The organism is Streptomyces sp. NBC_01431, assembly GCF_036231355.1.
In the GTDB taxonomy this organism is placed as follows: domain Bacteria; phylum Actinomycetota; class Actinomycetes; order Streptomycetales; family Streptomycetaceae; genus Streptomyces.
Window position 1 is genome coordinate 3207554 of the sequence record NZ_CP109496.1, and the last position, 115343, is coordinate 3322896.

The following is a 115343-nucleotide window of genomic DNA, read 5'->3' on the forward strand; positions in this document are numbered from 1 at the left end:
ACGCGCAGGTTGAGCTCCTCGGCCTTGGCCGGGTAGGTCGAAGTGGCGTGGCACAGAAGGATGTTGTCGCTGCCGAGCACCTCGACCGCGTGCCGGATCTGCTTCGGCGTCGACATGCCGGTGGAGAGGATGACGGTGCGTCCCGTGGCGCGCAGGGCGCGCAGCAGCTCGTCGTCGGTGAGCGAGGCGGAGGCCACCTTGTGGGCCGGAACGTCGAACTTCTCCAGAAAGGCGACGGCCTCGATGTCCCACGGCGAGGCGAACCAGTCGATGCCGCGCCGCGTGCAGTGCGCGTCGATGGTGCGGTACTCGTCCTCGCCGAACTCCACCCGGTGGCGGTAGTCGATGTACGTCATCCGGCCCCACGGGGTGTCCCGCTCGATGTCCCACTGGTCGCGCGGGGTGCAGATCTCCGGGGTGCGCTTTTGGAACTTGACCGCGTCGCAGCCCGCGTCCGCGGCGGCGTCGACCAGCGCGAGCGCCTTGTCGAGGTCGCCGTTGTGGTTGATGCCGATCTCGCCGGTGATGTACACGGGCCGGCCCGGTCCCGCGGTGCGGCTGCCGAGGGTACGCAGACGGTTGCTCATGAGGGTGTTCCTTACCTAAGCGGGGGTGTGGTGGGGCTGGGGAAGGCGCTCGGTGTGCGGGGTGCGGTCGAGCTCGGGTCCGAGGAGCCAGGCGGCGATCTCGCGGACCGCTCCTTCGCCGCCGGGGGTACGGGTCACGGCGCGCGCGGCGGCGCGCACCGAGTCATGGGCGCTGCCGACGGCGACGGGCCAGCCGGCGAGCGCGAAACAGGGCAGGTCGTTGACGTCGTTGCCGGCGTAGAGCACGCGCTGCGGGTCGATGCCCTCGTCCTCGCACCACTGCTTGAGGGCGAGGTCCTTGCGGTCGATGCCGTGCAGCACGGGGATCTTGAGCTTGCGGGCGCGGGCGGCGACGACCGGGTTCTGCTCGGTGGACAGGATGAGCAGCTTGAGGCCGGCCCGGCGCAGGGCGGCGATGCCGAGGCCGTCGCCCCGGTGCACGGCGACGAGTTCGCGGCCCTCGGAGTCGATGAGGACCTTGTCGTCGGTCTGGGTGCCGTCGAAGTCGAGGACGACCGCGTCGATGTCGTCGCAGGTCGGGGTGGGCAGGCGGTCGAGGAGCGGGGCGAGCGCGCGGGCCCGTTCCAGGTCGTGCGGCTCGTCGATCTCCAGGACGCGGGCCGGGTCGGTGCGCACGAGCGCGGTCCGGCCGAAGAAGCGGTGCCGGTGCCTGCGGAAGCCCTCGGCGTCCATGGCGTACGCGGCGCCGGTCTCCAGGAAGTCCTGCGGGCGGTCCTGGCGGCGCGGCCGGAACGACTTGTCGTGGCCCATGCCCTGGCCGTCGCCGACTCCGTTCTCGACGGACTCGCGCCACAGGAAACCGTGGAAGGGCGCGACGGTGACGGCGGTCTCGGCGCCGTCCTCGACGACCGCGGCCGCCACGCCCTCGACGTCCTCGCGGGTCAGGAAGGGGCTGGTGCACTGCACGAGCAGGACGACATCGGTGTCCGGGTAGGCGTCCAGGGCGTGCAGCACCGCCGCCTCGCTGGTGGCGGTGTCGCCGGAGAGGGCGGCCGGGCGGCTGACGGCGTCGGCGCCGGCCGAGCGGGCCGCGGCCGCGATCGCCGGGTCGTCGGTGGAGACGACGATGTCGGTGACGTGGCGCGCGGACCGGCAGGCGAGCACCGCGCGCACGACCAGCGGAACGCCACCGACCGGGGCGAGGTTCTTGCCGGGCACGCCCTTGGAGCCGCCCCGGGCGGGAATCACGGCGAGGACTTTCGGGGGCGCGGCCGGGGGCGTACGGGGCGAGGCGGCCGCGGGCGTGTTCGCGGAGCTGGTCGGGGGCATCACAGTTCTCCCATCCGGCGGATCACGGGCGCGACCCGCTGCACGCCGTGGCGGTAGGCCCCGCGCGCCGCGTCGCGCACGGCGTCCCGGATCACCCGGCGCAGTCCGCTCGGCTGGTTCGCGGGGGCCGTGCCCGGCAGCGGGGTGCCGTCGGGGGCGAGGTGGTGGCGGGCGAGGATGCCCGGGAGGTAGCCGGGCGCGGTGGCGGCGGTGTAGTAGGGGGCGAGCGGCGGCAGGCTTTCCTTCGACAGCAACTCGCCCATTCGCTCGCGTACGTGATCGAAGGCGTGGTGGTAGGCCTCGCCCGGCGCCACGCCCTGTGCGGCGAGCCAGCCGGGGTCGGGCACGGGCCGGTGCCCGGCGTCGAGCTGGTCCCAGGAGGCAAGGCAGCCGGAGCCCAGGAAGTGGTGGTTGCCGAGGCCTTCGCGGACGCCGAGGTCGGTGAGGACGGCCGTCGGGACCGAGCGGTGCAGGGACTCCAGGGCGGCCGTCGAGGAGACCGTCACCAGGAGGTCGGCCCGGTCCAGGACCTCGCCCATGTTCCCGTACGCCAGCCGGAAGTTGGGCGGCGGAGCCATGCCCTTGGCGAGCCTCTGGTAGGGGTGTTCCTCGATGTGCGTGGTGTGTTCGCCGGGCTGGGAGCGGAGCTTGAGCACGACCTCGCGCCCGGGGTGGCGCCGGGCGTGCTCCACCAGGCGCCGCAGCAGATAGCGCCGGTCGGCGCGACTCTCCGGCACGGAGGGCTGGGCCGCGAAGACGACGGTGTCGCGGCCGGGCTCGGCGGTGTACGCGGCGCCGCCCAGGAAGGGCAGCGCGGCCTCGGTGACGGCACGGGCGTCCGCGCCCACTCCCTCGTACACCGCGCGGAAACGCCCGGCGTCGTGACGGGAGTTGGCGAGCACGATGTCCGCGCCGTGCCGTAGGAGCAGCCCGTCGGCGAGCTTCTCGTAGACGACGCCCACATAGCCGGTGACGACGACGGGCCGCGGTGTGTGGCCGGGCCACAGGGCGGCGAGCCCGTGCAGCGCAGCCTGGGCGGCCCCGCCGACGAGCGCCAGAACGATGACGTCGTACGCGTCCGGGCTCCCCATCTCCCGTGCAGCACCGAGGAATTGAGCCATCGTCACTTCACGGAGGGCGTCGGCGGACGCCCCGACCTCGGCGAGCTGACGCGGGGTGGGGGTGGCGCGGCCGCGCAGCAGGAAGCCGGTGATGGCCGGTGCGGCGGATTCGGTGCCGGGCGCCGGTTCGGCGAGGCGGCGCGCGGTGAGCGCACCCCATTTCCACCGGGTGTCCGAATCCGCGAGAACCGCGATCCGCAGCCTTGAGTCGGTACGTGATGGCACGCCGTAGAAACTAGAAAGCCGCGCGGGTTCGCGGCCCAACTCGACTGCAACAACGGGTTAACAGCGCGACTACGAATGAAGCGGGAGAAGGCGTACCGGGCCGGTTAACAGTCCCGCCATTCGTCGTTCACCCGCGATCTCTTTGATGGACAGGGCGAATGACCGCGGCGCGCCATAACGTCACCGCCGTGGTCAAGCTCTCCGTCATCGTGCCGTTCTACAACGTGCGGACGTACGCACCCGACACCCTGCGAAGTCTGCGCGCGAACGCCCGCGACGACTTCGAGTTCCTGCTCGTCGACGACTGCTCGTCGGACGGCACGATCGAGCTGCTCGAACGCGCCGAGCGCGAGCTGCCGGGGGCGGTGCTCCTGAGACACGAACGCAACGGCGGCCTGGCCACGGCCCGCAATACGGGTCTGGACGCGGCCCGCGGCGAATACCTGACGTACCTGGACGGCGACGACTGGCTGGCGCCCGGGTACTTCGCCCAACTCCTGGCATCCATAGAGGAGTTGGGGTGCGATTTCGTGCGCACCGACCACGTCCAGGTGACCGGTCAGGAGCGTACGGTGCACCGGGTCCCGCACGGCCGGCGCGGCGAGGTGATGTCACCGCGGGACGCGATCCTGCCCGCCACCCGCTCCACCTCGGTGGACTACGCGTTCGCCTGGGCCGGGATCTACCACCGCCGCCTCGCCGAGCGCGGGCTGCTGCACTTCACCGACGGACTGCGCACCGCCGAGGACCGGCCGTGGATCTGGCGGCTGCACCGCGAGGCGGAGTCGTTCGCGGTGACCGGACAACTGGGTGTCTTCTACCGGCGCGGGGTCGCCTCGTCGCTCACCCAAATCGGCGATGTGCGACAACTCGATTTCATTCGCGCATTCGATCAAGTAATCGAGGAAACGGCGAAGGACCGGAATGCGGCCGAACTGCTGCCAAAAGCGGTACGGACCTACTGCGCGATCATTTCCCACCACATGAGCTCCATCGAAAGGTTCGAACCGGCCGTGGCGAGAAAACTGCGGGCCCTGAGCGCGGGCGCGTTGCGGCGGATGCCGCAGGACCACCTCAAGGACGCGCTGGACTCGATGGACTCCCGCCGTGCCGCCCGGCTGCGCCGGCTGCGCCACCGCCCCGTCCACTCCTCGGCGGGGGCTGTCGCCTGATGCGTACGACACAGATCTTCGCGGCGTCCACGCTGTACGGACTGGCCACGCTGGCCGCCGCGCTCGACAGCGGCTGTTTCCCGGCGGCGGACCGGCGTTTGCTGCTGGTCAGCAACAACGCGGCGGTGCCCGAGACGTCCACCCAGCTGGAGACGATGCCGGGCTTCGAGCGGCTGCGCGGACGCTTCGACGGGGTGCTCTCCTGGAACGACACGATCGCCCCCTTCCACCCGGGCGGCTGGTCGCCCCGCCCCGATGACGTTCCGCTGTGGGAACGGCAGTTGAGGGCGTTGTGGGACCTGGGTGACGACCGGATACAACTCGCCCTGGAATCCATCCAGGTGAACCCGGCGCAGGCGGTGGCACAGCTGTTCCCCGACGCGCCGCTGACCGTGTACGCGGACGGCCTGATGACGTACGGCCCCACCCGCAACAAGCTGGATCCGCTGATCGGTTCGCGGGTGCGGCAGGTGCTGCACCTCGACCTGGTGGGGGACCTCACCCCGCTGCTCCTCGGCGAGTTCGAGGTGCCGTGCGAGACGGTGCCGACGACGGCGTTCATGAAGACGGTCACCGAACTGGGCGCGGCGGAAGCCGAGTTGGAGGTCGCCGTCGACGGTGAGCCGGTGGCGCTGCTGCTCGGCCAGTACCTCTGCGCGCTGTCCATCCTGACACCGGAGCAGGAGGAGGAGCTGCACCTGCGCATGCTGCGGGGCGCGGCCGGGCGCGGCCACCGCCGCATCGTCTTCAAGCCGCACCCCTCGGCGCCGCCCGCCTGGTCGCGGGCGCTGGAGCGCGAGGCAGCGGCCCTGGAGGTCCAACTGACCGTTCTGCAACGGCCGTTGCTCGCCGAAGTCCTCTATGAGCGCCTCTCGCCCGCCCTGGTGGTGGGCTGCTTCTCGACCGCGCTGCTCACGGCCTCGGCGTTCTACGGAATCGAGGTCGCGCGGGTCGGCACGGAGCTGCTCCTGGACCGGCTCGCCCCGTACCAGAACAGCAACCGGGTGCCGGTGACCATCGCGGACGTACTGCTCCCGCCGCTGGAGCCGGAACCGGCACGACCGGCCGTGGACCTGGCGGGGCTGCTGAGTGCGGTGGGCTACGCCATGCAGCCGGAGCTGCGGCCGGACCTGCGGGGCGCGGCCGAGCGGTACCTCGCGGCCGACCTCGACGCCCACACCTGGCGGTACTTCAAGCGCCGCCGCCTGACGTCGCTCGCCCTGCCGGGCGCGGTGCCGGCGGGCCTGATCCCGCGCAACCCGACCTTGCGGCGGGTGGCCCGCCGGGCCCGGTCGATGGTGCGCCGCACCCTGCCGAGCACGTCGTAACGGACCCCGAGGCGGGGCTCACCCCCGCCTCGGATACACCGCCTCGATCCCGGCCACCACCACGTCGAGACCTTCCTCGAACCTCTCGTCGTTCGCCTCGAACAACTCCGGCCCGGCCGCCGCGGCCAGCGGGTAGGCCGCCAGGGCGGCCGCGCGGGCCGCCACGTCCACGCCCTCGCCGCGCTCCCCCGGCCGCGGCTCGGTGCCCTGCTCCTCCGCCACGAAGCCCATCGTGTACGCGTACGACGTCATCGTGGCGCGGGTCGCGTCGCGCTGCGTGAAGCCCGCCTTCAGCAGGGCGCCCAGGTAGACCTCCAGGGATTCCGCGTGGTCGGTGCCGGTGAAGCGGGCGCCTCCGTACACCTTCGCGCCGTCGCGGTAGCCGAGCATCATCGCGCGCAGGGCGCGGCTGACAGCGCGGACCATCTCCTGCCAGGTCTGCGCCTCCGCTCCGGGGATGCCGTCCGCCATGAGCCGCCGGTACATGACCGTCGCCATCTCGTCCAGCAGAGCCTGCTTGTTCTTGAAGTGCCAGTACAGGGCGGGCGCCTGGACGCCGAGCTCCTTCGCGATGGCCCGCAGCGTGAGGCCGTCCAGGCCCACCTCGTTCAGGAGCCGCAGCGCGGTGTCGGCGACCTGCGCCCGGTCGATCTTCGTCGTAGCCACCTTGACAACTTAACACTGTTAAGCACATGCTGCCGGACATGGAACTTAACGGCGTTAAGGAAATGCCCGACGTGCTCATCGTGGGCGCGGGCCCCACCGGCCTGGTGCTCGCCATCGACCTGGCCCGCCGCGGCATCCCCGCCCTGCTCGTGGAGAAGTCCGACCGGCTCTTCCCCGGCTCGCGCGGCAAGGGCATCCAGCCCCGCACCCTGGAGGTGCTCGACGACCTCGGCCTCGTCGACGCCGTGCTGCGGGCGGGCCGCGACTTCCCCCGCATGCTCAGCTGGGAGGGCCCGGACGGCGCCGAGCGCGGTCGCGAGTGGGACGTGATCGAGCGCTTCGAGCCCAGCGAGCAGGCCCCCTACGCGAACGCCCTGCTCATCGGCCAGTCCCGCTTCCAGGAGGTGCTGCACGCCGGCCTCCGCGAGCTCGGCGGCGAAGTCCTCTTCGACACCGAGGTAACCGGACTCGTCCAGGACGCCGAGGGCGTCACCGTCACGTTCGCCGACGGGCGCACCGTCCGCGCCCGCCACGTCGTCGCCGCCGACGGCGGCCGCTCCGGGATCCGGCGCGCGCTCGGCATCACCATGGAAGGCGAGAGCGTCGACCCCAAGCCGATGCTCGTCGCGGACCTCCTCCTGACCGCGGACGCGATCGTCGACGACCGCAACTGGCATGTGTGGCGCGGCTCTTCGCAGGGCGGAGCCGTGCTCTGCCCGCTGCCCGGCGAGCCCGGACTCTTCCAGCTGATCATCCAGTACGCCGACGAGAACGCGGTGCCCGACATCAGCGAGGCGGGCGTCCTGGAACGCCTCGTGTCCCTCACCCCGATCACCGAGGACCAGGTGACCAAGGTCATCTGGGCCTCCGAGTTCCGGCCCCGCGCCGCGCTGGCCACTCGCTACCGCGACGGCCGGGTCTTCCTCGCGGGCGACGCGGCGCACATCCACTCCCCGGCCGGCGGCCAGGGCCTGAACACCAGCATCCAGGACGCCTACAACCTGGGCTGGAAGCTCGCCCAGGTGCTCCGGCACGGCGCCCCCGCCGAACTCCTCGACACCTACGAGGAGGAGCGCCGGCCGATCGCGGCCGGGGTGCTCGGCATGAGCACCCGGCTGCACCGCCACAGGTTGCTCGGCGAGAACAGCCTGAGGGTCGAGGAGACCCGCCAGCTCGCTCTCGGCTACCGCGGCGGCCCGCTCGCGATCGGCCGGGCGGGTGCCCTGGAGGCGGGCGACCGCGCGCCGGACGGCCCGCTGCCCGGCGGCCGGGTCTTCGACCTGCTGCGCGGCCCGCACTTCACCCTGCTGGCCTTCGCCACCCCGGCTCCGGCCATCACCTCCGCGCGGGTCCGGGTGCACGAGCTGGGCGCGTACGAGGCGTACGGGCGCGGCCTGTTCCTGGTCCGGCCCGACGGCTACATCGGCTGGGCGGGCCAGGACGCCGCCGGCCTGCACGACTACCTCGCCCGCGTCGGCGTCACCGAACGCCCTTGACCTCAAGCATGGTTGAGCTCATACGGTCGTGAGCCATGGACGCCAACACACGCGCCGCCGAGCCCACCAGCTCCTTCACCCCCTCGCACGACGACGCCGCACTGGCCGGTCAGCCGGTCGGCTACTGGAGCTGGGCCGCACAGAACGCGGTGGTCACCCACATCCGCTCGATGCTCGCGGAGCAGGGCCTCACCCAGCCCCAGTGGTGGATCCTCAACCAGACGGCCGACGGGCGGCGGCCGCGCGCCGAGATGGTGGGCGTGCTCCAGGGCTATCTGGCGACGGGCACCCAGGTCATCGGGGACGGCATCGACGAACTCGCCGCCCGCGGTCTGCTCACCGAGGACCCCACCGGGCACCTCCAACTCACCGACGCCGGGCGGTCGTTGCGCGACCGGACCGCCGTCCGCCAGCAGGAGGTGCGCGAGCGGGTGCACGCCGGGATCACCGACGAGGAGTACGTCGCCACCCTCAAGGCCCTCCAGCGCATGATCCACAACGTCGGCGGCAAGGCCTGGCACCACTGACCGCGAGGCCTCGTCCGACGGCGAACCGACGCGCGGGCAAACCCGTCCCGGCACCAGATGAACTTGCCGCGTCGGCCAGGGGAACACCACCGCTCCGGCCCCGTTCGCGGGCCGGAGCGGACCTACTCTGTCGACGCCAAGGGGCCCGCCGCCCCGTAGCACGACCGCCGGAAGAGGACGCCGTGACGAACACCCTGCCGCGTGTACGAGGCGCCGTGGGCGGACAGCCGAAGGCACCGGAGCGGGCCCCGGTGACGGCTCCGGTCTCCCGGCTCCGCGCGCTCGACGGACTGCGCCTGGTCGCGGCCCTCATGGTCGCGCTGTACCACTACGGCGGCCGCTCCGGCGACATCAGCAAGGGCTGGGGCGCCTCCCCCAAGAAGCTGTTCCCCGCCCTGCACGAGTGGTTCTCCTACGGCTGCCTCGGGGTGCAGATCTTCTTCGTCATCAGCGGCTTCGTCATCTGCATGAGCGGCTGGGGACGCCCGCTGCGCTCCTTCTTCGCCTCGCGCGTGGCCCGGCTCTACCCCGCGTACTGGGCGGCGCTCGTCATCGTCACCGCGGTGTTCGCGCTGCCCTGGGTCGTCTACCGGACGGTCACGCCCAGCGAGTTCCTGGTGAACCTGACCATGTTGCAGATGCCGGTCGGGGTGCACCGGGTGCTCGGCGTGTGCTGGACGCTCTGGGCCGAGCTCCGCTTCTACGCGCTGTTCGCCCTGTGCGTCGTGCTGCCCGGCGCGACCCGCCGCCGGGTCGTGCTGTTCTGCGCGGGCTGGACGCTGGCCGCCGCGATCACCGCAACGTCCCACCAGCCCTTCCTGGACGCCGTGTTCATGCCCGAGTACGCGCCGTTCTTCATCGGCGGCATGGGCCTGTACCTGCTCCACCGCGACCGGCGCGACGTCACCGCCTGGGGCATCGTCGCCGTCAGCTGGGCCATCGGCCAGCACTGGGCGGTCGCGGGCCTGTGGCACAAGCCGAACCCGGCGGCCTTCTCCAACCGGCACGCCTCGGTGATCATCGTCATCGTCACCCTGGGGTTCCTGCTGGTCGGCGCGATCGCGCTCGGCTGGTTCCGCTGGGCGAACTGGAGCTGGCTCACCGTCGCGGGCGCGCTCACCTACCCGTTCTACCTGGTCCACGAACACCTGGGCTGGGTGGTCGTCGGCGTACTGCACCGCAAGCTGCATGTCCCGGCCCCCGCCACCTTCGCCCTGACCATCACGGCGATGCTGGCGCTTGCCTGGCTGCTCAACCGCTACGTGGAACGCTGGGCGACCCCGCTGCTGCGCGGTGCGCTGGCGCGCCGCTGAGCCGCCCGGTCAGTCGCCGTCCCCGTCGAGCAGCACGTCGACGGGCAGCTCCAGGCTGAGGCCCACGGACTGTGGAACGACCACCTTCGAGCCCCGCTCGTAGCGCGAGCGGGTGCGGTAGGCGTCGCCCACCGGGTCCGTGAGCACGAGGACCTCTCCGTGCTTGCGGTCGGCGATGACGTACACCGGGATCCCGGCCTCCGCGTAGGTCTCGGCCTTGGTGACCAGGTCGTTGCCCCAGTTGGAGGACGTCACTTCCAGGACGAGGCGGAAGACGTTCGCCGCGTAGCAGTTCTTCGTGACCGCGGCGTCCTTGTAGTCGGCGTCGACGATGGCCCAGTCCGGCTCCGCGTAGTCGTCGGGGCCCGTACCGAGCCATACACCGATGCCGGGGAGCGCCTTGAGCCCGGATTCCCTGCCCCCAGCCTTTCGGAACTGATAGACGAGCTCAGCCACGGTCTCCTGATGCGGGCCGTCAGGCGGTGGTGTCACGACGATGCTCCCCTTGAGGACCTCCACGCGATGTCCGGGCAGCGCTTCCGAAAGGCGGTCGGCGGCTTCGCCGATCGTCATCTCGTTCAGTATTACGGCCACGGCATCCTCCATTCGGGAGACCACTCTCCACCGAGAGTAACCGGAGGCACCCCGCTTCCGCCTCCGGTCACCCCTTCGGGGGACGCGTCCGCGGGCAGCGCCTCAGAACGCGTCCGTAGGAACGTACGTCCCCCACACCTCGCGCAGCGCGTTGCACACCTCGCCCACGGTGGCGCGGGCCTTCAGGGCGTCCTTCATCGGGTACAGGACGTTGTCCGTGCCCTCGGCCGCCTTCTTCAGCGCGGCCAGCGCCGCGTCCACCGCGGCCTGGTCGCGCTCGGCGCGCAGGGTCGCGAGGCGGGCCGCCTGCTGGGCTTCGATCGCCGGGTCGACGCGCAGCGGCTCGTACGGGTCCTCGGTCTCGATCTGGAAGCGGTTCACGCCGACCACGACGCGCTCGCCGGAGTCGGTCTCCTGGGCGATGCGGTAGGCGGAGCGCTCGATCTCGCCCTTCTGGAAGCCGTGCTCGATCGCGTTGACCGCGCCGCCCAACTCCTCGACCCGCTCCATGAGTTCGGCGGCCGCCGCCTCCACCTCGTCGGTCATCTTCTCCACGACGTACGACCCGGCGAAGGGGTCGACGGTGGCCGTCACGTCGGTCTCGTACGCCAGGACCTGCTGGGTGCGCAGGGCGAGCCGGGCGCTCTTGTCCGTCGGCAGGGCGATCGCCTCGTCGAAGGAGTTGGTGTGCAGCGACTGGGTGCCGCCGAGGACGGCCGCCAGGCCCTGGACGGCGACGCGGACCAGGTTCACCTCGGGCTGCTGGGCGGTGAGCTGCACGCCCGCGGTCTGCGTGTGGAAGCGCAGCATCAGCGACTTGGGGTTCTTCGCGCCGAACTCGTCCCGCATCACCCGGGCCCAAATCCTGCGCGCGGCACGGAACTTGGCGACCTCTTCGAGGATCGTCGTACGGGACACGAAGAAGAAGGAGAGGCGCGGCGCGAAGTCGTCGACGTCCATCCCGGCGGCGACGGCGGTGCGTACGTACTCGATGCCGTCGGCCAGCGTGAACGCGATCTCCTGCGCGGGCGAGGCGCCGGCCTCGGCCATGTGGTAGCCGGAGATCGAGATGGTGTTCCACTTGGGGATCTCGGCCCGGCAGTACTTGAAGATGTCCGCGATCAGCCGCAGGGACGGCTTGGGCGGGAAGATGTACGTGCCGCGCGCGATGTACTCCTTCAGTACGTCGTTCTGGATCGTGCCGGTGAGCTTGTCGGCCGCGACTCCCTGTTCCTCGCCGACCAGCTGGTACATCAGCAGGAGCAGCGCCGCAGGGGCGTTGATCGTCATCGACGTCGACACCTTGTCCAGCGGGATGCCGCCGAACAGGATCCGCATGTCGTCCACCGAGTCGATGGCGACGCCGACCTTGCCGACCTCACCGGAGGCGATCGGCGCGTCCGAGTCGTGGCCCATCTGGGTGGGCAGGTCGAAGGCGACCGAGAGGCCCATGGTGCCGTTCGCGATGAGCTGCTTGTAGCGGGCGTTGGACTCCACCGCGGTGCCGAAACCGGCGTACTGGCGCATCGTCCACGGCCGGCCGGTGTACATCGACGGGTACACACCGCGCGTGAAGGGGTACTGGCCGGGCTCGCCCAGCTTCTCGGCGGGATCCCATCCGGCGAGGGTCTCCGGTCCGTAGACCGGCTCGATGGGCAACCCGGATTCCGACTCGCGCGCCATGTGCTGTGCCTCCCGCTAGAGCTCTTACTCCCGACTGGTACCCAACCCTCGCGACGGACTGTAGCGGCGGGCGTGCGGCGGGCGGAGAGGCGCACGCTGGGAGCTTGCTCACAACGTGCGCGATGCAGCCGACTGCTTTTGCAACCGTTCTGAGCGGGAATCTGTCTCTGGGGACACCAGAGAAGCAGGGGGGCGACCGATGCGCCGGATCCACCGCACCACCTTCATAGCCAAAACCCTCGCCACGACCGCCGTCATCGCGGTGGCGGTGGGGTGCAGTCCGCAGAGCGACAAGGCCGGTGCGGCCACGCCCGCGACGCCCGCAGCCCCGGGCTCGCCGTCGTCCGCTGCCTCCGCCGCGCCCTTCGCCGCCACCGACGACAAGCCGGCCGGTGCGGCCGCCCCCGGCGCCTCGGCCACCACCGCGGCCAAGGCCGCGCCCAGGATCGTGATGGCGAACGGCGCCAAGGGCGAGCAGGTCAAGGAACTCCAGGCGCGGCTCGCCCAGATCGGCTGGTTCGACGACACCCCGACGGGCACGTACGGCGCCGCGACAACCGCTGCCGTCAAGGGCTTCCAGGGCAGGCGCGGGCTCGCCGAGACCGGCGCCACGGACAGCGTGACCTGGAACCGGCTCCTGTCCATGACGACGAAGCCGACGGCCGGGGAACTCGCGGGCAAAGCGGTCAACAAGCCGGCGCCCAAGCTCGATCCGCGCTGTATGACGGGCCGCGTGATGTGCATCAGCAAGACCAGCCGCACGCTGTCATGGGTGGTCAACGGCAAGGTGCAGTCGACGATGGACGTGCGCTTCGGCTCGCAGTACACCCCGACCCGCGAGGGCGTCTTCAAGGTCTTCGAGAAGAGCCGCAACCACGTCTCGACGATCTACCACACGGCCATGCCGTACGCGATGTTCTTCAGCGGCGGCCAAGCGGTGCACTACTCCTCGGACTTCGCGGCGCGCGGCTACAACGGCGCCTCGCACGGCTGCGTGAACGTCCGGGACAAGGGCAAGGTCGCGGCGCTGTTCGACCAGGTCCGCCTCGGCGACAAGGTCGTCGTCTACTGGTGACCGGGGAGCGGTCGCCGGCCTGACCGGCCGGGAAAGAGGGAGGGCGCGGGCGGGACCGGGGGAACGTGTCCCGCCCGCGCCATTCGCGCGGAGCCGTGGGTACGGGGGGAACCCCGGCTCTTTCTGCGCCGCCGATGACCAGTCGGCTCACTCAGTACTGCGCCGCCGTCTCAAAAAACGTTACTGCCGGTTCCGACCAGGGCTTCAGGGAGCCGACGGCGTACTGAACCCGCCCTGCTTCAGCCAGTCCATGATGCCGCCGGGCTGGGTGACGGAACTCGGCTTTCCGCCGCCCCCGCCGCCGTTCTTGTTGCCGGACCCGTCGCCCTTGCCGCCGCCGCTCTTGCCCTCGTCGCCGCCGTCGCCACCCGTGGCGCCTCCGTTGCCCGCCTTGCCGTCGAGCAGCAGATCGCAGAAGGCCTTCACCGCGGCCGGGCCGTGGGCCGCGGACTCCAGGGCGCGGCGGCGCTCCTGGTCGAGCCGGCCCGAGCGGTAGTCGCGGCAGTCGTCGGTGCGCTTGGCGATCCACTGGGCGGTGCCCTCGCCGTCGTCGCCGCCCTGCGCACCGCCCTTCTTCGCGGGGTCGCCGGCGCCGTCCGAGGCCGGACCGCCGGGGGTCGCGTCGTGCGAGCCGCCGGGCGTGCCCGGGGCGGACGACGGCGCGCGGTGGCCGGGCGTCGGGGAGTTGGGGAACAGGGAGTGCGAGGGCGAGGTGGAGACCGGACCGGGGGTCGCCTCGGCGGAGACGGTGGCGGCGGGCGTCGGGTCCTGGTCGTCGAAGGCGAACGGGCCGGGCAGCACACCGGTGCCCGCGGCGACCGCGACCCCGCCGAGCGCACAGCAGGCCACCGCGGCGGCGAGCCCGAGCCGCACCGGGCCGATCCGCCGGCGCCGGGGAGCCTCGGCGACCCGGGCCGCCCGTCCGACCCGTACGACATCGAACGCCTCGGTGCCGGCCGCGCCTTCGGACCGGGCCTTGCGGAACGCCGCCAGCGCGGCTTCCTCGCCGGGGAGTTCGGCAGCCGACGGTTCGGGGCGGGCCACGGAACGCAGCAGGGCCGTCAGGCGCTCGGCCTCGGCGCGAGGCCGCTCGTCACCCGGGTCGACGGATTCGCCGCGCAGCAGTCGCTCGGCGGCATCCCGGTCGAGCCACTCGTCAGCCATCACATGTCCTTCTGCGTCCGGGCGCGCGATTGCGTCACACCGCGTTCCGGCGCACGCTGCGACGGCACGGCACCCAGCTCCTCCACATCCTGGGGTACGTCCCCGTCGAGGCCGTCGGCGCCGAGCAGTTCGGCAAGGCGCTTCAGGCCCCGGTGCGCGGCGGTCCGCACCGCGCCGGGCCGTTTGCCCAGGGTGTGCGCCGCGCTCTTCGCGTCGAGGCCTACCACCACGCGCAGCACGACGGCCTCGGCCTGGTCCTGCGGGAGCTGGGCGATGAGCGCCATCGTACGTCCGGTGCCGAGCGCTTCCATCGCCTCGCCCGCGGTGTCCGAGTCCGCCGCGCGTCCGGTCAGCTCGGTCTCGTCACCGCCGACGGCGGGCCTGCGGCCGCGCATCCGGATGTGGTCGAGGGCCCGGTTGCGGGCGATGCGCGCGGCCCAGCCGCGGAACCGGTCCCCGTCGCCGGTGAAGCGTTCGAGGTCGCGGGCGATCTGGAGCCAGGCCTCGGAGGCCACGTCCTCGGTGTCGGGTTCGCCGACCAGTGTGCGGATGTAACCGAGCAGGCGCGGGTGCACGGCGCGGTACACAGCACGGAACGCTTCTTCGTCCCCGTCCTGCGCCCTGAGCACCGCGGCGGTCAGCTCCGCGTCGTCCCCCAGCAATCCCTGCACCCTGTCTTGCCTGACTGATCCGATGTCACCGCTGGTCATCCCTGCCGCGCTCCCCGAACGCGAAGCAGCACGCTACGGCCTTGGTGCCCCATAAGTCCATGGCTTGTACAACCTGCAACAATCCGCTGACACAGCGCGGTGTGACAGAAAACGCACGCTCGGCGCTGAAAGGAGTACGGGGCCGCCACAACGGCCCCGACGGAAGACGGCCGGGGCCTCTCCTGTGGGGGGTGGCGGCCCCGGTCGTCCTCTGATCCCAGCGCTCGATCGCCGGCCCGCCGAATCGGCTGGACGAGAATCCCCGGCGCGACGCATTGCGGCCCCCGTCGCACTCCGTACCCCGGCACCCGCGCCGCCTCAGCCCAGCCGGTCCGCCAGGGACTTGAACTCCTCCCAGTCCATGGCCGGGGTCCGCGAGTCCCACAGCTTCTGGGCGGTCGCCCGCAGCGGAAGCCGGATGCCGCGCGCGACCTCCTCCTCGGTCTGGGCCGCCGCGTTGTCCGACCAGACGGCGAACCGGCCGCCGAGGATCTGCCCCGCGTACTTGGCGGCGACGGGCTTCGTGCCGCGCACCACCATCGACGTCCACTCCTCGTAGATGCGCTTGCCCGTCGGGTACTTGTAGCTGTTCGGCTCGCCCAGGACGTAGTACAGGTACTCGTCGTTGAGGTTGACCAACGTGCGCCCCTCGGCGAGGTAGTCCTCGGGCGGACGGGCCCCGGGGTCCTTGCCGGTCCAGTACTCGACCTCGCGCCCCTGGTCGGCGCCGACCGTGCCGCCGGGGAAGAAGCCGTCGTTCCACGCCTTGAAGGTGCGGCCGCCGGCCGCCGAACGGAGCACGGTGGCACGGTCGTTGAGCCAGCCGGTCGCCAGGTCCTCGATGTTGGCCTTCGGCCCGTACTTGGCGCGGGCGGCGGCCGCCAGACCCGGAAACGTGGTCTCGGGAGTGGCCGGCGCCTTCACCATCAGCGCCCGGTACTCGTCACCGCCCAGGTGCCAGTACGCGCCGGGGAACAGGTCGGCGTACTCGCGCAGCAGGTCGTCCACGATGCGGGCGGCCTCGGGGTTGGCGATGTCGACCGCGCCCCGGACCGGCTTGCCGTCCTTGTCGCGCAGTTGGAGGTCGGGGTGGGCGGCGATCACCGCACCGAGGTGGCCCGGTGAGTCGATCTCGGGGATCACCGTGATGTGCAGCTTGGTGGCGAGCGCCACGATCCGCTGGACCTCGCGCTTGCTGAGGTGTTCGCGGGAGACCACCTCGGGATGGCTCGCCGACTCGATGCGGAAACCCTGGTCGTCGGAGAAGTGCAGCTCCAGCTGGTTGAGCTTGAGGTCGGCCATCTGCCGCAGCTGGTCCTCGATCCAGCCCGCGCTGTACTGCTTGCGCGCGATGTCGAGGCTGAGCCCGCGCTGCGGCTTGTCCGGATGGTCCTCCACGACGCCCTCGGGCATCACGCCGCCGCCCTTGAGCGCCTGCTTGAGGGTGCGGGTGCCGTAGAACACCCCGGCCTCGTCGGGCCCGGTGATCGTCACGCGACGGCCGCTGGTGGTGAGCGTGTACGACTCGGGCACGGCCTTCTGCCCCGCGGGCGGCGCGGTCAGCGACAGCTCGATGTCGCCCTCGCGCGGCGGGCCGCCCAACGCGTAGTCCACGCCGAGCTCCTGCGCGAGGAGCTGTCCCTCGTCGCTGAGCCCCTCGCTGCCGATCGCCACGATCACCCGCGTCGAGTCCACCGGCCGGAAGCCGGGCCCGCGGGCGGGCCGGTGTTCGCGCACGGAGGGAATGGTGCGCGGCGGCGAGGAGATCGGGTAGATCGGCGACGGGGAGGGCAGCCCCGAAGAGGCGCGCTTGTTGTCGACCGGGCCGCCGTGCCCGCCGTGGGTGTCGTCGTCCGGCCAGACCGCGATGACCAGCGCGAGCAGGGCGATGCCCGCGAGGACCACTTTCAGCACCAGCGCCCGTCGGCCGCGCGGCCGGTGCAGCCAGGCCGGGCGGGACCGCGGCGTACGCGGCTGGGAGGCGCGCGCCTCGGACGACGCCGCTGACGCGGTCGAGGACGCAGCCGAGGACGACCGGTCCGGGTCGGCGGATCCCGGCATCCGGGCCCGTGACATCCTGAAACGCGGCATCACTCAGAAACCTCCCGTCCAACAACATAAGGGTGCTTCGGTATATCCCGGTCGTGGCGAACGTATCGGACGACGACCTGAATTCCGCGGTTCCCGATTCCGCCTCCCCGGCTGGGGCGGGGACAACTGGGGCGAAGGTACGCCGAAGCGCCAGGGAACTCGTCCACCACGCACGACCCAATGCTCACGTACGGGTGAAATTCGTGCATCCGTCGCACGGCTCCCGCTCCACGTAGATAGCGTGGCGGCACTCCCGCCTCCCTTTCCACTCCAGTCTCCGTGCTCAGCGCCCCGTCCCGCGTCGCGTCCGAGGAGCCCACGCTGTCCAGCGAATCCCACGCCGGCCCCTGGAAGCGACCGCCGACACTCCATCACACTCCACGTGCCCAGGGGCGGGCGGCCATACCGAATCAGCAGCGGGGCACATCCGTTCCGGCGCCGCCCCCGCGGCCCGAGGGCCTGGACGGTTTCAACTCCGCCTCCCCGGAGGCGGCCGCGGCGTACCTGCTCACCTGCTGCGCCAGCCACCGCTGGGCCATGAGGATCGCCGCCCACCGGCCCTACCCGGACCTGGACGCGCTGCTCGCCGCGGCCGACGAAGCAAGCTACGACCTGAGCGCCGCAGATCTCGCCCAGGCGCTGACCGAGGAGTCCTCGCCGGGACTGCACCCCGACGCGCCGCAGTCCGCGCACACCGCGCTGCGGGCGGCCCACGCCGCGTACGAGAGCAGGTTCGGGCACGCCTTCGTGATCTGCCTCGACGGGGACGGCGCGGCCAACCGGCTGAACCAGGTGCTGAGCGGGATCCGGGTGCGGATGACGAACGAGTGGGACGAGGAGCGGTCGATCGCCGCCGACGAACTACGCCGCCTCGCCCGCGCCCGACTCGCCCATCTCGTATGCAAACATCCGGAATCCGACACTTCCCGCCCCGCACGCCGCGTTCTCTAGCCCGTACGTGGCTGTTTGATTGCCTGTTTGATCACACCTATGGACCCCGCGCGAGGGAACCGACATCTCGTCGCTACGATGACCGGGGCCGGTGGACCGTACCCGGCCGGGTCTGACCGACACTGAAGCCGGCCGGCCCTTCATACCGCTCCCGGAGGGTTCTTCCGTGCCGGCTGGAACGCTGTACCGCGGCCGGGAAGGAATGTGGTCCTGGGTGGCTCATCGAGTCACCGGCGTCCTCATCTTCTTCTTCCTGTTCGTACACGTCCTCGACACCGCTCTCGTGCGTGTCTCCCCCGAGGCGTACGACAAAGTCGTGGCGACCTACAAGACGCCCATCGTCGCGTGCCTGGAGTACGGCCTGGTGGCCGCGATCCTGTTCCACGCGCTCAACGGCCTGCGCATCATCGCGGTCGACTTCTGGGCCAAGGGCCCCCGCTACCAGAAGCAGATGCTCTGGACCGTCGTGGGCGTCTGGGTCGTGCTGATGGTGGGCGCGCTCTACCCGGTGCTCGGCCACGCCGCTCGTGAACTGTTCGGGAGCTGAGGACTGAGATGTCTGCCGAAACCTCTTCCGCTGCCGCGATCGGCGAAGTCGAGGGCGTGAGCCTGTACGACACCGATCACCCGGCCCCGCTCATCGAGGCCCCGCGCCGGCGCACCAAGAAGACCCCGAAGTCGACCCGTACGAACTTCGAGCTGTACGGCTGGCTGTTCATGCGGCTGTCCGGCATCGTGCTCGTCGTCCTGGTCCTCGGCCACCTGCTGATCCAGCTCGTCCTCGACGGCGGCGTCTCCAAGATCGGCTTCGCCTTCGTGGCGGGCCGCTGGGCGTCCCCGTTCTGGCAGATCTGGGACCTGGCCATGCTGTGGCTGGCCATGCTGCACGGCGCCAACGGCCTGCGCACCGTCATCAACGACTACGCGCAGCGGGACAACACCCGCTTCTGGCTGAAGATGCTGCTCTACACCGCCACGGTGTTCACCGTCCTGCTGGGCACGCTGGTGATCTTCACCTTCGACCCGAACATCCGCTAGGCCACGGGCTGAGGGACTGAGGAATTCTCTGATGAAGATCCACAAGTACGACACCGTCATCGTCGGCGCCGGCGGCGCGGGCATGCGCGCGGCCATCGAGTCGACCAAGCGCAGCCGCACCGCCGTGCTGACGAAGCTCTACCCCACCCGCTCCCACACCGGCGCGGCGCAGGGCGGCATGGCCGCCGCGCTCGCCAACGTGGAAGAGGACAACTGGGAGTGGCACACCTTCGACACGATCAAGGGCGGCGACTACCTGGTCGACCAGGACGCCGCCGAGATCCTGGCGAAGGAGGCCATCGACGCGGTCCTCGACCTGGAGAAGATGGGCCTGCCGTTCGGCCGTACGCCCAAGGGTGAGATCGACCAGCGCCGTTTCGGCGGTCACTCCCGCAACCACGGCGAGGCCCCGGTCCGCCGTGCCTGCTACTCGGGCGACCGCACCGGCCACATGATCCTCCAGACCCTCTACCAGAACTGCATCAAGGAGGGCGTGGAGTTCTTCAACGAGTTCTACGTCCTCGATCAGCTCCTGGTGGAGGAGGACGGCGTCAAGAAGTCCGCGGGCGTCGTCGCCTACGAGCTGGCGACCGGCGAGATCCACGTCTTCCAGTCGAAGGCGGTCATCTACGCCTCGGGCGGCACCGGCAAGTTCTTCAAGGTGACGTCCAACGCGCACACCCTGACCGGTGACGGCCAGGCCGCGTGCTACCGCCGCGGGCTGCCGCTGGAGGACATGGAGTTCTTCCAGTTCCACCCGACGGGCATCTGGCGCATGGGCATCCTGCTGACGGAGGGCGCCCGCGGTGAGGGCGGCATCCTGCGCAACAAGGACGGCGAGCGCTTCATGGAGAAGTACGCGCCGGTCATGAAGGACCTCGCGTCCCGTGACGTCGTCTCGCGCTCCATCTACACGGAGATCCGCGAGGGCCGCGGCTGCGGTCCCGAGGGCGACCACGTCTACCTCGACCTGACGCACCTCCCGCCGGAGCAGCTCGACGCCAAGCTCCCGGACATCACCGAGTTCGCGCGCACCTACCTGGGCATCGAGCCGTACACGGACCCGATCCCGATCCAGCCCACCGCGCACTACGCCATGGGCGGCATCCCGACCAACGTCCAGGGTGAGGTCCTCTCGGACAACACCACGGTCGTCCCGGGCCTGTACGCGGCCGGCGAGGTGGCCTGCGTGTCCGTGCACGGCGCCAACCGCCTCGGCACGAACTCCCTCCTGGACATCAACGTGTTCGGCAAGCGGGCCGGCATCGCCGCCGCCGACTACTCGCACACCGCCGAGTACGTCGAGCTCCCGGAGAACCCCGCGGCGCAGGTCGAGGCACAGGTCAAGAACCTGCTGTCGGCGACGGGCACCGAGCGGGTCTCGGTCATCCGCAAGGAGCTCCAGGAGACCATGGACGCCAACGTCATGGTCTTCCGCACCGAGCAGACGATCAAGACGGCGGTCGAGAAGATCGCCGAACTGCGCGAGCGCTACAAGAACGTGTCCGTCCAGGACAAGGGCAAGCGGTTCAACACCGACCTCCTGGAGGCCATCGAGCTGGGCAACCTGCTCGACCTGGCCGAGGTCATGGCCGTGTCCGCCCTGGCGCGCAAGGAGTCCCGCGGCGGTCACTACCGCGAGGACTACCCGAACCGCGACGACGTCAACTTCATGCGCCACACCATGGCGTACCGCGAGGTCGCGGACGGCGGCAAGGACTCGATCCGCCTCGACTACAAGCCCGTCGTCCAGACCCGCTACCAGCCGATGGAGCGTAAGTACTGATGGCAACCCCGACGATGGACAAGCTCCAGGCGCTGGAGGCGGACAACGGTTCGCACCTCATCACGGTCACCTTCCGGATCCGCCGCTTCAACCCGGAGATCTCGGACGAGGCGCAGTGGGAGGACTTCCAGCTGGAGATCGACCCGAAGGAGCGCGTGCTCGACGGTCTCCACAAGATCAAGTGGGAGATCGACGGTTCGCTGACCTTCCGTCGTTCCTGCGCCCACGGCATCTGCGGTTCCGACGCCATGCGCATCAACGGCAAGAACCGTCTCGCCTGCAAGACGCTGATCAAGGACATCAACCCGTCCAAGCCCATCACCATCGAGGCCATCAAGGGCCTCACGGTCCAGAAGGACCTGGTCGTGGACATGGAGCCGTTCTTCCAGGCGTACCGCGACGTGATGCCCTTCCTCATCACGAAGGGCAACGAGCCGACGCGCGAGCGTCTGCAGTCCCCCGAGGACCGCGAGCGCTTCGACGACACCACCAAGTGCATCCTGTGCGCCGCGTGCACGTCGTCCTGCCCGGTCTTCTGGAACGACGGCCAGTACTTCGGCCCGGCCGCGATCGTGAACGCGCACCGCTTCATCTTCGACAGCCGTGACGAGGCGGGCGAGCAGCGCCTGGAGATCCTCAACGACAAGGACGGCGTGTGGCGTTGCCGCACGACGTTCAACTGCACCGACGCGTGCCCCCGCGGCATCGAGGTCACCAAGGCCATCCAGGAAGTCAAGCGCGCCCTGATCACGCGCCGCTTCTGATCCTTCCCGTACGGGTCTGCAAGGGCCCCGCCCCCGGAATCCACTCCGGGGGCGGGATCCTTTGCCGTTTCCGGCTAGTGCCGCGGGAACCGGATCGTACGCACCAGCGGGGTGGCCTTGTACAGCTCCGGCTCCTGGGTCAGCACCGGGCAGCCGTCGGGCCACTCGGCCGACGGCCGCGCCAGGTGCATGGCAGATACCACGATCAAGGTTGACCCCGCTGTTCGCGACCGCCTGATGGCGCTCGCCCGGGAGCGCGGGATGACCATGCGTGACTTCGTCGCCGAGCTGGCCGGGGCGACTCCGACCCGGGAGGAATTGCAAGCGCGGTACGAGGCCACCAAGGCCTACTGCGAGAAGGCCTTCGGCGTGAAGCTCACGGACGAGGACCACGACCGGGCCGGCTCGTGCTCCTCGGGGAAGAGCCCGGCCTCGGGGTCCATCACTGCCGGCCGCCGCGGACACCGGCGTTGCTCCAGCTCACGCGGGGCGTCCGGGCCCGCTTGCCGAGTGAGCAACACAACCGGCAACTACCGCGCGGCATATGCCAGTTGAGACCTCCGAGTGCCGGTCCGACCTGCATCGACAGGGCACGGCACGACCCTACGATCAATGACAACAGTTCACTCCCCAGGGTGAACTGGCGTGACCAACAAGGTCAGCCCGCGTCCCCGCTCGTCTCCGCCGCCACCATGATCCGGCGCAGCATGTCGTTCAGCCGGGTGCGCTCGGCCGGGGAGAGGACGCCGAGCAGACGGTCCTCCTCGTGGCTCAGTACGTCCATCGCGCCGAGCCACACCTGACGGCCCTCGGCGGTGAGTTCCACGTCGACGCGGCGGCGGTCGGTCTTCGAGGGGGTGCGGTGGACCAGGCCGCGTCGCTCCAGGCCGTCGAGGCGACCGGTCACCGAGGCGGGGGCAAGGTCGAGGTCGGCGGCGAGCTGGGAGGGGGTCGCGGCGCCGCCCCGGCCGGCGAGTTTGTGCAGCGTGTCGAACTCGGGTCGGTCGAGCGCGAAGTCGGCCAGGGACCGCTCGCGCACGCGGCGCAGGTGCACGGACAGTTTGTTCATGCGCGTGACGGCGCCCTCGATCTCGGGGTCGAGTCCGGGCAACACCGGCAGCCAGCGCTCGACGTGCCCGTCGGTCCAGTCCCGCCGCTTCTCCATGGGTCGATCGTACGGACGCGGCCTTCCGCTCACCAATTCGGCAACGAAGTATTTGATTGACCGATGCTTCGGTACCGAAATAGATTGCCGTCCATGCCGCACCCCCTGCGCTCAGGCGCCTTCCGGCTGCTCTTCGTCGGCCGCGCCCTCTCCCTCGTCGGCGACGCCGTCGTCCCCATCGCTCTGGCGCTCGCCGTCTACGCCGCCACCGGCTCGGCGGGCGCGCTCGCGCTCGTACTGGGCTGCGCGATGGTGCCCAAGCTGGTCCTGCTTCCACTCGGCGGAGTCGCGGGCGACCGCTTCCGCGCCCGTACGGTCGCGCTCACCACCGATCTCATACGGTGCGCGGCCCAGCTCTTCGTCGGATACGAACTCCTCGGCGGCGCTATGCGGTTGTGGCAGATCGCGCTCGCCGAGGCCATCGGCGGCGCCGCGTCCGCCTTCGCCATGCCGACCGCCGCGCCGCTGATCACCGGCACCGTCGGACCGGATGGACGCCAGCGCGCCAACTCCCTGATGGCCGTGGCCAACAGCTCGGCCCGGCTCGGCGGCCCGCTGCTCGCCGCACTGCTGGTGGAGACCGCGGGCGCCGGCTGGGCCTTCGTGCTGGACGGGTGCAGCTTCGCGATCAGTGCCGCGACGCTCACCCTGATCCGGGTCGAGCACGTCCCGATCCCGCGCCGTTCGCTGGCCGCCGACCTCAAGGAGGGCTGGAGCGAGGTGCGTTCGCGCGACTGGTACTGGACCAGCCTGATCGCCCACTCCGCCTGGAACGGCGGCGCCGCCGTCCTCATGACGCTCGGCCCGGCCATCGCCTTCCGGCACTTCGGCGGCACCGTCTTCTGGAGCACCTTCATCGAGGCCGGAGCGATCGGCCTGCTCCTCGGCTCGCTGCTCGCCTCCCGAGCCCGCCCCCGGCGCCCGGTCCTGACCGCCAATCTGGGCCTGGCCACCTACGCCCTGCCGCTCATCCTCCTCGCGCTCGCCGCGCCCGCGCCGCTCACCGTGGCGGCGTACGGCGTCGCACAGGTGGGCCTCGGCTTCCTCTCACCGGTGTGGCAGACCTCGGTCCAGTCGGCGATCCCCGCCCACGCGCTGGCCCGCGTCACCTCGTACGACTGGCTGCTCTCGCTGGCCTCGATGCCCCTCGGCTACGCGCTCGCGCCGCTCGCCGCGGATGCCTGGGGGCCCGAAGTCCCGCTGCTCGCGGCGGCGTTGGTGGTGGGCGGCGCCTGCCTGGCGACGGCGGCCGTGCCCGGCGTGCGGCGTTTCGGTCAGCCCGCGGCCAGCGGTGGCGCGCAGACCGGGCACTTGGCGAAAGTCCAGGGCGAGACCGTCGCGTGAGTCCCGGTGGCCCGGGGCGCAGGAGCGCCCCGGGCCCTGCGGTCCCCGCTGCTCCGTGGCCGATTAGGCTCTTGCCGTGCCAGCAGAGAACGCTCCCGACAAGACCGGCCCCGATGCGACCGGGCAGGCCGGAGCCGATGCGTCCGAGCCCCGCCCCGCCAAGGGCGAGCAGACCCGCACTCTGATCCTGGAGACCGCGATGCGGCTGTTCCAGGAGCGGGGCTACGACAAGACCACCATGCGGGCCATCGCCCAGGAGGCCGGGGTCTCGGTCGGCAACGCGTACTACTACTTCGCGGGCAAGGAACACCTCATCCAGGGGTTCTACGACCGGATCGCGGCCGAGCACCAGGCGGCCGTCCGCGAGGTCCTGGACACCGAGACCGAGCTGGAGGCCCGGCTCGCCGGGGTGCTGCGGGTGTGGCTGGACATCGCCTCGCCGTACCACGAGTTCGCTGCGCAGTTCTTCAAGAACGCGGCGGATCCGGACAGCCCGCTCAGCCCGTTCTCCACCGAGTCGGAGCACGCGCGCGAGGCCGCGATCTCGGTGCACCGGGAAGTGCTCGCGGGCACGAAGACCAAGGTTTCGGCCGAACTCGTCGACGTACTGCCCGAGTTGATGTGGCTGTCCCAGATGGGGCTCGTCCTGTACTGGGTGTTCGACCGGTCGCCGGGGCGGGAGCGGAGCTATCGGCTGGCGGCCCGGGGGGCGAAGCTGACCACGCGCGGCGTGGCACTGGCACGCTTCCGGGTGCTGCGGCCCCTCGTCCACGAGGTGCACGAACTCTTCACGGACTTCCTCCCGGGCATGTCCCAGGCGGCGGCCTCCCGCAAGAGGGGATAGCCCCGGCCCAGGGCGGGGACTTGGCCCGCCCTGGGCCGGGGCCGGAAAACGGCTACAGGCCCAACGCCACCCGCACCTCCGACGCCACCCCCACGACGTCTCCCCGCGGCTCCACCGCGTACGCCGGATGCGTCCGCACCCACGTGTCCTCCAGCGCGTACCAGTCGATCGGCGCGGGCGGTCGGCCCGTGGTCAGCGAGGCCGACAGGGCGTCGAAGTAGGTGCGCCACCGCAGTGTGTACAGGCCCCCCACCAGGCCGGACCACTCCCGGTTCGCATAGTCCCGCAGCCCCCCGCCGTCCGCCCCCGCCCGCGGCCCCCACACCGTGAGCAGCGACACCGCGTCGTAGGCGAGCCGGTCCTTCTCCTCGGCCGTCGCACCCCACGCGCGCGCGTCCGCGATCCAGCGGCCCAGCAGGTGTCCCCGGTCCGTGGCGACCGCCCGCTCCAGCAGGTCGAGGCAGCACAACCACTCGCCGGTCAGCTGCGAGAACGCGGCCTTGTCCTTGGCCTCGTACGCCGCCCGGATACGTGGGAGCAGCACCCGGGAGTGATTGGAGAGGGTCTGGCGGGTGACGTCCAGGAGGTCATAGCGGTACGCGGACGAGGTGCGCAGTGCCGGTGCCGCGGCCAGCAGGGCGGGCAGAGCCTTCGCGAACTCATCGCTGGGGTACCGGAGTTGGGGCGGCGACCACGACGCCGCCGAGGTCGCCTTCAGGTCGGGGCGGGCGCCGAACAGGCCGTCCGCGCCTTCGCTCCACGAGTCCGCCCGCGTCGTGCCGTACGCGGTGCGGCGCAGGGTGTCCCAGGCGTCGGCGGCGTGTTCGTCATCGGCGCCGTACCGGTAGCGGGGCCACTCCTTGAACCAGGTTTCCAGGTCGAGCGGGCCGTCCGTCCAGGGCAGGTCGGAGAAGAGGGCGAAGGCGGCGGGATTGTTGTCCGCGCCTTCCGGCATGAGCGCGATGCCGTCGAGCGCGCTGTTCGGCTTGGTACGCCAACTCTCGTACAGAGAGGCCCAGTCGGGGGTGTTCGCACCCATCGCCGTATGGCCGCCGAAGTTCCAGATGGAGCCGAAGGCGTACGGCGCGCCCTCCCATGATTCCTCGCGGTCGGTGACGGACGGGAAGCGGTCGGAGAGGCCGTCCACGATGAACAGCTTCGCCTTGTCGACCGCTTCGATGATTTCGCGGTGCGGGTTCGTCTGCCAGCCCAGGATGTTCCAGATCGCACCGGGGTGGGCCGTGCGCAGCGCCGCTTCGACGGCCTTCGCGGCCGCGCCGATCGGCACGTCACCGGGGTTTCCGCCCTCGTGCAGGAGGTCCATCTTGTACATGGAGGTCGCGCCGAACAGGTCTGCCTGTTCGCGGTAGAAAGTTTCCGCGATCCGCGTGAAGTGGTCCGAACGCGGGTCGAGCCAGTCGGGCCGGGTGAAGCCCACCCAGCCGCCCTGCGGTACGACATGGGCGCCCGGGTTGCGGGCGGCGAAGCCGGGCGGCACCGTACCGAAGTAGCCGGGCAGCACCGGCGTCATGCCCAGTTCGCGCAGCCGGTTGATGATGCGGGTCGCCAACTCGGCCCGGCTGTCCAGGAGTTGCCGGGAAACCGGGCCGCCGAAGCCCGACATGTTCTGTAGCAGCCACCACGGCTGGTGCGCGGGGCCGGGGATCCAGGCGCGCAACTCCTCGTCGGCGTAGCCGTGCTGGAGGAAGGTGCGGTGGTACACCGAGTCCGCGCCGAGGTAGACCAGCACCTCGTTGTAGCCGTGCAGCGCGAGGACGTCGAGCTCGCGCTCCCAGTACGGCCAGTCGTGGTAGGTACCGGTGTAGCCGTCGTTGGTGTCGTTGAAGACGAAGCGGTGGGTGACGTTGGCGGTCTTCTCGATGGGCTCCGGGGGCGCCGGGAGGCGGCTGGACAGCCGGGTCTGCTCCCCCGCCCAGGAGATGTGGGCGTGTGCGACGTGCCTCAAGTACCAGTGGAATCCGGCGAGTTGGACTGCCGGGGTGCTGCCTTCGACGAGGATCCGGCCGGCCCCGCCCGAGACGCGGAAGCGGTCGCGGGCGGCCGCGCGCGCCACCGTGCGGAAGGTGACCTGATCGCGCTGAGCGGGCAGCAGCCGGGCCAGCGCCCGCGCGGCGGGGCCCCGGGCGGCCGCGGCCCCGGCCTCGTTGGCGTACCCGGCCTCGGTGCCCACCCCGAGGGCGAGGGCCGATCCGGCGAGTGAGCTCAGGAGCGTACGACGGGAAAGGCGCATCCCTCGACGGAAGCAGTGCCTCTCGGCGCGGTCAATGGAGCAGAACCGGTGACTCCTTGGACAAAAGCCCTTTGGACGAACACCGCCCGTGCAAACCAACTCGTCCGAACCCGGTGACCCCGGCCGCCCACCAAGGCCCGGCCGCTCGCATCCGCCCGTTCCGGTCCGCCGGTCAGATCCAGCCCAGTTCCCACAGGCGCCACACGCCCGTGCCGTCCGACAGGTACTGCGAGCCGCTGATGTCCTTGCTGCCCAGGACGTAGTTCTTGCCCTGCCACAGCGGGACCAGCGGGACGTCCTGGGCGACCTTCTCCTGGAGCGCCTTGAAGTCGTCGGCGGCGCGGCCCCGGTCGGTGTACCCCTGGGTCTGCTGGATGATCTGGTCGCTCGTCCTGTCGGAGTAGTTGTTGTGGAGGCTGTTGCCGGTGCCGACGAGCGGCTGGCCGAAGTTGTCCGGGTCGGGGAAGTCGGCGAGCCAGCCCGAGGTGTAGGCGTCGTACTTGCCCGCCGCGAAGTTCTCCTGCATCTTCGGCCAGTCCGCCTCGGCGATCAGGTCGACCTTGAAGATGCCGTCCCGCTCCAGCTGCCGCTTGATCTGCTCGGCCTCCGCGCCGTTCGCGCCGAGCTTGCGGTACGCCAGGTTGAAGCGGACCGGCAGCTGCTCGCCCGCCGACCGCAACAGGGCTTTCGCCCTGACCGGGTCGGGCTGCGGGTAGGCGTCGAAGAAGGCGGTGCTGTGGCCGGTGAAGCCCTGCGGGATCAGCGAGTAGAGGGGCTCGACGGTGCCGCTGTAGACGGTGTTGGCCAACGCCGCGCGGTCGATGAGGGCGGCGGCGGCCTCGCGGACCTTGGGCTTGGCGACCGCGCCGGCCGACTTCACGTTGAAGTTGAGGTCGCGGATGTCGTAGCCGGGCGAGGTGGTGATGCGCAGGTTCGGGTCGCCGGGCGAGAGCTTGGAGAGTACCGAGGGCGGCATCTCGCGGTGGGTGACGTCGACCTGCTTGGCCTGCCAGGCGTCGTTCAGCTGGTCGGACTCGGCGAAGTAGCGAATGGTTACGGGCAGCCCCTTCTTGGCCACCGCGCCCCGGTAGCCGGGGTTGGGCTCAAGGCGCGCGCTGACCGGGCGCCCGGTGGCGTCCTTCTCGTACTGCTTGAGCAGGTACGGGCCCGAGCCCACCACCGAGTCACCCTTGCGCAGTCCGGTCGCCGGGTACTGGCTGCTGTCGACGATCGAGCCCGCGCCGGTGGCGAGCTTCGACGGGAAGGTGGCGTCCTTGCTCTTCAGGTTGAAGGTGATGGCGTTCCCCTCGACGCCCACCGAGCCGAGCATGGAGAACAGCGGTGCGGGACCCACCTCGGAGTTGATCTTCAGCATCCGGTCGAAGGAGAACTTCACGTCCTCGGCGGTCATCCGGCGCCCGCTGGAGAAGCTGATGTCGTCCCGTAGCACGCACCGGTACGTCTGGAGCTTCTGCCCGACGAACGCGCAGCTTCGCGCGGCGTCCGGGACCGGGGTCGAGCTGCCCTGCGGGAAGGTGAGCAGCGACTGGTAGACGTTGTTGTAGACCGCCCAGGATCCCGCGTCGTAGGCGCCCGCGGGGTCGAGCGAGGTGATCACGTCGGTGGTGCCCACGACGATCGGGGCCTTCTTCACCTCGCCGGAGGGCAGCAGCTGCCAGCCGCCGACACCAGCGACCACCACTGCCGCGCCAATAGCCAGAATCCGCATACGGATCGACCGCATCGCCGTGTTCTCCTCGGAACGCCCCACTCTGGACCGGCGCGCGGAGACAGCACGCTGCGCCTGTGATGGCGCTCACCCAATCACACGTCCTTCACATAGTGGAAGGGTCAACCTTCTACTCACAGGTACTCGTTAGCCGAGCGTGACGCGGCCCTCGATCGCCTGCCGCTCGCGCTTGAGCCGCCACAGGAAGCGGAACCCGGCTATCCGCGCGGCGCCCCGGGGGAAAGGCAGGTGGCGGCGGCCAGCGGAAGCAGTCGGCCGGGTCCCGGCCGCGCCACGGGCAAGCCCGCCCCACCCCTGCACAGGTTCTTCACAGAAGTGGTTCCTCGGCGGTTACCCGGCTCGCGGCCCCGCGGTCGAGCTGCTGAAGGCGGCCGACATACTGGGAGCGAACGCCCCTCTCCACCAGAAGGAAGCCCATGAAGCTCAGCCGTCGCGTCTCGTGGTTCCTGCTCGCGTTCGGCGCGTGGTCCTGGGTGGTCTGGGTGACCTTCGCCAAGAACCTGTGGGCCGACGCCAGCGGACTCGCCTTCGACCACGACCGGCCCACGGCGTACTTCTGGGTCCATCTGACGCTCGCCATCGTCTCGTTCGCGCTCGGGACGATCATCGGTGTCATCGGGCTCCGGGGCGTCCGGGCGAACAAGTAGGCGGCGAGCGGGCCGGACGGGGCGGCGGCGCCGGTGCGAGTGGCCGCTGCCGTTTTTGGGGCGCGGGCCGTCCTCGACGGCGCGGCGTGACGCGGAAGGTTGCGCGGCCGGCGCCGCCGCACACCCCCGGCCGGGTGGGAGCTTCCGGCGGGTCATCCGTCCGATGATCGGATCGGCGCGCACAGCCTGTACGTTCTCGAACGTGTCTGCCGTGAAGAAGAGCGCATCGCACCAGTACGCGCCGAAGAGGCCCGCCGGGCTCGCCCTGTCCGTCGCCGTGGCCGCCGCCGCCCTGCTGCCCGGCCTGTCCGCGCCCCCCGCCGCCGCGGTGCCCCGGGACGACAAGCCAACCGCGTCCAGCACGCCCGGCGCACCCGGCGCGCCCGCCAAGCCCCGCTACGATCCGCCCCCCGCGGACATGTCGAAGCTCGGCGGGGACCAGCTGGGTCAGCCCGGCACCCAGGTGCGCCTCGGCGCGGGCGCGCCCGTGCTGCCCAAGGACGTGACCGGCCGGTCGTGGATCGTCGCGGACGCCGAGAGCGGCCAGGTGCTCGCCGCGCACAACGCGCACTGGCGGCTGCCGCCCGCCTCGACCCTGAAGATGCTCTTCGCGGACACCGTGCTGCCCAAGTTCCCCCGGGACCAGCAGCACGTGGTCACCCCGGCCGACCTCGCCGGGATGGGCCCCGGCAGCAGCCTGGTGGGGGTCAAGCCGAACCTGTCGTATTCGGTGCACGACCTGTGGCTCGGGGTGTTCCTGCGCTCCGGCAACGACGCCGTGCACGTGCTGTCCTCGATGAACGGCGGGGTGCCCCAGACCGTCAAGGACATGCAGGACCACGCGGACGACCTCCAGGCCCTGGACACCCACGTCGTCTCGCCGGACGGCTACGACGCGCCGGGCCAGGTGTCCAGCGCGTACGACCTGACGCTGTTCGCCCGCTCGGGGCTCCAGAAGAAGGACTTCCGCGAGTACTGCTCGACGGCGACCGCGAAGTTCCCCGGCCCCGAGGGCAAGGACAAGAAGCGCCAGAGCATCGACATCCAGAACACCAACCGGCTGCTCACCGGGGACTTCGGCCTCAGCCCCTACAAGGGCATCGCGGGCGTCAAGAACGGCAACACCACCAACGCGGGCTCGACCTTCACCGGTGTCGCCGAGCGGGACGGCCGGGTGCTGCTCGTCACCGTCATGAACCCGGAGTCCGCCGAGAGCCAGGCCGTCTACAAGGAGGCGGGCCGCCTGCTCGACTGGGGGTTCGCGGCCTCCGGCAAGGTGACCCCGGTCGGTGAACTCGTCCCGCCGAAGTCCGCGCAGACCGGGGCCGGGGACAGCTCGTCGCCGACCGCCCGGAGCCGCACGGAGCAGGCGTCCGCCGCCAACCGGGGCGAGAGCGGCGGCATGGGCATCGCACTCGCCGTGACCGGTGGCGTGCTGGTGCTCGTCGCGGGCGCGGTGTTCCTGATCAATCGTCGCTGGCCGCTGCGGAAGCGGTGAGCTCGGGGGCGTCCTCCTTGGCCGGGGTGGCCGTCCACGCCGCGCAGAAAAGGAGCAGCTTCGCGGTGAAGTTGATCCAGAGCAGCAGCGCGATGGGCACCCCGAAGGCGCCGTACATGCTCTTGGCGGCCACGCCCTTGATGTAGCCGCCGAGCAGCATTTTGAGGAGTTCGAAGCCGACCGCGCCGATCAGCGCGGCCACCACCAGGCGGCGGCGCGGCGGACTCACCCCGGGCAGCAGCGTCAGCACGTACAACAGGAGCAGGAAGTCGGCGAGCACGGCGACCGCGACCGCCGCGACCCGCAGCAGCACCCCGCCCGCGCCGCCCTGGTCGATGCCGAGCCGGTCGGCGCTCCAGCCGACGGCCGTGGAGCCGAGGGAGGAGGCGCCCCACGAGGCGAGTCCCGCGGCGCCGAGGCCCATGAGGACTCCGGCGTCCTTGAGCTTGCGCAGGAACGGGTTCTCGCCCTCCTCGGTCTCCTCCATGTCCCACACCACGCGCAGACAGCCGCGCATCTGCCCGATCCAGCCGATGCCGGTGAGCAGCAGCAGCGCGCCCGCGACGCCTCCCACCGTCCCGGCGTTGTCGATCAGCCCCTGGAGGTCGAGCTGGTCGGAGATGCCGGGGACCTGTTCGGCGATGGTGTGCTGGAGCTGCTGCACCTGCGCGGTGGACAGCAGCGCAGCCGTGACGGCGGCGCTGACGGTGATCAGCGGAAAGATCGCCAGGAAGCTGATGAAGGTGATGGCCGCGGCCAGCCGGGACCAGACGACGCGGTCGAGCCGCTCGTACGAACGCCAGAGGTGCGTCCGCATGAGCCGGATGATCCAGGGCCCGACGACGGGGAGTTTCTTCAGCCAGTCCATGACGTACGACTACCCTCTTCACCCGTGCTGTGTCCTTCCGGGGGCGGGACGTCGCCGCCACCCTGGCTGAAGACCAGCGTTCTCGTGCCCCAGAATCGCAGGCAGGTGGCGAGGGCCATGCCGAGGACCGCGCCGGAGAGGGTGTCGGCGCGCGGGGAGGTGAAGCCGAGGCCGTAGTGCGAGACGGCGATGCAGAGCAACTGCACCAGTGCGCCCGCGATGTTCACGGCGAGGAACACCGCGTACCCGCGTCGCCCGGCCCGCCGCCCCCGATAGGTGCCGAACGCGTTGCCGAGGTAGGCGACCGTGCAACCGGCCACGAACGAGAGGCACTTGGCGCCGATCGGGTCCCAGCCGAGCCCGGACCGCAGCCACAGGAAGAGCCCGAGGTCGGCGGCGTACGCGCAGATCCCGGCCAGTGCGAAGCCGGTCACCTCGGACCTGGTGATGCTCACAGGTCGGCGACCGCGAGCGCGTACAGCGCGATCCACACCAGACCGATGACGGCGAGCGCGCGGTCGTGCAGGACGACGTGTTCGGGGGCGCCCGCGCTGCCCCGGTCGGCGAAGACGGCATACCGCAGGATCGCCCCGATGAAGGGGACCATCGACAACTGCCGCCAGGGCAGCAGCGAACCGCCCGACATTCCGCCGCTCTCCAGGGCCCACATGCAGTAGGCGAGCACCGCGACACCCGCGGCGAGCTGCCACACGAAGCGGAGGTAGCCGGTGGTGTACGCGTCCAGGAGCGAGCGGGTGGCGGCGCCGCGGCCCTCCATCTGGACGGCTTCGGAGTACCGCTTGGCGGAGACCATGAACAGCGCGCCGAACCCGGCGGTGATCAGGAACCAGCGGGACAGCGGGATGCCGAGCGCGACGCCGCCGGTCATGGCCCGCATCAGGAACCCGGCGGTGACGACGACCAGATCGACGACGAGGACGTGCTTCAGCTTGACGCAGTAGGCGAGTTGCATGACGACGTACCCGGTGAGGAGCGCGGCCGTCATGGCGTTGCAGGTCAGCGCGGCGCCGAGCGGGGCGAGCACGGCCAGTACCGCGCCGGCCGCGTAGGCGGCGGTCACCGGCACCCGCCCGGCGGCGACCGGGCGGTGGCACTTGTCGGGGTGGGCGCGGTCGGCCTCGGCGTCGCGGGCGTCGTTGATGAGGTAGACGGCGGACGCCGCTGCCGTGAACAGGGCGAATACCAGGGTGAGTTGGGTGAGGACGTGCTCACTGGTGAGCCGGCCCGCGGCGGCGGGGGCGGCCACCACGAGCACGTTCTTGATCCACTGGCGGGGCCGCGCGGTGCGCACCAGGCCACCGGGGAGTGCGAGCAGGCGCCGGATCGGTGAGGCCGGGCCGGGAGGGTCGAGGAGTACCGCACCGGGCTCGGTCATCGGCGCCCCCCTTCGAGCGGTTTGCGCATCCAGGCCGCGCCGGCTCGCGCGGTGACACCGCCGAGCAGCGCGCCCGCCGCGATGTCGCTGGGGTAGTGCACCCCGGCGACCAGGCGGGACACACACATCGCGGCAGCCAGCGGCGGCACCAGGTGCGCGCCCGCCGGTCGCAGCGCGCCGTAGGCGACGGCCGCGGCGGCGGCCGAGGTCGCGTGCGAGCTCGGGAACGAGTGCCGCCCCGCGGTGCGCACCAGGGGTTCGCCCGCCGGAAGGTGCGGCCGGGGCCTGCGCACCACCCGCTTCACGCCCATGCTGGCCAGGTGGGCGACGGCGACCAGAGCGGCGGCGCGCAGCCAGGCCGCACGCCGGTCCCGGTCGGCGGCGGCCGCGGCGAGCCCGGCCGCGAGCCAGAGCGCGCCGTGCTCGCCGGCCCTGGACAGCGCGCGGGCGGCGGCGGCCACGCGTGGGTCCGTGCCGCAGTCGCGCAGTGCGGCCAGGAGCCGTTGATCGGCGTCGGTGCACGACGGCTTCTGCATCTGCCACCCTCTTCCGTGACGTCGGCCCCGCCAACTGGCCGTAGGCCATGGGCGACTCTCCTGGTCCGAGGAAGGCATATTTGGGATAAAAGGGACCGACACTCATCTAATCACCCATTTCGGGGAGCGCTTCCGGGACCGGCACCCGGGACCGACCCCCGGACCGACACCCGGCACCCTCGCCCGGCGCCGACAGGAGAGGCCGGGCGGGTGATTACGACAAAGAGGGCAAGTTAGGCGATACCGTCGCATTCATGTCCGCCGACACCGAGACCCCCGCCGCACCCGAGCCCGGCCCGGCATCCGTACCCGGCCCGGTACCGGCGCCCGCGCCCGTCGCTCCCACCCCCGTGACCGGCTGGGGGCGCACCGCCCCCACCGCCGCCCGGGTGTTGCGCCCGCGCAGCTACGAGGAGGCGGCGGCCGCGGTGCGGGCGTGCGGGGCGCGCGGCACCATCGCCCGCGGCCTCGGCCGGGCGTACGGCGACGCCGCGCAGAACGCGGGCGGCGCGGTCCTCGACATGACCGGCCTCGACCGCATCCGCACCATCGACGCCGAGGCCGGCGTGGTCACCTGCGACGCGGGCGTCAGCCTGCACCGGCTGATGGAGGTGCTGCTGCCGCTCGGCTGGTTCGTACCCGTGACGCCCGGCACCCGGTACGTCACCGTCGGCGGGGCCATCGGCGCCGACATCCACGGCAAGAACCACCACGTCTCGGGGTCCTTCGCGCGCCATGTGCGCGAACTGGAACTGCTCACCGCGGACGGCACGGTACGCACCCTCACGCCGGGCAGCGAGCTGTTCGAGGCGACCGCGGGCGGCATGGGCCTGACGGGCGTCATCCTGCGCGCCACCGTCCAACTCCTGCCCGTCGCGACCTCGTTGATGTCGGTCGACACCGAACGGGCCGCGGATCTGGACGACTTGATGGCGCGGCTGACCGCCACCGACCACCGCTACCGCTACTCGGTGGCGTGGATCGACCTCCTCGCGCGGGGCGCCCGGACCGGGCGGGCGGTGCTGACCCGCGGCGAGCACGCGCCGCTGGACGCGCTGCCGCCCCGCGCCCGCCGCAGCCCGCTCGCCTTCCGCCCCGGCCGGCTCCCGGCCGCCCCCGCCTTCCTGCCGGAGGGACTGCTCGGCCGGGCCTCCGTATCGGCGTTCAACGAGCTCTGGTACCGCAAGGCGCCCAGGCGCCGCACGGGCGAGCTCCAGCGGATCCCGGCGTTCTTCCACCCGCTGGACGGGGTGCCGCACTGGAACCGCGTCTACGGCCGCGGCGGCTTCGTCCAGTACCAGTTCGTCGTCGGGTACGGGCAGGAGGACACGCTGCGCACCATCGTGCGGCGGATCTCCCGGCGCGGCTGCCCGTCCTTCCTGGCCGTGCTGAAGCGCTTCGGCGAGAGCGACCCCGGCTGGCTGTCCTTTCCGCTGCCGGGCTGGACGCTGGCCCTCGACATCCCCGCGAACCTGCCGGGGCTCGGCGCCTTCCTCGACGGACTCGACGAGGAGGTGGCGGCCGCGGGCGGCCGCGTCTACCTGGCGAAGGACGCGCGGATGCGGGGTGAACTGATGGAGCGCATGTACCCGAAGCTGCCCCAATTCCGTTCCCTGCGCGCCGAGTTGGACCCCACCGGAGTCTTCGTATCCGACCTCGCCCGCCGCCTGGCCCTGTGATCGACCTCCACCACCGACCACCGAGAAGGAGCCCCTTGATGAAGGACGCGTTCGGCACCCCGCAGTCCCTGCTCGTGCTCGGCGGCACGTCCGAGATCGGCCTCGCCACCGCCCGCCGCCTCGTGGCCCGCCGCACCCGCACGGTGTGGCTCGCGGGGCGGCCCTCCCCCGCCCTGGAGGCGGCCGCGGCCGGGCTGCGCGAACTGGGCCCGGACGTCCACACGCTCGCCTTCGACGCGCTCGACCCCGCGTCCCACGAGGACGCGCTCGGCAAGGTGTTCGCCGAGGGCGACATCGACATGGTGCTGGTCGCGTTCGGGGTGCTCGGCGAGCAGACCCGCGACGAGGGCGAACCGCTCGCGGCGGTGCGGGTCGCGCAGACCAACTACACCGGTGCGGTCTCGGCGGGCCTCATCTGCGCGAAGGCCCTCCAGGCGCAGGGCCACGGCTCGCTGGTGGTGCTCTCCTCGGTGGCCGGCGAGCGGGCCCGTCGCGCCAACTTCATCTACGGGTCGAGCAAGGCGGGGCTCGACGCGTTCGCGCAGGGCCTGGGGGACGCGCTGCACGGCACGGGGGTGCACGTCATGGTCGTACGTCCCGGATTCGTCCGGACGAAGATGACGGCGGGGCTGACCGAGGCCCCCCTCGCCACCACCCCCGAAGCGGTGGCCCTGGCCATCGAGTCGGGCCTGCGGCGCCGGGCGGAGGTGGTGTGGGTGCCGGGGGCGCTGCGGGTGGTGATGTCGGCACTGCGGCACGCGCCGCGGGGGGTGTTCCGGCGGCTGCCGGTGTGAGGACGGCCTTCCCGAAATGCCGGTGCCGCCAGGAGCGCGGGGAACAACCACGCACGGTCCGCGGCCGAAAGGCGGCCGGGGGCCGGGGCGAGCCGCAGGGGCCTAGCGCAGGGAGGGCTGGTCCAGGGACGTGGCCTGGGCCGGGACTCCGCGCGCTCCCCGCCCGAAGGGGTACTCGTGCAGCTTGCGCCACACCCCGTCCGCGCCCTGCTCGTAGAGGGCGAAGCCACCGCACGTCCAGGAGGCCGAGAACCCCGCCAGGGCCTCGTACGCCCGGTCCATCCCCTCCTCGGAGATCCCGTGCGCCACCGTCACATGGGGGTGGTACGGGAACCGGAGCTCGCGCACCAGCGGTCCCGCCTCGTCCCGTACCCACTGCTGGAGCCGCGCGCAGTCGCCCGCGCCGTCCACCACCTTGACGAAGACGACCGGGGACAGCGGACGGAAGGTCCCCGTGCCCGCGAGACGCATCGGGAACGCGCGGCCGGCCGCCGCGACCGACGCGAGGTGCGCCTCGATCTCCGGCAGGCGCTCCGCCTCGACCTCGTGCGGCGGCAGCAGGGTGATGTGCGTGGGGATGCCGTGCGCGGCAGGGTCCCCGAAGCCCGCGCGCCGCTCCTGGAGCAGGCTGCCGTACGGCTCCGGGACCGCGATCGAAACGCCGAGCGTTACGGTCCCCACGTCGTTCTCCTCAGTCATGTCCGGACACATCGGTTCCGGGTACGTCAGTGTGCAGTGTGACGGCCGCACCGCCGTCTGGCCAGTGCCCAGGGCCAGGCACCGGCCACCCGCCGGGCTCAGTGCTTGGCGGGCAGGAAGCCGACCTTGTCGTACGCCGACGCCAGCGTCTCGGCGGCGACCGCGCGGGCCTTCTCGGCACCCTTGGCGAGCAGCGAGTCCAGCGTCTCGGAGTCGTCCAGGTATTCCTGCGTACGGGTCCGGAACGGCGTGACGAACTCCACCATCACCTCGGCGAGGTCGGTCTTGAGCGCGCCGTACATCTTGCCCTCGTACTCGGCCTCAAGGGCGGCGATCGTCTTGCCGGTGAGCGTGGAGTAGATGGTGAGCAGGTTCGAGACGCCGGGCTTGTTCTCGGCGTCGTACTTGATCACCGTGTCCGTGTCGGTGATCGCGCTCTTGACCTTCTTCGCCGTCGTCTTCGGCTCGTCCAGGAGGTTGATGAGGCCCTTCGGCGTCGATGCCGACTTGCTCATCTTGATCAGCGGGTCCTGGAGGTCGTAGATCTTCGCCGTTTCCTTCAGGATGTACGGCGCCGGGACGGTGAAGGTCTCCCCGAAGCGGCCGTTGAAGCGCTCGGCGAGGTCGCGGGTCAGCTCGACGTGCTGGCGCTGGTCCTCGCCGACCGGGACCTCGTGGGCCTGGTAGAGCAGGATGTCGGCGACCTGGAGGACCGGGTACGTGAAGAGGCCGACGGTGGCGTTGCCCGCGCCCTGCTTGGCCGACTTGTCCTTGAACTGGGTCATGCGGCTGGCCTCGCCGAAGCCGGTGAGGCAGTTCATGATCCAGGCGAGCTGGGTGTGCTCGGGGACGTGGCTCTGGACGAACAGCGTGCAGCGTTCGGGGTCGAGACCGGCGGCGAGCAGCTGGGCGACGGCGAGCCGGGTGTTGGCGCGCAGCTCGGCCGGGTCCTGCGGGACGGTGATCGCGTGGAGGTCCACAACCATGTAGAACGCGTCGTGGGACTCCTGCAGCGCGACCCACTGACGGACCGCGCCGAGGTAGTTGCCGAGGTGGAACGAGCCTGCGGTGGGCTGGATTCCGGAGAGCACGCGGGGGCGAGTGGAGGCCATGCTCAGCATTCTCTCAGGTGCGCGTGCCCACCCGGAAACCCCGCCGTTGTGACCGGCCCCACAGGCGACCCACCCCCGCGGTGGCTCCGCCCCCGAGCCCCCGCCCCTCAAACGCCGGGAGGCTGGATACGAGTACGACCGCGGACCGTGCGTGGCTGCTCGCGCAGTTCCCCGCGCCCCTGTCAGGGTTGCTCCTGGCACGGTGCCCGTGCAGGCATCCTCAACAGCAGGGAAGGGGCAGGGTGGGGATCAGTCCAAGGGCAGGCCCGGCGCGGGGTAGGCGGTGAGCAGCTCCGCCACCTCGGCCCGGATCGACGAGAGCGCCGCCTCGTCCCCGGCGCGCCCCGCCGCGACGCCCCGGTCGATCCACTCGGCGACCGCCGGCATGTGCTCGACGCCCAGGCCCCGGGAGGTCAGGGACGGCGTACCGATGCGGATGCCGGACGGGTCGAAGGGCTTTCGGGGGTCGTACGGCACCGTGTTGTAGTTGACGACGATCCCCGCCCGGTCGAGCGCCTTGGCCGCGACCTTGCCGGGCACGTCCTTGGGCGTGAGGTCCATCAGGATCAGGTGGTTGTCGGTGCCGCCGGACACGAGGTCGAAGCCCCGGGCCAGGAGCGCCTCGGCCAGCGCCTTCGCGTTGGCGACCACCTGGTGCGCGTACGCGCAGAACGCCGGCTGCGCCGCCTCGTGCAGCGCGACCGCGATCGCCGCCGTGGTCTGGTTGTGCGGGCCGCCCTGGAGCCCGGGGAAGACCGCCTTGTCGATGGCCTTCGCGTGCTCCTCGCGCGACATCAGCATCGCCCCGCGCGGACCCCGCAGGGTCTTGTGGGTGGTGGTGGAGATGACGTCCGCGTGGGGCACGGGCGAGGGGTGCGCGCCGCCCGCGATCAGGCCCGCGATGTGCGCGACGTCGGCGACGAGCACCGAGCCCGCCTCCCGCGCGATCTCCGCGAACGCGGCGAAGTCGATGGTGCGGGGCAGCGCCGTACCACCGCAGAAGATCAGCTTGGGGCGTTCCTTGAGGGCGAGTTCGCGTACCTCGTCGAAGTCGATCAGGCCGGTGTCGGCGCGCACGCCGTACTGCACGCCCCGGAACCACTTGCCCGTCGCCGAGACGCCCCAGCCGTGCGTGAGGTGGCCGCCCATCGGCAGCGCCATGCCCATCACCGTGTCGCCGGGCTCGGCGAACGCGAGGTACACGGCGAGGTTGGCGGGCGAGCCCGAGTACGGCTGGACGTTGGCGTGCTCGACGCCGAACAGCGCCTTGGCCCGCTCGACGGCCAGCGTCTCGACCTTGTCGATGTTCTGCTGGCCCTCGTAGTAGCGGCGGCCCGCGTAGCCCTCGCTGTACTTGTTCTGCAGGACCGTCCCCGAGGCCTGGAGCACCGCCGTCGAGACGTAGTTCTCGCTGGGGATCAGGCGCAGGGTGTCCGACTGGAGCTGTTCCTCGGCGGCGACGAGCGCGGCCAGCTCCGGGTCGGCGGCGAGCAGGGCGGGATGGGAAAGCGGCAGGCTCATGGCGTCCTCCGGGGTCCGTTGACAGATTCCCGGGGTGCCCAGGCGGGCGGCACCTCGTGCTACAGGCCGCGCACGGCTCCCCCGGGGTCGCTTCCCCGTTCGCCAGTCGCCGTACGTACCGAACACCCTACCGGCCACGTCGACGGGAAGGTTTCCTCGTCCGGCAGACGAGCGACGATAGAAAAGGGCACCATCAACGCCCCATGCCGCATGACGATCGGAGAACCCGTGTCGACACACGCCGCGACCGAAGACGCCATCCGTTCCGCCGAGGCACACAGTGCGCACAACTACCACCCGCTGCCCGTCGTCGTCGCCTCCGCCGAGGGCGCCTGGATGACGGATGTCGAGGGCCGCCGCTACCTCGACATGCTGGCCGGCTACTCGGCACTCAATTTCGGCCACGGCAACCGGCGTCTCATCGAGGCGGCGAAGGCTCAGCTGGAGAGAGTGACGCTGACGTCGCGGGCCTTCCACCACGACCGCTTCGCGCAGTTCTGTACGGAGCTCGCCGCGTTGTGCGGCAAGGACATGGTGCTGCCGATGAACACCGGGGCGGAGGCGGTGGAGACCGCCGTGAAAACCGCCCGCAAGTGGGGCTACAAGGTCAAGGGCGTGAAGGACGGCACGGCCAAGATCGTGGTCGCCCGGGACAACTTCCACGGCCGTACGACCACGATCGTCAGCTTCTCGACCGACCCGGAGGCCCGCGCGGACTACGGCCCCTACACGCCGGGCTTCGAGATCGTCCCGTACGGCGACCTCACCGCGATGCGGGCGGCGGTCACCGAGAACACCGTGGCCGTGCTGCTCGAACCCATTCAGGGCGAGGCGGGCGTGCTCGTGCCGCCGCCCGGATATCTCGCGGGCGTACGGGAGTTGACCCGCGAGCGGAACGTGCTGTTCATGGCCGACGAGATCCAGTCCGGCCTGGGCCGCACCGGGAAGACCTTCGCCTGTGAGCACGAGGACGTCGTGCCGGACGTGTACATCCTGGGCAAGGCGCTGGGCGGCGGGGTGGTCCCGGTGTCGGCGGTCGTCGCCTCGGCGGACGTGCTCGGGGTGTTCGGGCCGGGCGAGCACGGCTCGACGTTCGGCGGGAACCCCCTGGCGTGCGCGGTGGCCCTTGAGGTCATCGCGATGCTGCGGACCGGCGAGTACCAGCAGCGGGCCACCGAGCTGGGCGATCACCTGCACCACGAGCTCGGCCTGCTGGCCGGCACCGGCGCGGTCGAGACGGTCCGCGGCCGCGGGCTGTGGGCGGGCGTGGACATCAATCCGTCGCACGGGACCGGGCGGCAGATCTCCGAGAAGCTGATGGACCGCGGGGTCCTGGTCAAGGACACCCACGGGTCCACGATCCGCATCGCGCCGCCGCTGGTCATCAGCAAGGAGGACCTGGACTGGGGACTCGACCAGCTGCGCGCGGTCCTCGCGGAACACTGAGCGGTTCCAGCGCGGCGCACAGGCGCTCAGCTGTGACGTCGTGCGGCTGCGCCGACCGGCGGTCGACGAGACGCACGGCGCGCCCGGCCTGCCTCAACTCGCCGGAACGGCCGGGCAGTTGGAGCCTGCGCAGAAGGCGCTGAGCACCGTCTTCAACGTGTTCTCCTGCTCCGGCCACGCCGTGGCCGGAGCCGCGGACAGTACCGCGTAGTGCTCGCCGCCGGGCGTCAGGAAGGCGTAGTCGACCACCTGACGCCGGTGGCCGAGCTGCTGGTTGTCGTACGCGTAGACGAGCCGCGCGGCCTGCGTTGCGCCGCCCGGCACGGTCGCGTCGTTGCCGAGGCTGATCTCCTGGTACCCGGGGTTCTTCGCCAGCTCTCCCGAGGTCTGCTTCAGCGCGTCGTAGGGGCTGAGACCCGCCTCGGCGACCGGGTACACCTGGATCAGCCGGGCGCCGTCCGCGGAGTTGTAGAAGACCCCCTTGGCGCCCTGGTCCTGGCGGGTCCAGCCCTGCGGCACGTTGAGGGTGAACCCCCTTGGATCCCGGGTGAGCTGGAACCCGGCGGGCACGGTCGCCCCCGCCGACGGCGAGGCCGAGGGACTTGCCTTGCCGTCGTCGCTCCGGTCGGGGGTGACCGACGGCGACCCCGGGCCGGGCGAGCTCGCCACGACCTTCGGGTGCTCCGGCCCGCCGCGGGCCAGGAACCAGCCGCCGCCCGCCCCGGCCGCGGCCACGACGACCATCGCGACGACGACGGCGAGGGGCACCCGCCGTCGCGGGCGCACCCCGGACGGCTCGACGGGCGCCGGGTACGAACCGTCCCACGAGGGCGCCCCGTCCGGCCCGGCCACCGGGTACGCCTCGTCCGGCCCGGACCCGGGGGGCGTCGGGGACGCGAGATCCCTCCGGGGTGCCGGAGCCGCCTCTGGCACGGGAGCCGTCTGGGGCTGGTGAGGCGCAGGGGGCGCGGGAGCCGCCGGGGACGGGGGACCCGCCTCCGGCTGGTGAGGCGCAGAGGGCGGCGGAGGCGGCGGAGGCGTCTGGGGGGCGGGGGGCTGCGCGGGCGGCGGGGATGCCGCGTCCGACCCCCGCACCCGCTCCCACTTCTGCGTCGCCGCGTTCCAGCGGACCTCACCCCGGTCCGGGCTCATCGCTCGCTCACAGTCCGGTCACCTCGCGGACCTGCTGGACCAGCGTCCCTCCCGAGGCGAGCAGGCCCGTGATGGCGGTGGCGTTGGAGAGGAGCTCGCCGAGCCGGGCGAGGCGGGTGGGGGTCGCACGCCCGGCGGTGCGGATCTCGCCCTCGGTGTCAGCCAGTTCGGCGTCCAGGGTGCGGGTCTGGTCGTTGACCACCAGCTGGGCGAGCCCGGCCCGGAACTCCACGATGGCGTCCAGGAGTTGGCGCTGCGCCTCCTCGTCGCCACCACCGGCGCGGTACGTGCTGCGTACGTCGTTGTTGTCGCCGACCGAGACGGACCCGGTCACCCCGCTGATGTGCACGGACCGCTGCGTGCTGTCGCCGTCGGACATGTCATCTCACCCCTCGTTCTTGACGATGTTGTTGTCGCCGACGCTGATCGCCCCGCGCGCGTTCTCGATCATGACACCGCCCTGGGCGACGTTGACGATCTTCTGCTCGAACTGCCCGGTGTCGTACCCGGCTTCGTACAGGACATTGCGCACCCCGCTGGTCACCCGGTCCTCGATGGACTTCACGTAGCGCTGGTAGTCCATCGCCTGGAACAGCGAGGTCCCGGGTGCCGCTGCCAGCTCGCGCACGGAGCGGGCCGGGCCGTCGGGCAGCGCCTGCCCGAAACCGCCGGTCAGGCGGTGCCAGGTGGAGCCGGCCGCCCGGCCGAGCACGACCAGGCAGCGCAGCGCGGAGGCCGGGGTGCGCAGGAGCGCCCAGGCCGCCTTGCCCAGCGGGTTGCGGCAGCGGAAGTCGTGGGCGGCCCGGTCGGCGCGGAAGAAGTCCTCGCGCAGCGGGGGCAGCACGTGCGGCGCGAGTTCGAGGACCAGCATGCCGCCCTGCGTGTGGACCCGTACGAACACGGTGGTGACGAGGTGTTCCTCCCAACCGCCGACCCGGATCCGCAGGAAGTGCCTGCGGGCCTCGCCGCCCTCCTCCAGGGCGGCGGCGCGGTGCTCCTCGAAGTCGCCGTCGCGGTAGGGGGCGTGCGCGCGCGAGGGGAGGCCGTCGACCGGAAGGAAGACGTACTCGGTCATCTCCAGCTGCCGCAACCGGTCGCGTACGTCGGCGCCCTGGGCCACCGCCGTCGGTGCGGGGACGCGGAGTCGGGCGATGAGGGGCTCGACCATGCGCAGGATCTCGGCGTTGCCGACCCGGGCCGGGGCCTGGTCGCCGAGGGACTTGCGGGGGCGCAGCTGGATGGAGACCGACCAGGGGTCGAAGGCGTCGCCCGCGCCGCGGAAGGGCGCGTGCGCGCGGTAGACCGCGAGCCGGGCGTGCTGCTCGGCGCGGATCATGGCGGCCAGCCGGTGGAACCGCCCGTTGGTGGTGGCCTGCGCGGGATCGGCGGCGAAGTCCTTGAAGCCCTCGGGCGAGAGCTCGCCAGCCATGATCCGGGCGAACTGGGCACGCTGCACACCGACGCAGAGCGCGAGCACGGCGAAGCAGGCGAGGATCCCCCAGCCGAGGCCCGGACTGAAGCCCTGGTTCGCGAGGTCGATGGCACCGCTGCCGACCAGAGCGGCCGGGCCGCCGAGAACCTGCGGGACCGGCCCAGGGCGCCCGTAGGAGTCGCCGAAGCCGGACCCGTCCCCGTAACTCCCGTAGCCGGACGAGTAGTTGTGCGAGGAGGAGCTGTAGCCGCCGAACAGCGAGACCACCACCGCGATGACGAACAGGGCGAGCATCAGCCGCGCCCACCAGCGCAGCATGAAGGCGGGGACGGTGCGGTACCAGGACGCGGGTCTGGCGGTGCCGCGGATGAGCCGGGCCGCGCCGAGCAGCAGGCAGGGCACCAGGATGACCAGGAAGGCGTAGTGCGTGACGACGACGCTGAGCACCCAGAGCACGAGGATGCCGAGCGACCAGGCGATCTCCAGGTTGCGGGCGCGCAGGGCGTGCGCGAGCACCCGCGCCGCGTCGAAGCCGAGCGAGGGGGCGACGATGCGCTCCTCGTGGACGTACAGCTCGTCGATGACGGCGTCGCGGTACTCCTCGTCCAGGTAGGCGCCCGCGGCCATCAGCCGGGTCGCCTCGCTCAGCGCCGGGTGCACCGGCGGCAGCCCGCCGGGCGACTCGGCCGTCGACTGTGCCTGCTGCGGCACATGGGCCTGCGTCATGTTCCTGCTCTCCCCGAGGTGTGAACCGGCGCGCCCCAACTCTTCCGTACGAGAAAGGAGTTCGGCGGCAGGCCCGTTGCCAGGCAGGCCATGGTAGCGGCGCCCGCACCCTGCGCACCCCCGCGATCACCCACCGGCACGGTAATTGCCTCGCGCCATCGCGTGCACGGCGGCACGATGCGGGCATGGAACGCGACTTGATCAGCACGATCGCCCACACCGGCCACCCGATCGCCGGACCGCTCGGTGACGAGTCGGTACGGCAAATCCTCGAACGCGCCCTGCCGCGCGGCGACGGCAGGCTGCTCGACCTCGGCTGCGCGGAGGCGGAATGGCTGGTGCGGGCACTCGACGGGCGGCCCGCTCTGCGCGCCGACGGGGTCGACATCAACGAGAGGGCGCTGGCGAAGGCCCGCACGGCGATCGACGCGGCCGGTGTCGCGAACCGGGTGCGGCTGCACACCGTCGACGCCCGGGAGTTCGCCCCGCCGCGGGCGGACCCGTACGACGTAGTGCTGTGCATAGGCGCCACTCACGCCTTCGGCGGCCTGCTGCCCACCTTGGAGGCGGCCCGGCGCCATCTCGCGCCGGGCGGCAGTGTGCTGGTGGGCGAGGGGTTCTTCGACGGCGAGGTCAACGAGACCATGCGCGAGGCGGGCTTCGCCCCCGACGAGTACCCGGACCTTGCGGGCACGTTCGACCAGGTGACGGGGGCGGGCTGGGTCCCGGTGAACGCCCATGTGAGCTCGCAGGAGGAGTGGGACGCCTACGAGTTCTCCTGGACCGGCTCCCTCGCGTCCTGGGCCCTGGACCACCCCGAACACCCCGACGCGGCCGAGGCGTTGAAGGTGGCCGATGAGCACCGGACGGGGTACGTGCGGGGGTATCGGGGGGTGCTGGGGTTCGTGACGCTGGAGTTGAGGGCGGGCGCCGCGCCCTCGTCCCGGCCCCCCGTCATCTGATCACGTGCGGCACGAACCTCGCGTACTCGTCCGTGATCAGCCCCGCCGACTCCCGGATGCCCAGGCCCGCCGCCTCGTTCTCGACCACCCACGCCCCGAGCACGACCCGGTTGCCGTCGAAGTCGGGCAGAGGCGCCAACTCCTGGTAGCAGCACGGCTCTTCGGGCCGGAGCGGCGGGGTGGAGCCCGGCGGGTGCACGGTGACCCCGGCGCCCTCGCGGCCGAGCAGCGGCTTCGCGACGTACCCCCGCCCCAGGCCCAGGTCGCGCGCCCCGTCCAGGTAGGCGGGCAGCAGGTTCGGGTGTCCCGGGTACAGCTCCCAGAGCACGGCCAGCAGCGCCTTGTTGGAGAGCAGCATCTTCCACGCCGGCTCGATCCAGCACGTCGTTCCCGTACCGCCCCCGTTGTCGAGGGTCTCCAGGACCTGCGGTCCGAACGCGTCCGAGGTCAGCCACTCCCACGGGTACAGCTTGAAGCAGGCGCGGATGAAGCGGAGCCGGTCGTCCACGAAGCGGCCGGTGATGCTGTCCCACCCGATCGTCTCGACCGAGAGGGCCTCGGTGTCGAGCCCCGCCTGCTCGGCCGTCTCCCGCAGGTACGCCACCGTCATGAGGTCCTCGCCGAGCTCGTCCCCGTCGGAGTGCGCGAAGTGCACGGGGCCGGGCGGCAACAGCGGCGCGTGCCGCTTCCAGGCCGCCACCAGGCGTTCGTGCAGCGAGTTCCACTGGTCGGCGCCGGGGAACCGGTCCTCCATCCAGAACCACTGCGCGCTCGCCGCCTCGACCAGCGAGGTCGGGGTGTCGGCGTTGTACTCCAGCATCTTGGCCGGGCCCGTTCCGTCGTAACGGAGGTCGAACCGCCCGTACAGGGACGGCAGTTCGGCCCGTCGTCGCCATGACTCCGCCACCAGGTCCGCGAGCCGGCCGTCCATGATGCCGAGCTCGGCGAAGCGGCCCTTCTCGACGATGTGCGCCGCCGCTGCCAGGCACATGGTGTGCAGTTCCTCGACGGTCTCCTCCAGCGCCTCGACCTCGGGCAGCGTGAAGGAGTAGTACGCGCTCTCGTCCCAGTAGGGCCGCAGCGAGTCGTCGGGGTAGCGGGTCAGCGGGTAGATGACGCCCTGCTCCTCGACGGTGCGCTGCCAGTCGGGGCGGGGTTGTATGCGGTGGCGTTCCATGACCTCAGCCGCCGCTGGATCCGCCGTGGCCGAACCCGCCACGCGAGACCCCGGACTTGTCGAAGGAACCGCCGGAGACCTTGCCGCCGCGGTTGGACCCGCCGTAGTAGTACTGGCCGCTGCCGCCGCTCTTGCACTCGTACGTCGGGAGTTGCTTGTGCGTGACCGGATCGACGCAGCGCCGGTCCGGCTCGTCGCCGCACGCGGTGAGCGTCGCGGCGAGCACTCCCATGCCGCCGAGCACCACCGTGGTGGACCTGAACCTCCGCATCAGCGGACCTCCCCCGTTTCCGTGCCGACCTTGCTGAGCGTGTTGTGGGACGCGTTTTGGCCACACACTAGTTCCCGGCCATCCGGCTGCCTCCCCCGGGCTTTCCCCGCCCGCTGACGGTGCGACTACAGTCCCCCTGTGTTCTTTGGGATGATCTGCGCGCTTGCGGCCGCGCTCTGCTTCGGTACGGCCACCGTCCTCCAGGCCGCCGCGACGCGCGCCGCCGAGCCGAGTACGGGGGCGGCCGCCGGTTCGGGGGTCGATGCGGCGCTGCTGCTGCGTGCCGTGCGCCAGTGGCGCTATATGGCGGGTCTGGCGCTCGACGGCCTCGGCTTCGTCTTCCAGATCATCGCCCTGCGTTCGGTGCCGATCTACGCGGTCGGCGCGGCGCTCGCCGCCTCGCTCGCGGTGACGGCGGTGGTCGCGGCCCGCATCCTGAAGGTCAGGCTGTCCGGTACGGAGTGGGCGGCGGTCGGGGTGGTCTGCGCGGGCCTGGCCCTGCTGGCGCTGTCGTCCGGCGCGGAGGGCAAGGAAGCGGGCCCCGCCTCGCTGCCCTGGTGGCTGCTCGGGGTGTCGGGCGCGGTGCTGGCCGCCGGAGCCGTCGGCGGCAGGCTCCCCGACCGCGGCCGGGCCCTCGTCCTTGGTCTCGGCGCGGGCTGCGGGTTCGGTGTGGTCGAGGTGGCGGTCCGCCTCATCGACGACCCCTTCGACCTGACGAATCCGGCGCTGTACGCCCTGCTGCTCGGCGGCGGCGCCGCGTTCCTGCTGCTCACCTCCGCGCTGTCGCGCGGTTCGGTCACCACGGCGACGGCGGGCCTGGTCATCGGCGAGACCATCGGCCCGGCCCTGATCGGTGTCACCTGGCTGGGTGACCGCACCCGGGACGGCCTCGGCTGGCTGACCGTCACCGGCTTCGCGGTGGCGGTGGCGGGCGCGCTGGCCCTGGCCCGCTTCGGGGAGGCCCCGGAGCCCGTCCCGGAGCCCTCCCTCCGGGACGTCTAGGGCTTACGGCAGCGCCCTGAAGGAGCGGGGGGAACCGCGCGACCAGCCACCAACCGCCCGGGGCTTCGAACCGGTCTTCCGGCGGAGCGTTACGGCAGCGCCCTGCACAGCGCGTCGAGCGCCCCCGCCCATCCCGAGTCCGGCGGGGTCGCGTACCCCACCACCAACGCGTCCCGGTCCACCGGGAGTTCGGGGTGGCGGAAGCGGGCGAGGCTCTCCAGGGCGAGGCCGTGCCAGGTGGCGGACCGCATGACGGAGCGCTCGGTGCCGGGCGGCAGTTCGACCAGCGCGTGCAGCCCGGCGGCGATCCCGCTGACCCGTACGTCGGGCGCCCGCTCGGCGAGCGCCGCCACCAGCTGGTCGCGGCGGCGGCGGTAGTGCAGCCGCATGCCGCGCACATGCCGGTCGTAGGCGCCGGACCCGATGAACTCGGCGAGCGTCAGCTGATCGAGCGCGCTGCCCGTCCAGTCCGCGCCGCCCTTCGCCTCGGCCACCTCGCCCACGAGGCGCTCGGGCAACACCATCCACGCGATGCGCAGGCCCGGTGCGAGCGACTTGCTGGCGGTGCCGATGTAGACGACGTGCTCGGGGTCGAGGCCCTGGAGCGCGCCGACCGGCTGGCGGTCGTAGCGGAACTCGCCGTCGTAGTCGTCCTCCACTATCAGCCCGCCGGTGGCGCGGGCCCAGTCGACGGCGGCCGCCCGCCGGTCCGGCAGCAGCGGCAGGCCGATCGGGAACTGGTGCGCGGGCGTCATGAGCACCGCACCCACCCCCTTCATCGACCCCAACTCCTCGGTGCGGGTACCCAGTTCGTCGAAGGGGAGCGGCGGAATGCGGTGCCCCGCGTCGGTCAGCAGCTTCCAGTGCACGTCAAGGCCGTACGACTCGACCGCGACCTCCCGCACCCGGCGGGCCCGCAGCACCTTGCCGATCAGCATCAGCCCGTGCACGAATCCGGAGCAGACGACGATGCGGTCGGGCGAGGCGTACACACCGCGGGCGCGGGCCAGGTAGTCCGCGAGGACCGTGCGCAGTTCGACGCGACCGCGCGGGTCGCCGTACCCGAACGCCTCGTGCGGGGCGTCGGTGAGCGCCCGGCGGGCCGCCTTGAGCCACTCGGCACGCGGGAAGGAGGCGAGGTCGGGGCTGCCCGCCATCAGGTTGTACGTGGGTCTGCGGCGGGCCGGGAGGCGGTGGGCGCGGTGCTTGTCCTGGCGGGCGACGGCTCGCTGGGCCACGTGGGTGCCGGAGCCCTGGCGGGCGGTGAGCCAGCCCTCGGCGACGAGTTCGGCATAGGCGTCGGCGACCGTGTTGCGGGCGATGCCGAGGTCGACGGCGAGCGTGCGGGAGGAGGGCAGCCGGGTGCCGGGGGCGAGCCGTCCGCTGCGCACGGCTTCGCGCAGCGCGTCCATGAGTCCGGAGCGCAGCCCCGCCCCGCCCACGTCGACATGCAGATCGACACCGAGTGTTTCCGGAGAAGTGGCCCAGGATTTCACCATGGAATTGGACCATACCCGTGTGCCATACGACCCGTACCGTCGGAACCATGACGACGAACGAGAACCCCGCGTACGCACCCGAGCAGTCCCCCCGCCTCCAGTGGGCCAAGGCCGCGCCGGAGGTCTACAAGGCCATGGTGAAGCTGAGCGCCGCCGCCGAGCAGGGGCTCGACCCGGTGATCGCCGAGCTGGTCAAGATCCGCGCCTCCCAGCTCAACCACTGCGCGGTGTGCCTGGACATGCACACCAAGGACGCGATCGCGGCGGGCGAGTCGGTGGAGCGGATCGTGCAGCTCAGCGCCTGGGAGGAGTCCGCGCACTTCTACACCGAGAAGGAGCTCGCGGCGATCGCGCTGACCGAGGCGATCACGGTCCTCACCGACGGCTTCGTACCGGACGAGGTGTACGCGAAGGCCGCCAAGCACTTCGAGGAGACCGAGCTGGCGCACCTCATCTCCACCATCACCATGATCAACGCCTGGAACCGCTTCGGCGTGACCACCCGCGGCACGGCCGGCCACTACACGCCGGGCATGTACAAGTGAGCGGAGCCACACGGGAGTTCCGGGTTCCCGAGCAGGTCTTCCTGAGCCTGGCGGGTCTGTCCGCCGCCGCGAAGCGGGGGCTCGGCGACCCGGCCCTCGCCGAGTTGGTGATGGTTCGCGCCTCCCAGCTCAACCACTGCGCCTTCTGCCTGGACATGCACCTGGCCCTCGCCCGCAAGGGCGGCGAGAGCGAGGACCGGCTCGACCTCCTCGCGGCCTGGCAGGAGGCGGGCGACGTCTTCACCGAGCGGGAGCGGGCCGCACTCGCCCTCACCGAGGCGGTCACCGTCCTGACTGGGGGCACCTCCCGGACGAGGTCTGGGGGAGGGTTCGTTCCCGACGCGGTGTACGAGGCGGCCGCCCGGCACTTCGACGGCACCCAACTCGCCCATCTGATCGCGGCGATCACCGTCATCAACAGCTGGAACCGGCTGATGGTGGCCCGCCGCACGGCACCCGGAGAGACTGAATGGCACAGCTGAACCCCGCGGACACCTTCCGCGCCCTGCACCAGGGGCGCACGGCGGGCGATCCGCTCGTGCTGCCCGGCCCGTGGGACGCGGCCAGCGCCAAGGTCTTCGAGGAGGCCGGTTTCCCGGCCCTGGCCACGCCGAGCGCGGGGGTCTCGGCGTCCCTGGGGTACGAGGACGGCTCGACGCCCGCGGACGAGATGTTCGCGGCGGTCACCCGCATCGTCCGCGCGGTCTCGGTCCCCGTCTCGGCGGACATCGAGGACGGGTACGGCCTCGCGCCGAAGGAGCTGGTGGCCCGGCTCCTGGAGACCGGCGCGGTCGGCTGCAACCTGGAGGACTCCGCCGAGGGCGCCCTCAAGGACCCGGCCCGGCACGCCGACTGGCTGGCCGAGGTGCGGGCGGAGGCGGGCGACCGGCTGTTCATCAACGCCCGGGTCGACACCTACATCCGCCAACTGCCCGAGCTGGACGCGACGATCGCGCGGGCCCGCGCGTACGTGGCGGCGGGCGCGGACGGCGTCTACCCGTTCGCCGCGCCGCCCGAACACCTTCCGCGGATCGCCGCGGCGGTGCCGGTGCCGGTCAACATGGCCGTCCTGCCGGATGCCCCGTCGCCGCGCCGCATGGGCGAACTGGGCGCGGGCCGCATCACGTTCGGCCCCGGCCTCCAGATCCGCGCGACGAACGCGCTGCGCGACATCGCCCGCCAGGTGCGCGAGTTGTAGCGACGGCGTACGGATGCGATGGTGCCCCCGGCCTGGCTCGGCCGGGGGCACCTTCATGCGCGCGTACCGCCTACGCGTCGTCCTGGTCGTCCTGCTCGTCCTGGACGCGCAGGCCCGCCACCCAGTGCGGGGTGAGCCAGTGCGCCACGAACACGGCGAGCAGGACCGGAAAGGCCAGGGACGCGGCGGAACCGCCGACCAGGGTGTACGCGCCGACAGCGGCCGCGGCCACCAACAGCAGCCCGGTGGTGAGCCGGTGGGCGCGGGCGATGACCGCGTCGCGCTCGGCGCGCTGGCGCTCGTCCAGAGCCCGGCGGCGCAGTTCGAGCAGGCCCCGGGTCGCGGCGTTGATGGCGCCGGTGGCGATGCACCACGGCAGCAGCAGCCCGAGCAGCAGCCAGGCCGCGACCAGCGAGCCGCCGACGAGAGCGCCGAGCCAGGCCGCCACGAACGCGGCGGTCAGGGCGATATGGACGGCGACCACCAGGCGCCTGCGCCCTGCCGTCGCGTACAGCGGGGCCGCCTCCCGCCGGTTCATGATCGCGTACATGCGGCGGTCGTACCGCGTCAACTGCTCGGTCATTACTGCTTCCTCCCGTAGGCCTCGTCGGTGAGCGGGGCGAACGGTTCGAGGGAGAACAGCGCCTCCACCGGCAGCCCGAAGTGCTTCGCGATCTTCAACGCGAGATCGAGGCTCGGGTTGTACTGGCCCCGTTCGATGTAACCGATGGTCTGGTAGTGCGCCCCCACCGCTTCGGCCAGGCTCTGGCGCGACACCTTCCGTTCGGCGCGCACCATCGCCAATCTGTTGTGCACTTGCTCGCTCATGTATAAGAAGTACTACATTAGCGAGCAGGAACACAACGTCTGCACTCTGGTGCGGGTCACAACGAGCGGGGAGTTTTCATGTTTGGCCGCAAGGAGCTTTCGGTCCTGGTGCTGCGCGACGCGGGCGACATCGTCCGGGCGTTGAGGGAGGCGCTGACCGAAGCCGGAGAGTCGCAACGGCCGGGTCTTGAGGCGGCCCTGGAGCTGGCCGAGCGGGCCGCGTCCGTACCGGACCGCGAGCTGCGCGGCCGCTGGGTGCGCGAGCAGCGGGCCTCGGTCGGCTACACGGGCCCGGACGACGAGTCGGTGCACGCCATCAAGGCGCTGCGCCAGGCTCAGCCGGAACTCAGCCTGCTCTCCGCCGTACAGCTGACGAAGGACGCGGCGACGCGATAGCCCCGGAAACGGGCGAAGCCCCGGCGGGTTGCCGGGGCTTCGTCGGGGCGTGTCGGCGGACCGTGGTCCGCGTCAACTCGCTTGTTGCTGGGCTCAGATGAGGCCGAGACCGCGCACCGCGTCGCGCTCCTCGGTGAGCTCCTTGACGGAGGCGTCGATGCGCTTGCGGGAGAACTCGTTGATGTCCAGGCCCTGGACGATCGAGTACTGGCCGTCCTTGACGGTGACCGGGAAGGAGGAGATGAGGCCCTCGGGGACGCCGTAGGAGCCGTCGGAGGGGATGCCCATCGAGGTCCAGTCGCCCTCGGCGGTGCCGTTGACCCAGGTGTGCACGTGGTCGATGGCGGCGTTGGCGGCCGAGGCGGCCGAGGACGCGCCACGGGCCTCGATGATCGCCGCGCCGCGCTTGGCGACGGTCGGGATGAACTGCTCGGCCAGCCACTGCTCGTCGTTCACGACCTCGGCGGCGTTCTTGCCCGCGATCTCAGCGTGGAAGATGTCCGGGTACTGGGTCGCCGAGTGGTTGCCCCAGATGGTGAGGCGCTTGATGTCGGAGACCGTGGTGCCGGTCTTCTTCGCCAGCTGCGTCAGCGCGCGGTTGTGGTCCAGACGGGTCATCGCGGTGAAGCGCTCGGCCGGTACGTCCGGGGCGGCGGCCTGCGCGATGAGCGCGTTGGTGTTGGCCGGGTTGCCGACGACGAGGACCTTGATGTCGTCCGCGGCGTTGTCGTTGATGGCCTTGCCCTGCGGCTTGAAGATGCCGCCGTTGGCGGAGAGCAGGTCGCCGCGCTCCATGCCCTTGGTGCGCGGGCGGGCGCCGACGAGCAGGGCCACGTTGGCGCCGTCGAAGGCGACGTTGGCGTCATCGGTGATCTCGATGCCGCGCAGCAGCGGGAAGGCGCAGTCGTCGAGCTCCATGGCGGTGCCCTCGGCGGCCTTCAGGGCCGGGGTGATCTCCAGGAGGCGCAGGTTGACCGGCACGTCCGGGCCGAGCAGGTGACCGGAGGCGATGCGGAAGAGCAGCGCGTAGCCGATCTGGCCGGCCGCGCCGGTGACGGTGACATTCACGGGAGTGCGGGTCATGGCGATCTCCGTTAGAAACAGCAGGTGGTGGGGTTCTGCCCCGGGCTCGTCAGAGCCGGAGCCCCTCTCGTTCCGGGCACCCCGTCCGCCGGAAGTCTGACGTGCGACCGTCTGAATCTTGACGTGAAGAGATGTCCGTCGGTCAGGCTATCCGACCCTGGGCCTCCCGCACCCCCGCACGCCTGTGGGACGCCTCACGCTGATCGATCATTGACCGGTCTCGGCCGTTTTCGCGGCGCAGCCGTGCTTCCCGCTCTTCAGCGTGGCGCACGCCTTCGCCGCCGCGGGACCGTCGACGGCGAGCATCTTCGTGTACGTGTCGCGGTAGGCGTCCGCGACGACCGACTCCCCCGTCGCGCTCCCCGCGCTGATCTGGAGCCGGTCACCGGGGGTCACCTGCTTGAGCCGGGCCCAGGCCGCGCCGCACGTCTTGCTGTAGCGCACCTCGACGACCGAGACGCCGACCTTGGCGCCGGCCACCGTCGTGACCAACTTGTCGGTGCAGCCCATCGCTTCGGGGTCCTGGCCGGTGCACGACGCACCCGCGCACTTCACCCCGGCCGGCAGCAGGGGCGCCGAGGAGGACGGGCTCGGGCTCGGCTTCGCCTGGGGCTTGTCGTCGCTCCCGCCGAGGTCGGTGAGCAGGACCGCCGCCGTGATGACGAGCAGCGCACCCACCACCCCGGCCAGGAACATGACGATCCGGCGCCGTCTGTCACCCGCTCCCACGGGCGGCCCGCCGCGCGGCGGCGGCGCCTGCTGTCTCGGGGACCGCTTGGCGGTGAGGCCCGCGCTGGGCGACTGGGCGCGCGTGTCACCGGGCGCGCGCGGCGGCCCGAACTCCCCGAGCGCGGCCCTCGCCCGTGCGACCCGGATGTCCTCCATGGTGCGGTCGTGCCGCTGCTCGGAGCGGCTCCAGGCCCGCTCGGCCAGCTCCCACATGGTGGTCAGATGGACCGCGTTGGTGCCGGTCACCTCGGCAAGGGCGAGCACGGCCGCCTTGGGGGCGAGCAGTCGGCCGCCCAGGTAGCGCTCCCACGACGTCTTGCTGTACCCGGTGCGGTCGGCGACCGCCGCGACGCTGAGCCCGCTGCGGTCCACCAGCCTGCGCAGCTGGCTCGCGAACTCCCGTACCTGCGGATCGAGTTCCTCCGGCAGCGCCTTCCAGCGAGGCATCGCTTCCCCCCTTGTCGTCGCTCCCCCAGGGATGCACGGCCCCAGGATGTCAGCTCCGGGGGTGGGACGCACCGGCACACGGGGAACGTCTGAGGGCCCCGCCGCCCGGGGTGACCAGGCCGCACTCGTACGCCACCACCACCGCCTGTGCCCTGCCGACCAGGTCCGGTTCGCTCATCGGCGGGCCAGGGCGGACCCCGCGTCGTCGCGCCGTAGCGCCGACACGCGGCGAGTGACGTCAACTCACCGCAGCAATACGGCAGTTGAACGGCGAGCGTGCCTCCCCCGTGCGGGGGGTGCGGAGTTCAGACCGGAGCACGACGCCCCGGCCGCGGCCGCGCCCGTACGGTGGTGCCGCATCGCGGTGGCCCGCGCTGCACCGGGGGAGAGTACGGGCCACCGCGACATTCCGGTGCGACACCGCGCCCGGAAGGGCCGCGGGCCTGCGACATCGCACGGGCGCGGCGGAGCGCTAGCGCACCGTGAAGTGCACCGCGTCCTCCAGGAACGGCACGTTCAGCCACGGCCGGGGCTGCGCCATCAGTGCGAGCAGCACGATGGCGAGCCCGAGCGCTCCGTACGTGGAGATGTCGGTGAAGCGGGACCTGACCGCGAGCATGCCCACCGACGGCAGTGTCCAGCGCATCGCCGCGCCCGCCATGAGCGCGGCGCCGATGATGACGAGCCCGACCCTGAAGGCCTGCCCGAACGGCTCGGTGGCCACCATGAGCAGCCCGAAGCCGACCGCGAGCAGGACCGAGAGCAGCGGCCACTGACGGGCGGGCGCCGAGGCGTCCCCGGGTGCGGCCCGGCCGCCGCCCTCGGGGCGTGCGGTGTCCCGGGTGACCGAGGGGAACCGCCGCGAGCCGCCGGTGCGCGACGACGCTCCGGACTTGTCCTTCGAGGGCGCCGAAGGCTCGGCGTCCTTGGACGGGTCGTGACTCGTACCAGCAGCCATGGGGTCGGGCCCTTTCGGTCAGACCGCGTCGGCGGCGGCGCGCTCGGCCGCCTCGACGACGTTGACGAGCAGCTGGGCGCGGGTCATCGGGCCCACACCGCCCGGGTTCGGCGAGAGCCATCCGGCGACCTCGGCGACGCCCGGATGCACATCGCCGACGATCTTGCCGTTCTCGTCACGGCTGACGCCGACGTCGAGCACGGCCGCGCCCGCCTTCACGTCCTCGGGCTTGATGAGGTGCGGGACCCCGGCCGCCGCCACGATGATGTCGGCCTGCCTCAGATGCGCAGCCAGGTCGCGGGTGCCGGTGTGGCACTGCGTCACCGTCGCGTTCTCGGAGCGGCGGGTGAGCAGCAGCGGCATGGAGCGCCCGATGGTGACGCCGCGTCCGACGACGACGACCTCGGCGCCGTTGATCTCGACGCCGTGCTTCCTGAGCAACTGGATGATGCCGTACGGGGTGCAGGGCAGCGGGCCGGGCTCGTTGAGGACGAGGCGGCCGAGGTTCATCGGGTGCAGACCGTCGGCGTCCTTCGCCGGGTCCATCAGCTCCAGGATGCGGTTCTCGTCGATGCCCTTGGGCAGCGGGAGCTGGACGATGTAGCCGGTGCAGGCGGGGTCCTCGTTCAACTCCCGCACCACCGCCTCGATCTCGTCCTGCGTCGCAGTCGCGGGCAGTTCGCGCTGGATGGAGGCGATGCCGACCTGGGCGCAGTCGCGGTGCTTGCCGGCGACGTACTTCTGGCTGCCGGGGTCCTCCCCGACGAGCACGGTCCCCAGGCCGGGCGTGACGCCCCGCTCCTTCAGGGCCGCCACGCGGACGGCCAGTTCGGACTTGATCGCTGCGGCGGTGGCCTTGCCATCGAGAATCTGGGCGGTCATGTTTCCCATTCTTTCAGGGCGACACGTGATCGCCCAAGTTGCACTTGCACAACACATCCAGCGTTCGGCTGGACAAACTTATGTCTCGTTTAGAACGATGATCGGCGCAGTGCCGCGGGCAGTGCCGGGGGGCAAAACCGCTCAGAACAGCTTTCCTCCGCTCGGGCCGCGTCGTCCCCGCACCACCAACGGAGGAAATCCGTCATGAGCTTCGGCGACCCGAACAACCCTTACGGGCAGCAGCCCCAGCAGCCCCCGCAGGGCGGCAACCCCTACGGCCAGCCGCAGGGACAGCCCGGTTACGGCTACCCCCAGCAGGGCCAGCAGGCCCCCCAGGGCGTCCCGCCCCAGCAGGGTTACGGTTACCCCCAGGCTCCCGGCCAGGCGCCGCAGGGTTACGGTTACCCGCAGGCACCCGGCTACCCGCAGGCCGGCGCCCCCGGTGGACAGGCCCCGGAGGGCTACGCCAATGTGCCGGGCCTGGGCGTCGTCGAGGTCGGCAGCTACGGCGCCCGCTTCGGCGCCCGTCTGCTCGACATGATCTTCGCGTACATCGTGGTGATCATCCTCAACCTGATCATCCTCGGGTCCGCGTTCGGCACCGGCACCAAGAGCAGCGGCGTCGCCGTGGGCGCGATGCTCGGTTCGATCATCGTGTCGTTCCTGACGTTCATCTTCTACGACGTCATCTTCGTCTCCACGATGGGCACCACCCCGGGCAAGAAGATCCTCGGCATGCGGATCGTCAACTCCCGCACCGGCCAGAAGCCCAACTTCGGTGCCGCCCTGGTCCGTTGGGGCTTCCCCATCGGCCTCGGCTACATCACGTGCTTCCTCGGCTACGTGCTGATCGTCATCTCGCCCTTCTTCGACAACACCGGGCAGCTGCGCGGCTGGCACGACAAGGCCGCCAACACCCTGGTCATCAAGGGCTGACCACCCGGACCAGCGCCCCGGGCCGCGCTCCTTTCGGGGAGCGCGGCCCTTCGCGTACCCGGGATCAGTGGAAGAAGTGCCGCGTGCCGGTGAAGTACATCGTCACGCCCGCCTTCTTCGCGGCCTCGACCACCAGCTCGTCGCGGACCGAACCGCCGGGCTGGACCACGGCCCTGACGCCGGCGTTGGCCAGGATCTCGAAGCCGTCGGGGAACGGGAAGAACGCGTCGGACGCGGCGTACGAGCCCCGCGCGCGCTCCTCGCCGGCCCGCTCCACCGCGAGCTTCGCGGAGTCGACCCGGTTGACCTGGCCCATGCCGACGCCGACCGAGGCGCCGTCCTTGGCGAGCAGGATCGCGTTGGACTTGACGGCCCGGCAGGCCACCCAAGCGAAGGCCAGTTCCCTCAACTCGGCCTCCGACAGCGCCTCTCCGCTGGCCAGCGTCCAGTTCGCGGGGTCGTCGCCCTCGGCCTGGAAGACGTCGGTCTGCTGGAGCACCGCGCCGCCGGAGACCGACTTCAGGTCGCCCGGCTGGTGCGGGGTGCCGTCCACCTTGAGCACCCGGATGTTCTTCTTGCGGGCGAGCACCTCGACGGCGCCGTCCTCGTAGTCCGGGGCCGCGATGACCTCGGTGAAGATCTCGGCGACCTGCTCGGCCATCGCCACCGTCACCGGACGGTTGACGGCGATGACGCCGCCGAACGCGGAGAGCGGGTCGCACTCGTGCGCCTTGCGGTGGGCCGCGGCGAGGTCGGCGTCGATCGCGATGCCGCACGGGTTGGCGTGCTTGATGATCGCGACGCAGGGCTCGTCGTGGTCGTAGGCGGCGCGGCGCGCGGCCTCGGTGTCCACGTAGTTGTTGAAGGACATCTCCTTGCCGTGCAGCTGCTCGGCGTTGGCGAGCCCGCCCGGCTGACCGTCGGTGTAGAGCGCCGCGGCCTGGTGCGGGTTCTCGCCGTAGCGCAGCGTCGACTTGCGCTCCCAGGTGCCGCCGAGGAACTCGGGCAGCGCGGCCCCGTCCTGCTCGGGCGCGTACACATTGGTCATCCAGGACGCCACGGCCACGTCGTACGCCGCGGTGTGCTGGAACGCTTCTGCGGCCAGGCGCTTGCGGGCGGCCAGGTCGAAGCCGCCGTTCTTCACGGCGTCAAGGACGGCCGCGTAGCGCTGCGGGCTGGTGACCACGGCCACCGACGGGTGGTTCTTGGCGGCGGCCCTGACCATCGAGGGCCCGCCGATGTCGATCTGCTCGACGCACTCGTCGGGGCTCGCGCCGGAGGCGACGGTCTCCTTGAACGGGTAGAGGTTGACGACGACCAGCTCGAAGGGGCGCACGCCGAGCTCGTCGAGCTGCGCGCGGTGGGCGTCCAGGCGCAGGTCGGCGAGGATGCCCGCGTGGATCTTCGGGTGCAGCGTCTTGACCCGGCCGTCCAGGCACTCGGGGAAGCCGGTCAGCTCCTCGACCTTGGTGACCGGCACCCCGGCGGCGGCGATCTTCGCGGCGGTCGACCCGGTGGACACCAGCTCGACCCCGGCGGCGTGGAGCCCTTGCGCCAGCTCCTCAAGGCCCGTCTTGTCGTAGACGCTGACCAGCGCCCGCCGGATGGGCTTTACGGCGTCCGTGTTAACCGAGTTCACCGATCTGAACCTTTCGTCCCTCAATGCGGTAGCCGTTACGGGCCAGGCGCCCCACGACATCGACGAGCAGCCGTCGCTCGACGTCCTTGATCCGCTCGTGCAGAGCGGCTTCATCGTCCTCGTCCCGGATCTCGACCACGCCCTGGGCGATGATCGGACCGGTGTCGACTCCGTCGTCGACGAAGTGGACGGTGCACCCGGTCACCCTGGCGCCGTACGCGAGTGCGTCACGTACACCGTGGGCTCCGGGAAAACTGGGCAGCAGCGCGGGGTGGGTGTTGACCACCCGGCCGCCGAACCGGGCGAGGAATTCCTTCCCCACGATCTTCATGAACCCGGCCGAGACCACCAGGTCGGGCGCGTACGCCGCGGTGGCCGCGGTCAGTGCGGCGTCCCACTCGGCGCGCGAGGCGTGGTCCTTGACCCGGCAGACGAAGGTGGGGATCCCGGCCCGCTCGGCGCGCTCCAGGCCCGCGATGGCGTCCCGGTCCGCACCGACGGCCACGATCTGGGCACCGTATCCGTCCGGATCGGCGGCGATGGCGTCGAGCAGGGCCTGCAGATTCGTACCGGAGCCGGACACAAGCACCACGAGCCGGGCAGGGCGGTCCGAGCCGGACGGGACGGTCGAGCTGGACGAGGAGGGGGACGCGGAGGGGGGCGGGGAGGCCACAGGGGGGCTCTTTCTCGCGGTCGTACGTCTTTGTGTGGTCGTACAAACGAATCGCACCCCTCGATACGGGGAACTCTACGAAAGCGCCGACCGTCAGCAACGATACCGGCACACCGGACGGCCCCCACGGGACGGGGGCCGGACCGCCAGGTAGCGTCTGGGAAGACGCCGCGACACGAGACATGCCTCACTCACTCGTCTCCGTCACTTGTCCCACCAACTTGTTTCACTTACATGCGAGATGTGACCCCTCCCGGCCCGACCGGCCGGCCGCGGGTCCGAGGGGAAGACGTTCACCAGATGCCGGACCGACGCCACCAGCTGTTCGCAGCACGCCAGTCCCCCTCCCCCGGCTCCCCCTCGACGGATCCGGGGAAGTCGGGGCCGGAAGGCACGCAGGGCGGCGCCGGAGCGGGTTCCGGCGACGACAACCCCTTCGCACCGCCGCCCGAGGGCCGGCCCGACCAGCCCTGGCAGCCCCGTCGCCCGGCACCGGGCGACGGCGACGACAAGGGTTCGCCCTGGGGCAGCCAGTGGAGCAGCCACCAGCCCGGACGGGAACCGGGCGGCTTCGGTCAGCGGCCCGAGCGGCCCGAGGGCGGCCCCGGCCAGAACCCGCCGCCGCGCCCGCCCGGCCTGCGCTGGGACCCCACGGACCCGGCCCAGCGCCGCGCCCGGTACGCCCTGCTGTCCGGGATGTGGGGCTTCTTCTTCGCGCTGTTCGACATGCCGGAGATCGCGCTGCTCCTGGGGGCGCTCGGTCTGTACTGGTCGATCAGCGCACTGCGGGCGAAGCCGAAGCCGCCGGAGCAGGCGGAGCCGGCGGCGGGTGCCACGGCCACCCCTGCCGCCCCGGCCGCGCCCCGGCCCGTGCCGGGCAGGCCGCAGATGACGGCCGCGGTGACGGGCCTGGTCACGGCGGTCCTCGCGCTGCTGGTGGTGGCGTCGAGTTTCACGGTGCAGATCGTGTACCGCGACTACTACACGTGCGTGGACGACGCCCTGACGAAGACGGGCCAGCTGTCCTGCAACAACCTCCTCCCGGACAAGCTGGTCCCGCTGTTCGGCGTGAAGGAGTAGCCCACCTTTCAGGTGGTGTGGGGGTGACTGTCGGGGGCGGGGTCGCTGGCGGGGCTGGGGCCGGGGGCGGAGTACCTGTCGGGGCCGCGGTCGGGGCCGGGGGCGGGGGCGGGGTAGCTGTCGGCACCGGGGTCGGGGGCGCTGGCGGGGCCGGGGCCGAGGGCGGAGTAGCTGCCTGGGTCGAAGTCGGAGTAACCGTCGGGGCCAGGGTCGGAGTAATTGTCCGAGTCCGAATCCGAGTCCGAGAAGCGGTCGGGGCCGTAGTCCGAGTCCGAGTGACTGTCGGGGTCGGACGAGGGGCGTACCGGTTCGGGTACGGGCCCGGCGGCATCGTCCGGTCCGGCGGCGATACCCGGGTCTTGCGGCGTTCGAGGAGCGGGTTCGGGGTCGGAGCCCGCTCGTGGCGGAGCGGCATGGTCTCCCGCCGGGAAGGGGCCGGGCGGGGAGAGGGCCGCACGCAGTGCCCCACCGAGGCCGTCCTCCGCGGGGATCTCGGCCATCAGCCCCCCGGACGCCTCCTTGAGTGCCGCCCAACGCGCCTCCCGCGCCCCGTCCTCATGCCAGAGCCCGCCCCCGCTCACCGGCAGGAACTCGTACGGCTCATAGTCCGCCTCACTTTCGGCGGCAACCGGCGCTGCCACGGCAACCGCCGCCTTGCGCCAAGGCCGCCACCCCAGTGCCCCGGCCACCCGGGCCCGAAGCGACCGCCGCTGTCGGGCGACCCGCTCCCGGGTCCCCCAGGCCCGCAGGACCAGCGCCGCCGGGACCCCCACCGCCATCGCCCACAGCAGCGCCGCTCCCCCGGTGCGCCACCACACCGGCCCCAGTTTCGCGAGGGCCGCCGTACCCAGCGGCCCACCCGAGAGCGCCGCGAGCCCCGCGAGAGCGCAGCCGCACAGCACCGCGCCGAGCAGGGCTGCCCGCGCGGCGTCCCGGCGGCCCCAGCCCTCGAACACGGCCGCCCGCGCGCAGAACCGGGCAAGGACCACCCCGGCCACCAGCGGCACCCCGGCCGCCGCCCAGTTCCACCAGGAGCCGTGCGTACCCGTCGGCACCGCCGCGAGCAGCGGGAAGTGCGGCAGCGCGGGGGTGCCCGCCACTCCGAGCGGGGTCACGACCGCTCCCGTACCGACGGCGAAGCCGGGGCCGAGCCCGTACGCGGCGCCCCACACCGCCGCGTTCGGCACCAGCACGAGGGCGAGCAGCAGGAGCGCGAACCGGCCCGGCCAGTTTTCCGCGAGCCGCAGGAACGAGTCCTCGGCGACCCCGATGTGCCAGGCGAGACAGGCCCCGGCGAGCAGCGCCCCGCCGCCGAGCAGCACCGCGACGGCGGCTCCCGCGGCTCGTGCCGCCACCGCCGTACGACCGTCCACAAGGGCCGACCGCAGCAGCGCCGGAACCCGGTCCGGGAGCGGGCCGAGCGGGCGGCCGTGCGCGGTCCAGACGCCGAAGGCGGTCGCGAGCGCCGCGGTCAGGGACAGGTGCAGTCCGGCGCTGCGCGGGTCTGCGGGGAGCGGCCCGGCCGACGCGTACAGCACGGTGGCGCCGCCGATCATCAGGTATCCGCAGGTCACCGCCCAGAACACGGTCCACCCGGAGGGCAGCGACTCTGCGCACTCCCCCTCGTAAACCTCGTCTTCGCCGGGCATCAGCGCATCGCGGGCCGCGCGGTGTGCGAGCCAGGCGGGCAGCGCCATCAGAAGCAGCGGCACCACCCCGACGGGGGCGGGCGTGCCGGTCAGCGTTTCGGGTCTGACCAGCTGTGTTCCATGGGCGAGCAGCCACAGCGAGGCAGCCGTGCGCAGGGCGCCGCCCGGCCCGCTGTCGGGGTAGGGGGAGCTGATCCACAGCACCATCACGAGCACGGCGAGGGCGCCGAGCCCGAGCCCCGCCGCGATCGCGCCGCGCAGAAAACAGGTGGCGAGTACGGAGGAGCGAGCCTTGACGGGGAGCAACGGCAGGCTGCGATCGGTCACTTGGGTCACCCGGCTCATGCTGCCAACGACACGCGCTTTCTGCGCGTAATAGGCGAATGACCGATGTGTCGCTCAATATACGTTTATGTACTTTTTCACCCGGGGCATTCCTAGTTGCGTCGCCATCGGTCCAGTCGCCATGGGCGCAACAGCCGCTACGGCCATCGCGGGGAGTCCTGGGAGTCCTTCATGACACAGAGCACGGCCGGTACCAACGACACCGATGCCCCCCTGCCCAATCCCAAGGAGCGGCGCAGGCTGCGCGAGGCGAAGTCGCTGAGCGAGGCGCAGGTCGCGGAGGTCATGGGCGTGACGCAGGCGACCGTACGCTCCTGGGAGAAGGGCCGCACCACCCCGCGCGGCCGCAGACTCGAGAGCTACTCCCGGCTGCTCGCCACGATCGAGGCGGAGATGGCGGCGGTCGCCGCATCGTCGAAGGCCGGGGCGGACGGCGGCAAGCACGGCGCGGCGCACTCGGCAGGCGGGCCTGGATCCAAGGTGCGAGGCGCGTCCCGCCGAGCCGGGCGGTCCACCGGGAATCCGAACGCGACCGCCACAAAAGCGGCCCCCTCCCCCAGCGGCAGCCCCGGGGCCGGTCACCAGAACCCTCCGCACCCGGCCGCCACGAACGCCGCCCACGCCAACGGCAAACCCGGCGCCGGTCAACAGGACCCCGCCCCCAGGGCCGACAACTCCAGCACCAGCCGACCGGACCCCGCGCCCCGCTCCGACAATCCCGGTACCAAAAAACAGCACACAACCCAGGACCCAACCCCCGAGACCGACACCCCCGGCGCCCGTCAACACGACACCGCCCACCAGCCCCCCAACCTCGGCGACGGACAGCCGGACGCGGCCCACCAGCCCGATAACTCCGGCAACACACCGCAGGACACCGACCCGCAGCCCCCCAACACCGGCGACGAACAGCCGGACACCGCCCACCAGACCGCCAACCCCGGCAACACACCACAGGACACCGACCCGCAGCCCCCCAACACCGGCGACGAACAGCCGGACACCGCCCACCAGACCGCCAACCCCGGCAACACACCGCAGGACACCGACCCGCAGCCCGACGCCACCGGCGACGGACGGCCGCCCACCGCGCGCCCCGCTGAAGAACTCGGCGACCACCATCCGGACGCACCCCGCTCCACGGGTCCGGCTCGTGCTCAGCCGGGGAGCGGGCCTGCCAAGCCGCCCGCGAAGCCGCATGCCGCCAACACCCGGCCCAAGCCCGCCGCCAAGCGGGCCGCGAAACCCCCGGCCACCCCGCACGCCCGGCACGACCACCCCGCACCGGCTCCCGCCGCGTCCGTCCCCGAGCCCGCCAAGGCGCTCCAGGCCGCCGCTCTCACGGGTGCGCTGCCCGGCGGCAGCGCGCTCGTCCTGCCCGAGCGGCCCGAGCACAGTGAGGAGGAGCCCGAGGCCGAGGCCGTCGAGCCCCATGGCGACACCCCGCCCAGGGCGCGCTCCCCGCTGACCTCGATGGAGGCCGTTCCTGAGGCGTCGGACGCGCTCACCCCCGCCGAGGCGTTCGACGCGCTGTACATGGCGACCGCGCCGGCCCTGGCCCGGCAGGCCTATCTGCTGACCGGCCGGACCCGCCTTTCGAGGGAATCGGTGGAGCGCGCCTTCCATCTGGCCTGGGAGAACTGGCCCGAGGTCGCCACCGACCGGGACCCGGTCGGGTGGGTGCGGGCGGCGGCGTACGAGTACGCGATGGCCCCCTGGCACCGCTTCCGGCTCGCCCGCAAGGGCCCCGACCATCCGCCCGCCGAGCCCGGACACCGGGCCCTGCTCGACGCACTGCTGGAGCTGCCGCCCGCCTACCGGCGCACGGTGCTGCTGTACGACGGCCTCGGGCTCGACCTGCCGGACACCGCGGCCGAGACGGAGGCCAGCACCCCGGCCGCCGCATACCGCCTGCTGCACGCGCGGGCCGCCATCGCGCGCCGGGTGCCCGAGGTGGCCGGAGCCAAGGATCCGCAGGTCCTCTCCGCCGTACTGCGCGACCGCATCGCCGACTTGGCCCTCGCCGAGCCCCTCTCCGTCACCAAGCTGCCGTCGGCTTCGGTCGTACGCATCGGCGGCGAGCGGCGCCGGCGGTTCTGGACCCGAGCCGCGATCGCCTTCACCACGCTGATCGTGGGGGCGACGGCCTTCACCGTCGTGACGGTCCCGCATTACCACGTGCGCCCGGTGCCGGTGGGCGAACGCGTCGGCGGGGTTCCCGTGCTCAGTGGCCCGCAGCGGCTCAGCCCCGAGGACCTGGAGCTGCGCGACCACCTGCGCCAGGCACCGGCCCACGGGCCCGAACGCCTGGTGCTCGAAATCCGCTGACCGGCCCCGCCACGCATGAAGGGCCCGCACCCCCGTAAGGGTGCGGGCCCTTCATGCGATGCCCGCGCGGGCGTACCCGCAAGGGTCAGCCCGTGCGGATGCTCAGCTGCCGAGAATGGCGCGGGCGAGCTTGGCGGTCTCGGTCGGCGTCTTGCCGACCTTGACGCCGGCGGCCTCAAGGGCCTCCTTCTTCGCCTGGGCGGTGCCGGAGGAGCCGGAGACGATGGCGCCGGCGTGGCCCATGGTCTTGCCCTCGGGCGCGGTGAAGCCCGCGACGTAGCCGACGACCGGCTTGGTGACGTTGGCCTTGATGTAGTCGGCCGCACGCTCCTCGGCGTCGCCGCCGATCTCGCCGATCATCACGATCAGGTCGGTGTCGGGGTCGGCCTCGAACGCGGCGAGCGCGTCGATGTGCGTGGTGCCGATGACCGGGTCGCCACCGATGCCGACGGCGGACGAGAAGCCGATGTCGCGCAGCTCGTACATCATCTGGTACGTCAGCGTGCCGGACTTCGACACCAAGCCGATACGGCCCGGCTTGGTGATGTCGCCCGGGATGATGCCGGCGTTGGACTGACCCGGCGTGATCAGGCCGGGGCAGTTCGGGCCGATGATGCGGGTCTTGTTGCCCTTGGCCTTCGCGTACGCCCAGAAGGCGGCGGAGTCGTGGACGGCGATGCCCTCGGTGATGACGACGGCGAGACCGATCTCGGCGTCGATCGCCTCGACGACGGCGGCCTTCGCGAAGGCCGGCGGCACGAAGAGCACGGACACGTCGGCGCCCGTCTTCTCCATCGCTTCCTTGACGGTGCCGAAGACCGGGACCTCGGTGCCGTCGATGTCGACGGAGGTGCCCGCCTTGCGCGGGTTCACGCCACCGACGATGTTGGTGCCGTCGGCGAGCATGAGCTTGGTGTGCTTCATGCCGGTGGCGCCGGTCATGCCCTGGACGATGACCTTGCTGTCCTTGGTGAGGAAGATAGCCATGGTGGTGTCTTAACCTCTTCCCTTACTTCGCAGCCGCGAGCTCGGCGGCCTTGTCGGCCGCGCCGTCCATGGTGTCCACGCGCTGCACCAGCGGGTGGTTGGCGTCGCTGAGGATCTTGCGACCCAGCTCCGCGTTGTTGCCGTCGAGACGGACGACCAGCGGCTTGGTGACCTCTTCGCCCTTCTCGGCGAGGAGCGCGAGGGCCTGGACGATGCCGTTGGCGACCTCGTCGCACGCGGTGATGCCACCGAAGACGTTGACGAACACGGACTTGACGTCCTCGTCGCCGAGGATGATCTCCAGGCCGTTCGCCATCACCTGGGCGGACGCGCCGCCGCCGATGTCGAGGAAGTTGGCCGGCTTCACGCCGCCGTGGTTCTCACCGGCGTACGCGACGACGTCAAGGGTGCTCATGACAAGACCCGCGCCGTTGCCGATGATGCCGACCTCGCCGTCGAGCTTCACGTAGTTGAGGTTCTTGGCCTTGGCGGCCGCCTCGAGGGGGTTGGCCGCGGCCTTGTCCTCAAGCGCCTCGTGCTCCGGCTGGCGGAACTCGGCGTTCTCGTCGAGCGAGACCTTGCCGTCCAGGGCGATGACCTTGCCGCTGGCAACCTTGGCGAGCGGGTTGACCTCGACCAGGAGGGCGTCCTCCTTGATGAAGGTGTCCCACAGCGTCACCAGGATCTCGGCGACCTGCTCGGCGACCTCGGCCGGGAACTTCGCCTTGGCGACGATCTCGCGGGCCTTCTCGATCGAGACGCCCTCGTTGGCGTCGACCGGGACCTTGGCGAGGGCGTCGGGGTTCTCCTCCGCGACGACCTCGATCTCCACGCCGCCCTGCACCGAGGCCATGGCCAGGAAGGTGCGGTTGGTGCGGTCGAGGAGGTACGAGACGTAGTACTCCTCAAGGATCTCGGGAGCGGTCTCGGCGATCATCACCTTGTGGACCGTGTGGCCCTTGATGTCCATGCCGAGGATGTCCGTCGCGCGGGCGACGGCCTCGTCCGGCGTGGCGGCCAGCTTCACGCCGCCGGCCTTGCCTCGGCCGCCGACCTTCACCTGCGCCTTGACGACCGACTTGCCGCCGAGACGCTCAGTGGCCTCGCGCGCCGCCTCAGGCGTGTCGATCACTTCACCGGCCAGCACCGGTACACCGTGCTTGGCGAAGAGGTCCCTCGCCTGGTACTCGAACAGGTCCACGCGCGTCCGTCCCTTTTCAGTGGTATCGCGGTTGCGTTGTCTGCTGGGCGTGCCGCGAAGGGCAACGTGACGGCGCTGTCACTGAGGGAGGCGTACACGGTGTCCGAGTACGCGGCATGTCCGTCTCGCAGGTTATCTCCGCGGGACGTGGGTCCCTAAATCGCAGATCACACCTGAGCGGTGATACCTGTCACAGATCACCTGCTCAGGGCGCGTTGCCGTATGACGCCCGTCACGCTTCGGGTATCGGCAGCGGGCGCCGCTCGATCGCCGCGGCCATCACGTCGGGGAAGAGGTCCGGGGTGCAGGCGAAGGCGGGCGCGCCGAGGGCGGCGAGGGCCGCGGCGTGCTCGCGGTCGTACGCCGGTGCGCCGTCGTCGGACAGTGCGAGCAGGGCCACGAACTGCACCCCGGACGCCTTCATCGCGGCGACCCGCTTCAGCATCTCGTCCCGTATCCCGCCCTCGTAAAGATCACTGATGAGAACGACCACGGTGTCGGCAGGACGGGTGATCCGCGACTGGCAGTACGCGAGCGCCCGGTTGATGTCGGTGCCGCCGCCGAGCTGGGTGGCGAACAGCACGTCGACGGGGTCGTCCAGCTGGTCGGTGAGGTCGGCGACCGCGGTGTCGAAGACCACGAGCCGGGTCGCGATCGAGCGCATCGAGGCGAGGACGGCGCCGAAGACGGCGGCGTGCACGACGGAGGAGGCCATCGAACCGGACTGGTCGACGCAGAGGACGACCTCCTTGCGCACACCGCGTGCGGCCCGTCCGTACCCGACGAGCCGCTCGGGCACGACGGTCCCGTGCTGCGGGAGGTAGTTCTTCAGGTTGGCCCGGATCGTGCGGTCCCAGTCGATGTCACGGTGACGGGGCCGACCGGTACGGGCAGTGCGGTCGAGGGCGCCTGTGAGAGCGGTCCTGGTGCGGGTGGCGAGCCGCTTCTCCAGTTCCTCGACGACCTTGCGCACCACGGCGCGGGCCGTCTCCCGGGTGGTCTCGGGCATCGCCTGTGAGAGCGAGAGCAGGGTGGCGACGAGGTGGACGTCCGGCTCGACGGCCTGAAGCATCTCGGGCTCCAGGAGCAGGGCGGCAAGACCGAGCCGGTCGATGGCGTCGCGCTGCATGACCTGCACCACGGAACTCGGGAAGTACGTACGGATGTCGCCGAGCCAGCGCGCGACCGAGGGCGCGGAGGCCCCGAGCCCGGCGCCGCGGTCCTGGGCGGCGGGCTTCCCGCCGCCGTAGAGCGCGCCGAGCGCGCCGTCCATCGCGGCGTCGCGCCCGGCGAGCTCGCGGCCCGTCCCCTCGGCGCCCGGCTCACCGCCGAGCACCAGCCGCCAGCGCCGCAGCCGCTCGTGGGCGCCTGACTCCATGATGCTCAACTCTCCACTCCTACCGGGTTGTTGGACTGATCCCGCCCCAGCAGGAGGGCGACCAGCGGCAGTACGGCATCCGCGCGCGCCGCATCGAGACCGGAGCCGAACCCGGGCACCGGGGCGTCACCGGCCCCGGCCCGCGCGGCCGGGCCACGCCGCACGAGCTCCCCCAGCGTGCGCCGCACTCCCGCTTCGTAGCCGGCGAACGTCCGCCGCAGCAGCGGAAGTACATCCGTGAACGCGTCCGGTGCCACACCCGTCAGCCAGCCGTCCAGCAGGCCGAGCAGCGCCTCGTCGTGCACCAGGAGCATTCCGCCGCCGGGGGCGCCGCCGAAGAACCCCTCGATCCAGGCAGCCGCGTCGGCGGGCGCGGTCCCGGGCGAGAGGGCGAGCCCCATGTACCGGGCCGCGTCCGCGCTCTCCACCCGGCCGTCGTCAAGCAGCAGCCGCATCGCCCGGCCGCGAATGCCCCCGGGAACGCCGTCCCACCCGGCAAGCCGCCCCAGCACGCCGAACCAGCGCGCCCGAAGCCCGCCCGAACCGATCAGGCGGGGGCCGGGGCCGGAGTTGGTCGCTGCCGGGCCGGTGCCGGTCAAGGCGGGGGCGGGGCCGGTCGGGGCTGGCTCGGTCACGGCTTCGGCCGGGTCGGAATCTGATACGTCAGGGGTGGGGCCGCCTATCGCTGGGCTGGTCGGCGCGGCGTCGACATCGGGACCTGGGTCGGTCGCTGCCGGGCCGGTCGATGGCTCGGCGGCGGCAGGGGCGGGGCCGAGCGCGGCCCGGTCGGTCGCGGCGTGCGTCGCCGCGGGGTCGGCCGCCGCCGGGTCGACGAGGAGGTTCATCGCGGCGTGGACGGCGTCCAGGTGGTCGCGCATTTCCGCTGCGCCGTCCGCGCCCAGGGCAGCACAGGCGGGCGGCAGGCCGACGCAGATCCGTTCGGCGAGACCCGCCGCGACTTCGGCGAGACCGGCGGTCGCGGTGCCGCGGACGTCTCCGTACCGCAAGGTGCGGGCGAGGGCGGGCAGCGCCTGGGCGAGGTGGGCGACGTCGGTGTCGAGCGCGGCACGGTCGGCGAGTGCACGCATCACCACCGGGAGCGCGTCCGGCAGTTCGGCGAGCAGACAGCGCTCGGCGAGGGCGGTGATGTCGACCAGCGCCGTCGCGGCGACCGCGTCCGACTCGGTCTTCGCGGTGGCGGCGGACAGGACGGTGGTGCCCCACACCCCGGCCTCGGCGACCCGTACCGACAGTTCGGGCTCCCAGCGCAGCCGCCAGCTCTCTCGGAAGGTGCCGGTGGACCGCGCCCGGCCCTGCTCGCCCCAGCCGATGCCCAGCAGCCGCAGCCGGTGCAGCAGCCGACTGCGCGCCGCGTCGGTCTCCTTGCGCAGGTCGAGCTCCAACTCCCGCTCCGCCGCCTGCGGTTTGAGCCGCAGGGCTCGTTGGGCCCGTACGAGATCGCGCTGGAGCGGCACGGCGGGCGCCGCGTCGGGCACCTCGCCGAGCACGTCTCCCACGATCAGCCGATCCTGGATCAGCGCGAGCGGAACGTCGGAGCCCTCGCACAGCACGGCCCGTACCGCATCCGTGGTCTCGGCGAGGCCTGGCAGCGGGCGGCCGCGCAGGGCGGCGAGCGTCCCCGCGAGCCGGACGGCCTCGATGACATGGGCGGGCGAGACTTGGCGGTCCTCCTCCCGCAACAGCCCGGCGACCTTGGTCATCCAGCGCTCGACGGGCCGGTCGGGGGCGCCGAACAGGTGCCCGTACCAGCCGGGCGAGTCGATCCCCGCCCCGTACCCGCTGTGCCGGGCGAGCCTGCGGTTCGTCCAGGGCACCCATGTCAGCTCGGCCTTGACCTTGGGCAGCCCTTTGAGCAGGGCGCGGTCACCGGCCACGGTGAACTTCCCGGCGAGCGCGGGCACGTGCCAGGCCCCGCAGACGACGGCGATGGCATCCCCGAACTCCCTTGTGGCTGCCCGCAGTTGCTGCCGCATATGGGCCTCGCGGACCAGATCGCGCGGGTGACCCCCGTCCCCGTACGTCTCACGGAGCACGGCCATGGCTTCGGCGAGCGCGGCGAAGGGCGCCCGGGGGTCGGCCGCGGCGTCCCGAGAAGCGGCTGCCGGGCCGGCGCGGTGTTCCACCACGTCCTCCCACCACCGCTCCGGATCGTCGTACCCGGCGGCCTCGGCGAGCACTCCGAGGGGGTCGATCCGCAGGGCGCCCTCCGCGTCCTCCCCGTCCTCCCCCGCAGCCAGCGAGTGGGCGGCGGGAAGGTCGATGAAGCGGGCCTGCGCGCCGTGCTCCAGCGCCCACCGGATCGACACCCACTCCGGCGAGAACTCGGCCATCGGCCAGAACGCGGCGCGCCCCGGATCGTCCACGACATGGGCGAGCAGCGCGACGGGCGGCCGCATGTCCACGTCCCCGGCGAGCCCGAGCAGCGCGTCCCCCTCCGGCGGCCCTTCGATGAGCACGGCGCGGGGCTGGGCGGCGTCCAGCGCGTTGCGGACGGCGCGCGCCGAGCCGGGACCGTGGTGCCGCACTCCGAGCAGCAGGGGCCCTTCCGAGCGGGCCGGGATGACACGCGGCGGCGCTGTCATGCGGACACCTCGCGGCAGGCGCGGTAGAAGTCCTTCCAGCCGTCCCGCTCACGGACCACCGTTTCCAGGTACTCCTGCCAGATGACGCGGTCCGTCGCCGGGTCGCGCACCACCGCTCCCAGGATTCCGGCCGCCACGTCGCCGGATCTGAGTACGCCGTCGCCGAAGTGCGCGGCGAGCGCGAGGCCGCCGGTCACCACCGAGATCGCCTCGGCGGTGGAGAGCGTCCCCGACGGGGATTTGAGCTTGGTGCGGCCGTCGGAGGTCACGCCGTCGCGCAGTTCCCGGAAGACGGTGACGACGCGGCGGATCTCCGCCATGCCGTCGGGCACGGCGGGCAGGTCGAGCGAGCGGCCGAGCTGGTCGACGCGGCGCGAGACGATGTCGACCTCCGCCTCCGCGGTGGCGGGCAGCGGCAGCACCACCGTGTTGAAGCGGCGTCGCAGGGCACTGGACAGCTCGTTGACACCGCGGTCACGGTCATTGGCGGTGGCGATCAGGTTGAATCCCCGTACGGCCTGCGTTTCGGCCCCCAACTCCGGGATGGGCAGGGTCTTTTCGGACAGGATCGTGATGAGCGTGTCCTGCACGTCGGCCGGGATGCGGGTGAGCTCCTCGACGCGGGCGGTCATTCCCTGCGCCATGGCCCGCATGACCGGGCTGGGCACGAGCGCCTCGCGGCTCGGGCCGTGCGCGAGCAGCTGCGCGTAGTTCCAGCCGTACCGGACCGCCTCCTCGGGGGTGCCGGCCGTGCCCTGTACGAGGAGGGTGGAGTCCCCGCTGACGGCGGCGGCGAGATGCTCCGACACCCAGGTCTTCGCGGTGCCGGGCACGCCGAGCAGGAGCAGTGCGCGGTCGGTGGCGAGCGTGCTGACGGCGACCTCGACGATGCGCCGGGGTCCCACGTACTTCGGGGAGATCGCCGTGCCGTCGGGCAGGGTGCCGCCGAGCAGATACGTCGCGACCGCCCACGGCGAAAGGCGCCAACGGGCCGGGCGGGGCCGGTCGTCGGCGGCGGCCAGCGCCGCCAGTTCGTCCGCGAAGGCGTGCTCGGCGTGCGGCCGCAGGGCCGCTTCCGCCCGGGACTCGGCGTGGGGCTCGGCACCGGACTCGGTGCGGGCGGACTCGATTTCGGACACGGTCATGGCTCCCCCTCCAGGTCGTTCGAGACATGCGACCGGCTTGTGGGTCAACCGTGCACCACGCCACTGACAATCACTCGTCGCCGCAGGTCAGAGCCGATTGTCAGTGGTCGCACGTACCTTCGGGGACATGACTCAGCAGGAGGTGCGCCGGACGGTGGAGCAGGTGCTCGCACTGGCGCCTGACGATGCGTCACGCGACGCGGGCCGCAGGCTCGGCACGGCCGGGCCGTGGTCGCGGAGCGGGTGCGACGACTCGGGGGCGGTGTGGGGGCTGTGCGCGGGCAGTGGCAGCGAGCCGTACCGGACGGTGGTCGACACAAGTGGCCCGGGGTTCATGTGCAGTTGCCCGAGCCGGAAGGCCCCGTGCAAGCACGCGGTGGGGCTGCTGCTGCTCTGGGCGTCCGACGAACGGGCGACGCCACCCGGGACCGCGCCGGACTGGGCGGCGCGATGCCTGGCGGGGAGGAGGGGAGGATCGTCTGGGACCGGGGCCACCGAGGGAGCAGGATCAACCGCCTTTGCTGACAAGCCCGTTGACCGGGGGGCGGCCAGGCGTCGGGCCGAGAGACGGGCCGAGCGGGTGACCGCGGGGTCGGTGGAGCTGGAGCAGCGCCTGTCGGATCTACTGCGCGGCGGACTCGCGGCGGCCGAGAGCCCCGGGTACGGCATGTGGGAGGAGACGGCCGCCCGCATGGTCGACGCACAGGCACCGGGACTGGCAGGTCGGGTACGGGAGTTGGGGGCGATTGTGGGTACCGGGACGGACTGGCCGGCGCGACTGCTCGAAGAGTGTGCACTGGTGCACCTCCTCGACCAGGCCTGGCTGGGCCGCGCCGCCCTGCCGGAACCGCTGACCGCGACGGTCCGGTCCCGCATCGGCCTGCCCGCCACGCCGCAGGGCTCCGCGATCCGCGACAGCTGGCAGGTCCTGGCCCAGTACGACGCGGCGGACGCGAAGCTCACCACCCGCCGGATCTGGCTGTACGGGAGGGAGTCGGGCCGCTCGGCACTGATCCTGGACTTCGGCGCGGCGGGCCGCGCCCCGGGCCTGACACTGCCGGTCGGCCTGGCGATCGACGCGGACCTGACGCCGTACCCGGGCGCGGGCCAGCTGCGAGCCGCACTGGGCGAGCGATACGGCACGCCGACCGCGGCCGGGGGCCCGCCCCCCGGCGGCACAACCACCGAGGCGGTCGAACGGTACGGTCGGGCCCTCCTGGACGACCCCTGGCTGGACGCCTGCCCGGTGACACTGGCGGAGGTCATACCCGTACCGCCGAAGGACGGCGACGACACATGGCAACTCGCCGATACATCAGCCGAGTTGGCCCTGCCGATCGCTCCGGCCGCCGCAGCCCGGGGGAGCCTGTGGAAACTCGTCGCGCTGTCCGGGGGCTCCCCGCTGACCGTCTTCGGCGAATGCGGCCACCGAGGGTTCACCCCGCTCGCGGCATGGGCGGAGGGAGCGACGGAGACGGTGAGGCTGAGGTGACCGCGACGGCCGTCGCCGGGCGGGGGCGGGCTCCCAGCGGGAGCCGAGGGCGAGGCCGGGGGGGCGAGGCCCGGGGGGGGGCGAGGCCCCGGGGGGCGGAACCACGGGGGTCCGGGACGGGGGAGGGCAGAGCCACGGGGCCCGGAAGCGCGGCCGAACTGAGGCAGATGCGAGACGAAACCGCGGCGGCGGGGCCCAGAGCCAGGCCGGAACCGAGACCGAGGAGATACGAGACGAAACCGCGGCCACGGGACTCGGGGCCAGGCCGGGACCGAGGGGATACGGGGGGCAAGGTCGAGGCTGAGGGGCTGAGGGGCCGGGGAAGCGGGAGCGAGGGCTCCGCGGGACGAAGTCGAGGGCGAGGGGGGATTGATGACGCGCACCGCTAGGGGTGTGCCGGATGCCTGCTCCTGGGAGGAGCTGGTGGCGGCGGGGTTGTTGGGGACGGACCGGCGTCCGGTTGCCGGGACGCCCGGGGAGCTGCTCGATGCCGCGGCGGCGCAGACACTGCGGCGCAGAGCCGGGCTGCTTCCGGCTGTTGCGGGGGCACGTCCCGAGGCGGCGCCTCCTGATGGGCGGCCCGCGTTGCCGAAGGCCGCGCGTCGGCGTTTGGCACTGCTGCTCGCCGACCGTTCGGCGCCCGCGCATGCCGGAGGGCGGCGCGGGACCGCCCCGGATCTGGGTGAGCTGCTTCCGCAGTGGCTGGCGGCGGCGAACGAGCGGGGCTACCGCGCACCGGCCGAATTGCTCCCCGCTCTGCTCGACGGGGCGCGGGCCCGCACCGATCTGCGCCCCCAGGCACTGGCCTTCGCGGGCCCGCGCGGGCTGTGGCTGGCCCGGCTCAACCCCGAGTGGCGCTTCGCCCTACGTGGCGCGCAGGGCAGTGGAGTACTGCCCGACCCCGGGGACGCCGAACACATACAACTCCTTTGGGATGAGGGGCTGTTCGCGGAGCGGGTGGCGCTCCTGGGAGCGGTTCGGCGGTACGACCCGGGGGCGGGGCGCGCGCTGCTCGCCGCGACCTGGTCGACCGAGCGGGCCGAGGACCGGCTGATGTTCCTGGACTCGTTGCGCGGCGGGCTTTCGGATGCGGACGAGCCGTTTCTGGAGCGGGCGCTGTCCGACCGCAGCCGCAACGTGCGGGCGACCGCTGCGGAACTCCTGTCCGCGCTGCCCGGTTCGGCGCTCGCGGCGCGGATGGCGCGGCGCGCGGCGACCTGTGTGTCCCTGGACCGGACCGGCGAGGGGGTGTCGATCGCGGTGGAGGCGCCGCACGAGTGCGATGCGGCGATGCAACGGGACGGGGTAGCGCCGAAACCTCCGGCGGGGCGGGGTGAACGGTCGTGGTGGCTGGGCCAGTTGGTGGAGTCGGCGCCGCTGGACACCTGGCCGGCGCGGCTCGGCGGCCGCGCTCCGCGCGACATCGTGGCGCTGCCCGTGGCCGACGGCTGGGCCGACGAACTGCACGCCGCGTGGTGCCGGGCAGCGGTGCGCCAGCGGAACGCGGAGTGGTCACGGGCCCTGCTCGGCACCCCGTCGGCGCCGCCCGGCGAGGCCGCGGGCACGACGTCCCTGGCCGAGCGGGCCAAGCTGCTCTCCACGCTCGGGGAGGGGGAACGGGCGCAGTGGGTGGCCGAGTTCATATCCGCGCACGGCCTGTCGGAGGCGTTCCAGCTGCTCGGGGCGTGTGTCGTGCCGTGGGCGGGGGCATTGGGGCGGGCGGTCGTCGACGCGCTGGAGATCGCGCGGGACGCGGGCAGCTATCCGTGGAGCTTCAGCGGCGTCATGGGCCTGGCGGAACGCTGCCTCGATCCGTCGGAGTCCCTCCGCCTGGAAGCGCTGACGGCTACGCCGCCGGAGTCCGAGGGCGCGTCGCCGGGGGCCGGGGGGTACTGGGCGGAGGCCTTCCAGCGCCTGGCGGCAACGCTGTCGCTGCGAGCGGCGATGCGGGAGGAACTACGGGGCTAGCCCACCCCGCCCCCGGCAGCCGAGGGTTGCACCCCGGCCCCTTTTGCCGGTCGACCTGCGGCCCGACACCCAGTTGTGCCCCCAGGCACCCCAACTCCGCCCGGCTGAGCTGAGCCCTAGCGACTCAGCTGAGCCAACCCGAGCCACGCTGAGCCGAGCCAACCCGAACCGAACCCGAGCCCGCACTCCCAGCGCGGGTCCGGCAAAATCCAGCCCCGCCGGCGTTTGAGGAACGGGGTCCGGGGCGGAGCCCCGAGCCGGGCCGGGGAAGCCCGACTGCAAGGGCACAGCCCCTCGGGGTGGGGCACAGCCCCCGACGCGCAGGGGGGCGGGCGCCACCGCAGGGTTAGGCGCCTGCGGGCTGGCGGACGTTCGCGTTGACCCAGGTCACGATCGACGCCGTGGTCGCCCCCGGCGTGAAGATCTCCGCCACCCCGATCTCCTTCAGCGGCGCGATGTCCGCCTCCGGAATGATGCCTCCGCCGAAGACCTTGATGTCCTCCGCGTCCCGCTCCTTCAGGAGCTCCAGCACCTTCGCGAACAGCGTGTTGTGCGCGCCGGAGAGGATCGAGAGGCCGATCGCGTCGGCGTCCTCCTGGATGGCGGTGTCCACGATCTGCTCGGGCGTCTGGTGCAGCCCGGTGTAGATGACCTCCATGCCGGCATCACGCAGCGCCCGCGCGATGACCTTGGCCCCGCGATCGTGACCGTCGAGCCCCGGCTTGGCCACCACCACGCGGATCGGACCAGTTACACCCATCACTGCCTCCACATGTCCAACCTGCGCACCCCCGTGCCGAAGAGCCGGGGAAGTGAACGAACGTTATCTACAGCATCCCGCAACCCGCCGTTTCACGGTGGGGAGGGAGGGGGAAATCACACGTGGGACACGTTCGTTTTGCACCGGGCCCACACCACTCGACCCACCGGCATCAGCCGGAGCGCGGTCGCCACGGGGCGGACACGGTCGCAAGGGGAGCCGCTACGAAGGCGCCGCACCACCGTGCTGCCAGCCGCGCAGCACGGCGGTCCGGCCCCTCGCGCATCCGGGGCACGGCCCCACGAAAGCCTTCACCGGCGGAGCCCCATGAGGGCATACGGGGGACGGAGTGGTCTCCCCGTGCGCCGTTCGGGAGGTCGCCGCCGTGCAGGTCTTTTCGCTTCTGCCGCTGTACCTGCGGCGCGCCTGGTTCTCCGCGGCACTGGTCCGGGCCACCGCGCTCGATCTGGCCGTCCTCGCGGGCCATCTGCTCCTCTACCCCTCCGGTCTCGCTCCGGAACGGCACCCGAGCGACCCCGCGAAGGCCACGCCCCAGCTGCCCACCGCGGGCCGAGCACACCCGCCGGTGGTCCTGCTGCACGGTTTCATCGACAACCGGTCCGTCTTCGTACTGCTGCGCCGCTCCCTGGCCCGGCACGGCTGGCGGCATCTCGAATCGCTCAACTACTCGCCGCTGACCTGCGACATCAGGGTCGCCGCCGAGCTCCTGGGCCGCCATGTCGAGGAGATCTGTGCCCGCACCGGGCACCACCAGGTGGACATCGTCGGGCACAGCCTGGGCGGACTGATAGCCCGTTACTACGTCCAGTGCCTGGGGGGCGACCGGCACGTCCGCACGCTCGTCACACTGGCCACTCCGCACTCCGGCACCCGCTCCGCGCAACTCGCGCACGCCCACCCGATCGTGCGGCAGATGTGCCCCGGGTCCGATGTCGTCGAGGAGCTGCGCGGGCCCGCGCCCGACATTCGCACCCGGTTCGTGAGTTTCTGGAGCGACCTCGACACGCTGATGATTCCGACGGAGACGGCCCGCATCGACCACCCGGATCTGCTCGCCCAGAACGTCCAGGTGACGGGAATCGGCCATCTCGCGATGCCGGTGCATCCGGCGGTCGCGGCCGGGGTGCGTCAGGCGTTGATCGCCGGGCAGGGCAAGGAAGCAGGTCAGGAGGCATTCTCGGTGGCTTGAGCGGCTTCCCGCCGGGTGTCTCGGCCACCGGTCGCCGGTCATCCCCGGCCCTGGCGATGGCTTGGATGAGACGTCGGCTCGCGGCGGCGGTGACGTACGGGCAACCCGCCCGCCGTCGAACGCGTCTCGAACTCAGGGCCAAAACCTCGGCCACCTGTCAGCCGAAAGGCGGCTGAATGCCCCTTTCCCCGGAGGGCAAAACCTTCGGAAGATTGTCGCCCTCGCGTACCGCCGGGTACAGTCACGCCACTGCTTTCCCCGGGACCCCCGCCCATCAGGGAACCCGGCCGCAGGTTCTGTTGCCGAGGCGAGAGAGAAGTTGGTGACTGACCAGCACGCCCACGCCGGGTACGTCGGACACGGCGGTTACCTCAACGGCAGCAGCGGCCATGGTGGCGACAGCGCCCACACCGGAAGCTTCGACGTCGATCCGCTCTTCGGCACCATGCAGGGCCACGCGCGGGACACGTACGCCGACCAGAACGGCTATGCGACAGGCCACAGCGGCCAGTTCGACACCGGCGCCTACACCTCCGCGTACGACACCACCGGCCAGTGGACGATTCCGCCCCAGGCCACGCCGTACGAACCGAGCGGCGCGACCGGCCAGTTCGACACCAGGACCTTCGGCACCGGCCAGTTCGACACCGGCGCGTTCACGACCCCCGCCTTCCCCGCCCAGAGCACCGGCACGGGCGCCTTCGACACCGGCGCCTTCGACATGACGGGCCAGTGGGACGCCAGCGCCTGGACCCAGGCGCAGGACACCGGTCAGTACGACAACAGCGCGTTCGCCGCGGCCCACGACACCACCGGCCAGTGGACCGTGCCCGGCATGCGCTCCGACACCGGGACGTACGACGCGACGGCATGGAACGCGACGGCCACCACGACGACCGCCTTCCCCGAGCCCGTCACCCCTGAACCCGACCCGGAACCCGAGCCCCAACTCGCTTACGAAACGGCTGAGTTCGCCGCCCTGGAGCCCGAGGCCGAGGCTGAGTACGGGTACGAGTACGAGTACGAGTACGAGCCGGAATCCGGCCCCGACGCTTCCGGCTCCGACGCTTCCGGCCCCGACGTTCTCGATGCGCCGAGCCCGGCTCCCGCGGGCTCGCGGGCCGAGGCTCGCCGTGGTGCCGGGCGCCGGCGGCGTAGCCCCGCCAAGCGTTCGGCGCTGCTGACCGTCGCCGTTCCGTCCGTGTGCGTGATGGGGGTCGCGGGCGTCGCGGTCGCCTCCGTGGGCGGCTTCACAGGTGGTAAGGACGACGGCGGCACCGTGACGGCCGCCTCCGATCCCGCGTCGGTCAAACCGGTCGCCGCCAACACCAAGCTGGACACCCAGCTCGCCAATCTCAGCGCCGACGCGAACGGCTTCGCCGACCGGGCCAGCCGCACGCAGGAGCGTCTCGACCTCAAGGCACGCCAAGACGCGGAGAAGAAGAAAAAGGACGACGCGGCCGCCGCCAAGGAGGCCGCGCGCCCCAAGTTCGTCCTGCCGGTGACACAGAAGGGCCTCAGCGCCTACTACGGGCAGGCCGGCGTCAACTGGATGTCGGTGCACACCGGCATCGACTTCCCGGTGGACGAGGGCACGCCGGTGATGTCCGCGATCGACGGCACGGTCCGTACGCAGTGGAACAGCGCCTACGGCAACATGGCCATAGTGACCGGCGACGACGGCACCGAGACCTGGTACTGCCACCTGTCCAGCACGAAGGTGCGCAGCGGCAAGGTGAAGGCGGGCGACGTGATCGCCTACTCGGGGGACACCGGCAACTCCACCGGACCGCACCTCCACTTCGAGGTGCGGCCCAACGGCGGCACGTCCATCGACCCGCTGCCGTGGCTGCGCAGCCACGGCCTCAACCCGACGTAGCCAACTACAGCTTCTCGACCGGCGCGTAGCGCAGCAGCAGCTTCTTGGGGCGCTCGTCGCCGAAGTCGATCGTGGCCTGCGCGTCCGAGCCCGAGCCGGTCACCGACACCACGGTGCCCAGGCCGAACTGGTCGTGTGTGACGCGGTCGCCGACGGACAGCGCGACCACCGGCTTGTCGCCGCCGCGCCGGGTCGCGAAGCCCGACGGCCCCGACTTCGAGCGCGACGAGGACAGCGAGGCACCGATCCCGCCGCCGAGCGACTTGCCCGACACCGGGCCGGCCGGCGCGGCCATCGGGCCGGTCCGCTTCCACTCCAGGTGCTTGACCGGGATCTCCTCCAGGAAGCGCGAGGCCGGGTTGTACGAGGGCTGGCCCCAGGCGCTGCGCATCGAGGAGCGGGTCAGGTACAGCCGCTCGCGGGCGCGCGTGATGCCGACGTACGCGAGGCGGCGCTCCTCCTCCAGCTCCTTGACCTGGCCGAGCGCGCGCATGTGCGGGAAGACGCCGTCCTCCATGCCGGTGAGGAACACGACGGGGAATTCGAGGCCCTTGGCGGTGTGGAGCGTCATGAGGGTGATGACTCCGGAGCCGTCCTCGTCCTCGTCGGGGATCTGGTCGGAGTCGGCGACCAGGGCGACCTTCTCCAGGAACTCGGCGAGCGTGCCCGCGCCTGCCCCGTCCCCGCCCTCGGCGCTGCTGCGCTCCTGCTCGAACTCCAGGGCCACGGCGGCCAGTTCCTGGAGGTTCTCGATGCGGGTCTCGTCCTGCGGGTCGGTGGAAGCCTGCAACTCGGCGAGGTAGCCGGTCCGTTCGAGGACCGCTTCGAGGACGACCGCGGGTCCCGCCCCGGAGTCCACGATGGTACGGAGCTCCTCCATCAGCGCGTTGAAGCGCTTGACGGCGTTGGCGGAGCGGGCCGCCATGCCGTACGCCTCGTCGACGCGGCGCAGCGCCTGCGGGAAGGTGATCTTCTCGCGCAGCGAAAGGGCGTCGATCATCGCTTCGGCGCGCTCGCCGATGCCGCGCTTGGGGACGTTGAGGATGCGGCGCAGCGGGACGGTGTCCTCGCCGTTCGACAGGACACGCAGATAGGCCAGGACGTCCCTGACCTCCTTGCGCTCGTAGAAGCGGACGCCGCCGACGACCTTGTAGGGCAGGCCGACCCGGATGAAGATCTCTTCGAAGACGCGGGACTGCGCGTTGGTGCGGTAGAAGACGGCGACGTCGCCCGCCTTGGCCTCGCCCTTGTCGGTGAGCCGGTCGATCTCGTCCGCGACGAACTGCGCCTCGTCGTGCTCGGTGTCGGCGACGTAGCCGGTGATCTGGGCGCCGGGCCCGGCGTCCGTCCACAGGTTCTTCGGGCGGCGGCTCTCGTTGCGCTCGATCACCGCGTTGGCGGCGGACAGGATCGTCTGGGTGGAGCGGTAGTTCTGCTCCAGGAGGATCGTCGTCGCGTTGGGGTAGTCCTCCTCGAACTGGAGGATGTTGCGGATCGTCGCGCCGCGGAAGGCGTAGATCGACTGGTCGGCGTCGCCCACCACGCACAGCTCGGCGGGGGCCTGCGCCTCGCCGGCCGGGCCCACGAGTTCCCGTACGAGGGTGTACTGGGCGTGGTTGGTGTCCTGGTACTCGTCCACCAGGACGTGCCGGAAGCGCAGCCGGTAGTGCTCGGCGACGTCCGGGAAGGCCTGGAGCAGGTGGACCGTGGTCATGATGATGTCGTCGAAGTCCAGCGCGTTGGCCTCGCGCAGCCTCGCCTGGTACATCGTGTACGCCTGGGCGAGCGTCTTCTCAAAGCCGTCCGCGGCCTGGCCCGCGAAGGTCTCCTCGTCGATCAGCTCGTTCTTCAGGTTGGACACCTTGGCGCTGAACGACTTCGGCGGGAACCTCTTCGGGTCCAGGTCGAGGTCCCGGCAGACCAGCGCCATCAGGCGCTTGGAGTCGGCCGCGTCATAGATCGAGAACGACGAGGTGAAGCCCAGCTTCTTCGACTCGCGGCGCAGGATCCGTACGCACGCGCTGTGGAAGGTCATGACCCACATCGCGTTGGCGCGCGGGCCCACCAGCTGCTCGACGCGCTCCTTCATCTCGCCCGCGGCCTTGTTGGTGAAGGTGATCGCGAGGATCTGCCCGGGGTGCACCCCGCGGGTCGCGAGGAGGTGGGCGATGCGGTGGGTGAGCACCCGGGTCTTGCCCGAGCCCGCGCCGGCGACGATGAGCAGGGGCGAGCCCGCGTGCACCACGGCCGCGCGCTGCTGCTCGTTCAGCCCGTCGAGCAGGGCCGCCGCGTCGATCACCGGGCGCGGGGCGCCGCCGCGGTAGTGGGTGTCGCGGTCCACGGGCGCGTCGAAACGGCCCCCGAAGAGGTCGTCCGGCACCGCTTCGGGTGCGTGCGACTCCTCGGGCGGCGGCGGGTGCTCCTCCTCGGAGGGCTGGAGGTCCGCCAGGAAGCTGTCGTCAAAGAGGCTGCTCATCGTCTCCCGAGTCTAGGCGGCCCCTCTGACACCCCGCGGCCCCCTTCGAAAAGAGGACCCGGGCTACCGCGGCACGCGCCCGGCCCGGGGCCCGATCAGGTCCACAGCAGGGCGATGAAGATGTTCGCGACCGTGAGGCCGCCGACCGCTCCGAACAGCGGCTTCTCGATCTTCTCGTCGTCCCGCTTCACGTAGACGAGGCCGAGGATCACGATCAGGACCGCGAGCTTCACGCCGATCTTGATGGTGTTCACGGGGTGGTCGTCGGCCTGGTTGAGGCCGACCAGGGCGACGCCGGTGACCAGCATGGTCAGGGCCCCGTGCAGCATCGCCGGGACGAAGCGGGCGGTGCCCGCGCTCATCGCCTTCATCTGCGTCAGGAAGCCGCCGAGCAGCGACGCGATACCGATGATGTGCAGGCCGACGACGACATTGATGAGTACGTCCATGAGCCGGAGCCTAATTCCCCCCTAGCAGGCTCAGCGCAGCGGGTGGGGCCCGAGCGGAACTTCGGTCACAGCAGGCACGGAGCCTGTGGGCCGAAGCAACCACAACGGTCGGAGTCAGTCGCGTCGGCGCCGGAAAGTGGCACTTCCCGTCATGACGTCGCTCGCCCGTGTCCCCCAGGTTTAGCGTCCTCCCCCAGGTGACCGACTCCCCACCGCCGCCGCACCACCGGGCGGCCGTCGGTCACCCCCGCCGAAAGGTCCGGCGGCGGGCCGCTCCCCCTGTGCGGTCCGTCGTCGGAGCGGCTTCCGCGAGGGGGCCGGGGCGCAAGCACTGCCGTACGGAAGGACGTGAAAGCCCTCGTGGCTGCCCACCGAAAGCCCAAGCAGCATCCGCTCACCGGCCCGGCCGCCCGCACCGCCGCGACGCTCGCGCTCGCGTCGGCGGCGACCGCGACCCTCTTCGAGGGGTCCGGGCACGCGGAGCCGAAGCTCACCCCGGCTCAGGTCAAGGCCAAGGTCGACCAGCTGTACCACGACGCGGAGGTGGCGACGCAGGCGTACGACGGGACGAAGGAGAAGGCGGACGCGACCGAGCGCTCGCTGACCGAGCTGCGGGACGAGGCGGCCCGCAAGACCCAGCAGCTCAACGCGGCGCGCGACGCTCTGGGCTCGCTCGCCGCCGCCCAGTACCGCAGCGGTTCGGTGGCCCCCGAACTACAGCTGATGCTCTCCTCCGACCCGCAGCAGTACCTGGACAACGCCGCGTTCGCGGAGCGGACCGGGGACCGGACCGCGGCGTCCGTTGCGGGTGTGCGCAGGCAGGTCGCGGAGCTGGACCAGTTGCACGCCACCGCCGACGGAAAGCTCACCGAGCTGCGCGATCAGCAGTCCACGCTGCGGCGGCAGAAGAGCGACATCCAGTCGAAGATCACCTCGGCCGAGGCGCTGCTCGCCGAGCTCACCGCGCCGGAGCGGACCGCCTACGAGGCGCCCGACGCGAGCCACGGGGGCGGCGGGTCCTCCGGGGCCGACCGGTCGAGCCGGTCCGCCGACGCACCGCGCGGGCCGGTCGCGGCGCCCACCGCGCGGGCCGCGGCCGCCGTCGCGTTCGCCTACAGCGCGCTCGGCAAGCCGTACGTGTGGGGCGCGACGGGGCCCTCGTCCTTCGACTGCTCGGGCCTGACCCAGGCCGCCTGGCGTTCGGCCGGGGTGCAGCTGCCGCGGACCACGTACACCCAGATCAACTCCGGCGCGAAGGTGGCAAGATCCCAACTCGCCCCGGGTGACCTGGTGTTCTTCTACTCCGGGATCAGTCACGTCGGGCTGTACATCGGCGGCGGCCAGATGATCCACGCCCCGCATCCGGGGGCGCCGGTGCGGGTCGCGTCGATCGACGAGATGCCGTTCGCGGGCGCGGTCCGGCCCACGTGACAGCCGGAGCCGACACAATATCTGACGCTATGTCAGCAGCCGACCGGGGAACCAAAGTATCCTGACGCGACGTCAGGCCCCTTCCTCCGGAGCGACCTTCGCGCCCGCGCCCATCTCCTTGGTCAGCCAGCGGAAGACCTCGGGCACCTGCGTCTTCCACACCGCGCTGGCGTGGCCGCCGCCGTTGAGCTTGACCACGGTGACCGAGGTGGGCGCCTTGGCCGCCTTCTTCAGCGCGAGGCCGTCGTTGTAGCCGTCGGTCTGCTCACCGGAGGCGAAGAGCGAGATGTGCGGCGGGGTCTTGGCGTGCTTGAGGATCCACAGCGGGTTGGACTCCTCGCGCAGCTGGGGGTTCTTCGCGGTGATCGAGTCCTTCTCCGCGGCCGGGTCGTTGTAGCCGGAGAGGTCCACCCCGGCCCGGTAGCGGTCGGGGTGCTCGATCGCCAGCTTGGCCGCGCAGTGGGCGCCCGCGGAGTACCCGGCGACCGCCCAGCCGTCGGCGCCGGTGGCGGCCCGGAAGTTGTCGGTGACCATCTTGCGGACGTCCACGCTCAGCCAGGTGTCGGCGTTGACCACGCCCGGCACGTTGGCGCATCCGGTGTCCTTGCCGTCCAGGAGGGTGGTGCGCGGCGAGACCAGGATGAACGGCGCGACCTCGCCCTTCTCCATCATCGGCGTGAGCTGCTCCTGCACCTTCAGGGTGCCGAACCAGGCGCCTATCGAGCCGGGGTAGCCGGGCAGCAGCTCGACAACGGGGAAGGTCTTGCCCTTGTACGCCGGGTCGTCGTACTGCGGCGGCAGCCACACCGCCACATCGCCCTCGACGCCGGAGACCTGACCCTTGAGCGTGGTCTTCACCACGCCCTTGCCGACCTTGCTGGTGTACGGCTCGAACTTCTGCTTCACCCTGGGCCCGGCCGCGGCGTTGCGACCGCCGGTGCCGTCGGGACCCAGGTCGGGGGCGGCGTTGACGTGGTTGCCGCCGCCGAGGAGGTCGTCCCAGGTGTCGTACAGGCCGTTGGCGTTGTTGACGAAGAGGAAGACCACGAGGATCGCGGTGACCTGGGCGAAGCCCAGCATGAGGAGCCGCGACACCCACCGCATCACGGCGGGACCGCCGATCCTGGTCCACAGGAAGAGGGGCAGCAGCAATGCCGCCGCGGCCGCGAGGATCGCGACCACGAGGAAGGGGGTACCGGTCAGGCTCATCACGCCCCCGAAGAGGGGTGCCCGTGACAACCAGTTGCCCATTTTGCCAGCGTTTTACCAAAGGGTGACGCCCTGTGCCCCGGGCTTCTCAGCCCGTACCGCGCTCGGGGCGTACGGGGCCTAGCCGCGCCCCTGATGCTGCCGGATCGGGGTGCCCCGCCTGCCCGTCGCCTGGATCACCGCGGCGTTCACGCCGCCGCCGTCCGCGCTCAGGCCGCCCTTCGCGTCCTGGACGCCGGCCACCTGCTCGGAGAGCCAGCGGAAGGCCTCCGGAACCAGCGGCTTCCACACCACGTTGAGATGGCCCCCGCCGGTCTTCTGCACCCACACCCCGGTGGGCGGCTTCGCGGCCTTGCGCAGGGCGAGGCCGTCCTCGTAGCCGTCGCCCGGCTGGCCGGTGAGGAAGAGCGAGGTGCGCGGCGGGTGCTTGGCGTGGGTCAGCATCCACAGCGGGTTGGTCTCGCGGCGCAGCGTCCGGTCGCCCGCCGTGATCGAGTCGGACTCGGCGGCCGGGTCGTTGTAGCCGGACAGCGCGATGCCCGCGCGGTAGCGGTCGGGGTGCTCGATCGCCAGCTTGGCGGCGCAGTGGGCACCGGCCGATATCCCGGCGACGGCCCAGCCGTCGGCGCGGCCGGTCGCCCGGAAGTTGTCGGTGACCATCTTGCGGACGTCGACGCTCAGCCAGGTGTCGGCGTTGACGATTCCTGCCACGTTGGCGCAGCCGGTGTCCTGCCCGGCGAGCAGCGAGGTGCGCGGCGCGACCAGGATGAAGGGCTTGACCTCGCCCTTCTCCATCAGCGGCCGGAGCTGCCCGGTAACGTCGAGGTTGGTGAACCAGTCCTTGGCCGAGCCTGGGTAGCCCGGCAGCATCTCCACCACGGGGAAGTCCTTGGCCTTGTAGGCCGGGTCGTCGTACTGCGGCGGCAGCCACACGTACACCTCCCCGTCCACCCCGGACACCCGGCCGGTCAGCTCCGTGATCTGGACGCCCGGCCCCATCCGGGAGTCGTCGACCGGCGTGAAGACCTGCTTGATGCGCGGCTCCTTGGCGATGCTGCGTCCGCCGGTGCCGTCGACACCCAGGTCGGGCGCGGCGCCGACATGGCTGTCGATGCCGAGCAGGTCACCCCAGGTGTCGTACAGGCCGTTGGCGTTGTTGACGGCGACGAACACCACGAGCACCGCGGAGGCCTGGGCGACGAGCACCATGAACAGCCGCACGGCACCGCGCACCACGGCGGAGCCGCCGATCTTCTGCCACACGAGCAGCGGCACCACAACGGCAAGCGCGGCCACCACGATCGCGGTCACGAAGAAGGGCGTTCCGGTCAGGCTCATCACGTTGGGCAAGAGTGACACGAGCGGGTCCGGGTTGCCGGTTTTGCCATGGTTTTACGCAGGTAAGGCCGAAGTCAGCCGCTGGGGCGACACACGGGCTGTCAGACCAGTCGGCGGGCCGTCGCCCAGCGGGTCAACTCGTGGCGGTTGGACAGCTGGAGCTTGCGCAGCACCGCGGAGACGTGCGACTCCACCGTCTTGACGGAGATGAACAGTTGCTTGGCGATCTCCTTGTAGGCGTAGCCCCGGGCGATCAGCCGCAGCACCTCGCGCTCGCGCTGGGTGAGCCGGTCCATGTCCTCGTCGACCGGCGGCGCGTCCGTGGAGGCGAAGGCGTCCAGGACGAACCCCGCCAGGCGCGGCGAGAACACCGCGTCGCCGTCCTGCACCCGGAAGATCGAGTCGACCAGGTCGGTGCCGGTGATCGTCTTGGTGACGTAGCCGCGGGCACCCCCGCGGATCACGCCGATCACGTCCTCCGCGGCGTCCGAGACGGACAGCGCGAGGAAGCGGACCGGGTTCTCGGCGTCGGCCATCATGGCCGCCGAGCGGCGCAGCACCTCGACGCCGCCGCCGCCCGGCAGGTGCACGTCGAGCAGCACGACCTCGGGCCGGGTCGCGGTGATGACCGTGACCGCCTGGTCGACGTCGGCCGCCTCGCCGACCACCTCGACCCCCGTGGTCTCGGTCTGGCCGATCTCCGCCTGGACCCCGGTACGGAACATCCGGTGGTCGTCGACCAGCACCACCCTGACGCGGCGTCCTGTCGTTTCCTCGGTCATCCGTCTGCCCTCTCCATCTCCAGCTCGACCTCCGTGCCCCCGCCGGGCACCGAACGCAGCCTCGCCGTACCGCCGTTGCGCTGCATCCGGCCGATGATTGATTCTCGTACGCCCATCCGGTCACCGGGCACCGCGTCCGGATCGAATCCGGGGCCCCGGTCCCGTACGGAGACGAAGACCGTGCGGCCCTCGACCTCCGCGTACACCTGGACCGCGCCGCCCTCGCCACCGTACTTGGCCGCGTTCACCATTGCCTCGCGTGCGGCCTGCATCTGTGCGGTCAGCCGGTCGTCCAGCGGGCAGTCACCCACCACGACCACCTCGATCGGGACGCCGTGCTTGTCCTCGACCTCGGCCGCCGCCTGCTTCACCGCCTCGGCGAGCGTCTCCGGTTCCTCCTCGCGTCCGGTGCCCTCCGGCTTGTACAGCCAGGCGCGCAACTCCCGTTCCTGGGCGCGGGCCAGGCGCCGCACCTCGCCGACGTTCTCCGCGTTGCGCTGGATCAGGGTCAGAGTGTGCAACACCGAATCGTGGACGTGCGCGGCCACTTCGGCGCGCTCCTGGGCCCGGATGCGCATCAGGCGCTCCTCGGACAGGTCCTGCGTCATACGGACGAGGTAGGGACCGGCGAGCAGCGCGATACCGGCGAGCACGGCGATCGCCGCCGTCAGTACGTTGCCGAGCTGCGCCGCCGAGCCGTTGACCACGACGAACCCGGTGAGCCCGGCGCCGACCAGGGCAACTCCGGCAAGCCCCCGGGCCACCGGAAGCCACCGGCTGCGGCGGGCGCCCTCGGTCCAGCGGGCGCGGCGCGTGTTGTCGGCCTGACGCCACACCAGGATGACGCCGACGCCTATCAGGACGCTGGGGAAGACGTAGGGGTTGGCCCAGCCGCCGACGTCCACCTTGGAGGCGAAGATCGCGGCGCCGAAGACCAGCGCGATCAGCGCGACCACCTGGCCCTTGTCGGGCTTGCGCAGCCTGCGCCGGCCGTCCGGGCTGACCTCGAAGGCGGAGTGACGCTCGGCTGTGCCACCGCGGCCGAGCGGCACCACGAACCAGAACGCCGCGTACAGCAGCGCCCCCAGGCCGTTGATCGACAGCAGCCCGAGGAACACGATCCGTACCCACACCACCGGAAGGCCGAGGTGCCCGGCGAGCCCCCGCGCCACCCCGCCGAGCATCCGCCCCTCGGCGGAGCGGTACAGCTTGCGGACCGGCACTTCGTCGGCCTCGGGCGGCGACATGCGGGGGGTGGCGACTGGCATGCCCCGATCGTCACACGCGCGCGGGGCGGCGGGCATCAGGGTTGGCCCCCAGGCTTCCCTGAGGGCACCCCCCTCGCCCGCGGGAGACGGCCTCCCTCCCGAGGGGTACCGCTTCTCCCCGTTGAAGGGGGCCAGGCTCTCTCCCTTCAACGGGCCAGGCCCTCTCCCTACGACGAGGCGGGGCTTCCCTCTGCGAGGGCCGGGGTTTCCCCTTCAAGGGGGCGGACTCTCTCCCTTCGGCGCGCCGGGGCTTTCCCTTCGGGGCTGAAATCAGGGAGAGGCCAGGGTCGGGGCGGGTGCCGGGGGCGGTGGAGGCCCGTCACCATGTACGTATGAATCAGCCGACCGAGACGCCCCTCGCGCCGCCCGATCCGGCCCCCGAGGCCCCGCTGCTGCGCCGCAGCAGCAACAAGGTCATCGGCGGAGTCTGCGGCGGCCTCGGCCGGTACTGCGACATCGACCCGGTGATCTTCCGGATCGCGCTCGGGGTGCTGGCCGTCACCGGTGGCCTCGGCCTGGTCGTCTACGGGTTCGCCTGGCTGCTCGTGCCGCTCGACGGCGAGGACGAGAACGAGGCGCGCCGGCTGCTCACCGGCCGGGTTGAGGGCGCGTCCCTGGTCGCGGTACTGATGGCGCTGGCAGGCTGCGGGATCTTCCTGACGATGCTGAGGAACGGCTCGGTGATGACGTTCGCCGTGCTGCTCACGCTGCTGGTCGCGGGCGTCGGCGTCTGGTCGCAGCGGCGCTCCACCGCGCCCGCGGACGTTCCGCTCGACCCGGTCGCGGCGCAGGCCGTCGCGGACGCGCCGCCCGAGACCAAGGCGCCACCGGCACCGTCACCGCCGTCCTGGTGGCGGGACCCCATCATCAAGGACGGCACCACCGGTCCGGTCGCGGGCGGCTACCTGTGGGGCCCCCCGGACGCGGAGCCGGTTCCTGCCGCGAAGGCGCGCAAGGCCGCGAAGGCGGCGGCACGCGAGACCCGGGGGCCGCGCCCCATCGGCGGCCTCCTCTTCCTCGCCGCGCTGCTCGCCTTCGGCGCCGGGTTCGGCAGCGCCTGGGGCCACCAACCGCTGGGCACCGGCCTGGAGATCGGATTCGCGGCGGCGCTCGGGGTGTTCGGGCTGGGCCTGGTGCTCAGCTCGTGGCTGGGCCGTACGGGCTTCGGCACGATCTTCCTCGCGCTGCTCACCGCCGCCCTGCTCGCCGGGTCCGCGGCCCTGCCCAAGTCGATCGACACACATTGGGTGCGCACCGGATGGACACCCACCACCACCGCCGAGGTCCAGCCGGACTACCGGCTCGGCACGGGCGTGGCCACCTTGGACCTGAGCCGGATCGCCGTGCCGCCGGGCCACACCCTGACGACCCGCGCGGAGGTCGGCGCGGGCAAGGCCAGGGTCGTCGTACCGAAGGACGTGACCGTGAAGGTGACCATCGACGTGGGGGTCGGCGACATCCAGCTGCCCAGCGAGAAGCCGAACGACATCCAGGTCACGCCGGACCAGAAGCGGACCGCCACGCTGCCGCCGCCCGTCGGCGCCGCGCCGGCCGGCACCCTCGAACTCGACGTCAGGGTCGGCGTCGGCCAGGCGGAGGTGGACCGTGCCGCGTCATGACTTCCGCCCCGGGCGACTCATCGCCGGGCTCGCGCTGATCACCACGGCGATCCTGTTCATGGGGGACGCCGCCGGGCGCTGGCACACCCCGCCGCCGTTGGTCATCCCGCTGGTGTGCGGCGGCCTCGGCCTCGCCTCGCTGGCGGGCTGGATCGACTACGGGGTGCGCAAGCGGCGCCGTCTGGCCAGGAGCGCGTCCACGGACAGCAGGGGCGTCCCCGCCAGTACGAGCGGCAGCCAGGCCATCAAGTAGGCCAGGTCGTTGCCGTAGTAGTACGGGGTGGTCTGCCAGCTCACCGTGAGCCACAGGGAGAGCGAGATGAGGGCGCCGCCCAGTGCGGCGAGCCGCCCGAACAGGCCGATCAGCATGCCGATGCCGACGGCCAGCTCACCCAGCGCGATGGCGTATCCGAAGCCGGGCGGATTCTTCAGGGCGAGGTCCACCAGGGCGGGGATCGCGGAGGTGTTCCGCACCCCGTGCATCAGCTCGCCGATGGATCCGGTGCCGGAGGCGTGGAAGAAGGCGCTGTTCGTGAGCTTGTCGAGCCCGGCGTAGACGAACGTCACGCCGAGGAAGATCCGCAGCGGCAGCAGTGCGTAGGTGCGGGCCGTCTCCCGCCATCCCCGGGGCTGGTCCACGCCGGTCCGCACCCTGGTCGCATGTCCATGTGCCATGGCTGATCCCGCCTCCATCCGATTCGGCTCTTCACCAGACGATACGGACGCGGGGAACGGGTGTCTCATTGCGAACGGGCCGAACGGGCGGATGGGAGCCCCCCTACTCCCCCACCTCCACCACGACCCCCTCCGTCTCCACCCCCGCCGCCGTGACCACGCGTACCTCCACCCGCCCCGCCTCCACGTCCACCGGCACCGGCACCGTCAGCACCCCGTCGGTCGGGTTCGCGAAGCCGCCGGGGACCGGGATCAGGGGGACGTGGACGTGGACCGCGCCGATGCGGACGGTCAGGCGGGCCAGCAGGTCGGGGGTGGCCGCGCCCGGCGGGACGAATCCCGCGCCGCGGATCTCGATGTCGTCACCGGTGCGGATAGGAGCGTCCAGGTCCCCCGCCTCCCGGGCCCGTACCACGGAGAGGATCACCGGACGGCCGCCCTCCGCGTACTTCCCGGCGAAGTACGTCGCTGCGGAGATCGCGACGAGGGCCGCCAACCCCCAAGGAACGTCGGGGAGTTGAGCGGGACTGCGGGCCAGGCGCACCGCGGCGAACAGCACCGCCACCATGCTCACCGCCGCGTACTGGGCGTCCGCGAAGCTACCCCGCCCCGCGTCGTCCGTCAGCAGGTCGGCCCCGCGCGGCCGGTCGGCCCGCACCTTCTGCAGGCGCCGCTCGTGGACGCGTACCGTCACCACACCGCGGACGACGACCGCGATCCCCGAGGTGAGGAACACGACCGCCAACAGGCCACCACACCGGGCCAGTTCGAGCCCGCGTAACAGCGATTCGCGTTCGGCGTGGCCCGACGCTCCGGCCAGTCGCAGCGCGAGGACCAGTGTCGCGAAGACCGCGAACAGGGCCCACACCACCGCGACGGCCCGCGAGGTGGACAGCCGGTTGTCCTCGCCGAGTACGGGGGCGAGCAGGCCGCCGCGCGCCCGGTGCAGGTAGGCGACCGCCGTCAGCAGGACCGCCGCGGCCAGCGCGGCCAGGAGTCCCGCGGTGCGTGCGGCCGTCCACCCCGCGCCGATCGCCGTGAACGCCTCGGCGAGGGCGAAGGCGGCCGCCCCGGCCCACACCGTCGCCACCGTTCCCCGCCACACCCGCTCGGGCCAGGTCCGGCCCGCCTCGCGGCCGTACTCGGCGACCAGCCGGGCGGACTGGGTCAGTTCGTCCGACACCCACTGCCGGGACGCCCCGGCCGAGTGGGCCACGGCGGCGGGCAGTCCCTCACCCGCCGCGAGCCCGTCCCGCTTGGCGAGGAACTCCGCCACCGCGCGCCGGTGCCCGTCCCGCGCGCCGTGCGCGCAGTCGCCGCCGCATTGCCGAGCCTCCTGGACCGCCACCGAGAACTCCACCCCTCCGCATCAAGCCCCTTGGACCGTGAGGGAATTGTGTCGCACGAACGCCACCCACCGGCTGGGGAGCAAGGGGCCTGCGAGTGATTGACGCACCATCAAATTGACGTACTACGACAGGAGTTCGGGATCGGACCGGCTTGAGCGGGGCCCGGCACAGCCCGCCGCCTCGCCCCGGCTTCTGGGTCGGGGCGAGGCGGCGGGGACAAGCACTCAGTACGTCAACCCGTCATGGTGCCGACCGACTGGTCCACGGAGCCGTGGTCGTTGTCCATCGGCGCCAGCTGGCTCTGGGAGACCGCGGGCGAGGCGGGCGCTGCTGTGGCGGCGGCCGCCGAGCCCAGCAGGGCGAGTGCGGCCAGGCCGAGAGCCGTGACAGAAAGACGAATGCGCATTGTGCCTCCAATGAGAGAGCGGTTGGGAGAGCGGTTGATCTCCGTAAGCACAATCTCCGGGGGCACGGTCCGCGCCGCAACAAGGACAGAGCCATTCGGCTGGCGGGGCCGCGGAGTCGGCCCGGAGCTCCCCGAGGGCGGTGAGGTGGTGTGGTAGCGCGGGCCCGGCCCGACCCCGCCCGGCCTCGCAGCGCGGACCCGGCGAACCCGCGCGGCTCTCCCGATCTTCCCTTCGGCCCTGCACAGGTCTTCTCGTCCCGGCCCCCGCATGCCATCGTGATCTGACTCGACGTCAGAAAGCTGTCGTGCGTGGGAGGTTACCGGCGTGGCGCAGGACTGGACATCGATCTATCTCGCGCATCGGGAGACGTACGCCGCGTTCTTGACCGCGACCGATGCGGAGGCACGGGTCGCCTGGCGCCGCTGGCGCGGGGAGTACGAGGACGAGCGGCAGGCACTCGCGGCGGTCGACGCGGCGTTCACCAAGACGCAGGCCGCGTTCAACATGATCGATCTTGAGGCGGTGGGCGCCGCACCGGAGGCCGCGGCGCTCGTCGAGCGGATCCGGGCCATGCACGAAGCCGCCGAGGAGCCCGCGGGTGTCTGGGAGGCGTTCATGAAACTCCGCGAGGAGTTCGTCCGGGCGGCCCGCGAGCACCTGAAGGCCCACTGAGCCAAGGCGGCCCGGGAGCACCTGAAGGCCCACTGAGCCAAGGCGCCCCGAAACGACGACGGCGCCGCCCCGGGCAGGGAGCGGCGCCGTCGGTGCGGCGGTGGGGACTAGGCCCGGCCGAGGGACCGGGTTACTCCCACTCGATGGTGCCCGGCGGCTTGCTCGTCACGTCGAGGACGACGCGGTTGACGTCGGCGACCTCGTTGGTGATGCGGGTCGAGATCTTCGCGAGCACGTCGTACGGCATCCGCGTCCAGTCCGCCGTCATGGCGTCCTCGGAGGAGACCGGGCGCAGCACGATCGGGTGGCCGTAGGTGCGGCCGTCGCCCTGGACGCCCACCGAGCGCACGTCGGCGAGCAGCACGACCGGGCACTGCCAGATCTCGCCGTCGAGCCCGGCCGCGGTCAGCTCCTCACGGGCGATCGCGTCGGCCTCGCGCAGCAGGTCCAGGCGCTCCTTGGTGACCTCGCCGACGATGCGGATGCCGAGGCCGGGGCCGGGGAACGGCTGGCGCTGGACGATCTCGTCCGGCAGGCCGAGCTCCTGTCCGACCATGCGGACCTCGTCCTTGAACAGCTTGCGCAGCGGCTCGACGAGCTCGAACTCGATGTCGTCGGGCAGGCCGCCCACGTTGTGGTGCGACTTGATGTTCGCGGTGCCGGTGCCGCCGCCGGACTCCACGACGTCCGGGTACAGCGTGCCCTGGACGAGGAAGGCGACCTCGGGGCCGTCCTCCTGGAGGATCTCCAGCTGCGCCTGCTCGAAGACGCGGATGAACTCGCGGCCGATGATCTTCCGCTTGGTCTCCGGGTCCGAGACGCCGGCGAGCGCGGTGAGGAACCGCTCCTGCGCGTCGACGACCTTCAGCTGGACGCCGGTGGCGGCCACGAAGTCCTTCTCGACCTGCTCGGTCTCGCCCTTGCGCATCAGGCCGTGGTCGACGTAAACGCAGGTCAGCTGGGAACCGATGGCCTTCTGGACGAGGGCCGCGGCGACCGCTGAGTCCACGCCGCCGGACAGGCCGCAGATGGCGCGCTTGGTGCCGACCTGCTCGCGGATGAGGGCGACCTGCTCCTCGACCACGTTGTGCGTCGTCCAGGTCGGCTCGATGCCCGCGCCGCGGTAGAGGAAGTGCTCCAGGATCTGCTGGCCGTGCGTGGAGTGCAGCACCTCGGGGTGGTACTGAACGCCGTACAGCTTCTTCTCGTCGTTCTCGAACGCGGCCACCGGTACGACGTCGGTGGAGGCGGTCACCGTGAAGCCCTCGGGGGCGGCGGAGCAGGCGTCGCCGTGCGACATCCACACCGACTGCTCGGCCGGGGTGCCCTCGAACAGCGTGGAGCCGAGCTTGGAGACGGTCAGCGGGGTGCGGCCGTATTCGCGGGCGCCGTTGTCGTCGACCGTGCCGCCCAGCGTCGTCGCCATCAGCTGGAAGCCGTAGCACATGCCGAAGACCGGGACCCCGGCCTCGAAGATCGCGCGGTCCAGGCGCGGGGCGCCCTCGGCGTACACGGAGGAGGGGCCGCCGGAGAGGATGATCGCCTTCGGGTCCTTGGCCAGCATCTCGGCCACAGGCATGGAGCTCGGGACGATCTCGCTGTAGACCCGGGCCTCGCGGACGCGGCGGGCGATGAGCTGGGCGTACTGCGCGCCGAAGTCGACAACCAGGACGACGTCCGGGTTGTTGTCGGGCGCGGCTGCGGAGGGTGCTGCTGGCACGGGTGGCGGCCTTCCGGCGGTGGGAGGGGGTCGGTATTTGTCGATTCTACCGGGGCGGGCGGCGACGGGTTCGTCTCACCATCCGAACCGGGATTGGCCCGTGCTCGGGGCGTCGGTCCATACTGTGCCCATGCGCGAGCACCTCACCTTCGTCTTTACCTATGGCACCCGGCCCGCCGGACGCCATGGGTTCGTTGGTTCTGCTGCTTGAGCGACTGACACACGAACTTCCCAGAGCGCCCCGGGCCGACAAGGCCCGGGGCGCTCTGGCATTTCCGGTCCTTGCCGCTCCGGGGCGCACCGTCCACAGAAGGAGCCCCCCATGTCCGTCCCCACGACCCTCACCCACAAGACCGTCACCGAGAAGACCGGCGCCCGCACCGACGAGGCCGCCGCCGTGATCACCGGCGCCCGCGAGCGCATCGACGCACTGGACGACCGCATCATCGGCCTCATCCAGGAACGCATGGCGGTCTCGGCCGTCATCCAGGAGTCCCGGATCGCCTCGGGCGGCCGCCGGGTCAATCTGAACCGCGAGATGGAGGTCCTGGCCCACTTCCGCGACGCCCTGGGAAAGCCCGGCACCGCGCTCGCGATGACGATGCTGGAGCTGTGCCGCGGCCGGATCTGAGTTCGGGCGTTCCTCACCCGTACGGTGCCGTGACCGCCCCCGGCCCGGCTTCGTTGGTGGGATGTCCGTGCCAGCCAGGGGCGGGCCCGAAAAAACCACGCGTGGCTCCGCTGGGGCGTGTGACGCACCGCAAGTGCGTCGTGGGACCTCGTTCCAGTGTGCGTGACCGGTCGGCAGGGGACAGCAGCCCGGTCACCCCATAGATGCGGTCGGTTCCGGGGACGCCCGGGACCGGCCGCATCCGGTCCGAACGGTTGCAGCAGGCGAGCGCCGTCCAGCACGATGCAATGACAAGTCCCGTATCGCACCAGCCCGTTGACCATGGTCGACACCACTCGCGCGCCCCGCACGCGCCGGGTCGGCCACCTCGCGCACCCAAGTCCAGCGGCGCACCCCCCGGCGCCGCCCCCGCGGCACCGACGCTGCCCTGACGCCGGTGCCGACGGCCCAGGGCCCCGTCGGCCTCCTGTACACATCTGCGTACGGGACGGCTACGGGGCCCTTCGCCTGCCGCCGGGTAGGGCTGTGGACTACGTACGGCTGACGGGGTGGCAGCCCTTCGAGCGGTCGGCGCTCAGCTCCCTGCGGTCGTACGGGTCGACGGGCGAGCCGCTCGGGGCGGGGCCCGAGGCGGTGGTGGCGTCGTGGAAGTCGGCGTGCAGATAGCCGTCGTTGACTCCGCACGCCGAGTTGGCGATGTTCTCGTCGGAGCGGACGATCCAGAGCTTTCCGGCGGTGCCCTCCTTCACGGCCGGGTCGGCCGCCTCGACGTCCAGGACGCGGCGCACGATCGTGCGGGCCACCGTCTCCGAGCCGGGCGCGGTCTGCTTCAGCGGGTAGACGAAGGTGTAGTCGGCGTGCACGGCGACTCCTCCCCCGTCGGCCTTGGCGAACGTCATCCGGCCCCGGGTCTTGACCACGTCCCCGACGGGCACGACCTCCTTGGGGTTGAACCGCGTGAACATCGACAGCGGGTCGTGTTCCTTGTCCGGCTTGGCCAAAGAGGTGTTGAGGAAGTCCACCTCGTCCTTCTCCTCGGGGTCGATGAGCCCGAGGGCCGTCTCGGGGCGGGCGCCGCGCAGGGTCGCGGGGGCGAGGTCGGCGTCGACCAGGAGGGCGCGGGTGTTGTTCAGGGCCGTGGCCACCTCCTCCTTGGACAGCCCGCCCACGGCGGTGGCCTCGGGCACCTCGATCCCGGCCGCGCCGTCCGCGTACTGGAGCGCGGGCGAGCCGCGGAAGGGTTCCGTGAGGGTGGGCCGGTCCGGGTCGAACGAGGCCGGGGCGGCGGTGGGAGCGGCGGTCTCCGGCGGCAGCTGGGCCGCCGGAGTGCCGCCGGAGGAGCCGCCGCCGGTCACAAGGGACAGCGCGCGGGACGGGTTCAGCGCGACGAGCAGCAGCGCGACGCAGCCCAGGATGCCCAGCACGCCCCCCATGCGGCGCCGGCGGTCGGCCCGACCGTTCATCTCCTGCCAGGCGGGGCCGGTCCGCCAGCCCGCCGGCTCGGTGCCGCGCCATGTGAGCTTGCGCCCGTCCTCGCGGTCGGCGCGCTCGGAGGCCTCCTCCTGCCTGCGCAGCCGCTCGGCCACCATGCGGGCCCGCGCCGAGGGCTCCTTGGGCGCGGAGGCCCGGATGTCCTGCTCGGTGTCGCGTACGAATTGCTCCCAGATCTCGTCCGGCAGCGAGGCGTCGCCCGACGGCTCCCCCGAGATCGGCGGCTTTTCGCTCACTGTGGCCCCTCTTGGCATGTTCTGTGCGGCACGGCTGGTCCGCGGCAGGGGTTCGACAGGCCGGGCGGGACGATGGTTGCGGCGGCGAAGAGGTGGCGTGGATCACATAAGGACTCCGTGAAGGCAGGACAACCCTTCACAGCGGTCACGGGTCATGCATGTGGAACCAACAGCCTCGCCCGCGTTCTGTCACGCCGGGCGGGGCTCCACCAGGTCTCCGTTTTCACGCGAGAGGCGCTGCACTCGGAGGGGGGTGCAGCGCCTCTTGTCGTTGAGTGGCGCGCCATAAGGGGCGGCGCGGGGAACTGCGCGAGGAGCCTCCCGCAAGCTCTCCCCGTTCGTTCGAGTAGGGAACCCCCGTCAGCCGGGGCGAAACTCATTCCACCGGGCGGAGCGCCACCCGCGCTCAGCTCTGCTTCGGCGGGACCGCGGGCATTCCCAGGAACGGCAGCTTCAGCGCGCCGAAAGCCTCGGCGGGCACGGCGGGGGACCTCGGCTCGACCGGAGCGAGCCGCACATAGGCCGCACCCTGCGCGGGACGCGGGTCCTCCTCGCCCTTGTTGGGCCAGAACGACATCGCGCGCTCGGCCTGCGCGGTGATCGTCAGGGACGGGTTCACGCCGAGGTTCGCGGAGACCGCCGCACCGTCGACCACCGAGATGCCGGGATGCCCGTACAGCCGCTGGTACGGGTCGATCACTCCGGCCTCGGCACGGTCGCCGATCGCACAGCCGCCCAGGAAGTGCGCGGTGAGCGGGGTGCCCATGAGCTCGCCGACGTTGGAGCCTGCGAAGCCGTTGATCTCCGCCGCGATCGCCGCCGCGCCCTGTGAAGCCGCCCTGATCTGCTTGGGGTTGGGCGCGCCGTGGCCCTGCTCGGCGGTCAGCAGGCCCTTGCCGACGCCGTCCGCCTTCAGATGGGTCGTGAGCGAATTGTCGAGCGACTGCATGACCAGGCCGATGATCGTCCGCTCGGACCAGCGGTGGTTGCTGATCGAACGCGCCAGGAGCAGGGGGTGCCTGGCCGCGCTGCCCAGCCAGTTGCGGACCCGGTTGGCTCCGTACGGCACCTGGAGGATCGACATGCTGCCCATCGCGTTCGAGCCCTTGCCGTAGCGGCACGGCTCGATGTGGGTGTTCTCGTCCGGATGGATCGAGGAGGTGATGGCGACCCCCCGGGTGAAGTCGACCCTGGGTGCGCCGTGCCGCTTGCGGTAGCGGCGGTCGGTGGTCTGCGCGCCGACCAGCGCCTCGGAGTTGGTACGGGTCAGCTCCCCCAACCGCTTGGAGATGTAAGGGAGTTGACCGCTCGACTTCATCCGGTGCAGCAGGGTCTGGGTGCCGTAGGTGCCGGCGGCGACGACGACCCGGCGTGCCGTGAAGAGGCGGCCCGCGGAGCTCTTGCGGTCGGTCGGCAGGGTCGCGATCGCGAAGCCGCCCCGCGAGTCCTCGGTCACCGAGACGGCAGTCGTCATCGGGTGGACCGTCGCGCCCGCCTTCTCGGCGAGGTAGAGGTAGTTCTCGTTCAGGGTGTTCTTCGCGCCGTGCCGGCAGCCCGTCATGCACTCGCCGCACTCGGTGCATGCCTTGCGGGACGGACCCGCGCCGCCGAAGTAGGGGTCGTCAACCGACGTTCCCGGCTTGGCTTTTGACGTACCGTCACCATCGTTGCCGTCACCGAAGAAGACGCCGACCGGCGCCATGTGGAAGCTGTCGCCGACCCCCATGCGCTGCGCGGCGGCCTTCAGATGGACGTCGGAGGGCGTCATCGTCGGGTTGAGCCGCACCCCGAGCATGCGCCGCGCCTGGTCGTAGTACGGCTTCAGCTCCTCCTGCCAGTCGGTGATGTCCTTCCACTGCGGGTCCTCGAAGAACTGCTTCGGTGGCACGTAGAGGGTGTTGGCGTAGTTGAGGGAGCCGCCGCCGACCCCGGCGCCCGCGAGCACCATCACGTTGCCCAGCACGTGGATGCGCTGGATGCCGTACATGCCGAGCCTGGGCGCCCACAGGTAGTTCTTCATGTCCCAGGAGTTCCTGGGCAGGGTGGCGGGGGTGAAGCGGCGGCCCGCCTCCAGGACGCCGACCCGGTAGCCCTTCTCGGTGAGCCGGAGCGCGCTCACCGAACCGCCGAAGCCCGAGCCGACCACGATGACGTCGTAGTCGTACGTGCCGTCCTCGTCCGGATTCTGGGCAGGGGGTACCTGGGACATGGCTCTCCTTGCGTGAAAAGGGGCTGCGGGAAGGCGGGTCGCCGGGAGGGTCAGCGCAGGCGCAGGGCCTTCATCGCCTTGAGGCTGCGGGTCATGAAGGCCGCGTACTTCTCGTCGTCCATGCCGAAGGAGGGGGCCAGCGGGATCAGGCGCTGCTGGGCGACGGTCTGGGCCTCGGTGTACTTGAGGATGCCCTCGGAGCCGTGCCGGCGGCCGAGCCCGGAGTCCTTCATGCCGCCCATCGGCGACTGGACGCTGCCGTACGCGGGGGCGTACCCCTCGTTGATGTTGACCGTGCCGGTGCGCAGCTTCGCCGCCACCTCGTGGCCGCGGCGCGAATCCTTCGTCCACACCGAGGAGTTGAGGCCGTACGCGGTGGCGTTGGCCTGCTCGACGACCGCGTCCTCGTCCGTGAAGCGGTAGACGGCGACGACCGGGCCGAAGGTCTCCTCGGCGCACACCGCCATTGGCGCCTCGACGCCCTCCAGGATGGTGGGCTCGTAGAAGAGCGGGCCGATGTCGGGCCGTGCCGTGCCGCCCGCGATGAGCTTGGCGCCCTTGGCGACGGCCTCCTCCACGTGCCGGGTGACGGTCTCCAGCTGGCGCTCGCCGACGAGCGAGCCCATGTCCGCTCCGTACGCGAGTGAGCGGCCGAGCCGCATCGCCTTCGTCCGGGCGGCGAACCGCTCAACGAAGGCGTCGGCGATCGATTCGTGAACGTACAGTCGCTCGATCGAGATGCAGAGCTGCCCGGCGGAGGAGAAGCAGGCGCGGACCGCGCCCGCGGACGCCTTCTCCACGTCGGCGTCGTGCAGCACGAGCATGGCGTTCTTGCCGCCCAACTCCAGGGATACGCCCACGAGTCGGGCCGCCGCGCCCTGCGCGACCTCGCGGCCGGTGCGGGTCGAGCCGGTGAAGGACACGTAGTCGGCGTGCCGCACGACCTCCGGGCCGACGACCGGCCCGTCCCCGAGGACGACCTGGAAGACCTCGGCGGGAAGGCCCGCCTCGATCAGGAGGTCGCGGGCCCACAGGGCGGTCAGCGCGGTTTCGGTGTCGGGCTTCATCACCACGGCGTTGCCGGAGACGAACGCGGGCAGCGCGTCGCCGATCGACAGCTCGAAGGGGTAGTTCCACGGCGCTATCTGCCCGACCACGCCGCGCGGCTGGCGCAGCTCGGTGACCTTGGTCAGCGTGGGCACGACTCCCGTGTGCCGCCTGGGCTTCAGATAGGCGGGAGCCTTGCGCCCGTAGTGACGGGCGGCGACGGCGACGGCCTGCACCTCTTCGTGCGCGTGCAGTCGCGCCTTGCCGGTCTCCAGCTGGATCAGGTCGAGCACCTCGGCCTGGCGGGCGAGTACGAGATCGTGGAAGCGCAGCAGCACGGCGGCGCGGGTCCGGACCGGCGTCGCGGCCCACGCGGGCTGCGCCTTGCGGGCGCGGGCGAAGGCCTCGGCCACGTCCTCGGGCGTGGACTCGGGCAGGTCGGCCAGCTTCTCGCCGGTGAACGGGGTGTGGTTGGCGGTCCGTCCGGAGCCGACCACACCTCGGGTGAGCTGGGCGACCAGCTGACCGCTGACCACGTCGGCGGCGGTGCGCGCGCCTGCGGGGGCCGGGGCTACCGGATTGGCGCCGGTGGGCTTGCGGGTGGTCGTGGGCGAGGCCTGCGAGTCCGTCATGGGGCGAGGGTATGCCTGGGCGGGCACTTTCGGTACCCGTCGGTAATAGGTTTTCGGACCCCCGGTAACCGCGCCAGCGATTGCTGGCTACGTATCCGCTGATCAGCGCCTTACGGCTGCCCGGACACGATGATCTCCCGCAAGTGGAACGGGCTGGGATCAATCAAGGCGCCGGTCCGCGGGCCGTGGTCGATGCCGCCCCGCGGACCTGTCGGCCTCACAGGTCGTGGATCTTCAGACCGTCCACGACCTGGCTGAACAGCGCCTCGCCGTCCTTCTCCGCCTTGCCCGCCGCGGGCATCGAGACCCGCAGCCGCCAGTAGCCGCTGCCCTTCCCGGGTACGAGCAGCTCGTGGTAGCGGTATCGCGTCGGATTGACGTCGCTGGAGGACAAGGGCGTGTAGTCGGTGACGAGGTCGTACGCCTTCCTGCCCTGGTGCTGCACCGTCCTGGTGGTCACCCTGCCGTTCTTGAACTCGGTGCCGTTCTGGCCGCCGCTCTCGTAGTACGCCTTCCACGCAGCGGGGTCCGCGGGCAGCGACTTGTCGTTCTTGGCGGTCTTGTCGGCGGCCGGGTCGAGCCGGTCGGCGTAGATCCTGAACACCGCGCTCGGGTCCGCGTATGTGACGTTGTCGCCCTCGGTGCCCTGGGTGCGCGCGTATTCCTCGGGCACGGCCATGTCCGCGTGCAGCACCTCGTTCTCCGGCCGCACCTGCCAGCCGGCGGGAAGCCCGCCACCGCCGAACGGATCGGTCAGGACCAGCGCAAGCACGACCGCGACGGCGAGCAGCCCGCCGCCGAACCCGTACTGGGCCGCCCGGTTGCCGACGAGCACCGGCGGCACCCAGCGGCTCCCGCCGGCCGGCGCCGGGCCGTCCGTGAGCAGCCGGGTCGCGGGGAGCGCGGCCGGCCCGGGGGCGGCCGCGGTTTCCAGGACCGCCCGTATCTCGGCGGCCCCCGGTCTGGCCGCCGGGTCCTTGCGCAGCAGCTGCATGACCAGGGTGCCGAACGGGCCGGAGCCCCGGGCGGGCAGCTGCGGTTCGGCGGAGAGCACCGCCTGGAGGGTCGCGGGGGTGTTGCTGCGGCGGTACGGCGACACGCCCTCGACCGCCGCGTACAGGACGACGCCGAGCGACCACAGATCGGACTCGGGGCCGGGCCGCTGTCCCAACACCCGTTCCGGGGCGATGAATTCGGGCGAACCGACGAACCCTCCGGTCTCGGTCAGGCCCTGCTCGCCCTCGACCTGGGCGATCCCGAAGTCGGTGAGCACGACCCGGTCGCCTCGCCCGAGCAGCACGTTGTCCGGCTTGACGTCCCGGTGCAGTACGCCCGCCTCGTGGGCGGCACAGAGCGCGCCGAGCACCGCGAGGCCGATCCTGGCCGCCTCGCGGACATCGAGGGTGCCCTCCTGGAGCCGGTCGGCGAGCGACTGGCCGCGGACGAGTTCCATCACGATCCACGGCCTGCCGTCCTCCAGGACGACATCGTGCACGGTGACCACGGACGGGTGGTCGATGCGGGCGGCGGCGCGGGCCTCGCGCTGCATGCGCAGGTGGACGTTGGCGCGCTCGCGGTCCCCGAGGTGATCCGGGACGCGCGGCTCCTTGACCGCCACATCACGGTCCACGACCTCGTCGCGCGCCCGCCAGACCGTGCCCATGCCGCCGTGCCCGAGCCGCCCCACCAGCCGGTAGCGTCCGCCGACCAGCCGCCCTGTGCCGTCGGCCGGTGTTTGCTGCTGGTGCTCCTGGTGCTGCCGTGTCGGCTCGTACGGCTTCTGTGGCGGCACCGGAGCAGGCGGCTCCGGGGGCCGCAGGCTGTAGCTGGTGGGCTCGTTCGCCCGTCCCCCATCGTTCGTCATGTCCACATCCTGACGAACCGCGGCGCACGGTGCCACATTGACAGATGTGCAGACGCACACCCGTGACAGAAGCGCCTCGCACCGGCGGGAAGAGCGTCAGGGCGCCGGAACGAAGGAGTCCAGCGCGGTGTCGAAGTTCCGCTTCGCCTCGTCGAGCCGGGCGAGCGGTGCCGAGACCCAGACGTCGTACATCCGCCCGAACTCGTCCCAGCACACGTCATAGGTGTGCCGGGCGCCCTCGGCTTTGGTGAAGCCGTTCCAGGTGAACTCCCACAGGGCCGCGTCCCGTCCGCGGTGGGTGGTCGCCGTGACCTTGCCATCGCGGTAACCGGGGTTGCTGGCGGGCCCGTTGGCGGCCGAGTCGCGCATCACGCCGAGCGGGCCGCCGGACACCGCGTTCTGGGTGCGGATGCCGATCCGCTGGGCGCCGTCCGCTGAGGTGTAGAACACGCGCTGGGTGTCCGTGGTACGGACATAGCCGTCGGGCAGAGCGAGAGCGAAGCCGTCCGGATCGCGTACGAAACGGTATCCGTCGGGCACGGGTGGCGGAGGCCGCCGCGGTGGCGGAGGAGGCGGCGGTGGCGGGCGCCACGACGCGTACGGCGGGGCCGCGTTCGCGCTCGGCGCGGCCGGGCTCACCGAACCGCCCGCCGTCTCCACGTCGCCGAGCGCGAAGAGCGCCACGGCCGCACCGGCCCCCGCCAGCACGATCACCAGGGCGGCCCCGACCAGCACGCTGCGGGCCTGCCACGCACGGCCGGCCGGAGCCGCCGAGGCGACGGGCGTCGCGGGCACCTCGACGGGAGGCGGCCGGTGGGCGACGCGCTCGGTCGGCACGTAGCGGGGAATCGGGGTGCTGCCCGTCGCCGCGAAAGTACGCAGCAGGGACTCCGCCTCCACCGCGCCGAGGCGGTGCGCCGGATCCCGCTCCAGGAGGCCCTGGACGACGGGCAGCAGCGGGCCCGCGGCCCGCGGCGGGCGGATCTCGTCCAGGACGACGGCGTGCAACACCCCGCCCAGCGAATCGCGGTGGAAGGGGGATTCGCCGCTCAGCGCCGCGCACAGCAGCGCGCCGAGCGACCACAGATCCGACTCCGGCCCCGCGCCCGCGCCCTGCATGCGCTCCGGCGCGGTGTACTCGGGTGAACCGACGAACGCGCCCTCCTCGCTGATCGTGGAGGCACCCGGCACCTGCGCGATCCCGAAGTCGGTGAGCACGACCCGGCCGGTGCCCTCCTCGATGAGCACGTTGGCGGGTTTGAGGTCGCGGTGGAGCACGCCCCGGGCGTGTGCGGTCGCAAGTGCGCCCAGGAGCGCGATCCCGATGCGCGCGGCCTCGCGCACCCCGACGGGCCCCGCCGAGCCGAGGCGGTCGGCGAGGGAGCCGCCGTCGACCAGTTCCATCACGATGTACGAACGCCCGCCCCGGGCCGCCCCGTCGGGCGCCTCCTCCACGACGTCGTGGACGACGATCACGTGCGGGTGCTTGATCTGGGCGACCGCGCGGGCCTCGCGCAGCGCGGCGGTGGCGGGCGCGCCACCCTCGGGGTGCAGTTCCTTGACGGCGACCTGACGGCCGAGGAGTTCGTCGTCCGCGCGCCAGACCGTGCCCATCCCGCCCCGGCCGAGCCGGTCGCGCAATCGGTAACGCCCCGCGATCAGACGGGAGTCGGAGTGCTGCCGGGGATCTCTTGGACCCTGGTCTTGGGACTGCGGCCGCGGTTCTCTCGGGTGCTGGCTTTCGGGCTGTCCCGCGGGATCTCTTGGATTCCGGCCTTCGAGCTGCTCCCGGGCATCTCTCGGATTCCGGCCTTCGAGCTGCTCCCGGGCATCTCTCGGACTCCGGCCTTCGAACCGCTCCCCGGGATCACTCGGATCCTGGTCTTCGAACCGCTCCCGGGGAGCTCTCGCATCATGGTCTGGTGTGGGCACCGGGTTCCCCCTCGATCTCCCCGCACGCGTTCGGGGCCCATCATGCCGCAGACCGGCCTGGCTCCGACGGCGTTCGCGTGAGCCCGGAAGACCCCGGTCAGCCGCCCGTCGCCGGTTTCGGCTGCCAGCCCTGGAGGACCGTGTCGAACTGCTGGCGCGTGGTGGCCCAGTCGTCGTCGGGCCCCGACATGTAGATCGCGTACTCGGGCTTCCCGCCGTCCGCGTAGTACATCTGGTCGATCGCGTGCCGCTTGCCGGGGAAGTCCACCTTCTCGACGTACGTGAACTCCCAGAGTGACGCATTCACCTGGTCCCGGAAGTTGTTGCCGTGCAGGGTGACCCGCTTGTACTGGGGCAGCCGGTCCTTGAGGGACTTCTCCATGTTGAGCATGTGCATGTACGGGTTCTCGAAGTCCGGCACCTTGGTCACACTGATCCGGATGCGGTGCTTGCCATTGTCCGGGGTGTAGTCGGTCTCGGAGCCGTCCATCTGGCGCTTCCAGCCCTTGGGCACGAGGAGGCTGAAGCCGAGCGGGTCCTTGACGCGCTGCCATCCGTCCGGCACCGAGGAGTCGCTGCCGCTGGGCTTGCCGGCCTCGGGGGTGCTGGGCGACGCGCTGGCGGCGGGCGGAGCGCCGACCGAACCTCCCTCGTCCTGCTGGTACTTCATGAACGCGTAGCCGGCGCCCACACCGACCACCGCGGCGAGCGCCACCACCAGAGCGACGGTCCGCCAGCGTCCGCGACGCGCCGGGGCCGCGGCAGGCACCGGGGATGGCGCCGGAGCGGGCACCGGGGTTGGCGCCGGGGCGGTCCGCTCGGGGCCGGTCTGCGACTGCGGTTGCGACTGCGGCGGTTGCTGTGGTTGCTGCTGCGGCTGCTGGGTGCGCTCGGTGGGCCCGGTCTGCCCGGTCTGCCCGGTCGGCGGCACCGCCGCCGAGCGCATCTCCGACTCGGACAGCTGACGGGTCGGCACATAGGCCTGCGCCGACCTGGAGGTACGCCCCTCCATCGCGTCGAGGAACATCCGCTCGGCCTCCTCGACCGAGGGCCGCTCCTCCGGCTTCTTGCGCAGCAGCGCGACGATGACGGGGGCCAGCGGGCCCGCTTGGTCCGGCGCCGGGGGCTCCTCGGCGACCACGGCCTGCATGGTGGAGATCGGCGAGTCGCGGCGGAAGGGCGACTCGCCCTGCACCGCGGCGTACAAGGTGGCGCCCAGCGACCACAGGTCGGAGGCGGGGCCGGGGTGGGCGCCCTGGACCCGCTCGGGCGCCAGATAGTCGATGGAGCCGACGAGTTCGCCGGTCCTGGTGATGGTGACGTCGCCCTCGATGGCGGCGATCCCGAAGTCGGTGAGCAACACCCGCCCGTCGCTGGCGAGCAGCACGTTGCCGGGCTTGACGTCGCGGTGCAGTACGCCCGCCGAGTGCGCGGCGCGCAGTGCGCCCAGGACGTGGAGACCGATCCGGGCGGCCTCGCGCGCCTCGATGCGGTGGCCTTCGGCGGCCTTGACCGCGTCGGCGAGGGACGGCCCGTCGACGTACTGCATGACGATCCACGGGCGGCTGTCGTGGTCGAGTACGTCGTGGACGGTGACGACGCCGGGGTGAGTGATGCGGGCGGCGGCGCGGGCCTCCTTCTGGGTGCGCGCGTGCAGCACCACCCGGTCGGCCTCGGACACGTACAGGGCCGCGGTGAGTTCCTTGACGGCTACGGTGCGGTGCAGCAGCTCATCGTGGGCACGCCAGACCTTGCCCATGCCGCCGCGGCCTATCGCGTCCCCGAGCCGATAGCGCCCGGCTAGCAACAGCCCCGTCCCGGAGCCGCTCGTGCTGTGAGTGTTTTCCACGTCCCCCGCCCGGCCAGACCTTCCCTACGGGGCCAGGTTACGGAGCGGAATCCGGCCAGGGAAGCTCGGGGCACCCAACCGTGACCATACGGACCGTTGGTCCCGCGATGATCGGGCCTTTCGCCTCTCGTGTCCGCTGCGCATAAGCGTTGATTCCCGTGCGGGCGGGGCGATTTCGGAGACTGCGCAGAGTGACGGTACGTCAGCGGATGGCTCGATAGGCACCGGTCGCCTGCCCGAATATTTCCGTGACCTTGTCGCGCTGCTCCTCCGGGCCGATGACCTGAACCACGTGATATCGGCCATTTATGATCATGGCCAGATTGCGCACGTACACCTGCCGCCCGCTGCTGTCGCGCCAGGTGAACTGCCCTTCGGCCATGGACTGCTGCCCCACGTCGATCCGCCGCAGCCCCGTCGACGTGGCCCAGCTGGAGTCCCGGAACGGCTGGAGTTCGCGCTCCTTGTTCGCCTGGTAGACCAGCGGATCCGAGCCGTTTTCCTGCACGGAGTCCCGCCCCGGCACGACGATCAGCGTGAAGTCACCGCCGACATAACGGACTTGCCCGGCATCGTTCAACGGCTGCCGCTGCCACGTCCTGTCGACGCCGACCTGGAACCCCTCGGCGTCCTTGCGCACGGCGTAACCAGTGGCGGGGGTGGGGCTCGGCCCACCGGGCCCGGTGGTCTGCGTCTGCTGGGAGGGCGGCGTGCCGCCGGGCGCGGGTGCCCGGGAGGCGCCGCCGGACTCCTGAGGGGGGCTCGACTGCGCACCGGTGTGCGGCGGGGTGGCGCTGCCCGTGTTCTGCGCGGAGCCGGACTTCGGCATGAACAGCACCGCGTACGCGACCGCCGCCGCGAGCAGCACCAGTATCAGCACCAGCAGCAGCCGGCCGAGCGACCGGGGTCTGGCGCGCCGCGGCGCGGGCCGGCTCTGCCGGTGCCGCCCGTGCTCGACGGGCGCGGCGGCGGTTCGGCGTCTGCGCCGCACGAGTTCGCCCCTGCGGCGCAGCACCGGAAGCCGCCTGGCGTCGGGGACGACCGGCGGGGCGATGCGGGTGCCCGCGTCCGGCTCCGGCGCCGAGCGCACCAGCGAGCGCAGCCAGCCCCGCAGCTCCTCGAACTCCGGTCGCTCGGTGGGGTCCTGGCGCAGCAGCGACTCGACGACGGGCCGCAGCGGCCCGCACTCCTCGGCGAACGCGGGCGGCTCCCCGCACACCATCTGGACGAGATCAGCCGCGCTCTCCTCCGGGTACGGGGCATGGCCCTGCACCGCGCGGAACAGCAGCGCGCCGAGCGCCCAGAGGTCGGTGGCCGGCCCGATCGGCGGCGCGAGCCGCCAGTTCTCGTGTATCGGTCCGGCCTGCTCGGGCGCCCACCGCTCGGTGACGGCCCCGACGACGACCATCCGGGTGTGCCGGGCCCGCTCGGCGGCCAGCCGGGTGTCGGGTCCGCGATAGGGCGCGGCGGCCGGTTCGGCGGCATGCCCCGAGCCGGGCCCCGGCGGCTGACTCCGGGATCCGCGCTCCGGCGCGGGCCCCTGCTCCGGACTCCTGGCCCACCCCCGTGCGCCCCGGCGCTCCTCGGCCGGGCTGGCCGTCGGCGTACTGGGGTGCGGCCGACGCTGCGAGTCGGCCCGGAAGGCATCGGCCCGGAACCCGGGCGGCAACGCGGGAGTCCGAGGCGCAGGCCCAGCCCCGGCGGGCGGCAGCGCGGAGCGCCGGGGCGCAGGCTCGGCCCCGGCGGGCGGCAGCTCGGGAGTCCGGGGGGTCGGCCCAGCCCCCGCGGACGGCAGCTCGGGGCTCCCTGCTCCTGAACCGGTGGGCGTGCGCCCGGCACCGGAAGGCGGCGCAAAGGGCCACGGCGCGGGGCCAGCCCCCGCGGGCGGCACCGCGGCAGTCCCAGGCACGGACCCAGCCCCCGCGGACGGCAGCTCGGGGCTCCCTGCTTCCGAACCGGTGGGCGCGTGCGCGGCGTCGGTGTCGGCCTGCCGGGGTATCGGCCGGGGCACCCAGCGGCCGGTCACCGGGTCGTACTGGCGGCGTGTGCGACCCGAGTCCGGGCCGTCGCCCTCGGCGTACGGACTCGCGGCGGCTCCGCTCGGCACCCGCACGCCACGTACGGGGTCGTACACGCCCTGGTCACGGGAGCTTCCCAGGTCGCTCCGGCCGCCCGGTTCGGGAGCGGCGGCGCTCGCACCGTCAGGCTCCGCACCCCGCCGGTCCGGAAGCTGACCTTCCGCCCCCGTGCGCGCCGCGGCCCCGGCCCGGTAGGCGGCGACCACCCCGGCCCGCGCACCGGCCCCGGGCGGCGCGGGGCGGGGTCCCTGAACCTGCTGCCGCTCCGGATCTCGCCCTGAATCGACGTACGGCGTCGGCTCGTTGAGGCCGTGATCCGCCGAGGGAGCCGGCGGGGTCGGAGGAGCCGGCGCCGTGGCTGGCGGCGGGCTCTCGCCGAAACCGTCTCCTTCCGGCGGGAGCGGCACGCCGACGTACCCGCAGAGCGCCTCCTGCGCCGCGCCCACCGCGAGGCCGGTCAGCACGACCCGCCCGTCATCGCATATCAACACCGTACGGGCGGTGATGTTGCGATGCGTCCAGCCGTGCGCGTGCAGCACCCGCAGCGCGGTCAGCACGTCGGCGGCGACCTCCGCCGCACGGAACGGATTCATCGGCCGCTCGGCGAGCAGCGCCGACAGCGGGCGCGCGGCGACGAGTTCACTGACGATCCACAGCGAACCGTCCTCCGCGAACACGTCGAAGACCTGGTCGAGCCGGGGATGGTCGGGGATCTGCGCCGCCGCCTGCGCCGCCTCGACGGCCCGCCGCACCGCCGGCTCCGCGGGCTGCCGGGTGGTCCGTCCGTAGCCGGGCGCACCGCCGTACCCGCTCGCGCCGCCGCTCATATGGGCGTCGGGCGTCCCGTAGGAGTCGTCGTCGAGCACCTCGGCGTCGACGACCTCCGGCAACGGCACCTGCCGCACCAGGACTTCCTGCCCGCTGTACGTATCGAAGGCGCGCGTTTCGGCCTGTTCGTACGCGTCGTCGGAGGGCAGCGGCAGCCGGTAGCGGCCGGCGAGCACCCGGCCCGCGTAGTCGTCCACGACGCCTCCCCACAGCGCGCTGTTCCCCCGGACCTCAGCCCCGCAGCCTCGCCACATTCCGTCAATTCCGGTCGATTACCGGCCACTTGCGGCTGCGTACGGTCCGCGAGTTCTCACGATACGTGGCCCCGCCGCATCACGTCCGGGGGATACCCGTTTCCCGGGCGGCCAGCCCCTGCCCGTGCGGGCGGCGGCTCATGCGGGCTTGAAGGTGGCGAAGAGCGCGGCCAGCGTCTGCTGCGTCTCCGGCTTCGCCCAGTCCTGGTCCTTGGCCGAGAACATGATTCCGTAGCCCTGCTTGGAGCTGACCACGAACCCCCGGTCCACCGAGTGGTACCTCGTTCCGCTGTCGTCGTAGGTGAATTCCCAGTCGGCCGTGGGCCAGCCCCGGTAATCCACCCCAGCTATCTTGACCCGTTTGTAACCGGCCCTCGTCATGGAGGACTCCTGGTCCGTCCAGTCGGCGACCGGGTCCGACTTCGGCGTGTCGGTCCAACCGATGAGGAGACGCTGCCCGTTGGGGCCGGTGAAGCGCGCGCCCGCGTCGTCGGTCGACTTGTACGACCAGCCCGCGGGCAGTCCTATGGTGAAGCCCTGGCTGTGGTGGTAGGGGGTGGTGGCCACGGTGCCCGTCGCACCGCCCTTGCCGCCGTCACCATTGCCGTCGCCATTGCCGCTGCCGCTGCTGTCGCTGGTCTTCCCGTCGTCGCTCTTGCCGTCGCCCTGTCCGGCCGTCGCCGGGGAGCCGCTGCCGGACGGCGAGTTCCCGCCCGACGACTTCTGGCCGCCGGATCCGCCCTTGCTGCTCGCCGGGAAACCTCCGGCCACGGGCCCGCTGGCCGTGGCCTTGTCGCCCTTGGGCTTACCCGCGGAATCGTCGCCACCGCCGAGCACGACGGCGAGCACCGTGCCGAGTATGGCGAGGGCCGCCACTACGGCGATGATCACGAGGGTGCGGCGCGGCACGACATCGGTGAGCGGGGCGCGCGGCGGCGGAACCGGACCGGTCGGCACGGCCGACGACTTCGACCGCGCGGCCACGGCCTTCGTCCGTACGTCCCGCGCCTCTCGGGCGCCCTGCGCCTTCTCCTTGGCCGAAGCCTTCGCCTCGGCGGCCGCGTTGCGCACGGACTTGAGCGCGCCCCGCAGACGGTCGGCGGTCGCGTCGGTCCTCGGCTCACCGGGGAGCGGCGGCAGCGGAACCACCCGCGTCGCTTCGGGCGACTCCGGCTCGGGGGCGGGGGCCGGGCGGTCCGGGGCGTTCAGCACCTCGGTGAGCAGCTTGCGCGCGGCGGTGTTGTCGAGCCGCTGTGCCGGGTCCTTGGCGAGCAGGCCGTAGATGACCTGCTCAAGGAGCGGCCCCGCGTTCTTGGGCGGGTCGACCGGTTCGGTCATCACCGCGGTCAGCGTCGCGATCGCCGAGCCCTTGTCGTACGGCGGTACGCCTTCGACGCTCGCGTACAGCAGCCCGCCCAGCGACCAGAGGTCGGCGGCGGGACCGGGCTTGTGGCCGCGGGCCCGCTCGGGCGAGATGTACGACGGCGCGCCGACGAGCATGCCGGTGGAGGTGATGGAAGGGTCGCCCTCCACCTGGGCGATGCCGAAGTCGGTCAGCACGACCCGGCCGTCCTCGGCGATCAGCACGTTGGACGGCTTGACGTCGCGGTGCAGGATGCCTTCCCGGTGCGCGGAACGCAGCACGTCGAGGATCGCGAGCCCCACCTCGGCGGCCCGTCGCGGCGTCAGCGTGCCGTCCTCGCGCACCGCTTCGGCGAGCGACTTGCCCTCGACGAGCTCCATCACGATCCACGGCCGGTCGTCCTCGTCCACGACGTCGTAGACGGTCACCGCCGCGGTGTTGCGGATCCGGGCGATCGCCTTGGCCTCGCGCAGGGTACGCGTGATGAGTCGGCGCTTCTCGTCCTCGTCAATGCTGGAGGGGAACCGCAGTTCCTTCACGGCGACGGTCCGACCGAGCGTCTCGTCCACCGCCCGCCAGACGGTCCCCATCCCGCCACGTCCGAGCACCCCGCCCAGCCGGTACCGCCCAGCGAGCAACCGCCCTTCCCCACCGCGGGAGTCGACGGCCTTGGCAGCGGCCCCCTTGGACTCGTCAGCCTTGGCAGCGGGCTTGGCAACAGCACCGCTCGGCGCGGCAGCAGGCTTGGGTGTCGACTTCGAGTCGGCAGCGGGCTTGGATATCGGCTTCGAGTCGGCAGCGGGCTCGGCAACCGGCTTGCCGTCAGACCCACCCGCACCAGACCCGCCGTCAGCCGCACCGCCACCGCGTCCCGCACCCGCAGCCCGAGGGCTCGGCTTGGTCTTCGGGGCGGGTGCGTTCTGTCCGGCGTCCGGTACAGCCGCGCCCGGCTTGGCCTGCGGCGCCCGAGGGCCTGGCTTGTCTTCCGGGGCGGCGGCATCCCGCTTCGTGCCCGGCGCACTCGCACCGGACTTGGCGTCACCCGATCCGGGGTCCGCCGTGCTCCCCGCACCGGCGTCGCCCCGCGCCGCGTCCTCACCGCGCTTGGTGTCCGCACCCGACTTGGACACGGCGGCACCCCGCCCGGCTTCGGCGGCACCGGTATCCGCACGCTCGGCGGGCGCCGACGACGCCCCCGGTTCCTGTCGCTCGTCCCGCTGAGGTTCCCGCGACTGCTCCGCCTCCGACATGCGTCCCCTCTGCGATTCCTGATCTTCGCCCGCGCCGGCTTCGGCCCGCGGCCTGCCGCGACCCGCCCTCATGGAGGCGGGCCCGGCTCACCGCTCCGACCTGCTTGTCCTGCCGGATGCCCGGCCGCGCCGGCGCCGCTGTCGAACGCGGCGTCCGCGCGAGGCCCGTAACCCGCCCTGGCAGAGCCCCCATTGTCCCTCACGCTGGGACCGGCGATGGTCCCGGGTCCGCCGCGCCCCCGTTCCCGCCCCCGTTCCCTAGACCGGTGCGATGTCCGGGGCGCCGAGGCGGGCCGCGTCCGCCGTCAGGTCGTCCGGCTGGCGCTGCGATTCCCGCTCGGCCTCCACCCGCTTCTCGTAGTGCTCCACCTCCTTCTCGATCTGCTTGGTGTCCCAGCCGAGCACCGGTGCCATCAACTCCGCGCACTCCCGGGCCGAGCGCGTCCCCCGGTCGAAGGTCTCGATCGAGATCCGGGTCCGGCGGGTCAGGACGTCGTCGAGATGGCGGGCGCCCTCGTGCGAGGCGGCGTAGACGATCTCGGCGCGCAGATAGTCGTCGGCCGCGGCGAGCGGCTCACCGAGCGAGGGATCGGCGGTGATCAGCTCCAGGAGGTCCTCGGCCATCGAGCCGTACCGGTTCAACAGGTGCTCCACGCGCACCACATGGAGCCCGGTGCTCGCCGCGATCCTCGCCCTGGCGTTCCACAGCGCCTTGTATCCCTCGGCGCCGAGCAGCGGAATGTCCTCGGTGACACAGGCCGCCACCCGCTGGTCCAGGGCGTGCACCGCCTCGTCGACGGCGTCCTTCGCCATCACCCGGTACGTCGTGTACTTGCCGCCCGCCACGACCACGAGTCCCGGCACCGGGTGCGCGACGGTGTGCTCGCGCGAGAGCTTGCTGGTCGCGTCCGACTCCCCGGCGAGCAGCGGCCGCAGACCCGCGTACACGCCCTGGACGTCGTCCCGGGTCAGAGGCACCGCCAGCACCGAATTGACGTGTTCGAGGAGGTAGTCGATGTCGGCGCTCGATGCGGCCGGATGCGCCTTGTCGAGATCCCAGTCGGTGTCGGTGGTGCCGACGATCCAGTGCCGGCCCCAGGGGATGACGAAGAGCACGGACTTCTCGGTCCGCAGGATCAGCCCGGTATTCGAGTGGATCCGGTCCTTGGGCACCACCAGGTGGATGCCCTTGGAGGCCCGTACATGGAACTGCCCCCTCTCTCCGATCAGCGCCTGGGTGTCGTCGGTCCACACCCCCGTCGCGTTGACGACCTGCTTGGCGCGGATCTCGTACTCCCCGCCCGCTTCTCCATCCTGCACCCTGGCACCGACAACGCGTTCGCCCTCGCGCAGGAAGCCCACCACCCGGGCCCGGTTGGCGACGTGCGCACCGTATGAGGCGGCGGTGCGCACCAGGGTGGTCACATAGCGGGCGTCGTCCATCTGCGCGTCGTAGTACTGCAGAGCCCCGATCAGCGCGTCCTTCTTCAACCCGGGGGCGACGCGCAGCGCGTGGCGACGACTCAGGTGACGGTGCATCGGCAGACCCCTGCCGTGCCCCGATGACATGGACATCGCGTCGTAGAGCGCCACGCCCGATCCCGCGTACAGCCGCTCCCACCCCTTGTGCTGCAACGGGTAGAGGAACGGCACCGGCTTCACCAGGTGCGGAGCGAGCCGTTCCAGGAGCAGGCCGCGCTCCTTGAGCGCTTCGCGTACGAGCGCGAAGTCGAGCATTTCCAGATAGCGCAGCCCGCCGTGGATCAGCTTGCTGGAACGGCTCGACGTGCCCGACGCCCAGTCACGCGCCTCGACCAGGCCGGTGACCAGTCCACGGGTCGCCGCGTCGAGTGCCGTGCCCGCTCCGACCACCCCCGCGCCCACGACCAGCACGTCGAGCTCGCGCTCGGCCAAGGCGGCGAGTGCATGTGCGCGCTGCTCGGGTCCCAGTGTCGCTGTCCTCACGGCTTGCCTCCCGTTGGATCGGGGTGGTTCCGCAGACCGGGTGGTCTGGCTCACACCCTCGATTCTGGCCGGGACCACCGAGATCGGCCACCGCCTGTGGACAACACTCGGGCGGCCTCGCCCGCGCAATGCCGTAAATCAGTCATATTTCCTCTTAGTCTGACATTCCGCACGCCCATTCTGTCCACAGGGCTTGCGCTCCATGTCCCCTCCGGCTAAGGGAAAGGACGGCCAACATGCCCGCAGACCTCGCCGTCATCGGACTCGGCCACCTGGGCCTGCCCCTCGCCCAAGCCGCCGTCGCCGCCGGCATCCAGACCGTCGGCCATGACACCGATCCGCGCACCATCGCGGAACTCAACGCGGGACGCACCCCCGTCGACGGCTCGCTCACCCCCGCCGACCTGCGCCGGATGCTCTCGGGGGGCTTCCGGACCGCCACCGACCCCGCGGAACTCGGCCGGGTCCGTACCGCCGTCATCTGCGCGCCCGCCCGCCTCGCCGCCGACCGCACCCTCGACCTCAGTGCGGTCGCCGAGGCGGCCCGCGCGCTCGCCGGGCGGCTGCGCCCGCACACCACCGTCATCCTGGAGTCGGCCGGACACCCCGGAACCACCGGGGAGTTCGT

Annotated in this window: 97 protein-coding genes and 1 riboswitch (2 of these 98 running past the window's edge); of the genes, 38 read left to right on the forward strand and 59 right to left on the reverse strand. The window is 71.8% G+C overall.

Going from position 1 to position 115343, the window contains the following annotated elements; translation table 11 throughout:
* The 3 genes in view from OG522_RS14620 to OG522_RS14630 are tightly spaced (at most 15 nt apart) and all read right to left on the reverse strand, a layout consistent with a single transcriptional unit that may run on beyond the window.
* Positions 1-587: the 5' portion of an N-acetylneuraminate synthase family protein gene (locus OG522_RS14620; RefSeq protein WP_329463425.1), read on the reverse strand. It extends 340 nt beyond the left edge of the window; 587 of the gene's 927 nt are visible here — the first part of the coding sequence; the start codon lies at positions 585-587; its stop codon lies beyond the left edge, outside the window.
* 15 nt (positions 588-602) lie between these two features.
* Complete coding sequence (locus OG522_RS14625; protein ID WP_329463426.1) at positions 603-1877, reverse strand: N-acylneuraminate cytidylyltransferase; 1275 nt, start codon at positions 1875-1877, stop codon at positions 603-605.
* Positions 1877-3223 (reverse strand): DUF6716 putative glycosyltransferase, encoded by a 1347-nt coding sequence (locus OG522_RS14630; protein WP_329463427.1) that lies wholly within the window; start codon positions 3221-3223, stop codon positions 1877-1879. The genes OG522_RS14625 and OG522_RS14630 overlap by 1 nt, the downstream gene beginning before the upstream one ends.
* 188 nt (positions 3224-3411) lie before the next feature.
* Between OG522_RS14630 and OG522_RS14635 the strand changes: the two genes are divergently transcribed.
* Together OG522_RS14635 and OG522_RS14640 are read left to right on the forward strand one after the other, a co-directional pair.
* Entirely contained in the window at positions 3412-4395 is a 984-nt protein-coding gene (locus OG522_RS14635; protein ID WP_329467588.1) for a glycosyltransferase family 2 protein, read from the forward strand.
* Complete coding sequence (locus OG522_RS14640; RefSeq protein WP_329463428.1) at positions 4395-5723, forward strand: alpha-2,8-polysialyltransferase family protein; 1329 nt, start codon at positions 4395-4397, stop codon at positions 5721-5723. The genes OG522_RS14635 and OG522_RS14640 overlap by 1 nt, the downstream gene beginning before the upstream one ends.
* A gap of 18 nt (positions 5724-5741) precedes the next feature.
* Here the strand turns inward: OG522_RS14640 and OG522_RS14645 are convergent, their stop codons facing one another.
* Entirely contained in the window at positions 5742-6389 is a 648-nt protein-coding gene (locus tag OG522_RS14645; protein ID WP_329463429.1) for a TetR/AcrR family transcriptional regulator C-terminal domain-containing protein, read from the reverse strand.
* A 38-nt stretch (positions 6390-6427) separates the two neighbouring features.
* Here OG522_RS14645 and OG522_RS14650 point away from each other — a divergent pair, with 38 nt between their 5' ends.
* From OG522_RS14650 to OG522_RS14660, 3 genes are all read left to right on the forward strand, one after another.
* Positions 6428-7885, forward strand: coding sequence for an FAD-dependent monooxygenase (locus OG522_RS14650; protein WP_329463430.1), 1458 nt, complete (start codon positions 6428-6430; stop codon positions 7883-7885).
* 35 nt (positions 7886-7920) lie between these two features.
* Positions 7921-8412 carry a MarR family winged helix-turn-helix transcriptional regulator gene (locus OG522_RS14655; protein WP_329463431.1) on the forward strand — a complete coding sequence of 164 codons (492 nt, stop codon included), beginning with the start codon at positions 7921-7923 and terminating at the stop codon, positions 8410-8412.
* Positions 8413-8594: 182 nt separating this feature from the next.
* Positions 8595-9725, forward strand: a complete 1131-nt coding sequence (locus OG522_RS14660; RefSeq protein WP_443074700.1) for an acyltransferase family protein — start codon at positions 8595-8597, stop codon at positions 9723-9725.
* Between the two features lie 9 nt (positions 9726-9734).
* On the opposite strand, the gene OG522_RS14665 is transcribed toward OG522_RS14660, so the two are convergent.
* Complete coding sequence (locus OG522_RS14665) at positions 9735-10319, reverse strand: Uma2 family endonuclease (RefSeq protein WP_329463432.1); 585 nt, start codon at positions 10317-10319, stop codon at positions 9735-9737.
* A 102-nt stretch (positions 10320-10421) separates the two neighbouring features.
* Positions 10422-12002: an acyl-CoA mutase large subunit family protein gene (locus OG522_RS14670; RefSeq protein ID WP_329463433.1), complete on the reverse strand. Its 1581-nt coding sequence runs from the start codon at positions 12000-12002 to the stop codon at positions 10422-10424.
* A 199-nt stretch (positions 12003-12201) separates the two neighbouring features.
* Between OG522_RS14670 and OG522_RS14675 the strand changes: the two genes are divergently transcribed.
* Positions 12202-13077, forward strand: coding sequence for a L,D-transpeptidase family protein (locus OG522_RS14675; RefSeq protein ID WP_329463434.1), 876 nt, complete (start codon positions 12202-12204; stop codon positions 13075-13077).
* Between the two features lie 204 nt (positions 13078-13281).
* Here the strand turns inward: OG522_RS14675 and OG522_RS14680 are convergent, their stop codons facing one another.
* The 3 genes from OG522_RS14680 to OG522_RS14690 all read right to left on the reverse strand — a co-directional run bounded on the left by OG522_RS14680 (position 13282) and on the right by OG522_RS14690 (position 17012).
* Complete coding sequence (locus OG522_RS14680; protein WP_329463435.1) at positions 13282-14241, reverse strand: hypothetical protein; 960 nt, start codon at positions 14239-14241, stop codon at positions 13282-13284.
* Positions 14241-14903 (reverse strand): RNA polymerase sigma factor, encoded by a 663-nt coding sequence (locus tag OG522_RS14685; protein WP_329467590.1) that lies wholly within the window; start codon positions 14901-14903, stop codon positions 14241-14243. The genes OG522_RS14680 and OG522_RS14685 overlap by 1 nt, the downstream gene beginning before the upstream one ends.
* 366 nt (positions 14904-15269) lie before the next feature.
* Entirely contained in the window at positions 15270-17012 is a 1743-nt protein-coding gene (locus OG522_RS14690; RefSeq protein ID WP_329463436.1) for a beta-N-acetylhexosaminidase, read from the reverse strand.
* Between the two features lie 309 nt (positions 17013-17321).
* On the opposite strand from OG522_RS14690, the gene OG522_RS14695 reads away from it, so the two are divergent.
* From OG522_RS14695 to OG522_RS14720, 6 genes are all read left to right on the forward strand, one after another.
* Complete coding sequence (locus OG522_RS14695; RefSeq protein WP_443074701.1) at positions 17322-17993, forward strand: 2-oxo-4-hydroxy-4-carboxy-5-ureidoimidazoline decarboxylase; 672 nt, start codon at positions 17322-17324, stop codon at positions 17991-17993.
* A gap of 166 nt (positions 17994-18159) precedes the next feature.
* On the forward strand, positions 18160-18540 hold the full coding sequence (gene sdhC, locus OG522_RS14700) for a succinate dehydrogenase, cytochrome b556 subunit (protein WP_329463437.1): 381 nt from the start codon (positions 18160-18162) through the stop codon (positions 18538-18540).
* Positions 18541-18548: 8 nt separating this feature from the next.
* Positions 18549-19031 carry a succinate dehydrogenase hydrophobic membrane anchor subunit gene (locus OG522_RS14705; RefSeq protein ID WP_329463438.1) on the forward strand — a complete coding sequence of 161 codons (483 nt, stop codon included), beginning with the start codon at positions 18549-18551 and terminating at the stop codon, positions 19029-19031.
* A gap of 31 nt (positions 19032-19062) precedes the next feature.
* On the forward strand, positions 19063-20817 hold the full coding sequence (gene sdhA / locus OG522_RS14710; RefSeq protein ID WP_329463439.1) for a succinate dehydrogenase flavoprotein subunit: 1755 nt from the start codon (positions 19063-19065) through the stop codon (positions 20815-20817).
* On the forward strand, positions 20817-21581 hold the full coding sequence (locus OG522_RS14715; RefSeq protein ID WP_329463440.1) for a succinate dehydrogenase iron-sulfur subunit: 765 nt from the start codon (positions 20817-20819) through the stop codon (positions 21579-21581). The genes sdhA and OG522_RS14715 overlap by 1 nt, the downstream gene beginning before the upstream one ends.
* A 189-nt stretch (positions 21582-21770) precedes the next feature.
* Positions 21771-22136: a hypothetical protein gene (locus OG522_RS14720; RefSeq protein WP_329463441.1), complete on the forward strand. Its 366-nt coding sequence runs from the start codon at positions 21771-21773 to the stop codon at positions 22134-22136.
* A 103-nt stretch (positions 22137-22239) separates the two neighbouring features.
* Here the strand turns inward: OG522_RS14720 and OG522_RS14725 are convergent, their stop codons facing one another.
* Positions 22240-22746: a MarR family winged helix-turn-helix transcriptional regulator gene (locus OG522_RS14725; protein ID WP_329463442.1), complete on the reverse strand. Its 507-nt coding sequence runs from the start codon at positions 22744-22746 to the stop codon at positions 22240-22242.
* 93 nt (positions 22747-22839) lie between these two features.
* On the opposite strand from OG522_RS14725, the gene OG522_RS14730 reads away from it, so the two are divergent.
* Both OG522_RS14730 and OG522_RS14735 read left to right on the forward strand, forming a co-directional pair.
* Positions 22840-24090 (forward strand): MFS transporter, encoded by a 1251-nt coding sequence (locus OG522_RS14730; RefSeq protein WP_329463443.1) that lies wholly within the window; start codon positions 22840-22842, stop codon positions 24088-24090.
* Between the two features lie 76 nt (positions 24091-24166).
* On the forward strand, positions 24167-24934 hold the full coding sequence (locus OG522_RS14735; RefSeq protein ID WP_382800103.1) for a TetR/AcrR family transcriptional regulator: 768 nt from the start codon (positions 24167-24169) through the stop codon (positions 24932-24934).
* A gap of 52 nt (positions 24935-24986) precedes the next feature.
* Here the strand turns inward: OG522_RS14735 and OG522_RS14740 are convergent, their stop codons facing one another.
* Together OG522_RS14740 and OG522_RS14745 are read right to left on the reverse strand one after the other, a co-directional pair.
* Entirely contained in the window at positions 24987-27185 is a 2199-nt protein-coding gene (locus OG522_RS14740; protein WP_329463444.1) for an alpha-N-acetylglucosaminidase, read from the reverse strand.
* A 172-nt stretch (positions 27186-27357) separates the two neighbouring features.
* Entirely contained in the window at positions 27358-28929 is a 1572-nt protein-coding gene (locus OG522_RS14745) for an ABC transporter substrate-binding protein (protein WP_329463445.1), read from the reverse strand.
* A 422-nt stretch (positions 28930-29351) separates the two neighbouring features.
* On the opposite strand from OG522_RS14745, the gene OG522_RS14750 reads away from it, so the two are divergent.
* Both OG522_RS14750 and OG522_RS14755 read left to right on the forward strand, forming a co-directional pair.
* Entirely contained in the window at positions 29352-29582 is a 231-nt protein-coding gene (locus OG522_RS14750; RefSeq protein WP_329463446.1) for an SCO4848 family membrane protein, read from the forward strand.
* Between the two features lie 202 nt (positions 29583-29784).
* Positions 29785-31080, forward strand: a complete 1296-nt coding sequence (locus OG522_RS14755) for a D-alanyl-D-alanine carboxypeptidase family protein (RefSeq protein WP_443074702.1) — start codon at positions 29785-29787, stop codon at positions 31078-31080.
* On the opposite strand, the gene OG522_RS14760 is transcribed toward OG522_RS14755, so the two are convergent.
* Genes OG522_RS14760 through OG522_RS14775 form a run of 4 tightly spaced genes read right to left on the reverse strand, consistent with a single transcriptional unit; the run spans position 31049 to position 33880 of the window.
* Complete coding sequence (locus OG522_RS14760; RefSeq protein WP_329463448.1) at positions 31049-31948, reverse strand: YihY/virulence factor BrkB family protein; 900 nt, start codon at positions 31946-31948, stop codon at positions 31049-31051. The genes OG522_RS14755 and OG522_RS14760 overlap by 32 nt on opposite strands.
* The gene (locus OG522_RS14765; protein WP_329463449.1) at positions 31936-32403 is read right to left on the reverse strand and encodes a GtrA family protein; all 468 of its coding nucleotides are present in this window, start codon (positions 32401-32403) and stop codon (positions 31936-31938) included. The genes OG522_RS14760 and OG522_RS14765 overlap by 13 nt, the downstream gene beginning before the upstream one ends.
* A complete protein-coding gene (locus OG522_RS14770; RefSeq protein ID WP_329463450.1) occupies positions 32400-33344 on the reverse strand; it encodes a decaprenyl-phosphate phosphoribosyltransferase in 945 nt (314 codons plus the stop codon). Before OG522_RS14770 ends, OG522_RS14765 begins: the two co-directional genes overlap by 4 nt.
* The gene (locus OG522_RS14775; RefSeq protein ID WP_329463451.1) at positions 33341-33880 is read right to left on the reverse strand and encodes a phosphatase PAP2 family protein; all 540 of its coding nucleotides are present in this window, start codon (positions 33878-33880) and stop codon (positions 33341-33343) included. Before OG522_RS14775 ends, OG522_RS14770 begins: the two co-directional genes overlap by 4 nt.
* 254 nt (positions 33881-34134) lie before the next feature.
* On the opposite strand from OG522_RS14775, the gene OG522_RS14780 reads away from it, so the two are divergent.
* Together OG522_RS14780 and OG522_RS14785 are read left to right on the forward strand one after the other, a co-directional pair.
* Complete coding sequence (locus OG522_RS14780) at positions 34135-35559, forward strand: FAD-binding oxidoreductase (RefSeq protein WP_329463452.1); 1425 nt, start codon at positions 34135-34137, stop codon at positions 35557-35559.
* A gap of 38 nt (positions 35560-35597) precedes the next feature.
* Positions 35598-36353, forward strand: a complete 756-nt coding sequence (locus OG522_RS14785; protein WP_329463453.1) for a decaprenylphospho-beta-D-erythro-pentofuranosid-2-ulose 2-reductase — start codon at positions 35598-35600, stop codon at positions 36351-36353.
* 102 nt (positions 36354-36455) lie between these two features.
* Here the strand turns inward: OG522_RS14785 and OG522_RS14790 are convergent, their stop codons facing one another.
* The 3 genes from OG522_RS14790 to glyA form a co-directional block, all read right to left on the reverse strand.
* Positions 36456-37034, reverse strand: a complete 579-nt coding sequence (locus OG522_RS14790) for a 2'-5' RNA ligase family protein (protein ID WP_329463454.1) — start codon at positions 37032-37034, stop codon at positions 36456-36458.
* 116 nt (positions 37035-37150) lie between these two features.
* Positions 37151-38164 (reverse strand): tryptophan--tRNA ligase, encoded by a 1014-nt coding sequence (gene trpS, locus OG522_RS14795; protein WP_329463455.1) that lies wholly within the window; start codon positions 38162-38164, stop codon positions 37151-37153.
* A 249-nt stretch (positions 38165-38413) separates the two neighbouring features.
* The gene (gene glyA / locus OG522_RS14800) at positions 38414-39685 is read right to left on the reverse strand and encodes a serine hydroxymethyltransferase (RefSeq protein ID WP_329463456.1); all 1272 of its coding nucleotides are present in this window, start codon (positions 39683-39685) and stop codon (positions 38414-38416) included.
* Positions 39686-39714: 29 nt separating this feature from the next.
* Positions 39715-39805: riboswitch (ZMP/ZTP riboswitch) on the reverse strand.
* A 90-nt stretch (positions 39806-39895) separates the two neighbouring features.
* Between glyA and rocD the strand changes: the two genes are divergently transcribed.
* Positions 39896-41131 (forward strand): ornithine--oxo-acid transaminase, encoded by a 1236-nt coding sequence (gene rocD / locus OG522_RS14805; protein WP_329463457.1) that lies wholly within the window; start codon positions 39896-39898, stop codon positions 41129-41131.
* A gap of 93 nt (positions 41132-41224) precedes the next feature.
* On the opposite strand, the gene OG522_RS14810 is transcribed toward rocD, so the two are convergent.
* The 3 genes from OG522_RS14810 to OG522_RS14820 all read right to left on the reverse strand — a co-directional run bounded on the left by OG522_RS14810 (position 41225) and on the right by OG522_RS14820 (position 44441).
* A complete protein-coding gene (locus OG522_RS14810) occupies positions 41225-41983 on the reverse strand; it encodes a hypothetical protein (RefSeq protein ID WP_329463459.1) in 759 nt (252 codons plus the stop codon).
* Positions 41984-42290: 307 nt separating this feature from the next.
* Positions 42291-42662: a hypothetical protein gene (locus tag OG522_RS14815; protein WP_329463460.1), complete on the reverse strand. Its 372-nt coding sequence runs from the start codon at positions 42660-42662 to the stop codon at positions 42291-42293.
* 6 nt (positions 42663-42668) lie between these two features.
* The gene (locus OG522_RS14820; protein ID WP_329463461.1) at positions 42669-44441 is read right to left on the reverse strand and encodes a hypothetical protein; all 1773 of its coding nucleotides are present in this window, start codon (positions 44439-44441) and stop codon (positions 42669-42671) included.
* Between the two features lie 185 nt (positions 44442-44626).
* On the opposite strand from OG522_RS14820, the gene OG522_RS14825 reads away from it, so the two are divergent.
* Positions 44627-45403 (forward strand): SAM-dependent methyltransferase, encoded by a 777-nt coding sequence (locus tag OG522_RS14825; RefSeq protein WP_329463462.1) that lies wholly within the window; start codon positions 44627-44629, stop codon positions 45401-45403.
* Here the strand turns inward: OG522_RS14825 and OG522_RS14830 are convergent.
* Together OG522_RS14830 and OG522_RS14835 are read right to left on the reverse strand one after the other, a co-directional pair.
* Positions 45396-46580, reverse strand: coding sequence for a glutathionylspermidine synthase family protein (locus OG522_RS14830; RefSeq protein ID WP_329463463.1), 1185 nt, complete (start codon positions 46578-46580; stop codon positions 45396-45398). The two genes, OG522_RS14825 and OG522_RS14830, sit on opposite strands and share 8 nt — an antisense overlap.
* Positions 46581-46584: 4 nt before the next feature.
* Positions 46585-46851, reverse strand: coding sequence for a hypothetical protein (locus OG522_RS14835; RefSeq protein WP_329463464.1), 267 nt, complete (start codon positions 46849-46851; stop codon positions 46585-46587).
* Between the two features lie 150 nt (positions 46852-47001).
* On the opposite strand from OG522_RS14835, the gene OG522_RS14840 reads away from it, so the two are divergent.
* Positions 47002-47853 (forward strand): hypothetical protein, encoded by an 852-nt coding sequence (locus OG522_RS14840; protein ID WP_329467593.1) that lies wholly within the window; start codon positions 47002-47004, stop codon positions 47851-47853.
* Positions 47854-47942: 89 nt separating this feature from the next.
* On the opposite strand, the gene pdxR is transcribed toward OG522_RS14840, so the two are convergent.
* Positions 47943-49352, reverse strand: a complete 1410-nt coding sequence (pdxR, locus tag OG522_RS14845) for a MocR-like pyridoxine biosynthesis transcription factor PdxR (RefSeq protein WP_329463465.1) — start codon at positions 49350-49352, stop codon at positions 47943-47945.
* 47 nt (positions 49353-49399) lie between these two features.
* Here pdxR and OG522_RS14850 point away from each other — a divergent pair, with 47 nt between their 5' ends.
* From OG522_RS14850 to OG522_RS14860, 3 genes are read left to right on the forward strand one after another with little or no spacing between them, the layout of a single operon-like run.
* Positions 49400-49897: a carboxymuconolactone decarboxylase family protein gene (locus OG522_RS14850; protein ID WP_329463466.1), complete on the forward strand. Its 498-nt coding sequence runs from the start codon at positions 49400-49402 to the stop codon at positions 49895-49897.
* Positions 49894-50379: a carboxymuconolactone decarboxylase family protein gene (locus tag OG522_RS14855; RefSeq protein WP_329463467.1), complete on the forward strand. Its 486-nt coding sequence runs from the start codon at positions 49894-49896 to the stop codon at positions 50377-50379. Before OG522_RS14850 ends, OG522_RS14855 begins: the two co-directional genes overlap by 4 nt.
* Positions 50367-51095 (forward strand): isocitrate lyase/PEP mutase family protein, encoded by a 729-nt coding sequence (locus OG522_RS14860; RefSeq protein WP_329463468.1) that lies wholly within the window; start codon positions 50367-50369, stop codon positions 51093-51095. The genes OG522_RS14855 and OG522_RS14860 overlap by 13 nt, the downstream gene beginning before the upstream one ends.
* A 70-nt stretch (positions 51096-51165) precedes the next feature.
* On the opposite strand, the gene OG522_RS14865 is transcribed toward OG522_RS14860, so the two are convergent.
* Positions 51166-51678, reverse strand: a complete 513-nt coding sequence (locus tag OG522_RS14865; protein ID WP_329463469.1) for a hypothetical protein — start codon at positions 51676-51678, stop codon at positions 51166-51168.
* The gene (locus OG522_RS14870) at positions 51678-51923 is read right to left on the reverse strand and encodes a helix-turn-helix transcriptional regulator (RefSeq protein WP_329463470.1); all 246 of its coding nucleotides are present in this window, start codon (positions 51921-51923) and stop codon (positions 51678-51680) included. Before OG522_RS14870 ends, OG522_RS14865 begins: the two co-directional genes overlap by 1 nt.
* A gap of 78 nt (positions 51924-52001) precedes the next feature.
* Here OG522_RS14870 and OG522_RS14875 point away from each other — a divergent pair, with 78 nt between their 5' ends.
* Positions 52002-52319 (forward strand): hypothetical protein, encoded by a 318-nt coding sequence (locus OG522_RS14875; RefSeq protein ID WP_329463471.1) that lies wholly within the window; start codon positions 52002-52004, stop codon positions 52317-52319.
* 93 nt (positions 52320-52412) lie between these two features.
* Here the strand turns inward: OG522_RS14875 and OG522_RS14880 are convergent, their stop codons facing one another.
* The 4 genes from OG522_RS14880 to OG522_RS14895 form a co-directional block, all read right to left on the reverse strand.
* Positions 52413-53402, reverse strand: a complete 990-nt coding sequence (locus tag OG522_RS14880) for a malate dehydrogenase (RefSeq protein ID WP_329463472.1) — start codon at positions 53400-53402, stop codon at positions 52413-52415.
* 207 nt (positions 53403-53609) lie between these two features.
* On the reverse strand, positions 53610-54578 hold the full coding sequence (locus OG522_RS14885; RefSeq protein WP_329463473.1) for a helix-turn-helix domain-containing protein: 969 nt from the start codon (positions 54576-54578) through the stop codon (positions 53610-53612).
* A gap of 472 nt (positions 54579-55050) precedes the next feature.
* Positions 55051-55536 (reverse strand): DUF3017 domain-containing protein, encoded by a 486-nt coding sequence (locus OG522_RS14890; RefSeq protein ID WP_329463474.1) that lies wholly within the window; start codon positions 55534-55536, stop codon positions 55051-55053.
* A gap of 18 nt (positions 55537-55554) precedes the next feature.
* Complete coding sequence (locus OG522_RS14895; protein ID WP_329463475.1) at positions 55555-56418, reverse strand: bifunctional methylenetetrahydrofolate dehydrogenase/methenyltetrahydrofolate cyclohydrolase; 864 nt, start codon at positions 56416-56418, stop codon at positions 55555-55557.
* Between the two features lie 204 nt (positions 56419-56622).
* Here OG522_RS14895 and OG522_RS14900 point away from each other — a divergent pair, with 204 nt between their 5' ends.
* On the forward strand, positions 56623-57354 hold the full coding sequence (locus tag OG522_RS14900) for an RDD family protein (RefSeq protein WP_329463476.1): 732 nt from the start codon (positions 56623-56625) through the stop codon (positions 57352-57354).
* Between the two features lie 64 nt (positions 57355-57418).
* Here OG522_RS14900 and purH read toward each other — a convergent pair whose 3' ends face one another.
* Both purH and purN read right to left on the reverse strand, forming a co-directional pair.
* Positions 57419-59053 carry a bifunctional phosphoribosylaminoimidazolecarboxamide formyltransferase/IMP cyclohydrolase gene (purH, locus tag OG522_RS14905; protein WP_329463477.1) on the reverse strand — a complete coding sequence of 545 codons (1635 nt, stop codon included), beginning with the start codon at positions 59051-59053 and terminating at the stop codon, positions 57419-57421.
* Positions 58980-59585 (reverse strand): phosphoribosylglycinamide formyltransferase, encoded by a 606-nt coding sequence (purN, locus tag OG522_RS14910; RefSeq protein ID WP_329467594.1) that lies wholly within the window; start codon positions 59583-59585, stop codon positions 58980-58982. The genes purH and purN overlap by 74 nt, the downstream gene beginning before the upstream one ends.
* A gap of 381 nt (positions 59586-59966) precedes the next feature.
* Between purN and OG522_RS14915 the strand changes: the two genes are divergently transcribed.
* On the forward strand, positions 59967-60746 hold the full coding sequence (locus OG522_RS14915; RefSeq protein ID WP_329463479.1) for a hypothetical protein: 780 nt from the start codon (positions 59967-59969) through the stop codon (positions 60744-60746).
* Between the two features lie 8 nt (positions 60747-60754).
* Here the strand turns inward: OG522_RS14915 and OG522_RS14920 are convergent, their stop codons facing one another.
* On the reverse strand, positions 60755-62722 hold the full coding sequence (locus OG522_RS14920; protein ID WP_329463480.1) for a cell division protein PerM: 1968 nt from the start codon (positions 62720-62722) through the stop codon (positions 60755-60757).
* Between the two features lie 189 nt (positions 62723-62911).
* Here OG522_RS14920 and OG522_RS41245 point away from each other — a divergent pair, with 189 nt between their 5' ends.
* Positions 62912-65068 (forward strand): sigma factor-like helix-turn-helix DNA-binding protein, encoded by a 2157-nt coding sequence (locus OG522_RS41245; protein ID WP_443074703.1) that lies wholly within the window; start codon positions 62912-62914, stop codon positions 65066-65068.
* Positions 65069-65170: 102 nt separating this feature from the next.
* On the opposite strand, the gene sucD is transcribed toward OG522_RS41245, so the two are convergent.
* From sucD to OG522_RS14955, 5 genes are all read right to left on the reverse strand, one after another.
* Positions 65171-66055, reverse strand: a complete 885-nt coding sequence (gene sucD / locus OG522_RS14935; RefSeq protein ID WP_329463481.1) for a succinate--CoA ligase subunit alpha — start codon at positions 66053-66055, stop codon at positions 65171-65173.
* A gap of 22 nt (positions 66056-66077) precedes the next feature.
* Positions 66078-67256, reverse strand: coding sequence for an ADP-forming succinate--CoA ligase subunit beta (gene sucC / locus OG522_RS14940; protein WP_329463482.1), 1179 nt, complete (start codon positions 67254-67256; stop codon positions 66078-66080).
* Positions 67257-67488: 232 nt separating this feature from the next.
* On the reverse strand, positions 67489-68634 hold the full coding sequence (locus tag OG522_RS14945; protein ID WP_329467595.1) for a VWA domain-containing protein: 1146 nt from the start codon (positions 68632-68634) through the stop codon (positions 67489-67491).
* A gap of 5 nt (positions 68635-68639) precedes the next feature.
* Positions 68640-71237 (reverse strand): DUF5682 family protein, encoded by a 2598-nt coding sequence (locus tag OG522_RS14950; RefSeq protein ID WP_329463483.1) that lies wholly within the window; start codon positions 71235-71237, stop codon positions 68640-68642.
* The gene (locus tag OG522_RS14955) at positions 71234-72382 is read right to left on the reverse strand and encodes an ATP-binding protein (RefSeq protein WP_329463484.1); all 1149 of its coding nucleotides are present in this window, start codon (positions 72380-72382) and stop codon (positions 71234-71236) included. The genes OG522_RS14950 and OG522_RS14955 overlap by 4 nt, the downstream gene beginning before the upstream one ends.
* 127 nt (positions 72383-72509) lie before the next feature.
* Between OG522_RS14955 and OG522_RS14960 the strand changes: the two genes are divergently transcribed.
* The gene (locus OG522_RS14960; RefSeq protein WP_329463485.1) at positions 72510-73874 is read left to right on the forward strand and encodes an SWIM zinc finger family protein; all 1365 of its coding nucleotides are present in this window, start codon (positions 72510-72512) and stop codon (positions 73872-73874) included.
* A gap of 372 nt (positions 73875-74246) precedes the next feature.
* Positions 74247-75842, forward strand: coding sequence for a DUF5691 domain-containing protein (locus tag OG522_RS14965; RefSeq protein WP_329463486.1), 1596 nt, complete (start codon positions 74247-74249; stop codon positions 75840-75842).
* A 346-nt stretch (positions 75843-76188) separates the two neighbouring features.
* On the opposite strand, the gene OG522_RS14970 is transcribed toward OG522_RS14965, so the two are convergent.
* Positions 76189-76602, reverse strand: a complete 414-nt coding sequence (locus OG522_RS14970) for a cobalamin B12-binding domain-containing protein (RefSeq protein WP_329463487.1) — start codon at positions 76600-76602, stop codon at positions 76189-76191.
* A 385-nt stretch (positions 76603-76987) separates the two neighbouring features.
* Between OG522_RS14970 and OG522_RS14975 the strand changes: the two genes are divergently transcribed.
* Together OG522_RS14975 and OG522_RS14980 are read left to right on the forward strand one after the other, a co-directional pair.
* Positions 76988-77812, forward strand: a complete 825-nt coding sequence (locus OG522_RS14975) for an esterase/lipase family protein (RefSeq protein WP_329463488.1) — start codon at positions 76988-76990, stop codon at positions 77810-77812.
* Positions 77813-78134: 322 nt separating this feature from the next.
* On the forward strand, positions 78135-79691 hold the full coding sequence (locus OG522_RS14980) for a M23 family metallopeptidase (protein WP_329463489.1): 1557 nt from the start codon (positions 78135-78137) through the stop codon (positions 79689-79691).
* Positions 79692-79695: 4 nt separating this feature from the next.
* Here the strand turns inward: OG522_RS14980 and pcrA are convergent, their stop codons facing one another.
* Positions 79696-82167, reverse strand: a complete 2472-nt coding sequence (gene pcrA / locus OG522_RS14985) for a DNA helicase PcrA (protein ID WP_329463490.1) — start codon at positions 82165-82167, stop codon at positions 79696-79698.
* Between the two features lie 95 nt (positions 82168-82262).
* Positions 82263-82616, reverse strand: coding sequence for a hypothetical protein (locus OG522_RS14990; protein WP_329463491.1), 354 nt, complete (start codon positions 82614-82616; stop codon positions 82263-82265).
* Positions 82617-82976: 360 nt separating this feature from the next.
* Here OG522_RS14990 and OG522_RS14995 point away from each other — a divergent pair, with 360 nt between their 5' ends.
* Positions 82977-84047, forward strand: a complete 1071-nt coding sequence (locus OG522_RS14995; RefSeq protein WP_329463492.1) for a C40 family peptidase — start codon at positions 82977-82979, stop codon at positions 84045-84047.
* Positions 84048-84119: 72 nt separating this feature from the next.
* Here OG522_RS14995 and OG522_RS15000 read toward each other — a convergent pair whose 3' ends face one another.
* From OG522_RS15000 to OG522_RS15015, 4 genes are all read right to left on the reverse strand, one after another.
* Complete coding sequence (locus OG522_RS15000) at positions 84120-85298, reverse strand: alpha/beta hydrolase (protein ID WP_329463493.1); 1179 nt, start codon at positions 85296-85298, stop codon at positions 84120-84122.
* Between the two features lie 78 nt (positions 85299-85376).
* Positions 85377-86594 (reverse strand): alpha/beta hydrolase, encoded by a 1218-nt coding sequence (locus OG522_RS15005; RefSeq protein ID WP_443074833.1) that lies wholly within the window; start codon positions 86592-86594, stop codon positions 85377-85379.
* A 101-nt stretch (positions 86595-86695) separates the two neighbouring features.
* Positions 86696-87376, reverse strand: coding sequence for a response regulator transcription factor (locus OG522_RS15010; protein WP_329463495.1), 681 nt, complete (start codon positions 87374-87376; stop codon positions 86696-86698).
* Positions 87373-88644 (reverse strand): PspC domain-containing protein, encoded by a 1272-nt coding sequence (locus OG522_RS15015; protein WP_329463496.1) that lies wholly within the window; start codon positions 88642-88644, stop codon positions 87373-87375. The genes OG522_RS15010 and OG522_RS15015 overlap by 4 nt, the downstream gene beginning before the upstream one ends.
* A gap of 332 nt (positions 88645-88976) precedes the next feature.
* Here OG522_RS15015 and OG522_RS15020 point away from each other — a divergent pair, with 332 nt between their 5' ends.
* Together OG522_RS15020 and OG522_RS15025 are read left to right on the forward strand one after the other, a co-directional pair.
* Positions 88977-90263: a PspC domain-containing protein gene (locus tag OG522_RS15020; protein WP_329463497.1), complete on the forward strand. Its 1287-nt coding sequence runs from the start codon at positions 88977-88979 to the stop codon at positions 90261-90263.
* On the forward strand, positions 90250-90516 hold the full coding sequence (locus tag OG522_RS15025) for a hypothetical protein (protein ID WP_329463498.1): 267 nt from the start codon (positions 90250-90252) through the stop codon (positions 90514-90516). The genes OG522_RS15020 and OG522_RS15025 overlap by 14 nt, the downstream gene beginning before the upstream one ends.
* On the opposite strand, the gene OG522_RS15030 is transcribed toward OG522_RS15025, so the two are convergent.
* The 3 genes from OG522_RS15030 to OG522_RS15040 all read right to left on the reverse strand — a co-directional run bounded on the left by OG522_RS15030 (position 90420) and on the right by OG522_RS15040 (position 92693).
* On the reverse strand, positions 90420-90938 hold the full coding sequence (locus tag OG522_RS15030; protein ID WP_329463499.1) for a DoxX family protein: 519 nt from the start codon (positions 90936-90938) through the stop codon (positions 90420-90422). The two genes, OG522_RS15025 and OG522_RS15030, sit on opposite strands and share 97 nt — an antisense overlap.
* A gap of 103 nt (positions 90939-91041) precedes the next feature.
* Positions 91042-92286 carry a hypothetical protein gene (locus tag OG522_RS15035; RefSeq protein ID WP_329463500.1) on the reverse strand — a complete coding sequence of 415 codons (1245 nt, stop codon included), beginning with the start codon at positions 92284-92286 and terminating at the stop codon, positions 91042-91044.
* A 233-nt stretch (positions 92287-92519) separates the two neighbouring features.
* The gene (locus OG522_RS15040; RefSeq protein ID WP_329463501.1) at positions 92520-92693 is read right to left on the reverse strand and encodes a hypothetical protein; all 174 of its coding nucleotides are present in this window, start codon (positions 92691-92693) and stop codon (positions 92520-92522) included.
* Between the two features lie 325 nt (positions 92694-93018).
* Between OG522_RS15040 and OG522_RS15045 the strand changes: the two genes are divergently transcribed.
* A complete protein-coding gene (locus tag OG522_RS15045) occupies positions 93019-93366 on the forward strand; it encodes a hypothetical protein (RefSeq protein WP_329463502.1) in 348 nt (115 codons plus the stop codon).
* A gap of 130 nt (positions 93367-93496) precedes the next feature.
* Here the strand turns inward: OG522_RS15045 and guaA are convergent, their stop codons facing one another.
* Positions 93497-95086, reverse strand: coding sequence for a glutamine-hydrolyzing GMP synthase (guaA, locus tag OG522_RS15050; RefSeq protein WP_329463503.1), 1590 nt, complete (start codon positions 95084-95086; stop codon positions 93497-93499).
* A 322-nt stretch (positions 95087-95408) separates the two neighbouring features.
* On the opposite strand from guaA, the gene OG522_RS15055 reads away from it, so the two are divergent.
* The gene (locus OG522_RS15055; RefSeq protein ID WP_329463504.1) at positions 95409-95717 is read left to right on the forward strand and encodes a chorismate mutase; all 309 of its coding nucleotides are present in this window, start codon (positions 95409-95411) and stop codon (positions 95715-95717) included.
* 530 nt (positions 95718-96247) lie between these two features.
* Here OG522_RS15055 and OG522_RS15060 read toward each other — a convergent pair.
* The 9 genes from OG522_RS15060 to OG522_RS15100 all read right to left on the reverse strand — a co-directional run bounded on the left by OG522_RS15060 (position 96248) and on the right by OG522_RS15100 (position 114715).
* On the reverse strand, positions 96248-97444 hold the full coding sequence (locus tag OG522_RS15060) for a hypothetical protein (protein ID WP_329463505.1): 1197 nt from the start codon (positions 97442-97444) through the stop codon (positions 96248-96250).
* Between the two features lie 406 nt (positions 97445-97850).
* Entirely contained in the window at positions 97851-99653 is a 1803-nt protein-coding gene (locus tag OG522_RS15065; RefSeq protein ID WP_329463506.1) for a GMC family oxidoreductase, read from the reverse strand.
* A 50-nt stretch (positions 99654-99703) separates the two neighbouring features.
* Positions 99704-101332, reverse strand: coding sequence for a succinic semialdehyde dehydrogenase (locus OG522_RS15070; RefSeq protein ID WP_329463507.1), 1629 nt, complete (start codon positions 101330-101332; stop codon positions 99704-99706).
* Between the two features lie 217 nt (positions 101333-101549).
* Positions 101550-103196 (reverse strand): serine/threonine-protein kinase, encoded by a 1647-nt coding sequence (locus OG522_RS15075; RefSeq protein WP_329463508.1) that lies wholly within the window; start codon positions 103194-103196, stop codon positions 101550-101552.
* 96 nt (positions 103197-103292) lie between these two features.
* Entirely contained in the window at positions 103293-104837 is a 1545-nt protein-coding gene (locus OG522_RS15080; protein WP_329463510.1) for a serine/threonine-protein kinase, read from the reverse strand.
* A gap of 388 nt (positions 104838-105225) precedes the next feature.
* A complete protein-coding gene (locus OG522_RS15085; RefSeq protein WP_329463511.1) occupies positions 105226-106977 on the reverse strand; it encodes a serine/threonine-protein kinase in 1752 nt (583 codons plus the stop codon).
* Positions 106978-107179: 202 nt separating this feature from the next.
* On the reverse strand, positions 107180-110080 hold the full coding sequence (locus OG522_RS15090; RefSeq protein WP_329463512.1) for a protein kinase: 2901 nt from the start codon (positions 110078-110080) through the stop codon (positions 107180-107182).
* Between the two features lie 195 nt (positions 110081-110275).
* On the reverse strand, positions 110276-112750 hold the full coding sequence (locus tag OG522_RS15095; protein WP_443074704.1) for a protein kinase domain-containing protein: 2475 nt from the start codon (positions 112748-112750) through the stop codon (positions 110276-110278).
* 258 nt (positions 112751-113008) lie between these two features.
* Positions 113009-114715, reverse strand: a complete 1707-nt coding sequence (locus OG522_RS15100; protein ID WP_329463513.1) for a glycerol-3-phosphate dehydrogenase/oxidase — start codon at positions 114713-114715, stop codon at positions 113009-113011.
* A 236-nt stretch (positions 114716-114951) separates the two neighbouring features.
* Here OG522_RS15100 and OG522_RS15105 point away from each other — a divergent pair, with 236 nt between their 5' ends.
* On the forward strand, positions 114952-115343 hold the start of the coding sequence (locus OG522_RS15105) for a nucleotide sugar dehydrogenase (protein WP_329463514.1). It continues 853 nt past the right edge of the window; only the first 392 of its 1245 coding nucleotides appear in the window; the start codon lies at positions 114952-114954; the stop codon falls past the right edge of the window.

Coding starts and splice junctions, on each gene's coding strand:
- OG522_RS14705 (WP_329463438.1), top strand. CDS start 18,549: ATGTCTGCCGAAACCTCTTCCGCTGCCGCGATCGGCGAAGTCGAGGGC.
- trpS (WP_329463455.1), bottom strand. CDS start 38,164: ATGGCCTCCACTCGCCCCCGCGTGCTCTCCGGAATCCAGCCCACCGCA.
- OG522_RS14885 (WP_329463473.1), bottom strand. CDS start 54,578: ATGCCTCGCTGGAAGGCGCTGCCGGAGGAACTCGATCCGCAGGTACGG.
- OG522_RS14740 (WP_329463444.1), bottom strand. CDS start 27,185: ATGCGCCTTTCCCGTCGTACGCTCCTGAGCTCACTCGCCGGATCGGCC.
- pdxR (WP_329463465.1), bottom strand. CDS start 49,352: ATGGTGAAATCCTGGGCCACTTCTCCGGAAACACTCGGTGTCGATCTG.
- OG522_RS14965 (WP_329463486.1), top strand. CDS start 74,247: ATGACGCGCACCGCTAGGGGTGTGCCGGATGCCTGCTCCTGGGAGGAG.
- OG522_RS41245 (WP_443074703.1), top strand. CDS start 62,912: ATGACACAGAGCACGGCCGGTACCAACGACACCGATGCCCCCCTGCCC.
- OG522_RS14715 (WP_329463440.1), top strand. CDS start 20,817: ATGGCAACCCCGACGATGGACAAGCTCCAGGCGCTGGAGGCGGACAAC.
- OG522_RS14945 (WP_329467595.1), bottom strand. CDS start 68,634: ATGGAGTCAGGCGCCCACGAGCGGCTGCGGCGCTGGCGGCTGGTGCTC.
- sucD (WP_329463481.1), bottom strand. CDS start 66,055: ATGGCTATCTTCCTCACCAAGGACAGCAAGGTCATCGTCCAGGGCATG.
- OG522_RS14860 (WP_329463468.1), top strand. CDS start 50,367: ATGGCACAGCTGAACCCCGCGGACACCTTCCGCGCCCTGCACCAGGGG.
- OG522_RS14750 (WP_329463446.1), top strand. CDS start 29,352: ATGAAGCTCAGCCGTCGCGTCTCGTGGTTCCTGCTCGCGTTCGGCGCG.
- pcrA (WP_329463490.1), bottom strand. CDS start 82,167: ATGAGCAGCCTCTTTGACGACAGCTTCCTGGCGGACCTCCAGCCCTCC.
- OG522_RS14960 (WP_329463485.1), top strand. CDS start 72,510: ATGACTCAGCAGGAGGTGCGCCGGACGGTGGAGCAGGTGCTCGCACTG.
- OG522_RS15010 (WP_329463495.1), bottom strand. CDS start 87,376: ATGACCGAGGAAACGACAGGACGCCGCGTCAGGGTGGTGCTGGTCGAC.
- OG522_RS14675 (WP_329463434.1), top strand. CDS start 12,202: ATGCGCCGGATCCACCGCACCACCTTCATAGCCAAAACCCTCGCCACG.
- OG522_RS14730 (WP_329463443.1), top strand. CDS start 22,840: ATGCCGCACCCCCTGCGCTCAGGCGCCTTCCGGCTGCTCTTCGTCGGC.
- OG522_RS15005 (WP_443074833.1), bottom strand. CDS start 86,594: ATGAGCCTGACCGGAACGCCCTTCTTCGTGACCGCGATCGTGGTGGCC.
- OG522_RS14680 (WP_329463435.1), bottom strand. CDS start 14,241: ATGGCTGACGAGTGGCTCGACCGGGATGCCGCCGAGCGACTGCTGCGC.
- OG522_RS15030 (WP_329463499.1), bottom strand. CDS start 90,938: ATGGCACATGGACATGCGACCAGGGTGCGGACCGGCGTGGACCAGCCC.
- OG522_RS14870 (WP_329463470.1), bottom strand. CDS start 51,923: ATGAGCGAGCAAGTGCACAACAGATTGGCGATGGTGCGCGCCGAACGG.
- OG522_RS14640 (WP_329463428.1), top strand. CDS start 4,395: ATGCGTACGACACAGATCTTCGCGGCGTCCACGCTGTACGGACTGGCC.
- OG522_RS14865 (WP_329463469.1), bottom strand. CDS start 51,678: ATGACCGAGCAGTTGACGCGGTACGACCGCCGCATGTACGCGATCATG.
- OG522_RS15095 (WP_443074704.1), bottom strand. CDS start 112,750: ATGTCGGAGGCGGAGCAGTCGCGGGAACCTCAGCGGGACGAGCGACAG.
- OG522_RS14780 (WP_329463452.1), top strand. CDS start 34,135: ATGTCCGCCGACACCGAGACCCCCGCCGCACCCGAGCCCGGCCCGGCA.
- OG522_RS14835 (WP_329463464.1), bottom strand. CDS start 46,851: ATGCGGAGGTTCAGGTCCACCACGGTGGTGCTCGGCGGCATGGGAGTG.
- OG522_RS14820 (WP_329463461.1), bottom strand. CDS start 44,441: ATGACGCAGGCCCATGTGCCGCAGCAGGCACAGTCGACGGCCGAGTCG.
- OG522_RS15040 (WP_329463501.1), bottom strand. CDS start 92,693: ATGCGCATTCGTCTTTCTGTCACGGCTCTCGGCCTGGCCGCACTCGCC.
- OG522_RS14970 (WP_329463487.1), bottom strand. CDS start 76,602: ATGGGTGTAACTGGTCCGATCCGCGTGGTGGTGGCCAAGCCGGGGCTC.
- OG522_RS14955 (WP_329463484.1), bottom strand. CDS start 72,382: ATGACCGTGTCCGAAATCGAGTCCGCCCGCACCGAGTCCGGTGCCGAG.
- OG522_RS15015 (WP_329463496.1), bottom strand. CDS start 88,644: ATGCCAGTCGCCACCCCCCGCATGTCGCCGCCCGAGGCCGACGAAGTG.
- OG522_RS14670 (WP_329463433.1), bottom strand. CDS start 12,002: ATGGCGCGCGAGTCGGAATCCGGGTTGCCCATCGAGCCGGTCTACGGA.
- OG522_RS14745 (WP_329463445.1), bottom strand. CDS start 28,929: ATGCGGTCGATCCGTATGCGGATTCTGGCTATTGGCGCGGCAGTGGTG.
- OG522_RS14785 (WP_329463453.1), top strand. CDS start 35,598: ATGAAGGACGCGTTCGGCACCCCGCAGTCCCTGCTCGTGCTCGGCGGC.
- OG522_RS14840 (WP_329467593.1), top strand. CDS start 47,002: ATGATCTGCGCGCTTGCGGCCGCGCTCTGCTTCGGTACGGCCACCGTC.
- OG522_RS14890 (WP_329463474.1), bottom strand. CDS start 55,536: ATGGCTGCTGGTACGAGTCACGACCCGTCCAAGGACGCCGAGCCTTCG.
- OG522_RS14895 (WP_329463475.1), bottom strand. CDS start 56,418: ATGACCGCCCAGATTCTCGATGGCAAGGCCACCGCCGCAGCGATCAAG.
- OG522_RS15070 (WP_329463507.1), bottom strand. CDS start 101,332: ATGACGGACTCGCAGGCCTCGCCCACGACCACCCGCAAGCCCACCGGC.
- glyA (WP_329463456.1), bottom strand. CDS start 39,685: ATGAGCCTGCCGCTTTCCCATCCCGCCCTGCTCGCCGCCGACCCGGAG.
- OG522_RS14625 (WP_329463426.1), bottom strand. CDS start 1,877: ATGCCCCCGACCAGCTCCGCGAACACGCCCGCGGCCGCCTCGCCCCGT.
- OG522_RS14760 (WP_329463448.1), bottom strand. CDS start 31,948: ATGGACTGGCTGAAGAAACTCCCCGTCGTCGGGCCCTGGATCATCCGG.
- OG522_RS14880 (WP_329463472.1), bottom strand. CDS start 53,402: ATGACCCGCACTCCCGTGAATGTCACCGTCACCGGCGCGGCCGGCCAG.
- OG522_RS14725 (WP_329463442.1), bottom strand. CDS start 22,746: ATGGAGAAGCGGCGGGACTGGACCGACGGGCACGTCGAGCGCTGGCTG.
- purH (WP_329463477.1), bottom strand. CDS start 59,053: ATGTCGTGGGGCGCCTGGCCCGTAACGGCTACCGCATTGAGGGACGAA.
- OG522_RS14950 (WP_329463483.1), bottom strand. CDS start 71,237: ATGACAGCGCCGCCGCGTGTCATCCCGGCCCGCTCGGAAGGGCCCCTG.
- OG522_RS15055 (WP_329463504.1), top strand. CDS start 95,409: ATGTCCGTCCCCACGACCCTCACCCACAAGACCGTCACCGAGAAGACC.
- OG522_RS14815 (WP_329463460.1), bottom strand. CDS start 42,662: ATGTCCGACGGCGACAGCACGCAGCGGTCCGTGCACATCAGCGGGGTG.
- OG522_RS14720 (WP_329463441.1), top strand. CDS start 21,771: ATGGCAGATACCACGATCAAGGTTGACCCCGCTGTTCGCGACCGCCTG.
- OG522_RS14875 (WP_329463471.1), top strand. CDS start 52,002: ATGTTTGGCCGCAAGGAGCTTTCGGTCCTGGTGCTGCGCGACGCGGGC.
- OG522_RS15065 (WP_329463506.1), bottom strand. CDS start 99,653: ATGTCCCAGGTACCCCCTGCCCAGAATCCGGACGAGGACGGCACGTAC.
- OG522_RS15075 (WP_329463508.1), bottom strand. CDS start 103,196: ATGACGAACGATGGGGGACGGGCGAACGAGCCCACCAGCTACAGCCTG.
- OG522_RS14650 (WP_329463430.1), top strand. CDS start 6,428: ATGGAACTTAACGGCGTTAAGGAAATGCCCGACGTGCTCATCGTGGGC.
- OG522_RS14770 (WP_329463450.1), bottom strand. CDS start 33,344: ATGACCGAGCCCGGTGCGGTACTCCTCGACCCTCCCGGCCCGGCCTCA.
- OG522_RS15000 (WP_329463493.1), bottom strand. CDS start 85,298: ATGGGCAACTGGTTGTCACGGGCACCCCTCTTCGGGGGCGTGATGAGC.
- OG522_RS14850 (WP_329463466.1), top strand. CDS start 49,400: ATGACGACGAACGAGAACCCCGCGTACGCACCCGAGCAGTCCCCCCGC.
- OG522_RS14655 (WP_329463431.1), top strand. CDS start 7,921: ATGGACGCCAACACACGCGCCGCCGAGCCCACCAGCTCCTTCACCCCC.
- OG522_RS14915 (WP_329463479.1), top strand. CDS start 59,967: ATGCCGGACCGACGCCACCAGCTGTTCGCAGCACGCCAGTCCCCCTCC.
- OG522_RS14825 (WP_329463462.1), top strand. CDS start 44,627: ATGGAACGCGACTTGATCAGCACGATCGCCCACACCGGCCACCCGATC.
- rocD (WP_329463457.1), top strand. CDS start 39,896: ATGACGATCGGAGAACCCGTGTCGACACACGCCGCGACCGAAGACGCC.
- sdhA (WP_329463439.1), top strand. CDS start 19,063: ATGAAGATCCACAAGTACGACACCGTCATCGTCGGCGCCGGCGGCGCG.
- OG522_RS14775 (WP_329463451.1), bottom strand. CDS start 33,880: ATGCAGAAGCCGTCGTGCACCGACGCCGATCAACGGCTCCTGGCCGCA.
- OG522_RS15020 (WP_329463497.1), top strand. CDS start 88,977: ATGAATCAGCCGACCGAGACGCCCCTCGCGCCGCCCGATCCGGCCCCC.
- OG522_RS14690 (WP_329463436.1), bottom strand. CDS start 17,012: ATGCCGGGATCCGCCGACCCGGACCGGTCGTCCTCGGCTGCGTCCTCG.
- OG522_RS14990 (WP_329463491.1), bottom strand. CDS start 82,616: ATGGACGTACTCATCAATGTCGTCGTCGGCCTGCACATCATCGGTATC.
- OG522_RS14830 (WP_329463463.1), bottom strand. CDS start 46,580: ATGGAACGCCACCGCATACAACCCCGCCCCGACTGGCAGCGCACCGTC.
- OG522_RS14900 (WP_329463476.1), top strand. CDS start 56,623: ATGAGCTTCGGCGACCCGAACAACCCTTACGGGCAGCAGCCCCAGCAG.